This window comes from Chitinophaga filiformis, assembly GCF_021646545.1.
GTDB lineage: Bacteria > Bacteroidota > Bacteroidia > Chitinophagales > Chitinophagaceae > Chitinophaga > Chitinophaga filiformis_A.
This window is the reverse complement of record NZ_JAKIRP010000006.1, coordinates 57,672-173,014: the sequence shown is the minus strand read 5'-3', so window position 1 is coordinate 173,014 and position 115,343 is coordinate 57,672. Positions and strand designations below refer to the sequence as shown.

The window sequence follows — 115,343 nt, the reverse complement described above, 5'->3', positions numbered from 1 at the left end:
AATTGTATGCAGGGCTTCGACATGCCCTTGAAAATCTTATTCGAGAATCGTATACCGATGTTAATTACTCCAACTACTGAATGGCAGCGAATACCTCTTCTGGAAAGGGATATCCGGAGTTTGTCCGCGGATAAAAACTACTGTGTCAGGGTTAAACAGTTATAGGAAGTCCAAAATAGTTGCCATAAACGGGTCTTGTAGCACCAGTACTAGCTTGTGTAGGCTCAGTAATGCCCGTTAACCATTGTCACAGGTGCCAGCCAGGGTATACATTAATTAAATTATACTTTCGATAAAGATCCTATCTAAATTAAAACTGACATGTTACCATATTTGGATATCTGCAACTGTATATATATGTTAAATAATATCAGGTACTCCAGACTAAGGCCCGCACCCCTGTGGGGAGCATGCGTTCTAATATCGGCGTGCCCCCTCAAACCGATCAGAAATGTCAAAAAACCTATTTATTGGCAATGAAACTATGTGGCTCGACCTGGCAGAATCTGCAAATGATTATGCCTTTTTCTTCTTAAAATACTGGATACCGTTCAATGCATGGTATTATAATACTTATAAGTTAGACAATGACCGGTTACATATTGAAGAACTAAAATCCAACACGAATCCGATAAAAGATAAGATCATCGCACTATTGGGTTCATCTACAAGCGAAGGCCTGTATTTTAAAAGCTCCATGGGATTGCTGCACGAAACGTTGGAGAATAACAATATAAAAAGCGCCGGACACCGCATTTGTTTTTCAGACCTATACTTCAGAAAGAACACTGCTTATATAAAAAACAGTCCATACAAAGGAGTCAGGTATTTCGTCGAATATACAAGCAGTAGTAAGAGCTATAGAGTTGTCGTTGAAATGATAAAAGGTGGGAAAAAAATGCTCTTTATGAACAATGCCATTAGAGACATGGAGCACCTGAAGTCGGAAATACAACGTTCCACCCTGAGTAAAGACCAGTGGGAGGTGTTGATCATTTATTTCAAGGAAGTATCTCCCGAGAGAAAAGAAAGCCTTATGAGCAATAACCGGCAGCAGGCATTAAAGATCGGTAGCGGCTATTTCATAAAGGATACAGAGTTAATAGCAAGAGCTGTAATAGAAGTGCTCTACAACTTGCGTTGCGTCCTGTTTCATGGCGAAATAGTACCCAATGCGCAAAATCTTTCCGCCTATGAACATGCCTATCATATATTAAGAATGTTAGTTAAAACTTTAAAAAGCAAACCATGAGCTCAATTGCAAACAATATACAGGCCGATAAAAGGAAGCTGACTGAACTACTTCATGGAAAAAAATATACGGTGGACTACTTCCAGCGGGAATATAAGTGGGGGAAAAAGCACATTGAACAGCTTTTGGTGGATCTTGAAGCGGCCTTTATGGCCGACTATACACAAGATGATACCCTCGATAAGGTAGTGCGTTACAATTGCTACTATCTTGGCCCGATCGTGATCTGTGAGACAGGCAAGGCGCGATCCATTGTTGACGGGCAGCAACGGCTTACGTCCATAATGCTGCTGTTAATATATCTCAATAACCGGCAGGTTAATTTTGCCGAAAAGGAGGATATCGAACCACTTATCTTTTCCAGAAAGGGAGGAAGAAGCAGTTATAATATCGACGTTCCCAGTAGAAACTCAATATTAGATGCGCTATTTAAGAATCAGGAATTCGACATAGAAACGAGCACAGATTTTTCTGTAAGAAATATGTACGACAGATATCTTGACATAGCCACTCTGTTTCCTCCGAGCCTCACGGAGTCTAACTTGCCGTTATTTATCGAATGGTTAAAAGAAAATGTAGTATTTGTGGAAATTCTTGCCTATTCGAGTGAGAACGCCTATACTATATTTGAGACAATGAACGATCGTGGTCTGAACCTGACGCCCACCGAAATGTTGAAAGGATACCTGTTAAGTAATGTGAACGACGCTGATAGGATCGAAGAGATCAATGAGCTCTGGAAAGACAAAATCTCTATCTTTCATAGCTATTCCCCCCAGGAAGATCAGGAATTTATAAAAGCCTGGCTACGCAGTCATTTTGCAGAGACCATTCGATCATCGGCAAAAAGTGCAACAAATGAAGACTTCGAGAAGATAGGCACCCGGTTTCACACCTGGGTTAAAGATAATCCCAGGAAAATCGGCTTGTCCGACCCGGATTCATTTTTTTACTTTATTAAAGGTGGCTTTGATTTTTACTCAACACTTTATATGAGGATCCTTGATGCGACAGATAACTTAACAACTGGCCTGGAAACCCTTTTTATAGCTTCTTATTGGACAATCGCCGATTCGCTTACATTCCCTTTATTGCTAGCGTCCATCAACAAGCTGGATGATGAAGAAACCATTGTAACAAAGCTTAACAACACATACAAATTCATAGATACTTATACCATAATAAGGACATTAAACAATAAAAGCATCACACAAACATCGGTACGCTATATCATCTATTCTTTGGCCAAAGAAATCAGAAACAAAAGTCTGGATACTTTAATGGCTATATTAAGTGGCAAACTAACTTCGTTAAGCGAAAGCCTCATTGCGATATTCGACTTCTCGTCAAGCCATGATAATAAGAAATTCGTTCATTATTTTCTTGCAAGAATAACCTATTATGTTGAGCAAAAATACAGCGATAATACGCTAAGATTTGAAGACCTGGTATCCAGCAGAAAGAAAAATCGCTTTGTATTATGTCCAATACTCAACGAACATCATTACGACCGATACAGGAAGGATTTTCCCAATGAAAACATTTTTCGTGCAACCTGCCGGAGCCTGGGGAATTTCTTGTTGCTGCCAAACAATTGTGCCATGGAGTTCAATGCTCAAACTAATTACGAGAAACTCCAATTATTAGAAGGCGAGAACCTTTACGCATTATCATGTTTAAAGGGAGCCATGCTGGAGGAAAACCTGATATTGAAGCCAATCAGGGCTTTGAATGCCGAAGCCATTCTAAAACGGACCGAGAGTTTATACGCTCTTGCAAGAAAAATATGGAATAACGAACTCGTGTAAGCTTCGATGGGCGCTAGGGTTAGCTAACACTGAAAGTCGCGCCATAACAATGTAAGTTGACTGTCAACAATCAAACATCGTATAGAGCTATAGAAAAGACCTTGTACATACACGACCAGGGTAGGTAAGAGGCGGCAGGTGGACTACTGGCTGAAAGTGGTTGGCTCCTGTTAAAAAGCTGCCGGGACTAAACGACCTGGCAGCTTTATTTTTACCTGATAAACAAAATATAGGTATTACCACTCAGGAATGATGTCAGTTTCTACGGGATCTACTCCCTCGTCAGGGTCAGAAGGAATGGCCCTGTCGGCAATGATTCCATCTTCAAAATGAATAACACCGTCAGATTGTATCATCGGTATTTTTACGATAGCTTTCCCTTTGGCATCAATACCGGCGTAAACCAGGGTCTTTTTGCCATTTTCATTTAAAGCAGGATAAACGACAACTCCTTCACAACCGGGTTGTGCCAGGATCTTGTCCATAATATCTCTACCAATAACATGTCCATAGGCCTGTTCGGGATAAACATCAAAATAATCTTTTACTAATTTGGTACCTAGTTCGATACCTACGTGCTCGCCTATTTGAGCAATGGGGCGTTGATGGGTTTGGGTTTGCATCTTTCAAAGGTTTTGTCTAATATAAAATAAAAGAATCGTATTTTTTACGACAATATTAAAATTGCGTAACATGCTCCCTATCACCAAAAGAAAATTGGCAGATGAATATGGTATTGACTATGACATTGCCACATTCTTTGCAGACCGGACCCCTCCCAATAACAATCATTTCTGGAAAGGAAAATATGTTTATTTGTCCAATTCATTAGGCTACACTATTATTCCCTTCCTTTTTGACGCACAATATAAACTTGGAGTGGAAAAGTCCATCCTGCTGGATGAAAAGCATATCCGGCTAATGGAAGATGCATTTGATCTGATGGCAAAGTATGAGGCAAAGCAGATCGGCTACGAAGATTTTATTGGTGCCTGTAAGATACTATACACTCCAACTGTTGTGAACAGCATTTTTTTCAGTGACCTGCTCCTGCATTTGAACAACGGGAAGCCTTTGCAATATGCACTGGGATCGTCTGTAAAGGCGCTAAACCGGGCGGATGCCTTTTTCTTTACTTTATGCGACATCCCGGTTGAAGAACAGTTGCTACAGCGTATTATAAAAGCATGGTCGTATGTAAAGGTCAACGCCCTGATATTGGATGATATCAGCGACCTGGAATCGGACAAAATAGATGGGGAAGAGAATTCAATTATTGAATTGGGCGGTAATGAGGCTGCCATGGAGAAGATTCAGTCTATCTTTAAAGAGAATGTAAGATCCCTGGCATGTATCAACAACAAACTGGCCCATTATTTTGAGACCGGTATGGCTCACCTGCAGAAACGCCTAACCTTCAACTCCTAGCCAACCATTGGCCACTGATCCTTCGCTTGGGGCGTAAAATAGTATTAACGATTTTATTAACGTTTTTCGGGAGAGCACAAGAATTAGAGGAGCAAAAAAAAGAAAGCCCTACTCAGTAAGGCTTTCTTTCGTGAACCGGATTGGTTCAGTATAAATTAATGCAAGTATTTGGCATTTAAGTGTTTGCGGTTGTCGTGCATTATCTTTGCCATCCGTTTGGCATCGCGATCAAATAGTGTGCCTTGTAATGATTAAGGAGCTACTACGAATGTATTAGGCAATCTTGTCTTTCGAGTGTTTGTTAAAAAATTCATTGTATAACCCGGCGTACTAAAGCAGGGAGACTTTATCCATAAAAATGCCCCTAAAAGTGTCTAACTTTTTAGAGCCACTTCACATTTTCCCGGCCTTTTATATTACTTCTCAGCTTTTCTAAGTTCATGAACAGGCGTTAATATTTCCTGCTCAATGTATTTTGACAACGCCGCAATAGTATCTTGCTCACAGTTGTGACCTGCAACCTGTTTGTCCCCGTATTCAAGGTAGTAATGGGTTCCATCAAAACACCTGTTGCTTTTGTCAGTACTGGAAGATGATCGGCTCAGAATATTCTCCACCTTCTCTACCAATGCATTCCATCGATTTAGGTCAATGGTAAAACTATAGCCTTCGAAGGGCAATACCTTTTGCACTTTAGAATTAAACCCGGCAATACTTCCCCGGTCTTCGGGGCTCACCTCATATGCGACTCCCTGTACTTCGGTTCCGGTATTATAAAGATTTACCACAAAAGCGGTTCCGAAAGAAGGCTCCCAACCAAAAGATAATGAAAGCTTGTCTTGCATTTTTCTATTGAAAGGAACAGAGAAAAACTGCATGTCTCCACTATTCGAATAGGCCGCAGTGCTATCGTTTTGAGCAATTGGTTGACTGCCACTATCAGACTCCTTTTGCTGACACGACATTAGAACTAAAACAAGGACTAAAAAGCCAGTGGATTTTATCATTGCCAATAATTAGTATAATGAGTAATAAATCGCCAAATATATTACAATTTAGTTTTTTCCGAGTGTGTACGGCTGATGAAACATGCTAGCACAATAACTTCTGTGGATATTTAATTTTCATTAACAATGTCATCAGTTGCACGTGCTTTTAAAATTTTATTGACAATTGAAACAGTTGTTACATTCAGTCGGAATGTCGCGTCGTAAGAATATAAGTTGACTGTCAAGAATCAAACATCGTATAGAACTATAGAAAAGACCTTGTACATACACGGCCAGGGCAGGTAAGAAGGAGATAGGTCGGCTATTGGTTGGAAGAGGTTAGCTCCTTGTCAAAAAGCTGCCAGGTCTTTTAGTCCTGGCAGCTTTATTTTTATCTGATAAAACAAAATATGGGTATTACCACTCAGGAATGATCTCAGTATCGGTGGTATCTACTCCCTCGTCAGGGTTAGAAGGAATGGACCTGTCGGCAATGATTCCATCTTCAAAATGAATAGCGCCGTCCGATTGTATCATTGGTATTTTTACGATAGCTTTCCCTTTGGCATCAATACCGGCATAAACCAGGGTCTTTTTGCCATTTTCATTTAAAGCAGGATAAACAACAACTCCTTCACAACCGGGTTGTGCCAGGATCTTGTCCAAAATATCTCTGCCAATAACATGTCCATAGGCCTGTTCGGGATAAGCATCAAAATAATCTTTTACTAATTTGGTACCTAGTTCGATACCTACGTGCTCGCCTATTTGAGCAATGGGGCGTTGATGGGTTTGGGTTTGCATCTTTCAAAGGTTTTGTCTAATATAAAATAAAAGAATCGTATTTTTTACGGCAATATTATGTTTGCGTAACATACTCCCTATCACCAAAAGAAGACTGGCGATGAATAGGGTATTGACTGGCTAATGGAAGATGGATTTGACCTGATGGCAAAGTATGAGGCAAAGCAGATCGGCTACGAAGATTTTATTGATGCCTGTAAGACATTATACACGCCAACTGTGGCAAACAGCATTTTTTTCAGCGATCTGCTCCTGCATTTGAACAACGGGAAGCCTTTGCAATATGCACTGGGATCGTCTGTAAAGGCGCTAAACCGGGCGGATGCCTTTTTCTTTACTTTATGCGACATCCGGTACATTGGCATCAGTTGAATTTAAGGCGCTTGCCGCTTCATACTCTTCCTGATTATTTCCCTGTGCTGCTTACCCCACAGACCCAACTCGCGCAATACATTTTTCAGGGTCAGGCTATGAGGAGTCGCCTCATAAACGATGATTGCAGGCGTGCCGGCATATACTTTACGTATGATAAATTCATTTAGCTCCAGGTCTTTTAATTCTTTTGCCAGGATCTTCGGGGAGATGCCGCTCAACTCATGCTGAATTTCATTGAACCTTTTAGGAGATTGTACAAGGCTTAATATCAGCGGTAATTTCCACTTGCCGCCAAGTACATATAGCGCATCCACCACATAGTTAAGCCAACTGTCACATTCCTGCTTGGTCGGAATTGTCTCTATTTCATGAACCATTATTTCCATACTCAAAGTTACACACTTTCCTGAAAGTGAGCGCTTTCCTACGGGTAAGTACGATGGTTTCGGCAGCCGGTGCCTGTACCTTTGTCACCGATAGTAGCAGCAGCGGGCAAAGCCGGCGCCAGCACTCTGCTATATCTAATACTAATAAATATTAATCAAGGTTTTATGAAACGTATCCTTCATCTGATTTCGAGCATTCAGGGAAATGAATCTTATAGCTATAAACTCAGCAATGCGATTGTTAATAAAGTGATTGAAAAGTACCCGGGCAGTACTGTTGAAGAAGTGAACCTGAACGATCAGCAGATTCCGCATCTAAACCCAGTGATCCTACAGTCCATGTTTACGCCCGGTGACCAGTTAACCGACGAAGGGAGGGAGTCTATACGCTATTCCAACGAAGCAGTGAAGCAATTATTGGCATCCGATATTATTGTCATCGGAGCTCCGCTTTACAATCTGACAATTCCCACCACCTTAAGAGCCTGGGGCGACCATATCACAAGGGCTGGTGTTACCTTCGGCTATAGTGAGAATGGTCCGGTTGGAATGGTCACTGGTAAGAAAGTATATATTGCCATGTCTTCTGGTGGTATCTATTCCGAAGGCCCTTTAAAAGGGAACGATTTTGTAGCGCCATATCTGAAAGCCTTCCTGGGGCTGTTAGGTATGACCGACGTAACCGTTTTCCGTGCAGAGGGTGTTAAGCTTCCCGGTGTGAAGGAGCATGCCCTGGAAAAAGGAATTGCGAGCATATATATCGATTAATACCTTACCTCTGTCTTCGATAAAAGGAGTAACAAGACAAATACCTTCAGGCGTACTACCCGGACGTATTTGTTTTATGCTGAATGTTAGTACCCTATTTTCACAACGCTGCCAGGACTAAAAGACCTGGCAGCTTCATTTTTTTACTTGACAAAACAAAACATGGGTGTTACCACTCAGGAACAATGTCAGTATCGGTGGTATCAACTCCCTCGTCATCGCCAGAAGGAACTGCCCTGTCGGCAATGATTCCATCTTCAAAATGAATAACACCGTCAGATTGTATCATCGGTATTTTTACGATAGCTTTCCCTTTGGCATCAATACCGGCATATACCAGGGTCTTTTTGCCATTTTCATTTAAAGCAGGATAAACAACAACTCCTTCACAACCGGGTTGTGCCAGGATCTTGTCCATAATAGCTCTACCAATAACATGTCCATAGGCCTGTTCAGGATAAGCATCAAAATAATCTTTTACTAATTTGGTACCTAGTTCGATACCTACGTGCTCGCCTATTTGAGCAATGGGGCGTTGATGGGTTTGGGTTTGCATCTTTCAAAGGTTTTGTCTAATATAAAATAAAAGAATCGTATTTTTTACGGCAATATTAAATTTGCGTAACATGCGCCCTATCACCAAGAGAAGATTGGCAGATGAATATGGTATTGACTATGAGATTGCTACATTCTTTGCAGACCGGACCCCTCCTGATAACTGCTACAGCGTATCATAAAAGCATGGTCGTATATAAAGGTTAACTCCCTGATATTGGATGATATCAGCGATCTGGAACCGGACAAAACAAATGGGGAAGAAAATTCAATTATTGAATTGGGTGGTAATCAGGCTGCCATGGAAGAGATATAGTCCATGTTTAAAGAGAATGTAAGATCCCTGGCAGGCATCAACAACAGACTGGCTCAATATTTTGAGCCCAGCATGGCGCTCTTGCAGAAGCGCCTGGCCTTCAACCTGTAGCCAACCATTGGCCACTGATCGGATCAAGTCAAATTTTTAGGGAATCTGATCCTCGCTTGGAGTGTAAAACATTGTAAAAAAGAAAGACCCGCTCTAAGTGGCGGGTCTTTATCTCTTTCGTGAACCGGATTGGTTTAGCAAATATTCCAAGAACGGAGACTATTTGTACAAATGTTCATTTTGATTTTTTCATAACAATACCAGTTGTTGAACTAAATTGTGTAAGTCCTCTAACCGCTATCTATTTATGAGACTTATTATTGGGATCTTATTTTTTTGTGCGATTGGTGCCAGTGCCCAGCGACGGTTAACTGCTGAAAACAGAAAACAACTTGGTGCCCTTCCCGCGTTTTACCGAGTCAACATAGACAGGCTGAATAAACTTTTTGATGCTGGAAAGATTAAAGAGATGGAGCAAATGTTTGAGTCGTCAACCGATTCACTGAAAGCTGAAATTGCCAGGAATATCAGCCGCTATTATAATGACGGGAGATTTGAGCCAAAGAACTTTCAAAAAGCCAGGGACTATGCATTGGCTTCTCTTGATATCAGTGTTGACATGAACGACCGTGAGCGCCAGATTAATGCGAATAATCAACTCGCATTTGTTTACCTGATGGAAGATAAAATAGATGAATCGGAAAGGCATTTTCTCCAGGTGATCAATTTAGGCAAACAGCTTAGATCAGAAAATGTGGGCTTTGCCTATTATAATATGATGAGGTTAACCACGCAAAAAGGATATTATAACAGAGCCATACAGTATGGACTGGATGCACTCCGTTACCTTGAACGCCCAGGCTATGATCCATATTCTATGGATATTTATATTGCACTTGGCAATTTGTATTCTGTGCTTGGAGAATACGATAAAAGCCTGGAACTTATAGATCTCGCCCTGAAAGAAGCTGAACAAAAATCCGATTTTGATTACTATTGGTATTTTCTTAATTACAGGACGAATACGATGCTGAATATGGATAGGGCAAAGGATGCTTTACCTATAATACAGGAAGCATTGTTTCGTCACCCGCCGGAATCTGCGTATTCGCGGGCTTGGGCTGCATTAATACAAGGTAAGATATATGTTAGTCTCAAAGAATATGGCCCTGCAAAAATAAGCTTGTTACAAGCCCTTGAACTAAGCAGGGATAGCACCATCTCGAACGCCCGACAAAAAGTTTTCAGGAACGGCAGCTATAAAAGCATGGCTGACACATATTTTGCAGTCGGAGACTGGAAAACTGCCGGTGAATATATAGATAAGTTGTTACAGCCATCTGCATTTTCAACAGCAGGAGGCATTGCAGATGTTCATTTGCTGGCGTTTAAAATTGATTCAGCCCGGGGCGATTTTCAATCGGCCATGCTGCATTTACAAAAAAATAAATCGATAACTGACTCACTAAATGCGCTGTCAAGATTCAGACAGATAGAAGAACTGCAACTGCAATATAAAACAGAGAAAATTATGCAGGACGTTAAATTAAAGCAGCAAACCATATTGTTGCTGGAGAATAGACAGGCACTGCAGTTCAAGGAATATGAAGAAAGCCGTTTAAAATTCCTGATAGAAAGCAAGGACAAGGAAAATAGCCTGTTGACATTAAGTGCCGAAGCTGCTGAGAAAGATAAAAATATTTTACTCAGTAAACAAAGTATTATGCAATTACAGGCAGACAATGCCAGCAGGAAAGCCCGGCTGGAGAGTGCTAACTTTACCAGGAATATTACGTTTGGCTTTGTGTTCTTACTGGCTTTGATTGTAGTGCTCCTTTACAGGCAGTTCAGATCAAAACAGGCGGCAACCAAAATCATAGGTAAAAAGAATGAAGTACTGCAGCACCTGGTGCAGGAAAAAGAAGGTTTACTCGAGGAAAAGGACTGGTTATTGAAGGAAGTACATCACCGGGTTAAGAACAATTTGCAGACAGTGGTAAGCTTGCTGGAGTCACAATCTGTTTACCTCGACAACAAAGCACTACAGGCTAATCAGGATAGCCGTAACCGGGTATATGCTATGTCGCTAGTACACCAAAAGCTTTACCAGTCTGAAAATATTGCTTCTATCCAGATAGATACTTACCTGAAAGAATTAGTAGAACATCTCCGGGAGGGTATCGGTAATGAGAATATCTATTTCAAGCTTCAATTGAGCCCAGTTAAACTGGATGTATCCCAGGCTATTCCACTTGGCCTGATACTAAATGAGGCTATTACCAATGCTATCAAACATGCATTCCCAGATTCAGCAACTGATCGCATCATCAGCGTTAATTTGCAAATGGATGAAGCGGGCCGGCTTTGTTTGACAATACAGGATAATGGTATTGGCTTCCCCGAAAATATTGCTAACGGAAATCCGTTCAGTCTCGGTTTGAAATTAATGAAAGGGCTTACAGGTGATATCATGGGTGATTTTGCCATTAGATCAGAAAATGGTACGATGATCACCATCAATTTTCTGCCTGTAGAGACATTGCACATGGCTAATAAAATGATCCGTTAATTGATGTTTACTGGTTGTAAATGATGCAAACGGGAATAACGATATTTCGCCAAATTATTAAATATGCAAAAACAGATCGTTTTAGAAATACTAAAATACATTGATATTCAAGTTGATAAGCTTAGGCATGCAAATTGAAATCCTGCAGGTTGAAGAATATTATTCAACCAAAACTTTTCACCCATGCAAAAAGATGTATTAGTAACAAGTAACCCGCCTTTATCCATCAAAGATCATATAGAGATATCAACACTGCAGGTAATAAAAGAGCAGGGCCTTTTATCACAGGTTGCCGGTTCTGCAAAACATTATGAAATTATCTACCTGCAACAGGGATCGGGTAATTTAACTGTCAACCGCAACAGGAATGATCTCGATATAGCGCATGTATATATGATAAGCCCGGGACAGGTAAGGATGATAGAACTGGATGAAAAGGCAACGGGCTTTTATTTGTCTGTATCCCAGGATCTGTTTGGAGCGTCTGATAGCCAGTTGACGTTCGTAAACATGCTGCAGCAATGTAAGGTTTTCGGTAACCCTATGATCATGCAGATCGATCTTTCCGGCTGCTGTGAGATAGAAGAGATATTTCAGAAAATGGTGCGTGAAATGAATACAGAACATTATTTGCAATTGGAAATGTTACAGGTTTTTTTCAGAACATTTCTACTATATTTATCAAAAGTGAATGTTATCGCGCGGGAGATCAACGTCAGGTCGCATGAAGTACAGATCGTGAAAACCTTTATGCAGTTGGTAAATATTCATTACATTAAAAAGAAAATGGTAACAGAGTACGCCGACGAACTATGTGTTACCCGCAGTTATCTTAATAAAGTAGTAAAAAAGGTTTCAGGGTTTACGGCCAGCCAGATTATTCAGCAATGTATCATCCAGGAAGCTAAAAAGCAGGCGATAACATCCGGTGTAAGTATGAAACAAATTGCTTATAGCCTGGGATTTGACGATAGTGCACATTTCAGTAAATTCTTTAAATCCAATAGCGGAATGAATTTTACAAACTTTAAAAAAGAACTTGATGCCTTCCAACTGGTGAATTGACCTATTTGCTACCAAGATTAAGGTAAGGTCATATGTTACCGGCCATGAATATTTTTCTGAAAGCGAATAAGCAATGAATAAAACCAAATTATTAATAGTAGAAGACCAGTTCATAGAAGCCAACAACCTGCAAATGATACTTGAGCGTGCAGGTTACACGGTGTGTGGGATTGCCAGGTCTGTGCCGGCAGCGCTGGCAATATTGGACAACGAGGCACCGGACCTGGTATTACTGGATATTTTTTTGACTGGTCCCCAGACGGGCATCGATCTGGCCAAAATACTAAGAGCAAAAAAAATTGCTTTTGTTTATTTATCTGCCAACTCCAATAAAGAAACTTTAGAAGCGGCCAAAGCAACGCATCCCTACGGGTTCCTGGTTAAGCCATTTCGGGAAAAAGATGTATTGGTGATGCTGGAGATTGCCCAGTACCTGCATGATAATAACCCAGAATCGATGATCCGGAAGAATTCCGGCCATGATAAAAAAAAGAATGGATCAAAAAGCCAGGTGTTTACAGGTATACTTGGTTCAAGCCCAAAACTGTTAAATGTGTTGGCCGACCTGTGTATAGTTGCACCGGTAGATACATCAGTGCTTATTTTAGGCGAAAGCGGAACAGGTAAAGAAAGAATAGCAGAATGTATCCATGAACTATCAGCAAGAAGATCACACCCGCTTATTAAAGTAAATTGTGCCGCATTACCGTCATCGCTTATTGAATCAATTTTATTTGGCCACGAAAAGGGATCTTTCACCGGTGCAATAGAAAAAAGGATCGGTAAATTTGAACAGGCTGCAGGGGGAACATTGTTCCTTGATGAGATTGGAGAACTGCCCGTCGACCTGCAATCAAAAATTCTCCGGGCATTGCAGGAAAAAGAAATAGAAAGAATAGGCGGAAGCAGGGCTATGCCAGTTGATATACGCATTATTGCTGCTACCAATAAGAACCTGTTAAAGGAAGTATCAGAAGGAAGATTCCGCATGGACCTGTATTACCGGCTGAATGTATTCCCATTAACGCTTCCCCCGCTCAGGGAACGGAAAGAAGATATTCCTGTATTGGTGCACAATTTTGCTATACTGTATGCTGCTAAAGCGGGTAAAGCTGTTCCGAAAATTTCCGACCAGGTGTTGGAAGCTTTGATGGCCCATGACTGGCCGGGAAACATTCGTGAACTTGAACATACTATTGAGCGTTCCGTTTTGTTAGCCAAGGAGAACACCATTAAAGAAGTTTACCTCTTACAGCATACACCGCCGGGAAGCTCACACGAGCACAAAATTAAGACGATGGAAGAGAATGAACGTGACCATATCGTGGATGTATTAAAAAAGTGTAATGGAAAAATATTTGGTAAGGGCGGCGCTGCCGAGCTGTTAGGAATGAACGCTTCTACCTTAAATTCGAGGATCAAAAAACTTAGGATTGGAAAAATCTGGGATATATCCTAACCGGCAGAATCAATATCAGGCTTAGCACTTCATTTATTTTCTGAACATAGGAAGTGGGTTCAGTGGGTGCACAAAAAGATTCCTCAATAATTTCTTCAGCAGGAAAAAATGGAAACCAAGATTGGGTAGCCGTTTCCTGTTCATACGTATCTGATCTCTTTCAACCCCAAAGGCCAGTATGCCGAGTGAAACATCTATCCAGTCTGCCTTGCGGAAAACCTCAACTATCTCTTCACTGCTGCCACGGTATCTGGAGGTCTTGTGGTGCCAGTAGATCATCAGCGTGATATCGGTTATACAATCTTTTTTCCCGTTACTAGCGAGGTATTCACAGGCCACCGCTATAGAAGGTTGCAGGTAATCGATGGTATGGTTGGTCCAGATACCGATATCATGAAATACAACAGCATAAGCATATTTCTCCTGATTTTCCGGGCTGCTATCCAATAGCGAGCAATTCAAAAATACCCGGTATACGTGGTTTCTATATCGGTAAAAGTCTTTTCCAATGATGGATTTATACCTGTCAAGCAAATCGTCGATAATGGTATTGTTATAGATGGTCATTTTTTATCTCATCTCTGGTGAATGTATTACTTACGCTGCTGTCTGATAAATGCATGTATAAGCTCAAAAGAAAGAAAGGGATATTGATCCTGCGGTGCATGACCGGCTGATGGATATACGTTGATAAAAAGATTCGCCATTTTGCCGGAGAGGTTATACCAGTTTTCAACCGGAAAAGAAATATCGTGATCCCCGCAAAGCGCCAGCACAGGTATACCCAGATTACTTAGTTTTTCCCTTGTATTATTGGCGTCTGTCCGGTAATCAGCAGCGCCGTAGGAATAGCGGGACCATACTGCAGGAGGAACGGGAATATCCAGGTCTTTCTTACGCAACGCGATCCTGTCAAAACTTTCTTTGGCTTTTTGCCTGCTGAATGCAGATGCCGGTTCAAAGAAAAGTATTTCAAAATCCTTCAGGTCGTTGACGACATGCGAAGCGGTTTCAAGGAACAAGGGGCTCAACTGATGATCGTTTGCCCCGGCAGGTCCTGTCCCGATCAGGATAAGAAGCGATACCATGTCGGGGTGATTAACCGCAAAGGTTTGCGCAACAGCGCCACCATATGACCAGCCACCGAGTATAAAATGAGAAAGTTTTAAGTAGGCAGCGAGGTCCTTTACATCTTCTGCTACCGTCGCAATTTTTAATGGTAGTACGCCGGTGGATAAGCCCACTCCCGAATAGTCAAATAATATCACCTGGTATTGCCCAGACAGTTTATCAATAAATGCGGGGTCCCAGGAATCTAAAATGCCGCGGAAGCGGTTGCAAAGAATTAAAGGCGCACCTTTGCCAATAACACGGTAAGCCAGTTTCCTGCCTGATAATTCGGCATATTTTGTTCTGGCTGAAAGCGTAGGCGACATTTGATCTTCCTTCATGATCGCCTTTTTTTGTGCTGTTGATCGCCCGTGCTGAAATAATAAAATAATTACAAATATTTTCAGCACACGCGGAAGCAATTTGCCCCTTTTCATATAAAAATGTTTGAGTGATAAAATGTAAAGCTACTCGCTGTACTGCGGGGAGTCAATGATAAAACGAGTGTTTTTGATGTACAAATAAGTAAAGGATTCGGGCAGTTATGCCCGTCATATTTTTTGTCCCCTTATATACAGCGTTTGCTTTCCTTTATCTATTGTTCCTGACTGGCTTGCAAGATAGTTTTGTGCTGCTGCTGAAGATGCAGAAGGCTATAAAATTTAAAATAATCATCATGCCGAAAATTAATTCCAAAACAATTGTTTTTATTTCAGGAGCTTATGTAAGTCATCATTGCTGGGATGCCTGGAAAACATTTTTTGATTCGCGGGGCTTTGATTGTACAGCCCCTCCCTGGCCCGGTAAAGATGCGCAGGCCGTGGCTTTAAGAGCGAGACATCCCGATCCGGTTCTTGCAGCAGTTACCTTAAAACAGTTGATCGATCACTATGTCGACCTGGTGAAAGCACTTCCAGAAAAACCGATCGTCATCGGGCATTCATTCGGGGGAATGATAGCACAGGTATTACTAAACCGTGACCTGGTGGAAGCCTGCGTAGCGATACATGCTGTTCCTCCTGCTAATGTGATGCCCTATGAATGGAATTTTCTAAAGTCTAATGTTAGGACCCTCGGATTTTTCACTTCTGCTGATAAGTCCTATATGATGTCTTTTGAAAAATGGCAATTCGCTTTTACCAACGGGATGGCTTATGCTGATCAGAAGGCAGCCTATGATGCTATCGCTATTCCAGAATCTAAACGTGTTGCCAGGGGCGGTTTAACTAATGTTTCTAAAATTGATATGCGAAAAGAACATGCACCTTTACTGCTGCTGGCGGGCAGCGAAGATCAATGTATTCCCGAACACCTTTGCCGAAGAAATTTTAAAGCTTACCGGACTACAAACAGCGTTACTGATTTTATTGTAAAACCACGCAATCACTATGTATTAGGCTTACCTACCTGGGAACAGGACGCAGTGTTTATTCATAACTGGATAGAGAAACAAATGGAATCTACATCAGTACACATGAAATAAATTTCACATTGAGCAGGTAACGTTACTCAATGACCTGCTCAATGGATTACACGGCTAATAACTTGAGATTCGATGATATTAAATAAAAAGCGGCGGGAAGCAAAAAAGCTCGCAGATATAGTATCTATGGGATTTCGCGGCATATTTGATAACAAAGCGTTACAAAACATTGTTGCCTTTAAGTCGGGGCGGCTGGACAAATGTCTAACCAGTTTATTAACAGTTTGATTGGTATACTGCTAATTAAACATATCGTAAAAGATCAATGATCTTCCATGGGGCTGACCAAAAAGTAAAATGAAGGCTTCTTGTATTGCTTAAATGATAAGAAGTCTCCATCCGGTACCCGAATAAAACAGGGCTGACCATTACTTTTTGGTCAGCTCCTTGCCAACCCTTATACCAGACCTGAAAGATACGGCCAATTTAGTATCAAGATGGCATTTGCCTCTCTGGTAACGGCGTCCAGTCTTTTTTTAATACCATTCCGTCGATCTTCAAGAATGATCTTTTTCTCTGATGAAGGCACCGCATCAAATTCATACGCCTTCTTCTCAAACTCGCAATATTTAATGTAATCGCATATCAGCGCATCCGGTCGTTCACTAAAAGCCAGATTGGCAATTTTCTGTTGCTGTTGATCTTTACCATTAATAGGGGAGCGGTAGGACTCCAATACCAATTTCGGGGTTGCCAGGCCATGCAACGCCTGTACGAGGTAAAAATGCCGTTCGAGATTGGCCTTCATTAATTCTAGGGCCTTATTATACTTTTTGAACTGAGTTTCTCCTGCTTTGACTTGTTTCCGGGAGTTATCTCAATGTTCGGGTCGGATCTTTATCCCGCAGGACATTTCCTCCTTAAATCCGTCGATACTAACTCTAATATAAAGGGAGAGGCTGTCAGTGACGCCTGTCCTTTTCCGGCCATAGACCAGAATTGACAATTTCTGCTTTACATTCATTTTTCTTCACATTTAAGCGGTTATTAAATCGCTCTTCAAACCACACTGCAAGCATATTATTTGACGAGTGAGCACCAAAGATAGCACACCTATTTGCTCACTAAACGCTCACTAAATAACTTGATTTTATTTAAGCTACTTTAGTATCCCGAATCCTCCGAAATTCTTACCCATGGCACTTTCTCGCACAAAAAAAGCGCGACTTACATCGCGCTTTCGTGAACCGGATTGGATTCGAACCAATGACCTGCTGCTTAGAAGGCAGCTGCTCTATCCAGCTGAGCTACCGGTCCGGTTTCCCAAATTTCCCCTATATTTAACGTTTAATTTGGGAGTGCAAATCTATGGAAAATTCCCTTAATAATTCAAAATAAATAAAAAAAATAGACGCTATGGAGGTTAAAATCGAGCCTAGCTGGAAAGAAGTCTTAAAAGATGAGTTTCATAAAGCCTATTTCGAACAGGTTGTCATGGCCCTCAAACATGAAAAAGCTGTCGGAAATACCATCTATCCTCCCGGAAACCTGATCTTTAACGCCTTTGATAGGACCCCGTTCAACAAAGTCAAGGTCGTACTACTGGGTCAGGACCCTTACCATGGCCCCGGACAGGCCCATGGATTGTGTTTTTCCGTACAGGACGGCGTAAAACCTCCGCCCTCCCTGGTCAATATCTATAAAGAAATGAAGGAAGATCTGGGACTACCCATCCCTCAGGGAGGCAACCTGACAAAATGGGCCGATCATGGGGTATTATTACTCAACGCCATGCTGACGGTAAGGGCGAATGAGCCAGCCTCCCATAGCAAAATAGGGTGGGAGAACTTCACCGATGCCGTGATCAGGAGGGTATCCGAACTGAAAAGGGACGTGGTGTTTATATTATGGGGCCGTTTTGCCCAGGACAAACAAATCCTGATCGACGCTACCAAACATCATATACTGAAAGCCGCCCACCCGTCTCCGTTTAGCGCAGACAAGGGCTTCTTCGGCTGTAAACATTTCTCAAAAACCAATGAGTTATTGGCCAAAGCCGGTATAGAACCGGTGGACTGGCGACTGCAATAAGACATTTATAGCAAAAGGCCCCCGTAAAAGGGGCCTTTGCGTCTGTTTACGATCTGGTATAGTTAGGCTACTCTTCTTCAGCGCTATTTTTCATCTTCATCAACAGCGCATAAGCATTTTTTGTCACCAGTTTAGTACTCGTATCTACCCCGGGAGCCGAAAACTGCTCCTGCCCGTTATTCACATTCCCCGGAGTCACCCGCACCATGCGAAAACTATTTCCCCCCTTATCAGCAAACACATAAAAATTATTCTGCCAGCGAACGATCGCCGCCTCATTAACAGTTAAAGCCGTCGCATTGTTGACCGCCACTTCCGCATTCATAAACATCCCCGGCAGGAGGGACGCGTCAAACTGGTGGAAATGACAATGCACAGTCGCCATCCGGTCTTCATTCAGGTTCTTGCTGATCAGCAGGATCTCGGCATTATATTTCTTCTCCGGATGCTCGTTAGTGTAGGCCACCACCTTTTGTCCGACAGACAGCTGATTCACGTCTTTCTCAAATACACTCAATGCCAGATGAATGTCACTGGGATTCACCAGCTCGAACAGCACATCAGTAGGAGAGGTGTACTTGCCGATGTTCACATTCACTTTAGACACAAATCCACTGATAGGCGAGAGGATATTGACACTTTTGGAAATATTCCCCGCATTGAGGCGCTCCGGATTGATCCCGATCAGCTCTAACTTTCGTGCCAGGGCCTGCATGGTAATATGCTGACTCTCCATCTCCGCCTTACTCTGCTGCAGGACTTTATCGCTACTGGCCTTACTGGCGTTCAACTCCTGTTGGCGCTTATACTCCGTATCCGCAAAGGCGAATTTCTCTTTTGCCAGCAGGTAGTCCTGTTGCAGCTGGACGAACTGCATGTCTTCCAGTACCCCCAGCACCTGACCTTTACTGACATGAGCACCCGGCAAAAGGTCGGTTCTTTTTAAATAACCGCCCAGCGGAAAACTCACACTTACCGTGCTCTGTGGCGGAACGTCAATGGCGCCCTGCAAACGCAGCGCCCCACTGATAGCCATACTAGCCGGGTATCCGGTTTCGATACCAGCATTTTTGATCTGATCGGCAGTAAGTGTCACCATGCTGCTATCTGCAGATGGTTCCGCAGCCGGCTCCTGCGCAGGCGTATGGTTCTTACAGGCAACGAACAGAAGATATAAGAAAAGATATTGTCGCATGAGTGAATTGAATTAAAGGTTTTGCAATTTCAGTACCTGGATGGCCGCCTGATTGTAATTGTTCAGCATATCAAGATATTCGTTCCTGATGCCTATCGCCTGATCAACAAGGATGACCCATTGCAGGTAGTCGATCTCCCCGCCAACAAACTGTTTGTCGGCGGTAAAAATGATCGCCGCCGCATTTTCCAATCCCTTGCCCTGGTAATATTGCAGGCTGGCAGCATACTTCTGCACTTGCGTCAATGCGTTCTGCCATTCAGTTCGCGTCTGCAGCAATGCATAATCCGCCCGCTGCTGCGACAGCTGCCAGTCTAACTGTGCAGCCGAAGCCCTGGAACGCTGGGCACCGAAAAACAGCGGAATACTGATGCCCGCATTCACATAGCTGAACCGTTTACTGTTATTAAAATAAGTCTCCTGCCCACTCACATTCTGCCACCCTGAAATACTCTGGTTATTGTATCCGATGAAGAAGTCAGGCAATAACTTTGATTTCTCCGTACGCCAGCGCCAGTGCGCAGCGGCCGATTCATGCTGTAGCGAACGTATCTGGGGCAGTTGTCCCAGCGCGGTATCCGGCGTGGAATAAGCAATACGGATGCTATCCGTCTGCGGCTGATAGAACACGCTATCCCCCAGCAAAACATTGAACTGCTTTAGCGTGATCAGCATGTCTGCAGAAAGCATTTCCAGCTGATTAGTGATCTGCTGCCGGTGCGATTCTGCCGTGGTCTTCTCCAGTATATTGGTTTCCCCGGTCTTGAAACGGAGATTCGTTTTCTCTTCGAATAAACGATAGATGCTGTCAGCATACTGCAACAGCCGCTGCTTCTCGTGCAGCCATACCCAGTCATAGAACAGGCGCCGTACGTTCGTCCGGATATCCTGCTCCATCATTTGCGTTTTGGCCTGGGCCGCCAGGTAATTCTCGTGCAGTGCCTTTTTCTGATGACTATACACCGTCGGGAAACTCAATGACTGCGTAACGCCGAACCGGTTGTCTTTCTGGATACTGTTCATCTGGCCATAGTCAGCGCTGAACTGCGTTTTCGGGATATCAACCCCTGTTTGCTGCCGTAGGTTTTCCGCCCGTTCATTCAGCCGGGCGCTGGTTGCCTGCAGGTTGTGACTCAACGCAATATTGATAGCCTGATTGAGGTTTACAGGGCTGTTCTGGGCCTTGACCGAAGGAATGGAGATGAGCACCAGACCTGCTATCATTACCGCTTTATTCAGCCTTATTTTGGCCTTTCCGTCGAATAAAAGATAAAGCGCCGGCAACACAAATAAGGTCAGCAGTGTCGCAGTCAGTAATCCTCCAATTACAACGGTCGCCAGCGGGCGTTGTACTTCCGCGCCAGCGCCGTTGCTTAGGGCCATAGGTAGGAATCCCAGTGATGCCACCGCAGCTGTCATCAATACCGGCCGCAGACGGTTACGCGTACCCATCATCACCAGTTGCAGCGCATCAGTTATTTTTCCTTCTTGTTTGATTCGATTGAATTCAGAAATAAGCACAATACCATTCAATACCGCCACACCAAACAAGGCAATAAACCCTACACCGGCAGATATACTGAAAGGCATGCCACGCAGCGCCAGTGCAAAGACGCCGCCGATGGCAGATAGAGGGATCGCGGTATAGATCAGCGCCCCCTCTTTCACAGATGAAAAGGCAAAATACAACATGACAAATATGAGCAGCAAAGCCACAGGCACCGCAATGCTCAACCGCTTCTTTGCCTGTTGCAGGTTCTCGAATGTACCGCCATACGTAATGGTATAACCCGGTTCGAGTTTTATTTTCCGGTGGATCTTTTGCTGCAGTTCTTCAACGATCGACTGCACATCACGCCCTCTCACATTGAAGCCGACAGTGATCCTGCGTCTGGCGTTTTCACGTTGTATCTGGTTGGGACCTTCTATCTCATCAATAGTGGCCACCTGGTACAGCGGGATCTGGCTACCGGTGGAAGTCGCGATCATCAGATTACGCACATCTTCAATATTCCTCCTGCCTTCATTACCCACTCTCACCACCAGGTCAAAACGTTTCTCTCCCTCATATACCTTTCCGGCAGCAGCGCCGGCAAATGCTGCATTCACCGTACGATTGATCTCATCGATATTCAACCCGTATTTCGCTATTTCATTCCTGTTATAACGGATCACCACCTGCGGCATCCCAGTCATCTTCTCCACATACCAGTCAGCCGTACCAGACACCGTTCTGCTGATAGCGCCGATCTGCTCTGCATACTTCGCCAGCAGGTCCAGGTCTTCACCAAATATCTTACATACCACATCCTGTTTCGCGCCCGTCATCAGTTCATTGAAACGCATCTGCACGGGGAATTGAAAACTCAGTGTTACACCCGGTATCGCCTGTTGCACTACATCCGACATCTTTGTGGCCAGGTCCTCAAAACTCTCTGCACTCGTCCAGTCAGATTTATCTCTTAATACAATGATCATATCACCTCCTTCAATCGGCATCGGGTCCGTCGGGATCTCTGCACTACCAATACGCGATACGATCCGCTCCACCTCTGGAAACTTATCTTTCAGAATACCCGAGATCTGCTGGAAAGTAGCAATCGTTGTACTCAGATTTGTACCCACCAGCAATCGTGTCTCTACTGCAAAATCGCCTTCCTCCAGCTGTGGAATAAACTCTCCGCCCATCCGGCTGAAAGTGAACACTGCCAGGGCAAACAAGCCGAAGGCAATGGCCACTACGCTTTTGCGGATGCGCAATGCACGTCCCAGCGCCCGCTGATAGACATGTTCGATCTTGTCCATCACGCGATCAGAAATATTGGGTTGATGTGAGATCTTTTTACTGATGAACAAAGAACTCACCATCGGCACATAAGTAAGTGAAAGAATAAAAGCGCCCATAATTGCGAAGGCCACCGTTTGCGCCATCGGCTTGAACATCTTACCCTCTATGCCTTCCAGCGAAAGAATAGGCAGGTAAACAATCAGAATAATGATCTGCCCAAACACAGCCGCATTCATCATCCGCGAAGAAGAACCAGCTACTTCCGCGTTCATGTCTTCCTGCGAAAGCCGGTCAGTATGCTGATACTTTTTAGAGAAATGCAAATGATGCAGGATCGCCTCCACAATAATCACCGCGCCATCTACGATCAGTCCGAAGTCAAGCGCACCAAGGCTCATCAGGTTGCCGCTCACACCGAAAGTATTCATCATAATAACGGCGAAAAGCATGGACAGGGGAATCACAGATGCCACGATCAGTCCCGCACGCAGATTCCCCAGGAAGATCACCAGGACAAACACGACTATCAGCGCACCTTCGAGCAGATTATGCTCCACAGTACCAATCGCGTTGTTCACCATCTTCGTGCGATCAAGGAAAGGCTCTATCAGCAATCCTTCCGGTAATGTTTTCTGAATCTCCGCAATGCGTTCTTTTATATTCTTGATGACTTCAGAAGAATTTTCTCCCTTCAGCATTAATACAATAGCCCCCGCCACTTCGCCGGTATTGTTGTAGTTCAAGGCGCCATACCGCGTAGCGGCGCCCATCCTCACATTGGCAACATGCCTGATCAATACGGGAACACCTGTTGCCGTGTTTTTTACCACAATATTTTCTATATCCGCAATGCTACCCGCCAGGCCCTCACTGCGGATATACATAACGGTCGGGCCTTTTTCAATGTAAGCCCCGCCGGTATTCTGGTTGTTATTATGTAAGGCAGTGAAAACGTCACTGATGGTGAGTCCCAATGACTTCAGCTGGTACGGATTAATAGCCACCTCATATTGCTTCAGCTCTCCACCGAAAGTAGATACTTCCGCTACTCCCCTGGTGCCTAGCAATTGCCGCCGTACAATCCAGTCCTGTATGGTACGCAAGTCCGCCAGACTATACTTTCCCTCATATCCCTTTACCGGTCTGAGTACGTACTGGTATACCTCCCCCAGACCAGTGGAAACGGCGGCCAGCTCTGGTTTACTGGCGTTTTCATTGATCTCCACCTGTTGCAGCCGCTCGCTTACCTGCTGACGCGCCCAATAAACATCGGCATCGTCCTCAAACACAACAGTGATGATGGACAATCCGAAACGTGACATACTGCGGCTCTCCTTCAGATGCGGAACATTACTGAGGGCCTGTTCAATAGGAAAAGTGATCAGCCGCTCTACATCCTGCGCTCCTAATGCCGGTGCTGTCGTAATAATTTGTACCTGGTTGTTAGTGATGTCGGGCACTGCGTCAATAGGCAGACGGGTTACTTCGAAGATGCCGTAAATAACCCATAGCAGCATGAAGAGGCCAATCACCAGTTTATTCCTGACTGAGAATTGAATGATCTTATCGAGCATGATTTGCTGTTGAATGAATTGCAGGATAGACCTATGAAATGACGTACGCGCAACGGAATACCATTGCAGTGTCAGCACAGATCAATAAATAACAAGTTGCAATTCACGCACAGGGAGGCCTGAAAGGGCAGGTAAGATTAGGGTCAGGATGATATTGATCCTTATAAATGGTAAAAGTCTGTAATACAGTCTGTTCAGTAGTAATGATACGGGGCGCCTGGTTAAATCGGGCAAAAAGTATGTGGTGAGTACTGATATTCACTTTCTTAAAAGGAAGCTGCATATCCCGGTCATTATCAGTGTCGTCCATATCCTGCCCCCAGTAGTGCATGGATATGAATTCCAGTAAGTCCACATCCTTGTTCTTGAGCTGGTGTTCTTTGAAATGTTCAAATAACACAGGCAGCTTCAGCCACTGATCGAATGAGGTACTCTCGGCCCAGATAAAAATAACCAGTATGTAAAGGCATACTTTTCTCACGGCTGCAAAAATAAGCCATAAGCTGGTTTAAGCAAGCCACTGTCAAAAAAAATATAGCCTATAGATGTGTGTCGTGTCTACATTTATTATGACTGATATCCTGTGTAGTAAAGAAAATAGTTTTAAATATCAGGATACATTTATTAGTTTACCAGCACCTGGCGTCAAAAGCGAACCCGGATGATGAAACGAATTCCACTGGATGTCTTACCTCGATACAAATAGCTGTAGCTCAGTCTACTGAAATCAGTTACCTCTCAGGCACCGGTAGCGATCACACTCTGCATATCATACTTTATTTCGATTTTCAGGGAAGTAGACAGCATAGGATGACCAACCTGTGATTTTGTACTAGATTCCCATTCGTTTAATGCCATGTTATGAAAAGTACGACCCGATTCCTCGTTCCCTTATTGGGGTGCCTGCTATTATTGCCTACCCGTGGGCTGTATGCACAGCAAACATCTGACAGCGCATATAGAAGACCGCTGAAAACCGTGTTGGAAGATGTGGAAAAGCGGTATAACATCCGCATAAAATATACCGACAAACAGGTAGCCGGAAAATATGTGGCCTATGCAGACTGGCGTTACAGACCAACCCTGGAAGCTACACTGGATAACATCCTGTCTCCCCTTGATCTGAAAATAAAAAAGGATAAAGACGTTTATAAACTGGGTGAATATGAATACTATCGCTGGCAGGTAGCAGATGGTTGGGCTGAACTGGACCGTATTGCCGCGCAGTATAACAATCTGCAGGAATGGGAACAACGGAAGGCCCAACTGAAGCCTTGTTTGCTGGAAGCCCTGCAACTGGATCATCTGCCTGCTGCTCCGGCATCCAGGCCGGTCATCACAGAAGAAAGAAAGTTTGATGGTTATACCGTCCGCAACATCGCTATTGAAATACTCCCCGGACTATACATCAACGGCTCATTATACAAGCCTGCAGAATACAAAGGTAAGATACCTGTCATCCTCAATCCGGACGGGCACTGGCAGCTGCAGCGTTACAGACCCGATTGTCAATACCGCTGTGCTACACTGGCCCGTATGGGCGCTATGGCTTTCAGTTATGATCTCTTTGCCTGGGGTGAATCGCTGTTACAATTTGAAGAAGCAGATCACCGCAGAAGTCTCGCTATGACCATACAGGCCCTGGGGGCAATCCGCATCCTCGACTACCTCTTGTCGCTCGAAGACGCAGATACCGTGAGAGTAGGTATCACCGGTGGTTCCGGAGGCGGTAGTCATACAGTGTTAATGGCGGCAATAGATGATCGTATTAAAGTCAGCGCTCCTGTAGTGGCCATCAGCTCCTATTTCTATGGCGGTTGCCCCTGCGAAAGTGGCATGCCTATTCATACCTGCGGTAACCGGACCGACAACGTAGAAATAGCCGCCCTGACCGCTCCCCATCCACAATTGCTGGTCAGTGATGGCGGCGACTGGACAGATAAGACGCCCGAACACGATCTTCCGTATCTGCAGAAAGTATACGCATACTACAACCAGAAAGATCATGTCAGCAACGTGCATCTCCCGGCAGAAGGTCATGATTTCGGCATCAATAAGCGGAATGCTATCTATGCATTCATGGCAAAGTACCTTCATCTGAATAGCAACGCTGCTGATGAAACAAAGGTCACCATTGAAAAAGCACCTGCGCTGTATGTATTTGGTGAAAAGGGAGAACAGCTGCCCGCACATGCTATTCATGGCTTCACGCAACTGGAACAGGTTTGGAAAACTGCCATAAAGCATGCTGAATGAGGAAAGTGTTATGGATGACCGGATACATCTGTCAATGCCTGCAGTATGCGTATGCCGGAGATATTTATGTGGCCCCTTCGGGGAATGATCTCGATGCCGGTACCCCTGCTCAGCCGAAAGCCACAATGGCCGCTGCACTGAGACAGGCGAGAGAATGGGGAAGATTACAGGATCCTGCTGTCAAAGGTGGCATCGTTAGAGCTTCGCTACAACTTCGTTAGAATTTCGGTACAACTTCGCTTCTCCTATGGCCAACTTACGTTCATCTTACGTTCAGGAACGTAGGATGAACGTAAGTTGGCCATAGGAGAACCATTATTTAAACCCGTTTCAAACGAACCTAAAACGAGCTTGAAACGAATATCAAACAAAATACTCAGCGGAGATCCCTCCCGAATGCCGGCAAATGACGTTTTAAGGTCCATATACGCCCTTACGTTGCCAGGTAGGTAAAATACTCCAATGAACCGTTTAAGCCTGAAAATGCCCTCTTAAATCATTTAAAAGGGCTCTCTGATTCCAGTATCTCCATCTCATCCTGACAAGCAGTCCCCAATTTACTACAGAGGGAGGGCGAAAGTAGCACCGGTTTCAGATGGGAATGTCGGGCCTTCGGCTCTCCGGTGACACGACCGGTGTGGTCAAATCCATATTCCAACTTCCATTCGCTTGATAATGCCCAATTGTCATCCAGAGAGGCGCCGACCGACATCCCATACTGAAACCGAAGCTACTTAGCGTGAATAACTAACAACATCCCATACTGAAACCGAAGCTACTCTCTCGTGAAAAGTAAAAACAGTACCCCGGAAGTATTCATTCGCTCAGGATAGCCTCAAGTTCCGGTGAAGGCTTTAGCTTACAGGCTCTCTACTATAGCATTACAGCCACTATGCTATAGCCAGGGCTATAGAACAGCAGGCCTAACGCAGGCCTATAGCGCCTCCAGATAAGGAACCTGAGCGAATCATTACCGAATCTCCACTATACCTTAATACAAGCTATTTCATTCCCTCCCCAATCCCCGCCGTTTACACTTTAAATTTACTTACATATGTTACTTTTAAACCCCCTCAATTGAAATTTTTGCAGCATATCCCCGGGAAATACGCAAAATTTTGAGTATATTGTATGGTGTTGTTGGGGATGATATGAACGCTTTTTACATTCAGAGATTGTAGCAATTACTTACCCAATTTATACCAAGATGCATCAACCAAATCTAACTAAGCTTTTAGGAAGCTTATTCATTGCCTGTTTTCTGCTCATTAATGCCCAAGCCCAGGTGACAACCGCAACATTGAGTGGTATCGTCAGAAGTCAGGCGGGACAGCCGCTGCCCGGCGCCACCGTCAGGGTAGCCTTTGCCGATGCCGGTATCAATAAAGGATTGGTCACCAAATCGGATGGTAGCTTCGTTGTGCCTAACCTCCGTGTAGGCGGCCCTTATACCGTGACCGTCTCCTTTACCGGTTATGCTACAGAGACGGCCACCGGCATTTACCTCACGCTGGGGCAAAACACGGCCCTCGACCTCCGGCTGCTCGAAGAAGCCGGAAAACTCAATGAAGTGGTGATCAGCGGACGCTCCACCATCTTCAACGACCAGCGTACCGGGGCCTCTACCAACATCAGTTCCCAGCAGATCCGGCAACTGCCCACTATCTCCCGCTCTGCGGATGATTACCTGCGTATTACCCCTTCGGCATCGCCTACCTATAATGGTATCTCCTTTGCCGGAAGGAATGGACAGTATAACAACTTCTCGCTGGACGGCGCTGTGTTTAATAATCCCTTTGGGCTGGATGCACCGGCTCCCGGCGGACAAACAAACGCACAGCCGATATCACTGGATGCTATAGACCAGATCCAGATCAATATCGCCCCGTACGACGTTACACAGTCAGGATTTACCGGCGCCGGTGTGAATACCGTTACTAAAAGCGGTAGCAATAAATTCGGTGGTACGGTATATGCCTTTTACCGTAACGATGCCATCTCCGGCGATAAGATAGACGGACAGAAACTGAAAGTGCCGACACTGGATCACTTCCAGGGTGGTTTCTCTCTCGGTGGAGCTGTCAAAAAGAATAAACTGTTCTATTTCGTCAACTTTGAAACAGAACAACGTACAGACGGCGCCAGCGCTTATGTAGCCAGGAACACCAGTAATGCAGGAGATGTAACCACCTCCCGCGTACTGGAATCAGACCTGAATGCTGTCAGTGCCGCATTAAACCAGCGCTATGGTTATGTAACCGGCCCTTATCAGGATTTTGACCTGGAACGTAAGAACTATAAATGGCTGGCTAAAATAGACTGGGTGATCAACAGCAAACATAACCTGTCCTTCACGTACAACGGACTGGATGCTTCGCAGGAAAAAACTGCACACCCGAATGCCATTAACCGCCGCGGACCAGACGCTATCACCATGCAATTCCGGAACTCGGGGTATAAGATGATCAACAAACTGCACTCCTTCGGACTGGAGCTGAAGTCTAACTTCAACGATACTTACTCCAACAAGTTCCGTGCAGTGTTCACCAGTTTCAGGGACAAGCGTGATCCTTTCTCTTCGCCTTTCCCTGTGCTGAACATCACAAAATACAATGTGCCTTACATAGTAGCAGGATACGAGCCTTTCTCCATTAATAACCGCCTCAATCAGGATGCCTTGCAGTTGACTGACAACTTCAATATCATCCTCCCCAAACACACCCTTACCATCGGAGCATCCTATGAACAATTCAAATTCGGTAACTCCTTTAACCTGACAGGTTTTGGCTTTACCGTGTTCTCAGGTGTGGATATCAGTACTTTCCTGACCAACGTGGCTGCAGGAACTTACGACGCCAATGTAACGTATGCGAAGAACCGCGTAGCGGCCGACCAATGGACATGGTACTACCTGACTGTAGGACAGCTTTCTGCTTATCTGCAGGACGAGTTCAGTGTAACCGACCGTTTCAAGGTGACCTATGGCGTACGTTTCGACAAGGCCTTGTATTTTACAGACAAGGCCAGTTACAACAGTCCTAATGTCAACCAGGATGGTACCTTCGCCGGTACTTTCATAACCGGTTCACCTACTGTTCCGAATACGGATGATCTCAGGCTGTTCAATGAAAATGGCAATCCGGTGAAGAATGGCCCTGGCCAGGAAATAGACAATACCCGTATGCCAAGCGGTAAAGTGCTGGTATCACCCCGTTTAGGGTTTAACTGGGATATCAGAGGTGATAAGACCTTACAGCTGCGTGGTGGTACAGGCCTGTTCACCGGTCGCTTTCCCTTTGTATGGCTGGGTAACGCCATCGGCAATCCGTTCACGGGTTATTACAACGTAACAGCCCGTAACTTCAAATGGCCGCAGATCTGGCGTTCCAACATCGGCCTGGATTATAAACTGCCTATAGGTACTGTCCTGAGTGGAGATATCGCTTATTCAAAAGATATCAACGCTATGATGGTGCGCGACTATGGTCTGGGTACACCTACAGGTGTACTGAATTCCGGTACCGGCGATAACCGTGCAATATACCAGGCAGCCGATAAAGGAAATACCGCCACCTACGTATTCACCAACGTAAAAGTAGGGTACTCTTTCAACGGTACTTTCCAGGCACAGCAAACTTTCGGTAAAGGATATTTCCTGATGCTGGGATATAACTACCTGGTGGCAAAAGACGCGAGCTCCATATCCGCAGAGATCTCGGGTGATGCTTTTGACCGTAACCCCGTGCTTGGCAACGCCAACAGGGCAGTGAATTCTCACTCGCTATATGGCAACACCCACCGTATCACATTTGCAGGTATCAAGAAGTTTGAATACTGTAAAGGCAAGTATGCAACAACTGTTTCATTCTTCAGTAACTGGACGAGTGGTAACCGCTTCTCTTATGTATACGGAGGTGATCTGAATAATGATGGCTCTTTTGCCAATGACCTGATGTACGTGCCTACCGCAGCAGAGATCAGAAACATGAACTTTGCTCCGCTGCTGGACGCAGAAGGCAATACACAGAACGCAGCCGCACAGGGCGCCGCATTGGAAGCCTTTATCAGTCAGGATGAATACCTGAGCAAACGCCGTGGTCAGTATACAGAGAAATACGGCGGCACTACACCATGGTTTAGCCAGATAGATATGCGCGTACTGCAGGATTTTAATTTCCGTGGTAAAGAAAAGACCAGCACTATACAGCTAAGCCTTGACGTAGTTAACCTGGGTAACCTTATTAGTAGCAAATGGGGACTGCGTAAATATGCAAGTACCACCGGTTATTATCAACCCCTTGGTTTTGCAGGCAGAGACAATACCGGTAAAGCGATCTATCAGTTTGATCCATCACAGAAACAAACTTTCATTACCAGCCCTGACCTGATTTCCAGATGGCAGTTACAGGTAGGAGCAAGATATATTTTCTGATGATCTGTTAATGATTTGTAAAGCGTTTGCATCAAAATGAAACGCCCCGTAAAGTCAGACTTTTCGGGGCGTTTCATTTTGATGCAAACGCTCTTTTGTTCGGGGACCTGATGAGGCAATTTTTATACGCATCTAAGAACGTTCGTTTATCTTTGTTACATCCTCTTTCTCATGTGTTACAAAACAACAGGAACTCAACTGTTGATTTAAGACAGTATAGTTGTCTTTCCTGCATCTCTGAAACCCTTTACTGACGGCCACAAGCATAGAATTTTTTTTTATTATAGGCAACCATTTCATCTTCATTGACGTATTATTATACGTGATGCCATATCTTTTTCTTTGCCAACCATACTTAACGCATGAGCACGAACTAAAACTGTACTGTCGGTGAAGAAAACCAACATAGCATTCCTTCTACTTATTATGATCTTAATCAATTGATGATTTATTTATAATCTAAAATCGATCATTTATGAAGATCAATTCCACCAGAGCCAACTTTACGCTCCTGCGCCGTCTCGCCGGCCCTTTAACTGTAGCACTGCTAACTGTGATGTGTATTTCCACGGGATGTAAAAAAGATGATCACCCACCATCCAAAGTGGTGGATGCGAAACTCATTGCCGATAATCTCGTCTCCCCGCTGGGGGTAGTAACAGCGCCGGACGACAGTAAACGGCTGTTTATTATTGACCAGATTGGAAAGGTCTGGATTGTTGATGCCAGCGGAAATAAATTACCTGTGCCTTTTCTCGATGTAACCCCTAAAATGGTACCCTTAGACCCCGGTTACGATGAACGAGGATTGTTAGGACTGGCTTTCCACCCCGATTACAAGAACAACGGTAAGTTCTACGTTTACTACACATTGCCTCCGCGTGCTGGCGGTCCGGTGGGTGGCGGTGCATGGAACAATCTCAGTCGTATTGCAGAATTTACAGTAAGCGCCGGTAATCCTAACTGGGCTGATATCGGCACCGAAAGGGTAATACTGGACCTGGACGATCCGCAGATGAACCATAATGGCGGAACTATTGCGTTTGGCTGGGATGGTTATCTCTACATTGCTATTGGTGATGGCGGTGGCGCTGATGACGTAGGACCAGGCCATGTGGAAGACTGGTATCCGGTAAATGCCGGTGGTAACGGACAGGATATTGAAGCCAATCTGTTTGGTAACATCCTGCGTATTGACGTAAATGGAGGAAGTCCTTATGCCATCCCTGCCGATAACCCGTTTGTAGGCAAACCTGGCATGGATGAAATATGGGCCTATGGCTTCCGTAACCCTTACCGTTTCTCTTTTGATATGGGCGGCGCACACTGGTTATACGCAGGTGATGCCGGCCAGGTATTGTATGAAGAGATCGATGTTGTAACAAAAGGTGGCAACTATGGATGGAATGTAAAGGAAGGCACACACTGTTTTAATGCTGCAGATAATGACACAGAATTACCCGCATGCCCTGTGCAGGATAATTTCGGTAATAAACTCCTTGATCCCGTTATTGAATTGAATAACGCTAAAAATCCAAAAGGAGGCATTGCAGTTACTGTCATAGGCGGTAACGTATACCGTGGTCATGATTTGCCCTGGCTTACCGGTAAATATATCTTTGGTTCCCTGTCCAAATCTCAGATGGTGCCTTCCGGCGAATTGTTTATGTCCACACCCGGTGGCCTCGGTGGCGGTTTATGGAGTTTTGAAGAACTCACTCTCAAAAATCATCCCGATAACCTGAATTATTATCTGAAAGGTTTTGGACAGGATTGGAGTGGTGAAATGTATCTGGCAGTTTCCAGCATTTTAGGTCCTGCCGGTAACACCGGTCAGATCTGGAAACTGGTGCCAGAAAAGAAGACTGGTAGTGCTGGTCATGGCGCGAAGTAAAACAGTGATGACAACAATGGCGACTATTAAGAACACAAATTTTCCCATAGTTTGAGTCAATAAAAGAGGGGGCTCTGTATTCCGGAGTCCCTTCCCTCGCTTATATTATCCTGCCTGGGATAAGCATTTTGGACTTATTGAAAACGGACACTCCGTGTATCAAAAGCGGACAATATCACTACGCCGGATCATCTGAAACTGGTTGATAATCATCGGTAAATGAAACTGTCATTATTTTTGTAAACAGTTTGCTCAGTAAGTTCACCAGTTATGATCAAAAACTACTTCAAGACCGCTATCAGAAACCTCTTGCGTAATAAGATCTATTCCGTTATCAACATTCTTGGCTTAAGTATCGGACTGGCCTGCGGAATGCTGATTATCTTATATGTGAAAGATGAGGTCAGTTATGACCGGTTTCACGAGCAACTGAACAGCGTTTACCGTGTTGCTATAAAGACCTATGATAAAGATGGAAAGATGGACGGTAAGGGCGGATACACTGGTTATCTGCAGGGGCCACGCTTCGCGGCGAACATCCCTGAGGTCAAAGCGTTTGTACGTGTACAGAGCGATATGCAGGACATGAAAACGGCTACGGATATTAAGTCGGAACAAGTACATCGTGTAGACTCCGGTTTCTTTTCCCTTTTTTCATTTCCCCTGTTAAGTGGTAACCCGCGAACAGCGTTGGTGTCTCCCAATGGGATCGTGATCAGTGAAGATATAGCGAAGAAGCAATTCGGCACTACTGATGCGCTGGGTAAGACTATCATGATGAAAAGCGGAGAGGAGGAATTCAAGCCATATACCGTAACAGGTGTTGCGAAAAGATGTCCGCAGAATTCTTCTCTGAAGTTCAATATTTTAATGCCGATAAGACCATCTGTAGCGGAAGAAGCAAATGACGACAACTGGTTTAACTTCTTTCTGAACACTTTCGTCTTATTGCAGCCCGGTGCAGATGCTGCACAAGTGGAGGCAAAGATCAGACAGTTCTATACAAGAGATGCCGCTGAAGCCCTGAAAAGACAGGTGGAAAAATTTGGTCCTGCTGGTACTGTCGAATATCACCTGCAGTCCCTGCCTGACCTGCATCTTAGCCAGGACTACCGGGCTGATAACGGACTGACAAATGCCAGTAGTCCTGTTTATTCCTACATTCTTTCCGGCATCGCATTGTTTGTGCTGTTGATAGCCTGCATCAATTTCGTGAACCTGACTATAGCACGTTCCCTGAAACGTGCAAAGGAAATAGGTATCCGCAAAGTGGTGGGTGGCGACAGAAGACAACTGATGATGCAGTTTATGGGTGAATCATTCATCCTCAGTTTTGCATCCTTCCTGCTGGCGCTTGTGATGGTACAGCTTTCATTGCCTGTTTTCAATGAAATGGCCAATAAAGCACTGGCATTGAAATATCTGTTCGACTTGAGACTGGTAACGGGATATATCCTCCTGTTCCTGATCACCAGCCTGCTGGCCGGTTTTTATCCCTCTCTGATATTATCAGGTTTTAATCCGGTGAAGGTGTTGTATAATCGCTTTACTTTATCCGGCAAAAACTATCTGCAGAAGGGATTAGTTGTTTTGCAGTTCACACTGGCCTCCTTTCTGATCATTGGTACGATCACGATCTACAGTCAGTTCAGTTATCTGACAAATGAAAAGCTGGGATATGATGACACACATCTTGTAAAGGTCCGCCATGGCAGGATTCCCTTTCAGCAAACAGCACATATCCGGGCGGAATTGATGAAAAGTCCGGCTGTAGCGGATGTGACGTTTAGAAATGGCGGCGACTGGACCACATCTGCAAAGGTGAACGGGGAAACCACTATGAACTTTGTGTATGAAACGATAGATGAGCATTATTTGCCGCTGTTGAAAGTACCGGTGGTCAACGGCCGTAATTTCTCAACAGCATTTCCATCCGATTCAACTCATGCTGTGATGGTGAATGAGGCCTTTGTAAAGGAAGCAGGGTGGAAGAATCCGATAGGTCAGGATGTCAATTTCTGGTACAACCAGGAGAAATATACCATCATAGGTGTGGTAAAAGATTATCATTACGCAGGGATGACCCAAAATATAAACCCGCAACTATTCACGATGAAAGCGGCCAACCAGTACGGCAACACCATCATTAAATTACATCCAGATAGTGAGACTGCTGCACTGGCGCACATAGAAAAAACATTTAAACAGATCTTTCCGCTTAGCCCCTATGAATATGTATTTAAAGATGTTGAGAACCGGCAGCGGTATGATGCAGAAGCCAGGTGGAAACAGATCATCCTGCTCAGCGCTATACTCACCATCTTCGTTTCCTGTATCGGCCTGTTTGGACTGTCAGTACTATCTGCAGAGAGAAGAACAAAAGAGATCGGCATCCGTAAAGTGCTTGGTGCTTCTGTATCATCAGTGGTAACGATCCTCTCAACAGACTTCCTGAAGCTGGTCATTATCTCGCTGGTACTGGCGATGCCGGTAGCATGGTATGCCGGTAACAGGTGGCTGGAAAACTATCCATACCGTATTACACTCAGCTGGTGGATGTTTGCTACAGCCGCTTTACTGGTAGCCTTTATTGCGCTGGCAACAGTGAGTTTCCACGCAGTAAAAGCAGCTGTAGCTAATCCGGTAAAAAGCCTGAGAAGAGAGTAGGGCAGGGTCACTGCTTACTCAATGGGTCGGCCTCCCGGAAACATGTTTGTATCTGACTGGCGGAAAGGAGATGCAGTTGTTTGATAGCAGGAAGGGTTGTGTCATATCCGCTGATTTCGCTTTGATGTGTTCCCATCCAGGCCAGGGCATCTTCCAGGATCCTCCTGTTGGCCATACCATGACCTGAAGTGCCAATGGTGGCCACCAGCTTACCGAATATGAACAGCGGGAAGTCGGCACAGGCTATCTCAGAGAGCTTGGCACGGTATTCCCGTTCACTGTTGGGGGCTTTTTCAAAGTCTTTAGCAAAATAGAGCTGGTCAATACTATGTCTGCCCTCATGTGCAAAAATGGAAGCTTCTTCCTCCTTTTTTTCGAGTGTATTCATGAATTGCAATTGCAGGTCGCTGCCACGTAAGCCCCGTTTGTACAATGTGCTATACAGGCTGTCCATGGCATTTATCCGCAGGCGTGCCCTGATACCGTTCAGCAGGGTAGGGGTGTCGGAAGAGGTACTGGCAATCGCTTTTTCAAAGATGGATAAGTGTTCCCTGCGTAAGGTGCTATCGGTGATCAGGCTCCAGGCTTCCACGGGTTCTCTCATATACGATTCCCTTACCCTGTAGATGGTATCATTCACAGACCAGCCGCCATTCCCGGATCTTTTGTTGGAAAACCAGCTGATGAACCCATTGGAAGTCATCAGGTCTATCTCAATGAATGTAAGCGATGCTTTATACCCGTATTGCAATACATCTTTCCTGGTGACATTAACGATCTGTCCCAGACATATTTCCTTTGCATTAAAACTGGATGTAACACCGAGGAAACCCATAGTTCCGAATCGTGGCTGCATCAGCTCCAGGAATTTTTCATAGGTGAGGGAATCTTTCCCTGCGGATAAATGCAGGTCTTTCAGTACATCCCCGCACAGCTTCATTACCTGCCGTTCAAAGAGGCTGTCGTTGGAGGTATGAGCTGCTATCTGGCGGTAATAGTTATCTGTTAATTTGCCTATTTCCTGCAGATATCTGGCATAGATGATAATGTCCTTCTGTCCGGGTCCTGCCAGCATTGCTGCCTGCTCGTAGAAGCCGGATTTAGCCAGCGCCAGGGCTACCTGCTCTCTTTCTGCTATAGGAAGCGTATTGCCTTTCCAGTGTGGCAATACTGTGGACAATACGCCGGCAGGTGCTTTCAGGTAAGGATAAGCACTATCAGCCGTTGCAAAATGAAAATAGGCGTTCCAACCGGCGAGTACTAAACGACCGTCTTTTTTAAGGATGCCTGTACCCACCAGCAGTTTTGCTGCCTGCGGATGTCCCGGCGTTTGTTCCAGCACTTCCATGAGTAGCTGCCCTGCTTTGTTTAATAGCAGTGTATCAGGACGCTTGTTATTTTTTGAAGAAAGGTAAACAGTGTTGGCATAGGCTATGGCCGCGTCTCTCTGTTCAACCGGCGTAGCGGCAAGTCCCAGCGCTTTATCTGCAGCCTCCAGCGAAACTGTATAGCGTTGTGCTTCTGCGGTGATGTTACTACGTGCTACAAGGGACGCATTGCCGGTTGCAGCAATAGCCTGCGCGCTGTCAAGACGTCTTATAGCAAGGTCATAGTCGCGTTGGAATTGCCAGTCCCGCAGTGCCAGTGTGCGGTATACTTTGGCGCTGTCATTGGCGTTGGTCTGTGGGTCGCGTAGCATATCCCGGAGTATAGCCGCTGAACCGTTCAGGTCAAAGGTGAAGAAAGCCCGGGCTGCCTTCTCCCACAACATATTGGTTTGCTGTGCCGGAGAAGGGGAGGGTATCAGATAGAGGACTAAAAATAATGTGATAATGCGTTTCATGTTTTACGGGATCTTACTTATTGGCAAAGTAAGCACTCCCGTAAGGGACAAACTTGTACAGAACTAACCTTTTATGGTTTTGCTGAAATCGCGTGGAGAGACACCGAAGTAATTCCTGAAGCTGCGGCTGAAATGGCTTTGATCATAAAATCCGCTGCTGTAGCCGATACCGGTCAGATTCTCCTGGCCGGCTACGATGCTGTTGGCTGCCTTTTCCAGTCGTACCCTTGTAATGTATTCCGATAGGCGCAGGCCTGTTTTTTCCTTGAATTTCCGCAGCAGATAGACCGGGTGAATATTCACTTCTGCCGCAAGCACATCTACCAGGTGTTGATCATCGGGCATATCATTGATGCGGTCTGTAATGGTTTTGATCCAGGCTGCCTGTCCATATCTGGAAAGCTGGTCCTGGGTAAACAGGCTGGTGACGATCTCTAAAGACAACATATCCAGCGTATCGGCCGCATGTCCTTTGAGGAAGCGGTAATGCAGCAGGAAGAGGTCGAGGAGGGATTGTTTGAAGATCATTGTACGCTGCGTCTTCATTTCCCGGTCGAACATATCGCTAAGGTTATTTTTCAGCTCAAGGTTGAAACATTTTCCCGGCTGATCGTCAAATATATTGGCATGTTCGTGATCTTCCGGCCTGAAGATGGAATGACCGCCGGCAATAATGGTATCTCCTTTACTGCCTTTTTCGATATAGTTACCCTCCAGCAGCAGGCTGAGATAGGGATTTTCATGATGATGTTTCGGCAGTGTAGCATCTGAGGCATACACGGTCAGTGTCAGATTGAAATGTTCCAGTTCAATCCGCTGAACGGTATTACCATAAAATTTTCCGTCGGTTAACAACATGACGATAGTGTGGTGTTTAAGATGTTGCCTGTGTGGCTTCTTTCATCCGGGTTTTGATATTGGCCCTGTGCATGGTACCCCATGCGCGCAGTGCGTTCAGTACATCTGCCAGGGTATCACTATAGTCTGTCAGTTTGTATTCCACTACGACTGGAGATCCCGCCTGCACCGTACGGACAAGAAAACCGTTCAGTTCGAGATCTTTCAGTTCGTTGGACAATACCCTGGCGGAAATACCTTCCACCCGGCGCTGCAGTTCATTGAACCTGGTAAACCCTTCAGACAGGGCAATGATGATCCGCAGTTTCCATTTCCCGCCTATCACATACAGGGCGTCGCCTACAGCAGTTAAGGCGGCGGAGCATTCCTTTGAGCCCAGCTTAACTTTAGAACCTGATTGATCCATTGTACACATTTAAGTCTGCCAAAGGTACTAACTTTTTATTAGTGGCTAACATTTTATATCATATAGCATCCTGCCGGGGCGTCCGTTGCGTTTGCGGATAAAATGTAATTCCACCTCATTGCCGGCCTGGACTTTGGTTCCCAGGTTTTCCATGGGGCGGATCAGGTATAACCTGTCGCCCACCCTGTAGTAGACATCGCCGGTACCCCGGTTCGGCCGCATGGTAGAAATGATCTCGGTTACCTTGCCCCTGATGACGATCTTACTCTCTGCCTGAGTGTAACTGCTATAGACAAAATAGGCGGGAGTAGCCAGTAAAAAGAAGATGATATATATAACGGCAATGACAACGTACAGGTTAGAGTAATATCCTTTGGCAATGCCTCCCAGGAGCAATATCAGGGCAAGGCCCGTGCAACCGGTAAGGAAGAGTTTCACCAGCGTGGATTGTTTCTCTTTCATCAGCTGAAGGTCATCGTCGGAGATCCGGGCGGTAGTTTCCCTGAAGACACTGTGCGGGTATTCTGCTTTCAGCAGGATATTGCCAGCGGTGCTGATGTGCAGCACAACTTCCAGACCGGCCAGGCAGCTGATGTTCCTGACAATCGCGGGATGGTAACTGGTCCTTTGCTCATAAAAGAAGGTCTTGTCCGGCAGGGTGGCCTTTACATCAACGATATCATTGGTAGCACTAATGTACTGGAGATCTCCTTTGGGAGTGGCGTGGACGAGTTTTATCCGCATGCGGAGCAGGCGTTTTTTGCCGGTATGCAGGCCGGCCCTGATCATGCTTCGCTGTTTCAGTGCGCTCCGCCACATAAATAAGCAGATAGCCAGGAATATGCCCCAGGCAGCAGAAACGGGGATATAAAGCGTAGCATGCCTTCCGCAGGCTGCCATGAGCAACAGGGAGGCCAGGACCAGTGTAATAGCGGTGAACAATATCAGCAGTAACCACCGTATTCCTGTAATCCTTCCTGCAGTTTTGAGGAGCCGGATGTCTTCATTGGTAAGAGGGGTTTCTTCCTGTATCATGTATCTAAGGTAGAGAAAAACGCTATTCCGCCCGCAAACTGTCTACAGGATTGGTCAACGCCGCTTTTATACCCTGGTAGCTGACGGTAAAAAGCGCCACCAGTAAGGCCATCACGCCTGCCAGTGCAAAGATCCACCAGGAAAGGTTGATGTGATAATCGAAGGAATGAAGCAGTAAGTGCATAGCCCAGCCTGCCAGCGGGGCTGCTATGAGGAATGCGATCAGAACAGGTTTCAGAAAATCCTGCGACAGCATCAGCCAGATCTTTGTAACGTTGGCGCCAAATACCTTGCGGATGCCTATCTCTTTATTACGCCGTTCTGCCAGGAATGCAGAAAGTCCAAACAGTCCCATACAGGAGATGAAGATGGCCAGGATACCTGTTAGGGTTACCATCTGGCCGGTAGAGCGGATGCCCTTAAATTTCTGCTGGTAAAGATCTTTGGTAAAATGAAACTCAAAGGGATAGTCAGGGTTATGCTTTTTGACAACCTGTTCTATCTGCGCGAGTCTTTTCTGCCAGTCAGCATCATTCGACAGGCGCACAAAGAAGTAGTTCATAGCCCCCGGCTGCAGGAAGACGATCAATGGTTCAGGTACATCAAAGGCATCATTAAAGGAAAAATCAGCCACTACTCCCACAACGGTCTTATCGCCCAGCTTAGTGCCCACAACGGGCGCTTTAAGGCCCATTTTCCGTACGGCGGCCTGGTTGAGTATACATCCGGTGGAATCGGTGCCAAAAGAGGCCTCAAAATCCCTTCCTTCAATCAGCTTTAAGCCTGCTGTTTTCACCCAGTCATATTCCACATTGGAAACAAAAAAGTTATAGTGCTGATCAGCCGTTTTACCGGGCCAGTTGATGCCATCCGTAGAACCGCCGTAGCGTACCAGGTCGTCAGTACCAGCAGATACCGCTACAATGCCCGGCACCTGTACAAGGTCATTTTTCAGGACCCGGAACTTGGTACCCATCTCACCTCTGGCCGGGATCTCTATGAGATTGGTCTGCTCATATCCAATAGGGCGCTGCTCGATGTATATCTGTTGGCGGTACACAACGATCGTAGTAATGATCAGGAAAATGGAAATAATGAACTGGAACGTCACCAGTCCTTTACGCAATAAGCTGCTGCTCTTTTTGTTCATGATCACGCCCTTCAATACACGTACCGGTTGGAAGGCGCTCATGAAGAAAGCAGGGTAGCTGCCCGCGATCAATCCGGTGATAAGGGTCATGCCAGTCACGGCGAGCCATAGCTGCCAGTCGGACAGGCTGGCTGTAATGTTCTTTTCTGTGAAATAGCTGACAGATGGTAATAACAGTATTGTCAGTATAACAGCAATAATCAGTGCCATGACGCTCATTGTCAGCGCTTCTCCCAGGAACTGGACAATGACCTGCTTTTTTGTGGCGCCCAGCGTCTTTCTTACACCTACTTCACGGGAACGGGTAGCAGAACGGGCGGTGGACAGGTTCATAAAGTTGATACAGGCGATCAGCAAAACAGCTATGCCGATGATCGTGAGTAACAATATGACTTCTATCCTGCCGCCGTTTGGCTTGCCATTTTTAAAACTACTATACAGGTGCATGTCTTTGAAAGGATGGACAAATACACCGGTAAGAACGTCTTTCGGAGGTTCGGGGAATAAGGCGTTTATTTTCTTATTGACAGCAGTAAGGTCGGCGCCAGGCTTCAGTTCAACGAAGGTGCCAAGCACATAGTTGTCCCATTTGCTGAGCATCTCTTTATTTTCCTGTTCCATGATACGGAAGGGCAGGGCTACTCCAAATTTCAACGTACTGTTCTCCGGTACATCCTGTATCACCGCGCTTACTTTCAGGTCGTGCTGGTTATTATGCCGGATGATCTTTCCGATAGGGTCTTCGTCTCCAAACAATTTCCTGGCAGTAGCAGCGCTGAGCACAATGGAACTCACATCTCCCAAAGCGGCAACCGGATTGCCCTGTACAGCAGGGAAACTCATGATGTTCAGCATATCAGGGTCCATGTAGATGCCATGCTCATAGATACCTTTGTTGCCGTAAGTAAGCAGTTGTTGTGAAGTACCGCTGTAACGGGCCACGTATTTTACTTCTGGCACACTGTTACGTATAGCCGTTGTCAGTGGTGAAGGTGTGGAACCACCTGTAGTGATGCGGCCTTCCTGTCGCCCGTTCACCATCAGCGCATAGATATTGTCAAGATGCTTATGAAACCGGTCATATTTCAGTTCATCCCTGATGAGCAGAATGATTATAATACCTGCAGTCAAGCCTATAGCCAGTCCGCAGATGTTGATCAATGCGGCGAGTTTGTTTTTTACAAAACTTCTGGAAGTGATCTTTAAGTAATGCTGAAGCATGAACGCGATTTTGCAGGGTTAAGATACCAAGGTAATGCCAGTATTGTATTGCAGTGATGGGTTATGGTTTATAATTGATGATAATTAATAAAGTGTTCGTTTTTGGAACAGGGATGTTCAATTGTGGGCGGGCGGGATTCGTTTTAATAAACTTCCGTTATTACCCCATGCACTTCTCCGCACAACACGCAATACAAACCTGCACCTTTAACGGTTACTTCTTCAATCACCTCATCACGCCCATTATTCCGCTTCCGGGAAATTGAATGTATAACACTCACTCGCACGTACGCGCCGTAAAGACACCTTACATATCGTCACTGTTACTGGTAATTTTGCTGATCTCAAGCCCGGTGGGCATTCTGTCGGTTATATCCGAGCTGGCACAGTCATTTTTCGGCTATAAATACGTGATAAAACCACGCTAAAAGTATATCTAAAAAATAAGCCGCCCTATAAAGAGCAGCTGTCTGATATCCCTATACCTATGAAATATATAGTCTAAGTTATAAAAGAGGATGATTGTTCTCGTTAATGAGATGTTAACAGAAGTAAAATAGTTCCACACCGGTCGGAGAAAATAGAAATCCTATTAATTTTGTAGGGTAATGCGAAGAGACTTACCTTTGCAGCCAAACCAACTTTACCTGTGTTAAAAAAATCAATTGAAAGTCTTCAGCAGGAGGCTGCTCAGAGTGGGGCCAACACATTAAGACGTAATCTCGGGGGTATCAATCTTATTGCTATAGGCATCGGCGTGATCATAGGCGCCGGTCTTTTCTCCCTGACAGGCATTGCCGCCGCCAATAATACCGGCCCTGCCGTTATACTGTCATTCATTCTTGCAGCCGTTGGTTGTGCCTTCAGTGCACTCTGTTATGCAGAAATGGCCTCTATGGTGCCCGTTGCCGGTAGTGCTTATACGTACGCTTATGCTACGCTGGGTGAATTCTTTGCCTGGATCATCGGCTGGGACCTGGTGCTGGAATACTCCGTAGGTGCTGCTACCGTGGGTATCAGCTGGTCTAAGTACCTCGTTACCTTCCTCGATAAGTTCAATATTCACCTGCCTGCGCAACTGGTTGCCTCTCCATTTGAGCTGATCAAACTGGCAGATGGTTCACAGATACATGGTTATATTAACCTGCCTGCAGTGTTGATCATTGTCTTTATAACTTCGATTATCATCTTCGGTACAAAAGGTTCCGCATTGTTCAATGCCATCGTAGTAGCGTTGAAGATCAGCGTAGTATTGATCTTTATTGCCCTCGGCTGGCATTATATCAACCCGGAGAACTATAAGCCCTTTATTCCGGAGAATACAGGCGAATTCGGGCATTTTGGCGTAAGCGGTATCCTGCGGGGTGCCGGGGTGGTATTTTTCGTGTTCATTGGCTTTGATATCGTTGCTACTATGGCACAGGAAACAAAGAATCCTAAAAAGAATATGCCCGTGGGCATCCTGGGTTCCCTGATCGTATGTACTATTCTTTTCGTGTTGTTTGGTTATGTCATGACAGGCCTGGCGCATTATACCGAGTTCAAAGACAATGCGGCGCCTGTGGCAGTAGCCATCGCACATACGCCATATGAGTGGTTGTTCCTGGCCGTGATTGCAGCTATTCTGATAGGGTATACCTCTGTGATACTGGTGGACCTGCTGGGGCAGTCAAGGGTGTTCTATTCCATGAGTAAAGATGGTTTGCTGCCATCCGTATTCTCTGTCTTACATCCGCGCTTTGCCACTCCTTATAAGTCAAATATCGTTCTCTGTATCTTCATCAGCCTTTTCGCCGGACTGGTACCTATTCATGTAGTGGGAGAGATGACCAGCATTGGTACCCTGCTGGCCTTTGTAATGGTCTGTCTGGGTGTCATCATCCTGCGTGTGAAACAACCGGATATCCCAAGGGCATTTAAGACACCGTTTGTGCCGGTGGTACCTATACTCGGCATCCTGACCTGCCTGCTGATGATGTTCTCCTTACCGCTCGACACTTGGATAAGGCTCATTGTCTGGCTGCTCATTGGTTTTGCTATCTACTTCGGATATGGCCGCAAGCATAGTAAACTGCGGAATAGCTGATAGCAGGGAAGCGCCATCAGCAAAGAACGCCACTTATCATTTCAGAAATAAAGACGTTATTGCATTTACTATCTTGGATAGTGAATTTAACAGCCGCCTTTATTTATGAGAAAACTACTACTCGTTCTTACGATGTGCTATGCTGCTACAACAGGCTATGCACAGGAAAATGCCTTATGGCTGCGATACCCCGCAATTTCCCCCGATGGAAAGACCATCGCTTTCGGTTACAAAGGAGACATCTACAGGGTGGATGTCAACGGTGGTGTGGCCGTTCCGATCACCATTCATGAGGCACAGGACATGATGCCGGTATGGAGCCACGACGGTAAATCCATTGCCTTTGCCAGTGACCGCTACGGTAACTTCGACGTGTTTGTAATGCCGGCAACAGGTGGTACGCCTGCGCGCCTGACCTACAACAGTGCTGCCGATATTCCGTACGACTTTACGCCCGACAATAAACAGGTGCTTTTTGGCAGCGCCCGCAATGCGCCTGCCAGCAGCGTACGTTTCAGCTCGGGTCTGTTCGACAACCTCTATAATGTGCCTGTTACCGGTGGCCGCTCCATGCTGGTCAGCGCAGCCGGGGCCGAGTCTGCCCATTATAACGGGAAAGGTACACAGATCGTTTTCCAGGACGTAAAAGGATATGAAGATCCCTGGCGTAAACATCATGTGTCGGCCGTCACCCGCGATATATGGGTATACGACCTGCCATCCAAAACCTACAAACAGGTGTCTGGTTATGAAGGAGAAGATAGAGAGCCCATATTTGCAGATAATGACGAGGTGTTTTACCTCAGTGAGAAAGGTGGTATCTCCCAGAACCTTTTTAAAGGCTCCCTGACTGATAAGAATAAATTACAACAGCTTACCCGCTTCGAAAAACATCCTGTACGTCATCTGTCTAAATCAGATGAGAACCTGCTATGTTTTACCTGGAACGGGGAGATCTATACCCTGAAAGAAGGTCAGCAGCCAAAGAAAGTGCCTGTTCAGATCTTTAACGACGGCCGTTCTTCAGTGGCCAAACCATTGCCAATAAGCGGTAATGTGACAGAGTTTGTCATGAGCCCCAACGGGAAAGAAATGGCCTTCGTTGCCCGTGGTGAGATCTTTGTTACCAGTGTGGAGGGCAACATGACCAAACGTATCACCAACACGCCCCAGCAGGAAAGGTCCGTATCCTGGGCGCCCGACGGGAAGCATCTCGTTTACGCAGCTGAACGCAATGGCAACTGGGATATTTACCAGGCTTCTATCACCCGTTCGGAAGAGCCTTATTTCTTCGCATCTACTATCCTGAAGGAAGAAGCACTACTTGCTACCGGAGCTGAGGAGTTCCAGCCCCTGTTCTCTCCCGATGGAAAAGAAATAGCCTACATGGAAGACCGCAATGTATTGCGTGTGTACAATATCGCTTCTAAAAAGAGCCGCACGCTGCTGCCTGCAGGTCGTAACTTCTCCTACTCCGACGGCGACTGGCAGTTTGCCTGGAGCCCCGATGGGAAGTGGATCGTGACCGACGACCATCAGGGTTATTTCAACGTGAGCAATGCTGCTATCATCGCTGCTGATGGTAAAGGAAAGACGATCTATCCTGTGCTGAGTGGCTTTGGAGAAAATAGCAACAAATGGGCGGCAGACGGTAAGGTAATGACCTGGCTGAGTGACCGCAATGGTCGCCGCGGACTGGCCAGACAGGGCGCCACTGAAGTTGATATCTTTGGTGTATTCTTCGACCAGGAAGCATATGACCGATATAAACTATCAAAGGATGAGTTCAACCTCCTGAAAGAAAAAGAAGACAACGCAAAGAAAGCCGGCAAAGATTCCGCTGCTGCAAAGAAAGATACCGCTGCTACTTCTAAGAAGCCCTTTAATCCGGACTTCGACAACCTGGACAGCAGGATCATCCGCATGACCATCAACAGTGCCTCAATCAGCGATTATGTGCTGAACAATGATGCCAGCAAGGTATACTATATGGCCGCTTTTGAAAAAGGGTATGATCTGTGGCTGACAGAACCGAGAACAGGAGAGACGAAGATACTGGCCAAATTAGGTGGTAGTCCCGGTAGCATTGAGCTGAGCAAAGATGGCAATACCATCTTCGTCAGCAACCGTGGTAGTGTGGTGAAAGTAGATGCTGCCTCCGGTAAGATCACACCGGTGACCATCAGCACAGAGTTCCTGCTGGACCAGGAAGCAGAGCGCCGCTATATTTATGAACATGCCTGGAAACAGGTGGAAGACAAGTTCTATGATCCGGCTACGCTGAAAAAGATAGACTGGGAAGCATATGCGAAGAACTATGCACGTTTCCTGCCGCATATCAGTAACAACTACGACTTCCAGGAGCTGCTCAGCGAAGTGCTGGGAGAGCTGAACGCATCCCATACTGGTGGCCGCTTCAACGCGAGTCGCGCTGAGGGTGATAACACCGCGGCATTAGGCTTACTCTATGATGAAACATACACCGGTAATGGTCTGAAAGTGGACGAAGTCATAGCAGGCGGTCCTTTTGATAAAGCTTTCAGCAAACTGAAAAAAGGTAATATCATCGAACGTATAGACGGACAGGAGATCACCGCACAACAGGATTGGGCAACACTGCTGAACCGTAAAACAGGCAACAATATCCTGGTAAGCATCTATGATCCGGCTACGCAGAAACGCTGGGATGAATCTGTAAAACCGATCTCCGGTAATGATGAAGGTAGCCTGATGTACAAACGCTGGGTTACCAACATGCGCAACATGGTGGACAAACTGAGTGGTGGCAAAGTTGGATATGTGCATGTACAAGGCATGAACGACGCCAGCTTCCGCTCCGTGTATGATGATGTCATGGGTAAGAACAGAGAGAAACAGGCGCTGATCGTAGACACCCGTTTCAATGGTGGTGGATGGTTGCACGATGACCTGTATAATTTCCTGGGAGGAAAAGCATATATGAACTTCGCTCCGCAGGGGCACAGAACAAAAGCATGGGAACCACAGACCCGCTGGACAAGGCCCAGCTGTGTACTGATGGGAGAGGGCAATTACAGCGATGCCCATATCTTCCCATTCATCTACAAACAGGATAACCTCGGCAAACTGATAGGGATGCCGGTACCGGGAACTGGTACTGCGGTTTGGTGGGAACGCCAGATAGATCCTACGCTTGTTTTTGGTATTCCGATGGTAGCGACGTTTGGCAGAACAGCTGATCGTCCGTTGGAGAATACGCAGCTCGAGCCGGACATCCGTGTACCACTGCGCTATGAAAGTGCTTTAACCGGTAAGGATGACCAGCTGGAAGCTGCGGTGACAGAGATGTTGAAGGAGATTAAGTAAATCAGGAATGACTATATGAAAAAAAATAGCCTGTATCAGACCTTTGATACAGGCTATTTTCATTCATTGCCTGATGAAGGCTTTAGAAGATTCACGATAAAAGAAGGCCATTTCAAAACTGAGACGGCTTTTCTCATAGTGGAAAGTAACTAACTAATAAGCAGGTCCTACTAGTTATCTCTGCGTATCTGAACACGTTTGCCTGAGCTATCAGACATGTATGAAAAATGACTTTTGGCAAAGCGGCTGTATTTACCCTGGTACTTTTTGTGAACAGCATCAGATTGTTTAACGCCATTCACGGTCATTTCGGTGGGAGAGAGGGTCAGCATACGCAGGTCGTCTTCATCATTTATCAGTTTATCGCCTACAAGATCGGCGGTCAGGTCGGCCAGCATCTTTCTGTCAGCAGCTGCTTGTGCGCGGTCCTTTTCAGCCTGTACGCGATCTTTCGCAGCCTGTTCTCTGTCTTTGTCTGCCTGTGCGCGATCTTTGATAGCCTGCTGCCTGTCTTTCTCTGCTTCTATCCGGTCACGGTCAGCCTGCTGCCTGTCCTTCTCTGCCTGCATACGGTCGCGGTCAGCCTGTGCACGGTCCTTCTGCGCCTGCAGGCGGTCTCTGTTACCCTGCTCTCTGTCTTTATCTGCCTGTATGCGATCCAGTTTGGCCTGTTCTCTGTCTTTTTCGGCTTGTATGCGGTCCAGTCTTGCCTGTTCCTTATCCTTCTTCATCTGCTCCTGGATTTCGGTGATCATGGTCTTATAATCGCCCCATTTTTCTTCTGGCACACTCACGCCATTTACAGAAAGAAAGGTCATTTTACCGTCAGTAAATTCCAGCTGGTAGGTCTTATCGCCCCGGTCTGTGACGATGCGTTCCTTGCCGGTTCTTTCATCTCTCGTACTATAGCGGGTGTCAGATGAAGCGGTAGTCTGCTGTGCTTTTGTAGAAACGGTCAGTACAAGGAATAACGCAAGCAGTATGTTGCTTTTGAAATAATGTGTTCTCATTTTCTGATGATTTTTAAGTTTGTAAATAACGCCTGGCGGGTGCAGGCAATAGACATCCAGTTACAGCCGTAGCTGTAAAAAGATGATGTATGTTTGTGGATGAAAGCCCGGAATGAACGGGGAAATAAAGGTCCTGTCGCAGCAGGACTGCGAAAATTTTTACGTCATATTGCTGTTTTTAGAATGGTAGTGGCAATACAATGCCATCCGTGTTGTTACACGGCTTTTGAAATGTGTGAATTGTTATAATTGGATTATTGTATCCGCCGTCTTTTTTCCGCCTCTGTTCTTGCCCGGTCTTTATCAGCCTGTATGCGATCAAGGTTTGCCTGCATTCTGTCTTTTTCCGCCTGTATACGGTCCAGTCTCGCCTGCTCCCTGTCCCTGTCTGCCTGGATACGATCTTTGATAGCCTGTTGCCTGTCCCTTTCTGCCCGATGCCGGTCTTCCTCTGCCTGTGCGCGGTCGCGGCCAGCCTGTATTCTATCCTTATCGGCCTGTATGCGGGCTTGTTTTGCTTCTTCGATCTGACGTTCCTGCAGGGTGACCTCATTCGCTGTCACCCTGACCTCTCTGTCGTTTGCGATAAGACGGAGTTCAGACGATCTGTTCGGCTGGTAGCGGCTCCCTGGAACATATTTTCCCCGGTAACCAGACCAGTTTTCCCTTTGTGCATTTCTGGCAGTATACTGTGGTCTGCCGGGTCTCATCTCATCCTGCTGCCTGTCTTCTGCCGGCTGTTCCAACTGTAAATCATCTGCCAGTAACTTTTCGTTGTAATGCTCGTCTTCAGGATACCTGGTGATGGTTACATCGCGTGTAATGACTGGTGGATCGAGCTTTACATTGTTTATACGGTCATCTTCCTGTTGTACATCGGGATGAACTGGTTTTGCAGGCACAACACTGTCCTTCTGCACAACAGGCGATAACTGTGGTTGCCCGCGTGGAATATAATTTCTTGCTGTTTCAGGCTTCCGGCTGATAGAGTCCTGCTGCATACTACGCAGTTGGGTAATAGCAGCTGTGGATAAAATAGCTGTCAGCAACAGAATGCCTGCCATGAAGAACACTTTTTCACCTGTTCCCAGTGGTTGATATTTGTTATTGATAATACGGCTGACCCTTTGTAACAACTGGTTCTTCTTACCAGGAAATGCTACGGCAGATGAATGACTGTACAGTGCATGTTCCTTGAAACTGATCAGCGCCTGTATAAACTCTCTCTTGTTACCGGTTTGTCCAAGGGCAATGTCATCGCAACAATGTTCCCGTTCATCGCGCAGTAATCCGGAGATCCATAAGAGACCGGGATTAAAGAAGTAAACGGTTTCACAAATGGTTTGCAGGAGGTTCACGATATAATCGTGCCGGCGTATATGCGCCAGTTCGTGGAGTAACACGGCCTCTACCTGTTCAACCGGCAGACCGGTTAATAAACCTGCAGGCATCAGTATCACGGGTTTCAGATGTCCCATTACCATGGGCACTTTCACACGAGCCGACTCCAGCAGCCGGATGCTATTATTGATACGCAGTTTTCTGCCAAGCAGCACAAGCCGTTCCTGCCAGTCGGCCGTCGCATCAGTATATTGGTGCCGTGCCCTTTGCAGGTAAATCAGTCCCTGCACCATCCTGAAAGAACGGAAAGTGAAAAAGATCGCCCATACAAGTACCAGCAATGATGCATGGCTGGAAATATAAACGGCGCAGGCATCGGCAAACTGCTGTATGTTAATGACATGGATATGCAGGAGTTGGGAGGCATTCTGACTGAAGGCACCAGCCAGTGGTACCATGGTTGCCGAAGGGCCGCTCATACCACGGAAGAAGGTCCATATGCAGGCCAGTATAAACAAAACAAACTGGATGAATATGATATTATACCTCAATTGCGCAGCCGCTCTTTTGGTGAATTGCAGTAATATGGCCGTTATAACGGCCAGCAGCAATCCCTGCCAGAGGGAATGGACCAGCATCCAGCTGAAAGCCTGGAGAAATTGTTCGCCACCTGGTTGTAAGTTGAGGTAGGAGTGCATGGGTTAGGATTTTGGTTACTTATCCATATCTTTTAATAACGCCTTGATCTTCTTTAACTCTTCCGCCGAGGTTTTGTCGTTGCCCAGCAAAGCCACCATCAGATCACTCGGCGAGCCATTGTACATAGAGTCCATGAAACGGCTCAGCAGGGTGCCCTTCACCTTTTTCTCTTCTACAGCAGCGCTGTAAACGTGCTTCATACTGCTTTCATCACGGTCCAGCATCCCTTTTTCTTTCATTACCTGCATCAGCTTCAGGGTACTGGTATAGATCACCGCCTCCTTCTGCTCGTTCAGTTTATCGTGTACAAAACGCACTGTAGAGGGGCCATACTGCCAGAGTATCTGCAGCACGTCCATTTCAGTTTTCGTTGGCACCATCTCAGGGGATGAATCTTTCTTAAATAAACTCATGACCCAAAGGTATGTATTAAAAACGTACGTTGCAATAACTAAGGGTGAATTTTTTTAAAAAAGACCGTCCTATCTACACCTGTTCCCACAACATCAGGTAAGCCCCTGCCGGGTCCTGAATCAGGCAATACCAACCATGTTCTTCCATCTTGCGTTTATCGCCCATCACTTTTCCGCCCAACGCCTGCGTACGCTCCAGGCTTTGATCCAGGTTGTCTACAGCTACATGTGCCAGCCAGTGGGGAGGAATATGGGCATTCGGGCCTTTCGCATGGCAGATACCCACGGTAGTGGCGTCAGGATCTTCTTTGGTTTGCATAATATAATCCGAATAATCCCCCAGGCTGAGTTCTGTTTTTTCCCATCCTATTACCTGCTGATAAAAATCGCTTACGGCGGTTGCATTGGGAACGGTGAGATCATGCCAGAGAATGGTACCTGCTTTCTTTTTTTCCATAAATGTGGTTTGATTGTGATTGGCCCGAAGATACACAGTTGTAATCTTTTCTTGAATAACCAAAAAAAGAACGTGACAGGGGGTATTTGCGCCAAATGTCGTAACTTGACCGGTACTTGTTTAAAACCTGAAACCATGATGAATTTGGCACTGTTGCTCACCTACAACCACCGGCTCATAAGCACTGCCGCCATTTTGGATGTATTCGAATCGGTGAACAATATGTACACGACCAACCAGCAGGCCCCGATCTTCAATATACAGCTGGTGCTGCCCGATCAGAAGGAAGTGAACATGTTTCCTCATTACGGCCGTTATACCACGGTAACACTGAAGGAGGTTGCGAAACCGGACTTAGTATTGATCCCTGCTTTTATTGCAGGGGATGTGGAGGGCGCTATTGCCGCCAACAGCAGCTTTATTCCCTGGCTACGGCAACTACATCATGCAGGAGCAGAAATAGCCAGTTTCTGCACCGGCGCTTTCCTGCTGGCAGCTACAGGGCTGCTGGATGGTAAGCCTGCAACCACGCATATGAATGCCTGCCATGCATTTGCAGGTCACTTCCCGGATGTATTATTGCAACCCGATAAAGTGCTGACAGCTGCATCTGGCATCTATACCAGCGGAGGCGCTACCAGCACCTTCCATCTGCTGCTGTACCTGGTAGAAAAGTATTGCGGACAAGAGATGTCCGTAAGAGCTGCGAAACTATTTGCTATCGATATGGACCGTGAAACACAATCCTACTTCGGTATGTTCCTGCCGGAAAAGAAACATGCAGACCCGCTGATCTCGGAAGTACAGCAACGCATGGAATCCTCCTTCCAGGAAGCGCGCAACGTGGAATCGTTCATGGAGAACATTCCCGCCAGCCGCCGCAACTTCGTACGCCGTTTTAAACAGGCCACAGGTATCACCCCCATAGAATACCTGCAGAAGACCCGCATTGAGGCCGCCAAAAAGATGCTGGAACGGACCAGTAACAGCATCCTTACGGTAATGCTTGATTGTGGTTACAACGACATCAAAGCCTTCCGCAAAGTATTCAGAAAAGAGGTAGGGCTGACTCCTACAGAGTACAGGCTGAAATTTGCCGGCAGCCGTAATGCGAATACCTCGCTGGCGCTTGAGATGTGATCTTTTTGTGTATCTTGACAATATTTCGCGGAGGGAAACGGGAATATACTTTATCAACCAATGGTAATGATTCAGGCATTACCAGCAATCCCGTGTATATATATGTCTGCTCAGGAAACAGTTTTAAAGAAAGTGATCAGGCCCATACATCTTTGGGCCATCGGCGTCGGATTAGTCATCTCCGGTGAATATTTCGGATGGAATTACGGCTGGGGTGTAGCTGGTACCATGGGCTTTCTCCTGGCCACGCTCGTCATTACCCTGTTGTACATCACCTTCATTTTTAGCTTTACAGAACTGACCACCTCCATTCCGCAGGCAGGTGGTCCCTTTACTTATACGCACCGGGCAATGGGGCCTATCGGCGGACTGATAGCAGGGTATGCCACAGCAGTGGAATTCCTGTTGGCTACACCGGCCATTGCTTTCGCCCTGGGCAACTACCTGCATTTTCTGCATCCCTCGCTCCCGGTACTGGGAAGCGGTATTGTTTTTTATGTGTTGCTCACTGGCATCAATCTGCTGGGGATTAAAGAGTCAGCCCTTTTCTCACTTATTATTACCTTACTCGCAGTAGTTGAGCTGTTGATATACATGGGTATCGTAGGCCCTTCATTCAAAGCGTCCAATTTCATGCACAACGCGATGCCCGCCGGTTGGCTCGGCGTATTTGCAGCCCTGCCTTTTGCTATCTGGCTGTATGTATGTATTGAGGGCATTGCCATGGTGGCGGAAGAAGTGAAAGATCCCTCCCGCAATATTCCTAAAGGATATATTTCTGCCATGCTCACGCTGGCATTGCTCGCAGTAGGCGTGATGGTGCTGACAGGAGGTATTACCGACTGGAAAGCATTATCGGACATTGACTATCCTTTGCCGGAAGCAATCGGTGTGGTATTGGGTAAGCAGAGCGGCATCACAAAGATCTTTGCGGGAATCGGTCTCTTCGGATTGATCGCTTCCTTCAATGGTATCATTATCAGCTATTCCCGCCAGCTCTTTGCACTGGCCCGCAGCGGTTATCTGCCTGGCGTACTGGCAGCGCTCAGTCCCAAAAGACAAGTACCTTATGTTGCCCTGATAGCCGGTGGATTGCTGGGAGTGCTTGCCCTGTACCTGGGTAAGACAGATCAACTGGTGATCTTATCTGTAATGGGAGCTGTGGTGATGTACATTTTCAGCATGATCAGTCTGTTCATACTGAGAAGAAAAGAACCTGGATTAGAGCGTCCTTTTAAAGCGCCGTTCTATCCCTGGTTCCCCGGTATTGCATTGGTACTATCAATCGTATCATTGATAGCCATCGTCTACTACAATCAGCTACTGGCGCTCTTGTTCTTCTCAGGACTGCTCATTGCACTGGTTGTTTTCATAGCGATGGGTAAACACCGGGAACCTGCGCCTGTCGCACAACAAAAAATGGTTCTATAACAAAACACAATAGGACTCCGTTGGGAGTCCAGTGTTTGTAGCGCGGGGTTTCAACCCCGGGTTGGGTGCAATCCCGGGTTGAAACCCCGGCGGGTTGGGTGCAATCCCGCGTTAGGTGTAACCCCGGACAGGACGATAACCCGGACGGGACGACAACCCCGGGAACGTTAATGGCCCGCGGATCACGGGCAAAACCCGCGAACGTGTTTGTATCCGGTGGAATATCCACGGAAGATGTTTAATCAATTATCACAACATTCATGTCATATCAGCACACCATACAACATAAAACATACACCTTCGGTGACCTCCGCACTTTACTCGCGAAGGCTACGCCCTTCCGCTCAGGCGACGCCCTGGCCGGACTGGCGGCCGACAGTTATGAAGAACGTGTTGCCGCGCAAATGACCCTCGCAGATGTGCCTTTAAAAACATTCCTGCAGGAAGCTATTATTCCTTACGAAAAAGATGAGATCACCCGCCTGATCATAGATACGCATGATCAAACGGCTTTCGCTCCTGTGAGTCATTTTACGGTAGGAGAGTTGCGCGACTGGCTGTTAAGTGATGATGCAGATACACAAACATTGCAACGCTTATCGCCGGGCCTTACACCCGAGATGGTAGCAGCGGTCTCAAAGCTGATGCGCAACCAGGACCTCATCAGTGTGGCGCAAAAGTGTGAAGTAGTTACCCGCTTTCGCAATACCATAGGACTGAAAGGGCATTTATCCGTACGACTGCAACCCAATCATAACACCGATGATCCTAAAGGTATTGCTGCCAGTATCATAGATGGTTTGTTGTATGGCAGCGGAGATGCCGTGATCGGTATCAATCCGGCTACGGATAGTCCCCAGGCAGTTGTGCAATTATTGCACATGTTGGACCAGCTACGTACACAGTTTGATATTCCTACGCAGTCCTGCATTTTATGTCATGTCACTACTGCAATGGAGATCATTCACCGGGCACCTGTCGATCTGGTCTTCCAGTCCATCGGTGGTACGGAGAAGACGAACAGTAGTTTCGGTATTCACCTGGGCTTACTCGAGGAGGCATATGAAGCAGCGCTGTCATTAAAGAGAGGTACTATTGGCAACAATGTGATGTATTTTGAAACAGGGCAGGGAAGTGCTTTATCCGCCAACGCACATGAAGGTGTAGATCAGCAGACCTGCGAGGTGCGGTCTTATGCGGTGGCCCGTAAGTTCTCTCCTTTACTGGTAAATACCGTCGTTGGGTTTATCGGTCCTGAATACCTCTTTGATGGTAAACAGATCATCCGTGCAGCGCTGGAAGATCATTGCTGTGGTAAGCTGCTGGGATTACCCATGGGCGTGGATATCTGCTATACGAATCATGCAGAAGCCGATCAGGATGATATGGACAACCTGCTCACGCTGCTAGGCGTTGCCGGTTGTAATTTCATTATGGGCGTACCGGGAGCAGACGATATCATGCTGAATTATCAGTCCACTTCCTTTCATGATGCGCTTTATGCGCGTAAGGTTTTAGGGTTGAAGGCAGCGCCAGAATTTGAAGCCTGGCTGCAACGGCAGGGTATCATGGACAACAAAGGCCAGTTGCAGCAGGTAGGAAAGATGCATCAGTTGTTAGGTTACAGTGCAGGATGAAATGCATTTATTAAGTCTGGATACTGACATGTTATTACTTTGCCAAACAAGGCTGAATGCACCATACCAGAGAACAGCATAACAGATTGAATTTATTACACAGGATGAATAAGGAATTACAGCACCAGCATCTGATACAGGAAGATCCCTGGTCTTCGTTAAAGGCTTTTACCGCAGCGCGTATTGCATTAGGACGAACAGGCACTGCCATCCCTTTAAGGGAAGTATTGTCTTTTAAGCTGGCGCATGCACATGCGCGGGATGCTGTTTATTCAAGGCTGGACATTACACTGTTAATGGAGCAGCTGCAGCCTTTTCATACCGGTACATTGTTGCTGCACAGCAGTGCGGCCGACAGGCAGGAATACCTGCAACGGCCTGATAAAGGCAGGAGGCTGGATGCAGAGAGTATCAAAACCCTGCGCACATTACCGGTTGCATTATTGCAGAAAGATGTAGCAATTATTATCGCCGATGGCCTCTCCGCGACGGCCATGAATATACATACTTTACCGTTATTAACGCAGTTATTGCCCATGCTGAAAGCGGCAGGTATATCAACAGGTCCCATTTGTTTGGCAGAGCAGGGGAGGGTTGCTATAGGCGATGAGATAGGTGAGCTGTTAAAGGCGAAAATGACCCTGGTGTTGATAGGCGAACGTCCAGGACTGAGTGCGGCAGACAGTATGGGGGCTTATCTCACATTCAATCCGCGGGTAGGAAACACAGATGAATCACGAAATTGTATTTCCAATATCCGACAGGAGGGACTACAATATGCAGTTGCTGCCGGCAAGATCTGTTATTTGCTGCAGGAGGCCATGAGGCTGCAGTTATCCGGCGTAGGATTGAAAGACAATTATGAAGAAACAGGCCGCCTGAATAGTTAGCAGCACTTATCACCCTGTCATTTCAGCGTTGCACCATCTTTTTTTGCGATGATGTATTTTTAACAGTTAACCCCGAAATTTCTCTTCGATATTTAAAAAAAATAATACTTTGTGCGGCATTCAAATTGATGATGACGCAAGACGGATACCATATCTCTGCTGAAGAAGCTACTGAGGCCCTCCGTAGCCGTAATGCCGGTGTCTTCCAGAAAATTTACATAGCATACAGTGAGGAATTGTTCCTGTTAGCTTATCGCTGGGTGGCGGATAATGACCTGGCTAAAGAGGTTGTGCAAAGTCTGTTCGCACACTTATGGGAAAAGGGACAACAGATTGAGATCACCGGGAATGTGCGCCACTACCTGTATCGTTCCGTAACAAACAGAAGTATCAATGAGTTAAAACGGCGTTCGAGAAATGTAAGCGAAGAGGTGCTGCAATGGCAGGCCGACGATGCATCATTGCATGATATCACAGACCATTTACTGTTACAGAAGGAAATCGTGCGCCTGGCACAGGGGCTGGCCCCACGCTGCCGGGAGATTTTTCTGCTCAGCCGCTTTGAGGGACTGGAACCGGCTGAGATAGCAGAACGGCTGGGTATTACTGTCAACACAGTGTATTTTCAGCTGGCGGTAGCCCTGAAATATCTGCGCACTCACTTATTGGACGGAAAAAAATTGCAGTAGCATCAAAGTATCGGGGTGCTGAATTGTCGTAATACTATAAAGAAATGAACAACAACGACATAACCGGGTTCATCATAGATTGTCTGACGGACCCCGGTAACAGGGACAAACAGGCTGCATTGAACAAATGGCTGCAGGACTCGGAAGAGAACCGCCAGTTATATGCAGAACTGAAGCAGCTTTGGGAAGCTGCCGCAGATGTTCCTCCTATGCCCTTTAATGTACAGGAAGGGTGGCGGGAATTGTCGCAGCAGATGGCACCAGCCGCCAGAGTGAAACGTATGTTCCCCTGGAGGATCGTTGCCGCAGCTGTGATCCTGCTGTTGTTGGCTGCCGGCGGCTGGTGGTGGCAAAGCTCCCGTAATGCCTGGATCACTTATGCTACGCCGACTTCCGGTATAGATAGTCTTACCCTCCCTGATGGCTCCACGATACGTATGAAAGCAGGTACTTCACTGGCTTACAGGAAGTTGTTCAAAGAGCGTGAAGTAAAATTACTGCAGGGAGAAGCCTACTTTGATGTGGTGAAAGATCCGCAACGGCAGTTCCTTGTTGTAGCAGACAGATCTACCGTAAAAGTACTCGGAACAGCGTTCGATATACGTATAGACAGCACTTCTACAGAGGTCATTGTTTTTGAAGGCAGCATCAGCCTGCACAGCGGCGGAAAGAAGCTGGTACTGCGCAGTGGCAGCGGCAACCTGGCAACTGTCAGCCGGAATGATGATGAGATAAGACATCCCATGGGTAACTATAGTAATCAGTGTGCCTGGGCCACAAACGAACTGGTGTTCGAGAATGAAGAAGCAGAAAATGTAGCAAGGGTATTAGCTGCCCACTATCATATATCAGAAATAAAAGTTATTGAAAATTTGCGGCATAAACGAATTACCTTACGCCTGCATAATACACCTCAGGACGAAGCCCTGGCAATATTTGCCGCTGTCCTGGATCAATAACTGAGCTCCATTACCCTTATGAAGGTCCTGGCCACTTTAGGTATTTTAACCCTCTTATTGTGTGCAGTCCTGACCGGTACGGCACAAGAGTCTCCACTACTGCAGCAGCATCTGAATATCCGGGTGAAGAAGATGCCTGTTTCCGCTTTCCTGAAATGGATAGGCGAACAGACCGGCGTGTCCTTTGCTTATCCCAATGAGATTATCAATGGCCATGCACCCGTTACGATGCATGAAACACAGATCTCTATACAGGCTGCACTTGAATTCGTTTTTCCCTCCGCTCAATATGAGATCCGGACCATCGGCCATCAGATCATTATCCGGTTTAAGAAAGTAACTGCTCCGGCACTGGATACACTGTCTGCTACCCGTATCATGCAGATGAACACCGTCGTGGTGACTGCCCTCGGTATCAACAGGGAACAATACTCACTGGGGTATGCGCATGCAGAAATTAAAGGAAAGGAACTGACCAGTGTAAGAGATGTTCATCCTATGAGTACACTCAGCGGCAAGATCGCCGGACTGGATGTCAGTCCGGTGAACAGCGGAGCGGCAGGATCTACCAAACTGACCCTGCGGGGCATGCGCCTGCTGGGAGGAAATAATCAGCCACTGCTTGTCATAGACGGTATCCCCGTGAACAATACCTCCCCCGGTCAGGCGGAAAAGTATGGCGGGTATGATCTGGGAGATGGTACGGTGATCATTAATCCGGATGATGTGGAGACGCTTTCCGTGCTCAAGGGAGGTGCTTCCGCGGCCTTATACGGCAGCCGGGCTACAAATGGGGTCATATTGATCACAACGAAGAAAGGTGTCCGTAAAGGGCTGGAAATGGAGTTTATGTCGAATGCGGTATTGGAAAGGTTCAACAGTCAGTATGATTTTCAGGATACCTATGGTAGCGGCCGTGAAGGCCTGCTGCCGGGAAGTGCAGCTGCAGCCCGCTGGGATGCGCAATACAGCTGGGGACCTAAAATGAATGCGGACAGTATGGTATGGCTCTGGAATGGTATGAAAGTGCCCTATGTGAAAGCCCGGAATCCTGTTACAAAGTTCTTCCGGCAGGGATTCACCCTTATCAATACACTGGCCGTATCTACCGGGAATGAAAGAACACAGCTGCGGGCATCTTATACCAATACGCGCAACAACGATATAATGCCCACCAGCAGGCTACAGCGACATCACTTCTCTGCCAGGGTTACTACCCGGCTTACAAAGCGGCTGGAGCTGGATACCCGTTTGGCCTGGCTGGATGAAGAGGTGCTGAACCGGCCGGCATTGTCTGACAATCCTAATAATGTCGGTTATGTGCTGAGCGGCATCGCGCCCAATATTGACCTCAACTGGCTGAAGGATTACAAAGACCCGGTAACAGGCAATTACATCAACTGGAACAATAACACCTACCAGGTCAATCCTTATTGGGCCATCTATGAGCAACCTAACAATAGTGACCAGGATCGTTTCAATGGTTTTATCCGCCTGAGATACAAACTATGCCCGGGCTTCTCGGTGCACATACGTTCCGGCGCAGACTACTCCGCGTTTTTCTTTAGTGAGCTGATGAACTATTCCACGCCGGTAAATCCGCTGGGAGCCATGTTCCTTAAAGACAGAAGATTTTGGGAAATAAACAGCGATCTGCTGCTCACTTATACCCGCCGGTTCAATAAGTTCCGGTTCACATTGAATGTGGGGACTACCCGTATGGACTACAAGGAAACGATCCGCAATACTACCGGCAGGGAAATGAATATCCGCGGTGAAAGGGCTATTGATAATTTTGCAACCCGTATGCGTCACGAAATGATCCTCCGGAAAAGGATCAACGCGGTATATGGCTCACTGGATATTGACTATAGGCGGCTCCTGTTCCTTTCCCTGACGGGGCGTAAAGACTGGTCTTCAACTTTACCGCGCAACCATAACGCTTATTTCTATCCTTCGGCATCAGCGGCATTCCAGTTCACAGAGCTGATGAGGAACAGGAAGGTGCTGTCTGCCGGGAAATTGCGTTTATCCATCGCGCAAACAGGTACTGATGCTGTACAACCTTATCAGCTACGGCTTACCTACGGCTATAATCCTGATATTCCTGTTGTAAAAGGATATGCTATTGGTGGTGTGGCCGTGGATAATGTACCCTTCGCTGATCTGCGGCCGGGCGCTAACTACGCTTATGAAGCGGGTGCGGACCTGGCATTCTTCGATAACCGTTTACACCTGGATGTTACCTGGTATCATTCCAGGACGAAAGACCAGGTGCTGAATGCACCCGTATCTACGACCAGCGGTTATACCAGTGCTGTGATCAATTCCGGCAATATCCGTAATGAAGGCGTTGAAATAGCATTGGGAGGAATGCCGGTGGTACATAAAAATTTCAGCTGGGATGCCGGTTTGATCTTCTCACGCAACATGAACAGGATACAGTCGCTCAACTCGCTGGTGTCGCCTTATTACCCGGTAGCAGTGGCGCGTTGGGGAAGTGTTTCTGTTGTGGCGAAGAAGGATGCCGAGTATGGTATGCTGACCGGCAGGCATTTCCTTCGTGATTTCAAAGGCCGCCTGGTACTGGATGGAAATAATCTGCCGAAACATACAAGTACCGATAGCCGCCTGGGAAGTAATCAATATGCATGGACAGGTAGTGTTACCAACCGTTTCTCTTATAAGCGCCTGACTTTGACAGTGCTCGTGGACATAAAATACGGCGGCAATATCTTCTCTATGACCAACCTGCTGGCCTATTCAAACGGGAACCAGAAAGGTACGCTGGCAGGAAGGGAAGGATGGGCGCGGTCTGAACAGGAAAGGATCAGCGCGGGCAAGACGCCGGAGGAATGGACACCTACAGACGGATTACTCATCAAAGGGGTACAGGCAGCCACCGGCAATGAAGTGACGGCCTATGTGAATCCGCAGGCCTACTGGAAAAGGGTGGGAGAGAGCATTCCTGAGGCATTTGTATACGATGCAACTTTTGTAAAGCTCAGGGAACTGCATCTTGATTATGATCTGCCTTTATTTAACAAGGTGATCCGCGAAGCCACCATTTCGCTGGTCTCGCGTAATCCTTTCACTCTTTACAAAGCTGTACCTAATATAGATCCTGAATCAAGTTACAACAACACGACTGCGCAGGGGTTGGAATACGGCTCCCTGCCAACGCGAAAGTCGTATGGAGTTAAACTCTTCGTCAAGTTTTAAGTGATGCCAATGAAAAGACATAGATGGAACCTGCTGTTGATCTTATTACTGTCTTCCTGTACTGCCGGGTTTGATGAGATCAATACAGACCCTAAGACGAAAGACAGCATTCCTCCCGGAGAACAGCTCACTGCTGCTGCTTATTTTATGGATGGAGGCCGTGAAATGGGCTATCCTAATCTGTATATTTTTCAGCCCATGGTGCAATACCTTACGGGCGCAGAAGATATGAGCAGGGGAGGGAAGTATATCCGTGATGAATTTTATAACAACTGCATGTGGGAAAACCTGTATGGTAAGAGCTTAAAGCAACTGGTTGACCTGTTGGAAAATCATAAGAACGATACCGCCCTTGCCAACTACCTGGCGGCTGCCCGTATATTGCGGGTGTATGTGTTTTCCCTGCTGACAGATACTTATGGCGACATTCCTTACTCGCAGGCAGGACTGGCTTATTACAACAAGATCTACACACCTCAGTACGATAAACAATCTGATATCTACGCCGACTTTTTCAAAGAACTGGCAGCCGCCACGGCGCAGTTCGATCCCACGAAAGAGGGTATTTCAAACGACATCGTTTATAACGGTGATCTGGACAAATGGAAACGGCTGGCAGGTTCTCTGAGACTACGGCTGGCTATGCGGCTGACAAAAGTGAATGCCGTAACGGCAAGGCAGCAGGTGGCAGCCGCATTGGCTGCGGGTGTGATGCAAAGCGCGGAAGATAATTTCCGGATGCTGCATGACAACTACGCTTATCCCGACCTGCGGGGTAACGGTTATGCACAGGCGTTGCTGGAAGACAATGTACGTCAGTGGGTGAAGGGATGCAGCACATTTGTGGAGTACCTGAAGGCTGAGAGGGATCCCCGTTTGCCTACTTTTTTCGCCAATAGGGACGCTAAGGGGAAAGATATTACAATTATTACCAAATACCTGTCTATGGCGCCAGGATTGTACTATTGGGATGATGTGGAAGATTACGTTGGCCCGGGAGGCGTGGTAGTACCTGCTGCGGATAAGTACTGCGTGCTGAACCAACCCTTTTATCAGCTGCAGGCCCCCTTCCTGCACATGGGATATGCCGAAGTAGCATTTCTGCAGGCAGAGGCGGCCGCCAGGGGCTGGATTCCTGACGATGCTAATACCTGGTATCAGACAGGGATCGGCGCTGCCATAGAACAGCTGAAGTTATATCCAGAAATAAGCTATATCCCTGACGACACAGCTGCCGCATTTGTGCGAGCGCACAGGCTGACGCCGGGGAAGGAGATTGAACAGATCAATATGCAGAAATGGGTGGCGCTCTTTCCCAATGGGTTTGAAGCATATGCGAACCAGCGCCGCAGTGGCTTCCCGGTACTGAAACCGATTACAGATCTGGGCAATGAATCTCAGACAGACGGTATTCCTCCCAGGCGCTTATTCTATCCTGCCACGGAAGCATTCAGCAATACGGTCCATTACCAGCAGGCGCTGGACAGAATGGGAGGAACAGACGATTGGTTACAGCACGTATGGTGGGACTATTGATGCCCATTACATCGTCTCCTGTTCTTCCGGATGTCTTGGTTTGTACCAGGCGTAATAATATCCCAGTATCAACACACCCGTTAAGAATGGTATCAGTGCCAGATGTTTGTAGGTGATCGAACCGGTAATGATCTCCGCATCAAAATGCAGGAATTCACTGACCATCCAGTAAGAGTTGGCGGTGATCCACACGGCAATAGCCAGGTTGTGGCATAACTCCGACATAAATTGTCGTGTGCGGTAAGCTATCACAATAGCAATTATCAGCGTCGGGAAGATCATTGCAATGCCCAGTGGCTTCCAGATGAGGCACCAGCCTATGTCTTTCAGCAGCCAGAAAACGATATGCAGATTTTCCATTTTCCGGTATTTCAACGGGATACTGTAAACAGGTGTGGTTTCGGGCATGTTTGGTCTTAATTGTGCCGGCAAAAATATAAAATCTGGCATCAATTGGTATAACTCTTGTATTAAGCTATACATACCAAAATGAACGAGTTATGAAAAAAGCAATGATAGCCGCTTCTATTGTCGGCGCAGCAGCAGCTGGAGTGATCGTGTATCTGACCCGGAAAAATGGAGGTGTGAAAGGTCTCCTGAATAAGGCAGAATCCGCAGCAGATAGCGCCCGCCAAATGGCGAACCGCCACCTGCGCAAATCACAGGAAAGAGTTAATACCATGGTCAATGATTCCATGGCTTAATGATTGCAGGCATTTTACCGGGGTGGCAAGCATTGTTCCCATAAATACTCCGGTAGGATGTCTGCTTATAAGTTCAACTTAAGTCCAACCCAAAGGCATGTATAAGGCATGTATGAAGCATGTATAAAGCGTACTCACGTAACCCACCTCAGGTCGTGACAAAACTATATTAGCAATATATTACCTCATAATGGAATCATTTGCTGCAATCAGCCCGCCATTGGCGGGCTGCGTTGTTCTTTCGACAGGACATCCCGTAAAGACATATTCCACCGATTGGCCCCCTCCGAAAGATATGAGCACACGGCAGGCTGTTGTACCCTGGGTGCGAGACGGTTCAATTATGAAGGAATTTGGGAGTTTTTATTCTCTGTGTATTTGAAAATCAGCCTCTTAAAGAATAACCATATTAAATTAAGTTAACATTGAACAAAAAATTTTAATATGGGCGATAAATAGTTACATTTGTTTTATTGTTAATATTAAGGGACACCCACCCGTTGACCGATGAAGCACCACCCTGTACCTGTCCTACGACTGACAGTATTTTCACTGTTACTGCTCTTATTGTGGCCTGTTTACGTTAACGCCGCACATTCCACAGCCGCTCTTCCACAAGACACGGCCAAAGAAAGCCTTGCAGATCATGCTGTTAGCGTGTTCAATAAGATCAAGGAAAAGAACAAGTTTATCAATTTCCTGACCGACGAATCACTGGGCACATTGCCTGTGGGGCTTGTCCGTGAAATAAACGGCAAGGTCTACGTCATTGCCATTGACAGTATTCGCATGACGCCTCAGGGAGCCTACCTGAGCGCTTATTTCCGCTTTACTTTCCCCGGTACTACCCGGGAGCTGATATTCGGGGGAAAAGATATAGCCTTTACGCCGGGAGGAGTAGGTGTAGGGAATTCCACCAAATTGATGCTGCTCAACGACCAGGAAGTGAACATCAACGAGCATGTTGAACTCACCTTCCCCGGAGACGGCACCAACTTCGTGGAATGGGACTGTAACGGCTTCAAATCGGTCAGCCTGAAAGGGATGTTCGAATTTGATAAGGGATGGCTTGAGCCCGATGATCCTTCACAGACTGCCGTACGCGCAGACCTCACTATCAATGCTGCCAAAGATATCAGCAATATCATGGCCGATATCAATATTCCCGCTTTCCGTATCAAGGGCCTGAAAGACTTCAACTTTAAAGTGAAGCATGCCGTGGTGGATATGAGTGACCTCGCCAACCCTTCAGGATTGAATGTAACTGCGGATATGCTGGACGATCCTTCCAGCCCTGACCTGTGGAGAGGATTCTACCTGCAGGAGCTGGAAGTGGGATTACCGCAACAAGTAGCGGCGAAAAGTGGACGACCTAAGGTAACGGTCTCCAACTTCATCATAGACGATCAGGGAGTAAGTGGTAACATCGCAGCCGAGAACATCGTTAAGCTGGGAGATGCCAGCGCAGGCGGCTGGCCAATGTCTATCGAGAAAGTAGGATTGAGCTTCAGTAAGAACAAACTGAACGGCGGTTCACTGGGTGGACAACTGAAAATAGGCTTCCTCGGCGACGACCCGTTGAATTATGATGCAGCTGTCAGCATGCGCGGCAGTGATACCTATTACTCTTTCGCTTTAGCAACTACTGTAGATAAAACATATGCCTTCTTTGCCGGTAACATCACCCTGAACAAGGACTGCCGCATCGAAGTGACCAAAACAGATAAAGACTTCATTCCGAAAGCAACCCTCACAGGTAAAGTAGAACTTAACAAGAGTGTCCTGAACGTAAAAGGCGTTGCCTTCGAAGACCTCACTCTTTCCACACAGAAGCCCTATGTACATAGTGGCACGTTCTCGTTCGAATCAGCCGGAGATGGCGGCTCAAAGATGAGCGGCTTCCCGATCAGCTTTGATGACCTTAGCCTAGGTATTTCTGAAGGAAAGGTAGCCGTAGGTGCTACGGTGAAGCTGAACTTTATGAACTCCGGTGATAAAGGCTTCAGTGGAAGCGCCGGATTTACCGTTACAGCTGCCCAGGAAGAGATCAGGGAAAAAGTGATGGTGAATGGAGCAGCTGTTGAAAAGACAGATACAAAATGGAAGCTGGACAAAGTAACGGTTAGTGATATCGACCTGACAGTAAAAGTCATGGCCTTCCAGATGCATGGTATCATCACACTCTTTGATGATCATCCTGTATATGGTAACGGCTTCAGAGGTACACTCGACTTCGCCCTGCCCGGACCGATCCCGAAAGCAAAAGCTACGGCCTATTTCGGCTCCAAGGACGATTACCGCTACTGGCACGTGGATGCCTATATCGGTGTCAGGATCCCGCTGCCGCCAATGTTACAGATCACCGGTCTGATGGGAGGTATGTCATACCACATGGAACGTCCGGCCAACTTTGACCCTTACGACTCCAGGAACGCCATAGATAAGAAAGGAGGCCTGAAGGATGTCAACGAGATCTTCCAGTATGTACCCTCCAAAGATGCAGGCCTCGGTTTCATGGGAGGTGTCTCTCTGGCACTCACTACAGAGGTGGTCGTAAATGCCAATCTCGCGCTGGAAGTTCAGTTTGGAACGAATGGAGGTTTCCGTTACGCACAGTTTGATGGAGCTGGTTACCTGATGCATGAAGCCCTCAAGGCCAAGAGCAAGAACGAAGCGAAAGAAGATGAAGCTGCACCGGTATGGGTACAGTTCAAGATGCGCTTTGACAACGTCAACAGCACCTTCGATGCAAGCCTGAAAACCTATATCAACATCCTCGGTGTAATAAAAGGAGTGAACGAACGGGGACTGGTAGGAGAGTCTGTCATACATATTGGACCAGACGACTGGTACTTATACGTGGGCCGTCCTTCACAGATGAATGGTCTCTCCGTCGCTGGTGTAGCAGAAGTAAGAAGCTACTTCATGATGGGATCGAAAGTGGAAGATATGCCGCAGGTACCTGTAGAAGTAAGCGAAGTGTTTGATGATGTGAATACCGACTTCATGGCCATGGAAAACACCATGAGCACCGGTAAAGGGTTCGGCTTCGGCGCACATTTCAAAACAGGATTCTCATTTGATTATGGTGTCTATGGTGAGTTTGCCATAGGTGCTGGCGCCGATATCCTCCTGCGTAACTACGGAGAAGCCAGGTGTAAAGGCAGCAACAGCCCGCTCGGTTTCAACGGATGGTATGCTTCCGGACAAGCGTATGCCTACCTGAAGGGCGACGTAGGGATCCGTGTGAAGGTCTTCGGGAAGAAAAGAGGATTCTCTATCGCTAAATTATCTGCAGCCGTATTGTTACAGGCTAAACTGCCAAATCCTTCCTGGTTCAGAGGGATGGTGGGCGTAAAATATTCTGTGCTGGGTGGTATCGTGAAAGGTACTGCCAACATCAAAGTAGAACTGGGGTCTCAATGTGAGATCGTAGGTGGGAAGGAGATCAACATAGAAGTGATCAGTGATATCAAGCCGGACGATCAGGGTACTGATGTCAGCGTGTTCTCATCACCACAGGTGGCCTTCAACCTCGCGATAGAGAAACCATTCTCTATGATGAATGAATACGACGAAGTAGCAACCTACCGTGTAAGATTGGATGAAGTGAAATTGATGAATGGTAGCGCACAGATTGCCGGCAACGTCGTGGTAAATCCTGATGGTATGTCTGCATCGCTCAACCAGCGCGATATCCTGCCGGGAGAAAGCACGCTGACCGCATCTGCAAAAATCCACTTCGAAAAACAGAACGGCGCTGCCTGGGATGCATTGAAGAGCGATGGCCGCAATATTGATTATGAAGTGAAATCCAGCACCTTCACTACAGGTGAAGAACCTAAGACCATCAGCTGGGAGAACGTTGCCTATGCTTACCCTGTCAGAGCTCAGTACAACTTCCTGCCGGGAGAATACAAAAAAGGATACATCAAACTGAAATATGGTCAGCCTAAACTGTTCAGAAAAACAGATGATGAAGGAAAAAGCTACAGTGTGACCGCAGCTTTCACATCTGCGCAGAAACAGGTGTCCGCAAGCACTGTCTCTTATGATGAAGCAGCTGTACAGGTCAACTTTGATATCCCTGCAGATCTGTCGAAGGAAATGATCTATACCTATAACATCATCCGTGCATCACTGGATGGAGAAAAGGCTGCCAACAACGTAACCAGGATAGAAAAGACAGATGTGGGTGATCAGGGCGACAGCACCACCATCACACAAACTGCCCTGAAAGGTACCGCTAACTCTGACGCAGATAAAGAACTGATCGCATACAACTTCCGCACCAGCAAGTACAGCACCTTCGCAGAAAAGATGAACGCAGTGACGGGCGCACAAGACCTCTGGGATGTTGCAACCGGTTATGTGACGGTGATCGGTACGCGCTTTACTACAGCAGAAACCTTCGATAGGTTTGATATCAGCGGAGATGCTACCTGGTCAACCAAACCGCTCATCCTGCTGAAAGCAGGCACCAACAATGAATGGTTACAGAACAAGATCCTGCCATTACTGTATAACGGTTATCCATTCGAATCATCAATGACCCTGGCCCGTGATCCGGCTACTACCGGAGGTATACCGCCATTGGAATCGGTGCGTTTATACAACAACGATAACAACTATTACCAGCTGGAAAGCAATCATGTGAGCGATGGGGTAGCACCTGTAAAACCCGGTTCATGCCGGTTCATGTACTATGTGCCTTTCACCGCACATGAAGATTACATGGAACTGATCACGAAAGCAGGCAGATTGTACGTGAACGGATACGCAGGTACACGGGCCAGCAGCCTGTTACGGTATACATTCCCCGACCTGCAGGGTAATATTAATTATCCTGTGGAACTGCAATACCGCTTACCAGGTACAAACCAGATCACATCAACAGTAACAAAGAATATCTACTATAAATTATAACTGACATGCGTCGTATCCTAGTACCCCTTTTGACGTCCGTGATGATGTTGTTTTGCAGCACAGGTATTTCCTATGCACAGGATAATGAACATAAGATAGTGGGAATAGCCGATCCCAAAGACGGGAAGATCCGCTTACGCTGGTCGCCCGCCAGCTATATAGCCTGGGAGATCGGAAATAAATATGGTTACACCGTTGAGCGATTCACTATCTCTTCCAACGGAGCGCTGGTCAGTCAGCCGAAAGCTGTCATGCTGACCCCGCAGCCATTAAAGCCATATACCTTACAACGCATGGAAGCGCTGGCAGAGAAGGATGATCGTATCGCCATTGTTGCGGAGCTGATCTATGGAGAAGATGGTAAAAAGGTCACGCCTGAAAAAGGCTTTGGCGCCTATCTGGAAAGTAAGAATACGAACGACTGGCGTATGGCGATGGCCCTGCTGTCGTGCGACCTTTCCATCAATGCAGCGCAGAGCGCAGGTCTCTACTTTGAAGATGCCGGTGTAAAGAAAGGAGAGCGGTATGCTTACCGTATCGCACCGGCTCAGCAGCCAAAGAACCTCGTTATCGATACTGCATTTATAATAGCATCGCTGGATGAACCGGTGGTCCTTTCAAAACCGCTCGAACTGGCTATCGTTTGTGGCGACAGTACTGCTACATTAGGCTGGCTCACCAAATTCAGCCGGGGCATGTACAGCGCTTATAATGTAGAACGTGCGGTGGATGGAAAGAACTTCAAACCGGTGTCTGACCTGCCGATACTGCCCACTTCAGCGGATAAGAACGGCTTCTCCTATTATCAGGATTCCCTGCCGGATAATGACAACAGATATACGTACCGGGTACGTGGTATTACGCCTTTCGGTGAATACGGGCCCTGGTCACATACAGTAGAAGGCATAGGGGTGCCGGCAGTTGCTGACGTGCCCGTGATGGATACCATCATTGTAGTAGACAACAAAAAGATCTCCCTGCAATGGTCATTACCGGGTAAGTTATCCCGTCAGCTGGACAAAGTGATCATCTCCCGTTCAGATAAAGGTACCGGGCCTTTCAGCCCTTTGGCAACCCTGAAGGGAACCGCAACTACCTATACCGACAATCAACCATTGGTGTCAAACTACTATCGCATCAAAGGGATCACGAAGAGTGGTAAAGCCATTTATTCATTCCCCTACTTCGCACAGCTGATAGATAGCACGCCGCCTGCGGTGCCCGCAGGGCTGGCAGGTAAGATCGACTCAGTGGGTATTGTCACTTTACAGTGGGCAAAAAATACTGAGCAGGATCTCCGTGGTTACAGGGTCTTCAGGGCTAACAGCACCAGGGAAGAGTTTGTGGAAGTGACCCGTGAAATACTGGAAACACCCGGCTTCACAGATACAGTTACACTGCATACACTTACGCACCATGTGTTTTACAAAGTGATCGCAGTAGATAAGAACTACAACCCTTCAGAATACTCACCATATGTAATGCTGAAAAGACCTGATACGATAGCACCTTCACGGCCGGTGATCACAAAGGCTTACAGGTCAGACAGCCTGCACGCTATCGTCCTGCAATGGATCAACAGCTCCAGTGCCGACGTAGTAAAATATGGTCTCTACAGTGTCAATGTAAAAGACAGCAGCCGCAGGCAGGTAGCGGTATGGGATACCGCTACCAGGCGTGAAAGTTATATCGATACGGTATTGGTAATGGGTAACACTTATTACTATGAACTGGAAGTGTACGACGATGCCGGCAATTGTGCAAAAGAACTAAGTGGCGATATCTGGTTTGAATCAGGTAAACGTGTGGCCATCAAGGGCTTGAAAGGGGTAGTTAATAAAGAAAAGAAACAGGTGGAACTCAGCTGGCAGTACAATCAGCCTGACGTGAAACAATTCCGGATCTACCGCGCCAAGAATGATAATCCTTTTATTCTGTACACTACCGCAGAAGGTGATAAACAACAATGGACAGACAACGAGGTATTCCTTGGTAACATCTATAAATATAAGATCACCGCTGTGATGAAAGGGGATGTCAAAGCAGAAATGAGCAAGGTGGTAGAGGTTAAATTTTAAATCAGTAGCAGATGAAGATCAGCAACATAATAAGGTGGCTGATAGCAATAGTTATCATTTTAGCGGGTAATAAGGTAGGCGCACAAGGCTTGTCTACCACCACATCGCTATATGGACAGATAGACCCCAGCTATAGCTTTGATAGTTACATTTTTATTGGGAACATAGGCTTTGGTCAGGATTATCGCTTCTTTCCCGGAGCGCCTTTAACAGTAGCGTCTTCCCCTGCCTTCACATTGCTCAGAAAAGACGGTGTGACGACTCCATCTGCTTTTGGCCAGATCTATCCGAATGCAGTGTATCCATATGATAAAAATGCGGTATCAAGTGTCCCTTATGTAGGACCGTACATCAATTACAACAATATATTGCGTGCCCGCTGGGCATATGCAATGGTTGCGCCTAACACGATCAGTGGTTCAACGGGGCCCGTTTGTGGCAATTCAACCATGTATCTGATGAGTGTTGAAAACTGGGCCCTGTTCTCCGATGTCTTTGTACAATCTTATGTTGTATGGGAATATCAGATCAATGGAAGTACACAATGGCAGCTACTCAGTGAGGTAGAGACCAGCGGCAGTGACTATGAGGTCTTCTTTAAACCAACAGAAAAGATCCCTGAAGTTCTGGGTGGTACAAAATCCGTCCGCTTCCGTTGCCGTGTGAAAGCAAAGTATAGCAACGTAACCTATTATTCCCCATATAGTGCGGTTACCAGCCCCATAGAAATACTGGCGCCAGCTCCTGTGCTGAACAGGACCCTGGTACAGACAACGAACACCTGTAAGGGAGAATCCATGGGATCTATCAGGGTACCTTCAGGCGCTGTAACCAGTGCCTATCCGAATATGCGCTGGATCTTAAGGCCTGGCGCGGCAGTGGAACCCTGTTTCCCGGGAGGGGCAAATACCACCTGTGGCAATGGTATTGCCCAGAGTGCGGGGAATGTACCAGTATCCGATGAGATATCGATCAATAACCTTCCGGAAGATACATACTCATTGTGGTTCGTCAATCCCGGAGAAGAAACAGGGAATTGTTTCGCCAGTTATGTCTTCACTGTCTCTTCATTTCCAGCCATCACAGTAACAGAGAACGCTGCACAACGGAAACATATCAGCTGTTATAATGCAAACGATGGAACAATAGGTATTACTGCCACGGGAGGAGATCCGACCGGCCAATACCTGTTCACGCTTTTGCATGACGATAATACCGTCTACAGATCAGAACAGGCGGGTACGGGTGCTGCGATGTTGTGGCAGAATCTGCCCGCAGGAAAGTATAAAGTCAGTGTAAGGAACAGCAAATGTCCGAACGTTGTAGTAGGCAATTTCGTTGTTGAGCTGACACAACCCGTGCAGATGACCGGCCAGATCAGCACTCTACAGCCAACGTGTAATACACCGGGGAATGGATCGATCACCATAACAGCCAATACAACTGTTGCGAAATACAGATATGAGCTTTATAAGAGCGGCACACTGGTACAACAATCAGGCTCCGTAACGGTGGGTACCTATACCTTTAACGGACTGGCTGGAGGTACTTATTCCGTTACGCTGTATAATGATGAAGTAGCAGGCTGTCCCGGTTGGTCAGCTCCTGCCACACTGAATGTACCAACGCCATTATCACTGCAGTTGCTGTCGCGCGACTCTGTAAGTTGTAACGGTGGTGCTGACGGCCGTCTTGAATTCAAAGGAGCCGGTGGCAGTAATGCATTTACATACACACTGTCGGGAGGAGCCATGGCGCCGGTAACAAATACGACCGGTGTTTTCGGCGGACTAAAAGCAGGTACTTATAATATTCAGCTGACAAATCAGGCAGCCGGTTGTAACGACCAGATCACACAGGCTGTATCCGTGTTTCAGCGCACACCGCTAAATGTACAGCTACAGGCAACAGGCATCAGTTGTTACGGAGCAGATGATGCATCGCTGCATGCAACCGTTAGTGGTGGCTCCGGTAACTACCGCTATACATGGCAGGAGTTGAAGAATGGTGTATGGACCGGCAATGGCTTCTGGTTTGATACCGATACAAAGATCGAAGCACTGAGTGCCGGAACTTACAGGGTGATCATCACAGATGCCAGTGCAACAGCTTGTACCGTGACATCTGCAGACGCTGTAATAGCGCCTGCGACTGAACTGAAGATCACCGGTGTAACAATAACAGACGCCGTATGTCTGGCAGACGGAGCACGTATCGCGATGACAGGCACAGGAGGTACCGGCGTTTATACCTATTCATGGTCATTGGACGGAGGCGGTTCGTATCAGCCTTTTACCGCCACTACACCGATCACCACTTCAGGCACTTATCAGCTGCGGTTATCTGACGCACGCGGTTGCAGAACAGATGCGGCGGCAACCTACAATATCGTATTGCCACCGGCAGCGCTGGATGCAACGATCGCAGTCTCTAATTATAACGGCTTCAACATCTCGTGTAAAGATGCCGGCGACGGCAAAATAACGGTGACTGCAACCGGCGGAAACGGTGGTGCTTATGCCGGGTATCAGTATAGCCTCAATAATGGCGCTTACCAATCTTCGGCGGTATTCGACCACCTGGCTGCAGGAGTGTATGCTGTTAAAGTAAAAGATGGCAGAGGATGTGTGGTGACGAAGAATATTACCCTCATGCAACCCGCTCTCAATATCAGTGTCACAAAGAATGATATTACATGTTATGGTGCATCTACCGGTAGTATCACCACAAACATCTCCGGGGGAGCAGCACCATATGTATTACGTGTCAATGGCGCAACGGCAACAGCAGGTGTGGCTGTACAACAATTACCGCAGGGGACTTATGTAATAAATGTAACTGATGCCAACGGATGTACAAAGGACACCACTATTGATATCAGTTATAAATACCCGGCCTTGACCATCCATGATGCAGTGGTAAGCGATATCGTTTGTTACGGATCAGCGGGTCATATCAATATCAATGCAGCAGGTGGCGACGGCGTACATACATTCAGCATCAGTAATGATAACTGGGCTACATCAGATAATTATGTAAATGGAGCAAACCTGCAGGCCGGTAACTATAAATTACGCCTGACAGACGGACAGGGGTGTACTACCAACTATCCGGATGATCTGTTGATCACCGCTCCGGCAGCACCGCTTAGCTTTACGGCCACATTGTCTGACTATAACGGGTTCAATATCTCCTGTGCAGGAGGGAGCAACGGATATGCCAACATCAGTGCCAGTGGTGGAAATGGCGCAGCGTATTCTGGATATACCTATGCACTGGATAATAACCCTTATACAAACGCATCACTGGTAGAGCAGATCAATGCAGGCACGCATGTGTTGCGTGTAAAAGATGGCAGGGGTTGTGTGGTCTCCAATACCTTCAACTTTACCCAATCTGCCGCCGCCATCAGCCTGGCGCTGGTAAGCAAGCAGGACGTGACCTGCGCTTATGTACCTGCCGGTAGCTTTACAGTAGCAGGAAGCGGAGGAGTAGGCGCGCTACAATACAGTATAGACAACAGGAACTGGCAGTCAGGCGCTACCTTCTCAGGGCTCGCAGCCGGAACCTATACCGTAATGGTGAAAGATCTGAACAGCTGTGGCACATCACTGACAGTACAGGTAGGCACTACCAATCCTGCAATTGTCATAGACAACATTACTGCCAGAGACATTATATGTTATGGTCAGAAGGGTAGTATCCAGATCACGGCCCATGGCGGTACCGGTGCATTAACGAATGAATATGCCTGGAACGGTGGTAACTACGATCATACCTTCAATAACAACACGACCCTGGAAGAAGGAACGTATACTATAAGAGTGAAAGATGCAGCAGGCTGTTATTCCCGCGTATCCAACCCTATAAAGATTACGGCTCCGGCAACAGCGCTTAACGCCACGATCACAACATCCGATTACCACGGCGTAGCCATTTCCTGTTACGGACTGGCGGATGGCCGTATCAATATCAACGCTGCCGGCGGTAATGGCGCAAATTACGCAGGATACAGGTACAGCATCAATAATAGCGCTTTCAGTAATAACAACAGTTACGCTAACCTTGCAGCAGGCAATTATACTGTGAAAGTGATAGATGGCCGTGGTTGTGAACTCAGCCGTCAGTTGGGATTAAGTCAACCGGCAGCAGCACTCTCTTTGGCAGTCAGCAGCAAGGAAGATCTGCCATGTGGCGCCAATCCTACGGGTAAGATCACGTTGAATGCTACAGGAGGAACAGGTCCATATACATATACATCAGGCAACAATAACTGGCAGAATGCCCCTGTATTTACAAATCTGCCTGCGGCAGATTATGCACTACAGGTAAAGGATATTAACGGATGTACCGCCACAACTAACACAAGCATTAAGGCCATGTACCCGGCGATCAATAGTGCAAGTGTGGTCACTCCGGTAAGCTGTAACGGCCTGTCAGATGGCGCATTGACCATCAATGTAACAGGGGGTGACGGTCGCTATACGTACGAGTGGAACGTAACAGGCGTATCAGGTAATAAGTTGCAGCAACTCTCCGCAGGAACTTACACAGTGAAAGTAACCGATGGAGCTGGATGCTTCCGCTCATTTACGAACACTGTCCCACAACCGGTGGCACTGTCTATGGAAGTGAGTGCTCCTGCTATCTGTGATGGCGTCAACAACGGCACGATCGACGCTACTGTAAACGGAGGTACGCGGCCATATAAATATGCCCTCAACAACAGCAGCTGGTTAACATCAGGTTCATTCACACAAATAGAAGCCGGCAGGTATAACATTAAAGTACAGGATGCACATGGTTGCGAAGTTGCAAAGGATTTTGAAATAACAAAGCTGAATACAAAGCCCTACGTCAATTTCCTGGTAGCATCCCGTAGAAACGCTTTTGACACCCTGATCATCAAAGATATCAGCCTGCCTGCGCCGGAGAGTATTACCTGGTCTTATTCTCCTGAAGCAACCCTGCTGGGTTATGATAACGGTATACCACTGATTAAGTTCGCATCTCCGGGCAACTACTGGGTAGCGATGACGGCGACTTTTGGTACCTGTACCTATTCCGAGCGGAAAGATCTGCAGATCAGTCCTTATGATCCGTTGGCAGGGCCCGTGTACACTCAGCCCGTAGGTGTGATCGACACCGTCTATATGTCACCCAATCCTAATAACGGCAACTTCAGCTTTACGGTAAAACTCAACCGTAAACAGCGGATAGTGGCTTATGTATACGATCTGAATGGAATAGTGGCTGATAAACGCCAGTACGCGCCAACCTTACAGGTGGACGATAAGTTCTCCATAGGCAGCGGAGCTACAGGCATTTTCATCCTAAGAATAATAACAGAAAGTGAAAGCAAGGACATCCGGTTTATTATCTCCCGATAAAAGAATTACGTTATGAAGCACCGCTACATATATCTAGTGATAACTATCAGCCTGTTGCTGATCGGTACCCACGCTGCCAGCGCTCAGGCACTCGACCAGCTGGGAGTAAAAAAAGGAGTGACCATGAACGGGTCCATCAATGCAAGTACCACTGCCTATACAGCCAGTGGTATTGAAAGCAGGAGAGACCCCTTTGCCTGGTACCTCAATGGTAATATCAACATCAACCTGTTCGGATATGATATGCCGTTCTCTTTCAGCTACAGCAATCAGGGCAGGAATTATTCGCAGCCCTTTAACCAGTTCCGCTTTGCGCCGAGCTATAAATGGGCACGCCTGTATGTGGGTACCACCAGTATGAACTTCAGTAACTATACACTGGCAGGGCATATGTTCAACGGAGTGGGAGTAGAGCTTACTCCCCAGAAATGGCGGATCTCTGCCATGTACGGTACACTCCTGAAGGCAGTACCTTTTGATGTATTGGTGCCGGAAAGTTATAGCAGGGCCTCCTTTGAGCGTAAAGGTGCAGGTTTGAAAGTGGCCTATGAAAATGCAGGGAACAGCTACGGCGTATCGCTGTTCCGCGCCAAAGACGATGCCGCTTCATTGCCCTTCATACCGGATGACGCCACCATCACACCAAGAGAGAACGTAGCGGTCGCCTTCAACGTAAAACAAAATATCATCCAGCACATCTTTGTAGATGTAGAATATTCAGTCTCTGCTATCAACCGTGATGTACGTGGGGAGAAGAACGCATTTGACAGCAGCAGGGGCACCTCCAACCTGTTAAAACATTTCCTCTCGCCCACCAACAATACCCGCTACTTTGACGCGATCCAGGCAGGACTCGGATACAATGGTTCCTTTTATACCGTGCAGTTACGCTATGAAAGGGTTGCCCCTGATTATGTAACGCTGGGCGCCTACAACGTAGTGAACGACATGCGCAACATCACCGTGGCGCCATCATTCAAACTGTTCAACGGCAGGGTGAACCTCTCTGCCAATGCAGGTATGCAGGTCAATAATCTGGACAACAGCAAGAGCAGTGATGCCAGACGGTGGGTAGTGAACGGAAATGCCAGCGTCACTGCAGGCCAACACTGGGTACTGAATGGTGGATACTCCAACTTCAGTAACTATACCCGGGTAAAACCACAGTTCGATCCTTATTTCAACAATCCGATGGATACCCTGGACTTCTACCAGGTGAATAATACCTACAATGGCATGGTAATGTATCATACCGGTGACAAGGACAGACAGCAGGCCATTACGTTGAACTCTTCCTATCAGTATGCCAGCGACAGGAGCAGCAGCGACACGACTGATCCTATCCTGACCAAATTCTTTACTTCGAATCTCAGTTATTCCTATAGTCTGCCTCCGAAAGACCTGACCATGAGCGCTACCGTGAACTATTATAAGAATAGTGCTGCCGGTTTAAGTACGACATTTATGGGACCGGGCGTGAACGTGAACAAGCAATTCCTTGAAAAGACACTGCGTACAGGCCTATCAGCCGTATACAACATGACTTCGGCGAAGAGTACAACAGGAGAGGGCGCGACCACTACTACCAATAGTACCCTCTTCAACACAGGACTCAATATTAATTACAGTCCGAAGGGTAAAGTAACCGAAGCCCCCGCAGAAGGGGAAGGTAAGAAAAAGTTCTTCAGCAAACAGACGCATTCCATAGGTGCTACTGTTTCCTGGGTGCTGCGCGGCGCTAGTGCTAACCAACCTGGCTACAACGAACTGACAAGTACGATCAACTATACCTATTCATTTTGACAATGACGCTTAATCATATCCATAGGATGTCCCACATATACCGCTACGTACTGTGCCTGCTGCTGATGATAGCAGGGCTAACAAACGTAAAAGCCCAGCAATATCCTGTTACTGCCAGCACGCAGATCATACCTCCCTACAGCGTTTATCTGCCCGACTACGCAGTACCGGGAAGTGATAAACTGCGGGTGATACTGGTGCAGAACGATCTGACACTGCCCAGCTATAATATCAGGTTGCGCATGACAGTAGAACAGAATGGTACCGTTATTATGCGGACAGCCGCTACGTTCAACCCTAAACCGCTTTCCCTGAGTCCGGGAATTCCTACTATCATAGGAGGAATAGACCTGACAGATTATCTTAACCCTGCCAATCTTGAATACAGCGGAGGCTTCAGCAGAACGGAATACGAAAAGACCCGTTCCCTGCCTGAAGGTGCATATCGTATCTCCTTTACGGCATACGACTACGCCCGTCCGCAGGTACAGGTAAGTAATATGGGCTCCAACGTCTTCTTCTTCCGTAAGAGCGATCCGCCACTGTTAAACCTGCCGATCTGTAACAGCCGTGTGGAGAAACTCGATCCGCAGTTCCTCACATTCAACTGGAGCAGCCGTAACTCCCCTAATCCAATCCCCGGAAGCGGAACAGAATATGTGTTCTCACTCTATGAAATAAGACCTGCCGGCAGCAATCCTGATTATATTGTACGTAGTGCCAAGCCTATCTATACACTGGTGACTGAGACCAACACTATTGTATATGGCCCCGGAGAACCGGCATTGAGAGACAGCATGCAGTATGTGTGGGTGGTACAGGCGCGTGATAAGAGCGGCAGGGATATGTTCAGTAACCAGGGTTTAAGCCAGAGCTGCACGTTCACCTATCTGGGTAATAATCCATTTACACAGCGGAATATACCGAAGCCTGTACTGAAAGGCCGTAGCACGGGCGAACGCAGTGTGCGTTTCGGCTGGCCGCTGGCAGATGCTGCGTATCAGGTGGAAGCTTACCGTTTGCAATACCGTGCTGCCAAAGCAGGTGATACAGAGTTTGACTGGCAGACAGAAGAAAGACAACGTGATACTGCCTTTACTGTCAACAGCCTCGAGCCCAACCGCGTGTATGAAGGAAGGCTGCAATGGAAGATTGCAGGGGTATATGGACCTTATAGCGATGTAGTAACTATAAAGACAGACTCAGCGAAAACATTCGTGTGCGGAGACGCCGGGTTGCTGGCTGGTCCGGATAATAAAGAGCCTATCGCTTCATTGAGTGCAGGCAAGATCATCCGTGTAGGCAATTTTGATATCATCCTGACAGAAGTAAGTGGCGGTAATGGCAAGTTCACAGGTAAAGGCCGCGTGATCACACTGGGCTTCGGCATTGGCCTGCAGATGGAGTTCAAGGATATTGCTGTCAACACAGATCTGAGAGTGACAAGCGGTGTGGTAAATGCGGTGACAGAAGGTATCGATAAATACGTCAGCGACAAACTCGATGAACAACATGGAGGTAACGACGTAGGTGGTGTGAAGACCGGAGATATCGTTCCCGACATCGTCACCAAACTGAAGATCTTTACACCTGCCAATATCAAGGTAAATACCGATGACGGTACCATTACGCTCAAAGACAGTGAGACAGGTAAAGAAGAAGTGATCAACTATAAAGACAAGGGTAAAACCTTGCCGCTGGTGCTGGAAGATGCAGGTGGTAACCTGTACAACATAGACAAGGGAGGAAAAGTGACCGCTATCGGTAAACGTGATAACTCCTTTACACCGCAGGTGCTTGAATCACTGAAGAATGTACAGGTAGATAAAGGAGCCGTAAACTTCACGCCGGGTGCAGGCAACGTGTATGGATTCGACACATGGCAGCCTGCCTATGCCGGTAAAACACAGGTAGAGCGTGAGTATGAGTCGCTGGCGAATGGTAAATACCATGTAAGTGCAAAAGTTATCGTACCCGGGGAACAGGAAGAAGTGATCGCCACATTAACGAATGCCGCCAGTGGCATCGCGGCTTCCAAACTGAAGTTTGTGACCGGAAAGGGCATCGTACTCGAAGCGAAAGATAATGGTAATAACACCTTCTCTATTAAGCTGACAGGTGGTCCTGGAGGTGATGCGCAGGAGATCTATGCTACACATCCGGATGGTAGCGGAGCTTACATCAGCATGGGTAAACTGCTGGTGGTAAGTTACAAGGCATTACAAAAGAAACTGGTGCTGGTGCCTGTAGGAGCAGGTACAGCCGCGCCTGTAGAGAAGATCAGAACGGCATTGCAGCAAACCTATGGTAAGGTAGGTATCACCTATACGGTGGAGGTAGATGAAAGCTTCCGCGACAACAAGGCATGGGATAGCAATGGCGACAGCGTGCTGCAGGATAAGAAAAGTGCTTTCCTGAGCAATGATTTTACCGGTGAGGAGAAAGCACTGAAGAAGGCTTATAAGAAATCCATCAAGGTAGATGACAATACGGTGTACCTGTTCGTGGTGAATGAAGCCGCATTGGCTGACGGAGATATGGCAGGTAAAATGCCTCGTGCAAGCCAGTTTGGATTTGTATTCACTAAGGGCGCTACTGAAGCAACCATTGTTCGCACGGTAGTGCATGAAATAGGTCACGGAGACTATACGCTGGAACATACGTTTGCTCCCGCCATCGGACTGGATAAAGGATCTTCTGACAATCTGATGGATTATGGTAGTGGGTATGGGTTGCTGAAATTCCAGTGGGACATCCTGCATGATCCGGGAAGCGTATGGGGCGTGTTTGATGATGATGCGGCGAGCCAGAACTATATCGGTCAGAATATCATCAGGGATTTCATTAACAAGGATAATAAGACAGTGTCCTTCCTGACAATGTCTGGTACGGCAGTGTCAGTACCATTCGACAGCCTGGGTAAGGTAGAGTTCCAATATGGTGCTGTCAAGGTCGTAGGAAAAGCAGATCAATTTGACCCTGAGATCACTGTTGGTGCCGTAAGGTCCTTTGAAAAGAAGAACAGTGCCGGTGCGATGGAGAAATATCGTTACTCCGATATAGAAGGCGTCTTCAGGAATGAGAAAGGAGAACTGTTCATACAGATAGTCGACACACCAATGGTGGACGGTTTTATCTACCCGATCCAATGTGCAGAGGAATACAAACTGATGAAATTCAGAAGACTTACAATCCCGGCTTATAAGGGAGGTGAGCAGAAACTGAAGTTCAGTGAGCTGGCAGAGCGCTTCAATCCGTTCAAGGATGGGCAGATAGCGATGCTCAACAGTAAAAATGAGACTATCAAACAGAACGTCCCGATCAATGTAGACGGGTCCTGTCTGTACTGCGTTTCACCGTTCACAGTGGCGATGACAGAAAAACACTGTTATGCAGAAGAATACCTGTGGGTAGACAAGATCGCCCAGATGAGAAATGTTTACCCTGATTATTTTGCACAGTTCACGCAGCCAGAGGTAATAGTGGCATATGGATTCTTCGGCTCAGGCGAAGCGAATGGTGGAAATTGGGAAGTTCCAAAGAATATAGATGTTCCACTGCAGGCAGGAGATGGAACAACGTACCCGGCTACAAAGCATGATTATGATTATGTATGGGGTAAATATCTGATAGCCCATCCTAATATTAAGACTGCTTATGAGAAGGATAAGGTCTTATTCTTTAAGACCTTCTACACTGAATTTGTCAAGTACATAGATACGATTGTTGTAAAAGACGATAAATTCTGGGAGAACTTAAATGAGCAGACACCTGTTGCAGACATATTTGATCACCTGAAAGATGATCCGGCCTTCCATATACAATCAGTGCCTATTGAAAAAAGAGAATTGGCGTTAAAACTGTTAACCAATGGATATAACAACACCGGTATTTACCTGGGACCGAAAGGGTTGGCGTACCTGCGTTTGCTGGCTAGCTGCAAAGACGAAGAGAAGGTAGCATGGTTGAAGTTTATTGAGAAGGACATTACTATCAAGAAAATATATGGACTGTTTGGCGTATGGGATAAGGAGGATAAGGTTCATATAGGGGTAATGATGGCCTTGAGTAACATGATCACCTCTTCAGGATATTTCACCTGTGATGAGGACGAAATAGGAGATAAGCTGAACGCACCCGAAACAGTAGCGCAGGTGGAAGCAGATATGTTGCAGTTCAAAAATGCAAATGTTGAATTTACTTCCGGTAACAAACTAAAAATAAATGGTAAAGAGTACGACTTTAATCATATCATAGCAGTAGAGGTAGCAGGAAGCTTTGAAATGGCAGGTAAGACATATGCTAAAGGGAAGGTCCTGACTATGCCGGCTATGCAGATGGCATTGATGTCGTCCATTACCAATGCCCAGGTAACGGAGAAGGTGGCCTGGCTGGCGGTAGATCTGGGGCTGATGGCGATTGGTATAGGTGAGGTTAGGGTGCTCTTTAAGGCTGGTATGTATATCAGAAAGGCCATTGTTGCTGCTGATATAGTAGGTTCTGCCGGAGGTATAGCGCTACAGGCGATAAACACTGACGCTATCGGTCCTAAATGGAGAACCTCGCTGCAAATAGCCTGTTTTGCGTTATCTGTTCCTACCATGGTAAAGGCAGCGCCGAAGGTTGAAAGATATCTCGATGACCTGGACAAAACGCTGGATGCCAGAAGGGCCAAAGCAGGTGCAGGGGAAATCGCAGAATGGGAAAAAATTGGATCTGCTCTGGCTAAAAAGGCCGACGTGCTCGATGTGATAGAAGATGGTAAAGAGATTGGCGTGAGGGCAGTATCGTTTGATAAGGTAGGAGACGTTCCGAAGGTAAAAGCCTGGTTAAAGCAAATGCCTGCCTCAGATAAGAACATCTATCTGGTAGTGCATGCAGATAATAGTGTCTTTACTGTGATACATAACGGAGAGCCCCTGGTGATGGAGGGCAGATCCCTGGCGAGATGGATCAAGAAACAAGGATTTGCTGCCGACAGACAACTGGTGTTACTTTCATGTGCTAATATAGAAACAGCGCAGAACGTGGCACGTAAAGCGAAACGTTCGATTGTTGCGAATGATGGAGTGGTGAGGGTGTATGAGAATGGAGTGATAGAGGCAGAAAACGGATTCAGACATATAGATGCGAATGGTAATATTGATAATAGTAAGTCGCTCGTAATAGGAAAACAGGAAGCGCCAGGTACGGAAGTGGTCCAGCTGGGAAAAGCAGCAGCCAGGACAGGGTCAGTGGAGGAGATTGCCAAAGAATTTAATGTGGCGACTGATATTGCAGAGAAGTTGGCCGCGAATAGTGAATTTGTAAAGGCATATAAAGCTGTAGTTGCGGGAGTTAAGAGGCAAAAGGCAGGCGGGAATTTTATGCTTGCGTTAGAGAGTACTGCACAAGATGCGGCAAACTTGGCAACGTCTAAAAAGAAGCTGTTGGCAGTATTCGCAAACAATCCTGAAGCTTTCAATAAAGTTTACCAAAACATGGTAAGAGCCGAAGAACTTGCCGAATCAGCAGGAAGAGCTATGGCATCAGGGCAGTCTGCAGTTAGTGAAGCTAAGGGTATGGCTGCAATAAGGACAGAGATAACCGATATGTTCAAAGACCTGAACATTGATATTGAAGAATCTTTCTTCCTGAATGGAATCTTTAATGGCGGCGTAACTGGCCATATTCCTTTACGCGATGCCCAATGGGCGATAATAGATGCGGCGCGCGACATCTCAAAAATTGCAGGTAATAGAAATATTCTGGTTGTGCATATCTACGTAAAAGGCGAGATGGTCCCTATAGCACTAATTGCAGGTAGTGGAAATAGTGCAGTACAAATCAAAAAAGGACTAAAGATTGAAGAAGTAATTGAAGATGTGCCGGATGGAGTTCGTAATTTTGAGCAATTTGTTATAAACAACGACCGCATTCAGGATTCTGAATCTAAGTTCGTCGAATGGTTTAGGAAGCAGACAAGTATAGATGTGAATAAAATAGAAAGGATAGAGTTTTTCAGCGAAAGGCCAGTTTGTCCATCGTGTACAAATGTACTTGGCATTTTTGCGCGCGACAGTAAGATTCCGGAGATAAAAATTTACGAAGGAAGATATAGGAGAAAATAATGGCAGCAGAATACTTATATATGGATTTTCTACGTGGTTACAGAGAGTACTTTGGAGTAACGAGTGCATGCACAGAAGAGGAAGTAACCGGGATAGAGGAAAAATTGGGAGTTAAGTTCCCTCGTAGCTATCGTGAGGTATATCTTATTCTCGGTAAGCATCGTGGATTCAGGTTTATTGATGACAATAGCTATAATTTTCCGCAGTATGAAGAAATGAGGGAGGGCGCAGAAGAGATCATCTCAGCATGCGAAACTGATTTTGTTCTGGATAAGAACATGTTTATTGTTGGTTGTTTTATAGAGAATGGGATTTTCTACTTTATTAAACTTGATGAAGGAGATGATCCCCCCGTATATCGATACGAAGAAGGCGACAAGGAATATAAACTGACTGCAGAGAGTTGTTCTTTGTTTATTCAACAGCGAACCTGGTACAGTGGTTATCTTTATTTAAAAGAAAGAGAAGATAAGAAATCAGGAAATATACAGGGCTAATGGTCTCCTGTAAATGTAAAAAAAGCTGACTGAAACCAATGGATACACTCCATTCACTTCAGTCAGCTTTTGTTTTTCCCCGCGGGGAAATATCAACGTAAAACAGCCATACCAATCAAAATAAATGGCCATGGACGCCTCCCGAGGCGGGAAATAAAGTCATAGAGTTCCTCCCGGTCACGTTCCATCCCCTTTTGCTCTCTATCTGCATCGTGAATCAGCGTACACAGCGCATGAACATCCTGTAAAGTCGGCATGTCAACTGTCAGTTCACAAAGGTTGCAGACCATCGTCAATGATGTCTGTAGGTCGCGGTTGACCAGTGCCTTGATGGTTTTCACCACCAATGCCGCGTAGCTGGAGCGAAATTCCAGGAATTCAACCGGCAGATAGTTCATGTTACCGATGATCGCTACATCCGTATATTCTAACAGGTCGGTAAATTCGAAGGGTTCATACATCACCAGTTTATGGTGCATAGCAGCCAGCTTCGTCTTCCTTTCTTCCAGGTCGGCGAGTAGCTCGTCAAAGGCCTGTAATCTATGTTCGCCATTCAGCAGGAGCGGATTTGCAGTCACATCGCTCATGAGGTTCATATCTTTCAGCGCAAACGCACGGCGTACGGCTTCGACATATACTTCTTTGAAATAGGGAGAAATAAATGCCAGAAATGCAGGGTCCCTATAGATCTCTTCTTTTACAAATCTTGCGTTTGGTTGCAGGTCGCCCGTTCCGAGAAAGTGACTCAGCGCCGGATCGGCGCTGATATAGGTGCGGAAGGCCTTCTCCTGCTCAGAAATATTCGTTGTCGCGGATTGTTCGTATTTCATGTGTATTGGATGTATATGTTTATATCTTTCACCGTATACCTTCCATCAGCGATTACGACGATAAGAAGGATGATAGGAAGGAGGATGATAAGAGGGACGATATGAACGATGATAACGATAAGAACCGTTGCTGCGGTACCCTCTGCTATCCCCAAAGAGCATCATTTTAAGGATGATAATGACGAAGATGACAAAACCCACTACGAGAGCACGAATGCTTCCGCTGAAACCGCCGGAATCACGGGAATCATCGACATCGCTGGAATAACCGGAATTGTCGGAATTACCCGAATCGTTGGAATAACCCGAATAACCTGCTCCACTTTCAGCAGCGCTTGTTTGCCGATTTGCATTGATTAGCTTATACAGCGCATCCACATCATTGGCCGTTTGCATATCAACGGTGAGTTGGCACAGATGGCTGATCATGGTTAATGCTGTCCGCTGGTCCCGGTTAACCAGTGAGTTGACTACCTTCATGATCACCCGTGCATAGGTGGAGCGGAATTCCTGGAATTCAGCCGGCAGGTAGTTGAGATTGGAGATAGTTGCCATGCTGCTATGTTCTGTCAGACTAAGGATGTCAATGGGCTCCTGCATCTGCAATTTAGCGTGAAACGATAACAAAGCCGCTTTCCTTTGTTCCAGGTAGGCAAGGATATCATCAAAAGCCTGTTTCCTGTAAGCATCGTCCAGCAGAATGGTATTTATTGCTATATCGCTCATCAGGCTTGTATCTTTCTGATCAAACGCGCTGGTAATAGCATTTACATAAACTTCATGGAAGTAAGGGGAAATAAATGCCAGGAATGCGGGATCCCTGTAGGTCTGTTCCTTTGCAAATTTTTCGTTCGGGCGTATGGAACCTGTTTCGAGAAAATAGCTCAGCGCAGGGTCATTGCTGATCAGGGTGCGGAATGCCTTGTCCTGTTCAGAGATATTCGGTGACGCAGATTGTTCGTATTTCATGGTATTGGATGTATAGAGCTATAGCCTTTTTCTTCTGCAAACTAATGATGACTATGAGAAGATGAACGGGATGAACGGTGATAATGATAGCCTCCGCCATGGGACCCTTTGTAATCCGGAGATGACATCTCAATAATCGTGAAAATGATGACGAGGATCATAAGGACTACAAACGTTAGAATCTCACGAGTGTTTTTGCCGGGATCGCCGGAATAGCCGGAATTACCGTAACCGCTTTCAATGGCGTCCGGCCGCCTGTTCCCATTAAGCAGCGTATAGAGCGCCTCCACGTCATTTGCAGTTTGCATGTCAACGGAGAGTTCACGCAGATCGGTGATCATGGTCATTGCTGCCGACTGGTACCAGTTAGCCAATGAGTTGATCACCTTCATAATCACCTGCGCATAGTCCGAACGGAATTCCTGGAACTCAGCCGGCAGGTAGTTGAGATTATAGATAGTATCTATGCTGGTATGTTCGGCCAGGATAAAGATGTTAATAGGCCCCTGCATGTGCAATGTAGCGTGAAACAATTCCAGTGCCGCTTTCCTTTGTTCCAGGTAAATCAGGATATCATCAAGCGCTTGTTTCCTATGAGCATCGTCCAGCAGAATAGCATTCATGTTTATATCACCCATCAGGTTTGTATCTTCCAGATCAAACGCGCTGGTAATGGCATTTACGTACACTTCGTGAAAATAAGGGGAGATAAATGCCAGGAATGCAGGATCACTATAGATCACTTCCTCTGCAAATTTTGCGTTTGGCTGCATGGTGCCGGTTTCGAGAAAATAGCTCAGCGCAGGGTCATTGCTGATAAGCGCACGGAATGTCTTCTCCTGTTCGGAGATGTTTACTGACGCGGATCGTTCGTATTGCATGGGTATTGGGTTATATGGAGCTTAAGCGTTTGCCGGACAAGCGTACTCCTTATCCGGCAAACTGTATATCAATCTGCAAAGAGCAGTATCAGCTTAATGATAATAATAATGAAACCAATGATCCCCCATATGATCTTACCAGTACTCTGCTCGCCGCCACCGGAAAGACCTTCAACAGCGCTTGCCTTCTGGCTTGCATTTTCCAGTTGCTGGTACAGTGTATCAGCATCGTAAGTTGTCTGGGCATCACATTTCAGCTGACGAAGGTCAGTTGCGATGTTCAATGCGGCCTGGAAATCGCGGCTTACCAGCGAACGCACCACTTTAAGTATTTCCCTGGCATATACAGAACGGAATTCCTGGAACTCATCCGGCAGGTAGTTCAGATTGGCAATGGTCATAATACCTGCATAGTCTGACAGATCGAGCATCATAATACTTTCTCCCAGTTGTAATTTATTGCTCAGCGACACCAGTTTGGCCTTCTTTTCTTCCAGGTAAACGAAGATCTGATCAAACGCCTGTTTCTTATGCGTATCGTCCAGCAGGATAGGGTTCACTGCCACATCACTCATCAGGTTTGTATCTTTCAGATCAAACGCTCTGAGTATTGCCTTTACATAGACATCCTGAAAATAGGGAGAAATAAATGCCAGGAATGCGGGATCCTTGTAGATCTCTTCCTTTGAAAATCTTGCATTTTTACGTGTGCTGCCCGTTTCGAGGAAATAACTCAGCGCAGGGTCGTTGCTGATAAAGGAGCGAAATGCCTTCTCCTGCTCGGAGATATTCGCATCCACAGATGATTCATATTTCATGGGTATCTGGTATATAGAGCTTAACAGTTTGCAGGGATAATGTCTTGTCCTGCTGCAATATACCTTTATTTATACATATGTAAAAGTCTCAGATAAGGAGTAAAACACAAAGCGAATGACCGGGAAGGCCATTCGCTTTGGAAAAATGTTGTATTACAATAAGTTAGTTCTTCTTTAGCTTATCCTTAAACACCTTTTTGAATTTCTCCAGTTTTGGCTGGATCACAAAGTGGCAATAAGGCTGCGAGCCATTCTCATTGTAGTAGTTCTGATGATAGTCTTCGGCCTTGTAGAAGGCGGTCATTGGCGCTATTTCCGTTACTACCGGTTTATCATAGGCGCCCGACTGCTGCAGCTTCTCCTTATACAGTTGCGCCAGTTTGTGCTGATCCTCATTGTGATAGAAGATAACAGACCGGTATTGGGTGCCCACATCATTGCCCTGCCTGTTTAACTGGGTAGGGTCATGGCTCTGCCAGAATGCCTGCAACAGCTCTTCATAGCTGATCTTTGAAGGATCGTAGGTTACCTGTATCACTTCTGCGTGACCGGTAGTACCGGTGCTTACTTCTTCATAGGTCGGATTTGGAACGGTGCCCCCGGCATAACCGGATTCTACTTTTGTTACACCATCCAGGTACTGGAACTGTGCCTCAGTACACCAGAAACAACCGCCTCCGAATGTGGCTTTTTCAGTTTTAACATTGTTGCTGACTTCCATATCTCCTGGTACTTTGTCTTTTGATTTTCCGCCCTGTGCACAGGCACTGATTGTTAGTGCCAGTAAACAGCTTAATAATGAGTATCTTCGCATGATTTAAATTGTTGATGGTGACATTTGAAGTCAAGGGCTCAAAGACCCTCAACAAGTTAAATTACGACAAGAATAACGGATTAGATCACCAAGTTAAGTAACTTTAACATTCCTTTTGCCGGACCGTAAAAGGTACGGAACGGCAAAAGCCAATTTTAACCGTCTGTAAACAAAGGGTTTACAGGCTTTGTATGGATAAGTAAGATGAAATATTTTCCCGATTCAGCACTGGTACAGCTGGAATTTGACAAGGTACAGGCTTTGTTAAAGGAGCATTGTAAAACGGAGTTGGGTAAACAGATGGCAGAAGATCTGCGTTTGCACACCCACATTGATTATGTCAGAACGGCCCTTCAACAGGCCCATGAATACAAGCAGCTTACTTTGCTGCAGGAGCACTTCCCGAACGATTATGTACTGAACCTGAAAAATGAGCTCCGCATGCTGGGCATTCAGGGGGCAGTACTCAGTGGTGAACAGATCATGCTCCTGCGCAAGCTGGCAGAAAGCATGCACAGTATTGTACGTTTCTTTGATCACGACAGGCGGGTGCAGTATGCCGGTTTGTTCAGCGTGATCACGCACACCCACTATGAAAAGAAGATCACGGCGCTGATAGACGAAGTGCTCGATGAGAACGGAGAGGTACGCGACAATGCCACCCCGGAACTGGCAAAGATCCGTATGAGCCTTTTCCGTAAAAGGAACGAACTGCGTCGCGCATTCGACCGTGTTCTCAGTAAACTCAGCAAACTGGGTTACCTGGCAGATACTGAGGAGGCATTCCTCAACGGCAGAAGGGTAGTGGCCGTCTATGCAGAGAATAAGCGTATGGTGAAAGGTATCCAGCACGGAGAGTCTGATACCCGCCGTACTACCTTCATAGAGCCGGAAGAAACGATTGAGCTGAACAACGACGTAATGTCCCTCGAAAGAGAAGAGAACAAAGAGGTTTACAAGATCCTGCGTACACTGACTGCGGCACTCAGCCAGCATGCACAGCTGCTCAACAATTATCACGAAATCCTGGGACTGTACGACTTTATCAGGGCAAAAGCGAAACTGGCACTGGACATGGACGGTAATTACCCCATGCTCTCGCCACATGCACAGCTGCACCTGGTAGATGCGTATCACCCCCTGTTGTTGTTATACAACCGCCGTAACCAGAAACCGACCATCCCGGTGAACCTGACCCTGGATAAAGACAATCATATCCTGGTGATCAGTGGTCCTAACGCCGGCGGTAAAACGGTTACCATGAAAACAGTGGGTCTGATCCAGCTCATGTTACAGGCGGGCCTGCTGGTACCGGTACACCCCAGCTCTCAATTGGGCATCTTCCGCCAGCTGATGATCCACATCGGAGACACACAATCGCTGGAGTTTGAATTGAGTACCTACAGTTCTCATCTCAAGAACATGAAGTACTTCATGGAAGAAGCCAATGGTAAAACATTGTTCTTTATAGATGAATTGGGAAGTGGTTCCGATCCCAATCTCGGAGGCGCCTTCGCAGAAGTGATCATGGAGGAAATGGCCAAAAAGCACGCTTTTGGTATTGTAACCACCCACTACCTGAACCTGAAGATTATGGCCAATAAGGTAAGAGGTATCATCAACGGCGCGATGGGCTTCGACGAAGAGAACCTGCTGCCAATGTATAAACTGATCGTAGGTAAACCCGGTAGCTCCTATACATTCTCTATCGCACAGCGCATCGGCTTACATCCTTCATTGATATCCCGCGCCAAGAACCTGGTGGATGAAGGGCATTTCCAGCTCGATAAGCTGTTGAATAAAGCCGAACAGGACCTCCAGAAGATCGAGGCCAAGGAAAAGGAACTGCAGAAGCTCCTGAAAGAAAATGAAAAGCTGAAGAGAGAATACGAGATCCTCTCCGACAAGGAAAGGAAAACACAGCAATTCACTACCCTCAAGCTGCAGAATAAGATCAAGGAAGAAGAACTGCAATACCTGAAGGATATGGAGCGAAAGATGAAGCAGATCGTGATAGAGTGGAAGCGCACCGACGACAAACAAAAAGTACTCAAGCAGGCAGAGGCACTGCTGTTCCGTAAAAAGGAAAAGCAGATCAATGAGCGTTTCGAAAAGAAAGTGCAGGAGAAATTCCTTGAAGTAGTAGGAGGGGACCTCAAGCTGGGTGACCAGGTAAAAATAAAGAGTAACGGTCAGGTAGGAAAGCTAATGGAGATCCGCGACAAACGCGGTATTGTGAAGCTTGGAAACATTCCGATGAACGTCGCCATGGCCGACCTGGTACTCGTGAAAGAGCGGCCTAAGGAAGCAAAAGAAGCAAAAGAAGCAGCAAAGTAATTGAACAGGCTGCAGTATCACAAATAATCGAAGGCTGGAAAGTAGTATCAAACACTAATAAAACTTCTAACCGGCATCCAAAAGAAAGAGGGCGTATCAGACTTTGATACGCCCTCTTTGCTTATAATCTATAATATCGCCATTGTTATGTCTTGCAGGCCTGAATATCACGTGTCTGACCCTTGTGATTGCGTGTAAGAGGACACTGAACTGTACTTGCCATCAGGGCCACGAATGATGTGAGGTCGTAATCAATAATAGGGAGAGCGTAAGTAGCACGCGGTTTCAGATGGGAATGGCGGGCCTTCGGCTCTCCGGCGACACGACGGATGCTGTCAAATCCATATCCCAACTCCCATTCGCTTGACAACACCCAATAGCCATCCTGAGAGGCGCCGACCGCCATCCCATACTGAAACCGGAGCTACTTAGCGTGAATCAGACAGAAAGCAGGCGCATTAAAAGCCTTTTATTGCACCCGTTATTAAATAAAAAAGCATAACAGATGACAATAAAAAGACATACAAAACCATAATTTAATTTTATTTAGCCGGCTAATTATTATATTTGTCTCATGAACAGACCGATGATGTGCAGTACCATCAGCCACCTGCTCGTGCAGATCTGTAAGGTACACAGGAACAAAGGCAACCAGATGCTGGCTGCCTATAACCTCCATGCCGGTCAGGAGCACTTCCTGGCACAGGTATTATGTGGAGGCACGATGACAATGAACGAACTCACGGAAAATCTGGACGTTACACCGGCAACAGTGACGAGAATGGCCGAAAGGCTGGAAAAGAACGGCTTCCTGACAAGGGAAAAATGCTGTGCTGATCAGCGCGTGGTGCGGGTGAAACTGACGGAAAAAGGAACAGAAGCTGCAACTGAGATTATAGATACTACCTGGAATAAACTGGAACAACAGATCGTAAAGAACATGAGCACGGAAGAAAAGATATTGCTCAGGCGACTACTAATGCAGGTGTTAGAGAACATCGAAGAGGAAGAATAGGGTCATTTTTCCTTTTTTTTACCATAATTATTTAGCCGGCTAATTAAATATGGTATTGAAATGTAGCACGAATCGTATAGAATTAAATTATCAAGCTCTAAATTAAAATTCAACTGATTGCTAGAAAATGTGGGTGGAATTTATACTTTTGTACCACCATATTGTACACTATACGTTAATACTACTTGTTACCACCTGCTTCTGTCCAATTAGTCTATCAGTCTGCCTGATCATTTTATTTACTGTAGTGAACCATTATTAATAACAAATCGCCAAGTGTTATGAGGAATAATGTATTGATACCCATTTACAACTATGCCGACGTTAACAGGCCTGAGAACCCTGTGAAGGGATTTCATATAGACCGTACTACTTATCTGGTACAGCCTGGAGATATGACGGAGCCGCACAGACGCTCTAACTATAGCCTTACCCTGCTGTTGTCAGGTGAAAGCGTACAATATATTGACTTCGAAAAATATACTGTGAAAGCACCGGCGCTGATCTTACTAGCACCTGATCAGATACATCAGCATAGTGGAGATAGCTTGTCAGAAATTGTGAACATCTCTTTTTCGCAGGAGTTCCTGATACCGGAGACAGCCGCCAGTGGTATGATATGCTGGGGTTGTCTGTTTGAAAAAGCAGTTATTGAACTGACGGATGGTCAGTTAAAAGAGTTAATGAGCTTTGCCCGTTTAATGCTCAGAGAAATAGAAAATCCGCAGCCGCTCAGTGAACTGATCATCCGTAGCCAGTTGAAATCTTTGATGGCCGCAACCGCAAGACTGCCACAGCTGGATATCGCATCTATTCAGTCAGACACGCTGCCTAACCGCATCGTACGACAGTTCAATGAACTGTCAGACCTGCATTATAAAGATAAAACACAGGTAGCCCATTACGCAGATATGATGTTCGTAACACCAGGACACCTGAATGATACTATCAAATCAGCAATGGGAAAAACCGCAAAACAGATCATCGATGAAAAACGTATAACGGAAGCAAAACGGTTATTGTACTGGGGTGAGCATAGCATCAAGGAAATAGCAGGGCAATTGAATTTTGAAGATGATGGATATTTCAACCGCTTCTTTAAAAAACACACAGGCGCAACACCAGCCTCTTTTCAGAGAAGCATCCGGGAAAAGTACAATTAATACCGTAATTTGTTAAACGATTTTCAAACCCATACGTTCTATTTTTGTTATTGATTGGAATAAACTGTTTTAGCAACCGTCAAACTAAAACCGCAAGCTCATGAAGTTCAAATTCTCTTTCTGCTAATCGCCGGAAACTAATTTTCTCTTAGCAGTTTTTATAAGTCTTTAAGCGTAAATCTACCCCGTAGTGCAAACTACGCGACAACTACTGTTTCCTTTCCCTCCACCTCGGAAAGGGCTAGGCAGGATTTGCCCATAGCTCCACAATGTATCTGAAATCGCCAATAAGGATTACAGCATGGAATGCTATTGTCAACTATCAAGAAAAACAAACCGTATGAACCACTTATTTCAGCTCATTTACAAACAAAAGCCCGCGGGCTTTCTCTATAGCTTAATTGTTATGGCAGTATTATCAGGTTGCACCTCTTCTTCCGCCAGATCAGATGGAGCTCCTCCACCCACTGCATTGCCTGTCTTTAAGGCTGCAGCCGTGCCTGCTACTACCTACCGCGAATACAACGCCGCACTTGAAGGTAAGGTGAACGTCGAGATCCGCGCACAGGTAGATGGCTATCTCGATAAGATCTTTGTGGATGAAGGCGCTTATGTGAAAGCAGGACAGCCGCTCTTCCGCATCAACGATCGTCCTTACCGTGAGCAGCTAAGTAATGCTTCTGCCAGCCTCGAAGCCGCAAAAGCTAACGAGGAAAAAGCGGCGCTGGAAGTATCCAGGCTCACACCGCTGGTAGACAATAACGTTGTTTCTGATGTGCAGCTCAAAACTGCTACTGCTGCGCTGCAAGCTGCTAAAGCTAATGTTGCACAGGCACAGGCCATGGCAGGCAACGCACGCATCAACCTCGGGTTTACCGTGATCACTGCACCAGTAAGCGGATACATTGGCCGTATCCCTTATAAGATAGGTAGTCTCGTAGGGCGCAGCGAGACGCAACCGCTCACATTACTTTCTGATGTGAATGAAGTGTACGCTTATTTCTCTATGAGTGAGGTCGACTTCCTGCAATTTAAAGACAAAGTGAAAGGCAATACCATCGCAGAAAAGGTAAAACAGTTACCTCCTGTAGAACTGGTAATGCCCGACAATACTATCTATCCTGAGAAGGGCCGTATCGAAACCATGGAAGGTCAGTTCGACAAAACAATGGGTGCTGTCAGCTTCCGTGCTGTGTTTCCTAATCCTAACGGACTGCTGCGTTCCGGTAATACCGGCAAAGTGAAGATCTCCGAATCGTTTCCTGCTGCATTGGTGGTGCCACAGGAAGCTACATTCGAGTTGCAGGATAAGATATTCATCTTTACTGTTGGCGACAGTAATAAGGTAGTCAGCAAACCTATCAAAGTATCAGGTAAGAGTAACGCTTATTACTTCGTGGAAAAAGGTGTTGCGGCCGGCGAATCTGTTGTATACACAGGTTTAGACCGTCTCCGCGATGGCGTTGTCATACAGCCACAACCAATATCACTGGATAGTCTGCTGAAGGCAAGACCGCTTTAAGCTATTGCAGACAGCAACGTACCCCTCTATGCGGCGCACCGAAGGCCGTACAGGACGGTTACGCTTCAGACATCCGGATAAACAACTAATGCAACAAGATTATGTTAAGAAAATTCATAGAAAGGCCCGTACTGGCAACGGTGGTTTCCATCATCCTGGTGTTATTGGGATTATTATCCCTGGCCACCCTGCCTGTTACACAATTCCCCGATATCGCGCCGCCCAGCGTGGCTGTTACAGCCTCTTACCCTGGAGCCAACGCAGAAGTCGTAGCCCGTTCTGTAGCCACCCCGATTGAAGAAGCCGTGAATGGTGTGGAAAACATGACATACATGACTTCCACTTCCAACAACGACGGCTCCATGACGTTGACCGTATACTTCAAGTTGGGCACAGATCCCGATCTGGCTGCCGTAAACGTGCAGAACCGCGTTTCGAAGGCTACCAGCCTGCTTCCCGTGGAAGTAGTGAATGCGGGTATCACCACGCAGAAACAACAGAACAGTATGATCATGGTGGTGAACCTGATCAGCGACCAGGAAGAGTATGATGAGAAATTCCTGCAGAACTATGCGAAGATCAACATCATTCCCGAAATACAGCGTGTAACAGGGGTAGGACAGGCAATGGTGTTTGGTGCGAAAGACTATTCCATGCGTATATGGTTACGTCCCGACCGCCTCGCTGCCAACAATCTTTCCCCTCAGGATGTTCTCGCCGCTATCAGGGAACAGAACCTGGAAGCCGCTCCCGGCCGCTTTGGCGAAAGCAGCAAGGAGGCATTCGAATATGTGATAAAATATAAAGGTAAACGTAACCAGAATGCCCAGTACGAAGACATCGTACTGAAGGCAAATGCTGACGGTTCTCTTCTCAGACTGAAAGATGTGGCCCGTGTTGAATTTGGTTCCTTTACCTACAGTAGTGATACACACGTGAACGGTAAATATGGTATCGGTATCGCGATCTATCAGACCGCCGGTTCAAATGCCAATGAGATCCAGACACAGGTGAATGACCTGATGAAAAAGGCATCAGGTCTCTTCCCGCAGGGTGTTGACTACTTCAATATCTACAGCACGAAAGAGTACCTGGATGAATCTATCGACCAGGTGAAACACACACTCATAGAAGCCTTTATTCTGGTATTTATTGTGGTGTTCATCTTCCTGCAGGACTTCCGCTCTACGCTGATCCCTGCTATTGCAGTACCCGTAGCTATTATCGGTACCTTCTTCTTCATGCAGCTGTTCGGCTTTACGATCAACCTGCTGACACTGTTTGCGCTTGTACTGGCCATTGGTATCGTGGTGGATGATGCCATTGTGGTCGTAGAAGCAGTACACACGAAGATGGAGCACATTAATATGACACCACGTGCAGCAACGATCACCAGTATGCAGGAGATCTCCGGTGCGATCATCTCCATCACGCTGGTAATGGCGGCCGTGTTCATCCCGGTTGGTTTCATGCAGGGCCCTGCAGGGGTATTCTACCGGCAGTTCGCGTTTACATTGGCTATCGCGATCCTGATCTCGGCATTGAACGCCCTGACTTTGAGTCCGGCATTGTGTGCCCTGCTGCTGAAGAACAATCACAGCAAAGATGTACATGGTGCAGCTTATACCAAAGGATTCGGCAGCCGCTTCTTCAAGGCTTTCAACACAGGTTTTGAAGCAGTGACCAACAAATATATCAACAGCGTACGTTTCCTGGTAAAACGTAAATGGATACCTATCGGCGCGCTCTTACTGGTATTGGGTGTAACTGTATGGTTAGTGAAGAGAACACCTACCGGTTTCATTCCAACAGAAGATAACGGCTTCGTAGTATACTCTGTGACCATGCCTCCCGGTACTTCCCTGCAACGTACACAGGAAGTAGTTAATAAGGTAGAGAAGGAAATGAAAGCAATGGAAGCGGTGAATACTTATCTGAGTGTTTCGGGGTTCAACCTGCTCACCAACTCCAACAGTTCTGCCTATGCGATTGGTTTCGTGAAGTTGAAAAAGCATGAGGACCGCGGACAGGCGAAAGACCTGAAAGATGTAATGGGCATGATGCAGGCAAGGCTTGCCAATATCAAGGAAGCTAACATCTTTATGTTCAATATGCCAACGGTACCCGGTTTCAGTAACGTGGATGGTTTTGAGGTGATCCTCCAGGACCGTACGGGTGGTCCGCTCGATAAACTGGCTAATACGGCGTATGGCTTTATCGGAGAGCTGATGAAACGGAAGGAGATCGCTTTCGCATTCACCACTTTCAATGCTGGCAACCCGCAATACAATCTCGAGATAGATGAAACAAAGGCAAAGCAATTAGGTGTTTCGGTATCGGATGTGCTGCAGACTATGCAGGTATATTACGGTAGCACCTTTGCGTCTGACTTCAACCGTTTCGGAAAATACTACCGTGTGATCGTGCAGGCGGAAGCGCCTTCCCGCGCACAACCGGAGTCGCTGAATGAGATCTATGTGAAGAATAATACCGGTGAGATGGTACCACTGAATGCCGTGGTAAAGCTGGAAAGAGTGTACGGTCCTGAGACAGTGACCCGCAATAACCTCTTTAACGCTGTAACCATCAACGGACAGCCTAAACCAGGTTACAGCTCTGGTGATGCCATCAAGGCAGTGGAGGAAGTAGCGCAGCAATATCTGCCAAGAGGATATTCCTACGAGTGGGTAGGTATGACTAAAGAAGAGATCGCGGCAGGCGGACAGGCAGGTATCATCTTCCTGCTGTGTCTTGTGTTCGTATACTTCCTGCTGTCAGCACAGTATGAAAGTTATATCCTGCCATTCTCTGTCATACTGTCTATACCACTGGGTATTTTCGGTGTGTTCCTGTTCATTAATATGTTCGGTATCGACAACAACATATATGTGCAGGTCGGATTGATCATGCTCATAGGTTTGCTGGCAAAGAACGCGATCCTGATCGTAGAATATGCCGTTCAGCGGCGTCGCAATGGTATGGGACTGCTGGCAGCAGCGCTGGAGGCTTCTCGCCTGCGTTTACGTCCTATCCTGATGACATCCTTTGCCTTTGTGGCGGGTCTGACGCCATTGATGCGTGCAACGGGATCTTCGGCGCTGGGTAACCGTTCTATCAGTACCGGTGCTGCCGGAGGTATGCTGACAGGCGTGATACTGGGTGTGTTTGCCATCCCGGTGTTGTTCATCGTTTTCCAGTATTTACAGGAAAAGATCAGCGGCAAACCGCTGAAAGGTGCCTCACCCGAACTGGCAGCAGATGCGACGGTATAAGCGCACTTAATATTAAAGCATAAAGAAAAACAGGATGACACTAAAATATATCAGGATATCAATCGTCTCTTTCTTTATAGTTGCAGGATTTGCAGCGTGCCGGGTGGGCCGTAATTATGAGCGGCCCGCTGTGACGCTGCCGGCTAAGTACAGCGACACTGCCGTTGCTGCTAATACAACGGCCGACAGCAGTATTGCAACAATAGAATGGAAACAATTTTTTACAGATACCACTCTTCAGGGATTAATAGGAAGGGCGCTGAGCGGGAACTATGATCTGCAGCTGGCATTGAAACGGATAGAAACGGCACAGGCATACTTAAAACAGGCGAAATTAGGCTGGCTGCCTGCTGTGAATCTCCAGGCGGCAGCGTCTACTTCCATCCCTTCAAAGAACAGTTTAAATGGTACCAGTCTGAATACTTTCCTGGGCACGGATCATATAGAAGACTATAGCCTCAGCGGAGGCCTGTCATGGGAGATAGATGTATGGGGAAAGATCAGACGCCGTAAGGAAGCCGCACTGGCCACCTACCTGCAAACATATGAAGGTATGCATGCCGTGCAGACAGGGCTGGTGGCCGATATCGCCAACAGTTATTATAATCTGCTGATGCTGGACGCACAGCTGGACATTGCCCGTAGCAATGTTTCCCTGAGCGATACCATCGTACAAATGATACGCCTGCAGAAAACAGCCGGTGAAGCGACCGAACTGGCAGTACAACAGGCAGTGGCGCAACGGCAGACAGCCGCTCTGCTGATACCTCAGCTGGAGCAGGCGAAAGCGATCGAGCAGAATACGCTGCGCATACTGGCGGGCGAGCTACCTGGTACAATAGTATACAGCAGTACCCTGACAGGTACACCACTGCGTGACCTGCTGCCTACAGGCGTACCGGCTGCGCTGCTCAGTAACCGTCCGGATGTAAGAGCACAGGAAATGGCATTGAAAGCCGCTAATGCAGAAGTAGGCGTTGCCCAGGCCAGCATGTACCCCTCGCTGAATATTACCGCAAGCGGAGGCGTAAATGCTTTCAAAGCCAGCCAGTGGTTTACATTACCAGCGTCTCTGTTTGGTACCGCAGCTGCTGGTATTACACAGCCGGTATTTCAACGGGGACAGTTAAAAGCTAACCTGGAAGTAGCAAAAGTACAACGTGAAGAGGCTGTAATCCGATTCCGCCAGATAACCCTGGATGCGATAGGAGAGGTGTCCAATTCTCTCGTAAAGCTGGATAAACTGAAGGCCCAGCAACAAATAGCGACAGACCAGGTGAATACAACGCAGCTCGCCGTAGTACAGGCAAGAATGCTGTTCCGCAGTGGAATGGCCAATTACCTGGAAGTAGTTACTGCACAGGGCAGGTCCCTGGAAGCATCACTGACACAGGCTGATATTATCCGTCAGCAGCTGAGCGCTTCTGTTGAACTATACAGAAGCCTGGGAGGTGGATGGAAATAGCTAATTAATCAGAACAGTTGTAATAGGTAGATATAATGTTTGTAACCCAATAGCGCCACAGCCCTGTGGCGCTATTTATTTTTTATTGTCAATATAAAAAAAGCTGTTTCTGGATAGAAACAGCCGTTTGGTAACCAATGCCAACTTGATAAAAATATCAGGTTTAAATTTTTCGCTGATGATCCGATATCTTATTGATAACACTGCAAAGATGAAAAAACATCTGTTCTGCAACAATGCAGGAATCGAGGTTTAACTTGTATTAATTATGGTCGTTTTTATCTTTACGATCTATAACCGAATGAATGATGGTTGCCCGGAAATGCCACCTATTACTGCACTCAGCCCGTTGTGAGAACAAGGCATTCTTTCCTGAACTCAGTAAAAGTAGTGCCGGTCGCATTCTTAAAGAACTTGCTGAAATGTGCGATATCTGAGAAGCCCAGGTGCCAGGCCACCTCTTTCATACACTCGTCAGAGTAAGCTACCCTTCTCTTTGCTTCCAGTATAATACGCTGCCGTATATGATGGCTCGCCGGATAAGCGGTGGTCTTCTTAATGATCTCATTCAGATAATTAGGTGTTACCGCCAGCAGTTTCGCATAATCGGCTACCTTCCGGTGTGTTTTAAAATGCTGTTCAACGAGCGACTTGAATTTTTCCGTCAGCTCAAGGTTCCTTGTCTGCATGAGCGTCTGCAAGGGACCCTGAAACTGTCTTGCCACATATATCAGGAATATTTTCAGGTAGCGCCGCAGCATTTCGGTTTTGAACAGGTACGCGTTATTGCTTTCCTTCAGCATCTTGAGCGCTATCTCCTGCATCTCACCGGCAATATCAATATCCAGCCTGATCCCGGCCGACCTGGAAAATGACTGGAATAGTCCCGAATTGTACATCAGGTCAAATTCCTGTTCCCCCATGTGCAGGAAGGCTTCTGTAAAAGATATCACATAACCCTCGATTTGCTCATCCGTCAGTTGAAGCTGATGCAACTGCCCCGGCGTAATGCAAAAAATACTGTTATCCTGTAAGGTGTACTTCTCCAGGTCCATGACAAGGGTACCACTCCCCTTAATGATCCAGATGATCTCAACATAGTGTTGCTTATGCGCAATCATGTTGTGAGCGGTTATGTCGGCCCGCGTGCTACGGATTGAATGGATCCTGAAAGGCAGGGCAGTATCTGCACATTCATTCTTCAGCAAAGGGCTATATTCCGGAAACTTCATAAAACAGTGGGTTTATGACCAGGGTGTTTCCAATTATGTGCCTGACTTGCTTTTGTTGATAATCAATGTTTTATTGTATTTTAAGGAAAGGAGAAAACACGATATTTCGCTATATCACCATTTTAGCGGCGAAATGTCGTATTGGCGGGCAGGGTATGCTGCCGGCTCAAGTTCGTGTGTACGGATAGCTGGCGGGGAGAGACCTGCGCATGTTTCGCCAAATAAAGCGAATAAAAACAGTGAAATCGCTAAATATAGTTAATTGTTAGTTGATGAAAAAATATCAATTAACTGTATATCATATGATTAAGCGAGTGGTATATGATTTGTTTTTCCATAGGCATGATCACATTGTCATTATTCGGAACCATTAACCACACATTATGGCAAAAACTATTCACTACTGTAATACGCAAACGGCGCTGAATCGTCACTCAGAACAATCTCCTTTGCAGGTGGAGAAAACCCATTTACCATTTAAGATCTGTAAACTGGACGATGGTACAGCCAACAGTCATCTTATGAATAATGTACCCCATCAGCACACCAGCTTTGAGCTGATATGGGTATTGGAAGGAAATGGTCATTATTGGGTAGATGATGAACAGCATGAAGTAGGACCTAACCAGATATATTGCCTCACTCCCGGACAGGTCCATCAGTTTCTGCTGAACAGGAACATAAAAGGTTATGTCATCACCTTCAGCCAGGAATTCCTGCTTATGCCAAAAGATAATGCAGCCCTTATTTTTCATCCCAACTCCTTTCACCAGCTGGCCGGTACGACAGTGATCCACCTGAATGGAGATATGCGGACAGAAATGGAAGACCTGGTGGTAAAAATGCTGAAGGAGTTTGATAACTTTTTCCTGCTGCGTGCTGAAATACTGAGAGGCTTACTGAATATTTTCATGATCTATCTTACCCGTCAGTACAGGCCCGTTGCCGCACCCCCGTCTAAACAGGGAAACCGGGCTCTCGTCAGCAGGTTCTTTTCCATTGTTGAAAAGAAATATATGACCTTTAAATTAGTGGCCGATTACGCCGATGAACTGGCGGTGACGCCTAATCACCTGAATGAAATGGTGAAAAAGGTATCCGGTTTTCCTGCCAGTCATCATATCCGGCAGCGTGTCGTGCTGGAGGCTAAAAGACAGGCTACCTATTCCGGTTCAAGTATGAAAGAGATCGCATACAGCCTTGGCTTCGACGATATTGCACACTTTAGTAAATTCTTTAAGAATTTTTCCGGTAGAAGTTTTACTGATTATAAGAAAGAGGCCATGCAACAGTACCTGAGCATATAACGATGTAAAGAAGCATTATGAAAGTATAGTACTACCTACTTATGGAAGGGGCTGTATCATTAATGGCGATACAGCCTCTTTATATTTAGATACCTGGCGGAATCGGATAGGGATACAACTGTTACGGGCTTTTAAGCAATTCCGGCAGGCGTTTTATTTTTGATATATCTTTTATATTCAGTGCGGCAGCATTTCATGTCTTCATAGTTATTATTGTAGAAAGGACACACCAACCCATATATCACGGCAGATAAGACACCCGGAAATTCCTAACCAAAATACATAAACATGAAATCCCTTTCAGTCAAAGCACTCGCTTTGCTAATAACCACCGCTGCTGTTTTTACCGCCTGTAAAAAACAATCTGCAGAAGAAAAGCTGAAATTAAACGGGAACACTGCTGTAGCACTTGCCCCCAGTAAGGATGCCCAGTTGCTGGCCGATCTCTTTAAGAAAGAGGCCCCTAAAACACAGTTTTTCACTATTCAGTCCCGTGAAAACAGTACTATTAAGACCCAACATGGCAACACTTACATCATTCCTGCAGGGGCCTTCCGCAGAAAGGATGGCTCAGTTCCCACAGGCCTGGTAACTGTTGCTATCAGAGAAGTACTAACTCCAAAAGATTTTGTACTGGCTGACAAACCTACCGCCAACGATGGCGACTACCTCGTTTCTTATGGTGAATACTTTGTGCGCGCCACGGAAGCAGGCGCCGATCTTACACTGGCGACGCCCATTACTGTACGGGTCGTACCTCCGGGGGAATATCGTCCACAGGGAGGTGTGCCTATGTGGGATGGAGATACCTCTGTGCTGGTGACTTTCGATGGCTATGATTATCGGAATCAGCCCATCAGGGTAGCACAGGCTGTTTCAGAAAATCCAGGAGTGAACTGGTCCCAAACGCCCGATTATGCACTGTTCAATTCATCAACAGGCACACTCGATTTCCAGCTGACTGACCTGCTTACCTGGAGTAACTGTGATGCCTTCAACACGGTCACCGGACCAAGAACAACCGTGCTGGGGTATTTCAATGTATTTAATGATGACACCCCAGGCTCTTCTCCTGAGCAGCCAAGCATGCTGTTCTTCAAACCCAGGAACATCAATTCCGTTATCAAATTCTCCAACCTGATCCTTGATGCTCCTGACGGGTTCAAAGGCTTCCTGAGCTATCAGAATGTTGTTCCCGTAGGACAGGAAGGTACATTCCTCGCCATTACAGCACTCAACGGCCAGTTCTATGCCGAACTGAAAGACGTAGTAATTGACGCTCCGGCTGCGGGTACAAACTACTCGCCTGTAACATTTGATCTGCAGCCTGTATCAGGTAGCGATCTCCTGGCATTGATAGCAGAACTGAATAACAGATAATTTACATCACTTACCTGACGCCATCAGGTACCGAACAAAAAAGAGGCTGCCTTTGACGACAGCCTCTTTTACATAACAGGACGGATAAGCCGCTACAGCTGGCTGAGTAACTGTTTCAACGCTTTTATGCCGCCCTGGTTGTCCGGGTTTAACGCAATGGACTTCTGATACATAAGGATGGCTTCCTGTTTTTTGCCTGCCTGTGCCAGTGCTTCCGCATAACTATCGTAAGTGTTGTAACTTTCAGGGAAAAGCAACATATTCATCTTAAACGTTTCTATGGCAAATTGCAGATGATCGGGGAATGAGGAGAAATACAGTAATTCATAGCCCAGTTGGTTCATCTCCTGCTCGCTGAGATAGTATTTACTGGTATCGCTTTTAAATGCGGTAAGACAACTAACAGCATTATCCACGCCGTATTGTACCATCGTAGTGGCAAACAGCCTGACAAGAGACGTCTTTATCTTCAGCGGCATGGGAGGCTGATCATTCATGATGTAAAAGGCCGATGTAACAATTTTTCCGAAAGCTGGTCCTGCAACGTTGTCAAACGCAATGATGGTTTGTTTTCTGTCAATGTTCCTGAAATAGAAAGTGGCCAGGCCAAATATAAATCCCCCATGTCCCACTGATCTCCCGAATCCGGGTTGTTCAAAGATCTCCCAACCCAGCCCATAGCTGCCTTTACCTTCTCCCAGCATAGTATCCATATGCTCCCAATAAACTTCACCGTTATTTAGCCGTACAGGAGTCAGCGCTTCTTCTATCGAGGCCTGACCTAGTAGTTTGCCATCGAAGAAAGCACGGTCAAACCGCTGCAGATCACTGGTGCTGGTGATGATATTGGATGCACCTGTTGCAGCACTGTTATTGTAGCTGGTGTAACGGTATCGTTTCACCAGGAAAACAGGGGAATACGCAGTATCGTAATATGCTGCTTTTACATGTGGTGTGGCTATTTTCCGGTGTGATTGCTGATAGGAAGTCTTTACACAATACGTCAGCAACATCCTTGCCGGCTGAAAAATGTACTGCTGAAGATAATCGCTGAATGCAAGACCGCTGACCTTTTCTACCAGCATTGCCAGCAGGCAATAGTTCAAATTGCAGTAGCTGTACTTATCTCCGGGATGAAAATGCAGCGGTTTGTTTTCATTTATTAATGTGGGAATGATGATATCATTTGTAATAATCGTATCCGGAAACTGTTTTACAAGCGGCTCATACAATTCCAGATCAGGCAGACCGGAAGTATGCGTCAACAGATGTCTGATCGTAATGCCCGGGTAAGGGAATTGAGGGAAGTAGTGCTGAAAGGTATCGTCCAGATAGAGCTTCCCCTTTTCCTTTAACTGCAGGATGGCTGTTGAGGTAAAAATCTTAGATATAGAAGCCAGGTTATAACGTACGTCTATGTCATTTTCACTGGCAGACGGAAAGTCAGAACAGCCGAAAGATCTTAAATAAACAGGCCGTCCATTCTCAGCCAGGAGTATATTCCCGTTCATATTCTCTTCCCGCGAAATGTTGTTAAAATAGATGTTTAATTTCCCCAGCCTGGTCTGCGCGTTGGAAAACATCCCGCTCAGAATGAGGACTGAGAGGAAAAATATGCGTCTCATAGTGGTCGATGATTTGACAGCAATACTAAGGAACAACAGCATGCAGATGGGAACAATGTGACGAAACGTATGGGATAAGTGATAAAGCAAAAGAAGGAGTGCAGGATATTGGAAAAGGTCCCGGAGAATAACTGAAACGACCAGCTGTATACATCAGGTTTCCAAATGAAAAGAGGCCGTCGTGGTTGTAACAGCCTCTTTTCATTAGCTCTTAATGAGGAACACTGTCTCTGCGCCAGGTACTGTCTGTTTTCATTTTATGTTTCTTCATCTTATGTTTGGAGGTATCAGAACGAGGTATGGTGTCCTGTCTGAAATAATCATTATAAGTAGTGTATGCTTTATCCGCACCAGCCGTTGCAGCAAAAGATGGGGCAGGCAGACTTTGGAAGTAGACAAACGCACCGGAAACGATTAGTAAACCGAGTGTTACAAGATGCTTTTTCATGACTGAGAATTTTAAAAGAGGAATTAATAATACCCCTATCACTAAAATCCTGCTTATTTTTAACCGTTCCCCTATGATTATTATATACCAAATTGTTATATCTCGATATTAATTAGTTATTGAAATGAAATAGTATGTTACTGTAGACTTATAGATAAAAAGGGGGTAAATATATATACAGGCGCAGCTATAACATCAATCAGATAGAAAAAGGAGATAAATGGCTGATTATGAACTTAAATTCATATATTTGGAACGGACAACGCACTTTGCTGCTAATTGAAAAATCGTTTACTTTGAACATCACACGTCATGCAGTGCACAATAGCCTGAGATAAGTACCAGCAACTGAATCTATAATACCCCAATATTTAAATTTAAACTCTACATGAGATACGATTCTTTACCCCAGATCGAAGCTCGTTTCAAGAGTGAAGCAGCTCCATTCCTAACGCCTTTTTCCCTGCAGGTTCCTAATGAACAACTGATCCTTAAGGGACAATTGTACAAACCCGACCGTAGTAATTATTTCTATCCCGACACTCATACGAAGGAACGGATAGTGCTTCATTTTACGGCCGGCAATCTCAGGTCCGATATGCTAAGCCTGACTACCCAGGGACGACACGTTTCTGTACCTTTTGTAATTGCCAGGGATGGTACTATCTACCAGTTATTCCCCTCAGGAAACTGGTCCGGTCATCTGGGCGCCGGTGTGGGAAATCAGGGTACAAACAACGCGCAGGATAAGGTGACCATTGGTATCGAGCTCTCGAATTATGCGTATCTCATTCCCCGTGACGGCAACCTGGAAACCATTTATTCACGTGCTCCGCACGATGGTAAACCCGGCGCCGTTGATGAGTATTGCTCATTGAGTAACACTGCTGCCTACCAAAAGATCGACAAGCCTTTCCGGGAACAATCTTATTATGCTTCGTACACACCGGAACAGATCGAAAGCACGATCATTCTGCTTCGCTATCTGACTGCTAAATACAATATCCCCCGCCAGTTCCTGCCGGAAGATAAAAGATACATCACTACCGATGATGTGTTGAGCTTTAAAGGCATAGTATCCCATATCAACTACCGTTCTTCGGGTAAATGGGATATCGGGCCTGCCTTTGACTGGAATGCCCTGATCAGTGGTGTTACAGCGGAAGAGTTTTCACCTGTGGCTACTGCCCGTTCACTGAATTTTGCGACCAGGGAGTTATCTATCGGATTGACGACAGAAGCCGGCATCGCTGCACAGTTTGTTGATGAAAACAGTAGTGAGGAAGGCGCTCCTGAAGCAACTGACAATGAGGGGTATAATCCCAACGACTATGAAGAAAGCAGCACCAAAGAAGTAATGCCTTCCAGCGGAAAAGTATATGCGCTGCTGGCCGGTATCAATGAATATGACCAGGTGCGTAAACTAAGCGGCTGCCTCCACGACCTGCAACAGGTGGAAGACTATCTGATGAACCGCACGGTGTTTGACTGTAACATCAAAAAGATAACAGATGCTCAGGTGACAAGGGAGAATGTAGTAAAAGCATTTGAAGAACACCTTGGGCAGGCAACGAAAGAAGATACCGTCCTGTTCTATTTTTCTGGTCATGGTACACAGGAAGATGCCGCACCTATGTGGGATGAAACTGACGGCAAACTGGAATGCATCGTGTGTTATGACGGTGGTACCAGCAAGGCGGCTGAGTTCCTGCTGACAGACAAGGAGCTGCGTTACATGATCGCTAAGCTGTACAAAAGGACGGAGGCGCATATAGTTGTGATCTTTGACTGTTGCCACTCCGGCGATAATACCCGCGGTCAGCTGATCAATGCAGCCTTCAGTAAAGACAAAGTGATCAAACGTATGATCTATGACAATACACGTTACTCCGGCGCTTTTCCGCAGCGTGAATGGGGTGAGTTCGTGTTCAGCAATGAGATCAGAGAGGAAGACATAAAAGATAAAAAGAAAGACGAATTCCTGCCGGAGGGTATCCATATACAAATGGCTGCCTGTGAAAGTAACCAGTCTGCCGTTGAGGTCAATGGAGAAGGAGTATTCACCAAAAAATTGCTGGGTGCTCTTGATGCCTGCACCGGCAATGTTTCCTATAATGACCTGAGCAGCAGGATCAGGCAGTACCTGCGTTTCAGTTTCGAACAGACGCCGCGCATCTATGTATCGGGCGATACGGACAGGCTGCTGTACACTGGTTTCCTCAACCGTAGCCTTACAGACAATATCACTATTGCTGAAGCTACTTATGGTAAAAAAGGTTGGCAGCTGAACATTGGCGCCATCCACGGTGTGGATAAAAATACGAAGCTGACCATTCTAAATGCTGCCGATGCAAACCAGAAGTGGAATGCCAGGATAGATAATGTATTCATTGACTACAGTAGCATCACCATTGATGGTACGCCCGATGAGGGGAAAGCTCATAAAACATTTGCTGAGGGTCTGTTGAGTGGCAAAATATTGCTGGAGCTGAATAACAGCAATGGCAACCCTGCTGAAATGGCCCAGTTGCTGGAGGATATTGAAAATAAGGCAGGAGGTCATTTTGAATTCCAGTCAGGCGTTGCAGAGAATGGCCACAGCGCAGACTATACACTGCATGTCAGGGCAGGCGAGGCGGTTATTACCCGCGCTAACGATCCTTACCGGCCGGTGGTGCGCCCACTGGATCTGACCAAAGAGAAAGGGGATGTTGAACTGGTAGAAACGCTGAAACATATCTCCCAATGGCACTTTATCAGGCAGCTGCAGAACAGCGCTATCCCGGAAGGCTTTCCTGAAAAGCCCCTGCAGATTGATGTAGCCAGCATCTATCCGGATGGCAGCAGGAAAAAGATCAGCACCGATAGCGGTACCGCCACCTTTGACTTTGAGGCCGGTCAGGGATTATGGGAAGGTGCTATGGAAATAAAGCTCACCAATACTACCCATCAATCAATCTATGTTGCTGCCTTGTACCTGGGTATCCAGTTCAGCAGTTACCTGGATTACCTGCCGCAGTCTCCCTGGCTGCTGGAACCGGGCAAAGCGCTCATTCTGGCCAGAAAGGGCAAAGACAGGATCATCATCCGTCAGGACGATTTTGTAAGAGAATATAACTGGCCATTAAGCATGGAAACGCTGAAGCTGATCGTCAGCACGGACGAGTTCAATGTGAAGGCGCTTTCCCTTGGCAACCTGCCGGCTCCTTATGTACTGGCAGACCGGGAGAAAGGTCTGGTAAGAGGTAAGACGGCTGTATCTAAAGGTGCTGTAATGGAAGACGATGTTCCGGCAGAATTTAAAGGCTGGATTACCCAGACCTTATATCTCGTCTTCAACAATCCTGACTTTAACAATATAGGCCGTAAAACGCTGCAGGACCTGATGGAGTACGACGAGACAGCTTATTATGCCGCCGGCCTGTATTATGACCTGGTTACAGATGAAAACGGACAACCTACCCGCCTGAAGCTGAAACCGGAAATCAAGGTCCCGGAAGGCGAAAAAGGCTTATGGGGCGACGTTGTATTGTGGGCTGCCAATGCTATTGAGAGTCGCCAGCGCAGGAGACTGTACAGGCGCTTAAGGGAAACAAACAGGTTAAGGATCGTAGCAGAAGGCGATTCCTGGTTCCAGTACCCTATCCGTGTGCTCGATACAATAGACCATCTGTATAAGCTCTATGCGATCCGCAGCTTTGCCGAAGCCGGAGATACCCTGGAGAATTATATGAAGGCAAGAGAGTATCTGAAAGGGATCAAAGAGGAGGAGGCACAGATATTCCTGGTGAGCGGTGGTGGTAATGACATACTGGGAGAGCAGTTCCAGTACTCTTTACGCGATACCCCGGCAGAAGACGATATGACACCGGCGCGCTACCTGAACAAGACCTTCTTCGATAAGCTGGACCGCCTGGAGTCATGGTATACTGATATGTTCACCGAGCTGCACAACAGGTATCCGAACCTGCGGATGTTGGTACACAGTTATGATTATATCATACCGGTCGATACAGATATGTATCCCCGCAGAACCAGCTGGCTGGGTAAATACATGATACGGAAGAATATTCATCAGCAGGCGGTGAGAGAATCCCTGATCCGCTTTATGGTAGATGAATTTAACAAGCGCCTGGAAAAAGTGGCCGCTGCATTCCCCGGAGTAGTTTACTACATCAATGTCAGGGAGATTGTAGAGCGTGGAAGCTGGTACGATGAGATACATCCAACCAATGCAGGGTTCAAGCTGGTGGCCGACAAATTTGTTGACATCATTGAGGGGCTGAAAGCTGATCTTAAACCATTTGCCGAAGCGCCGGCAATGTCGGCACGTTCCTGATTGTAACTATCCATTCACATAAAAGAAAGGCTGTCCGCCGTTGTTGGTGGACAGCCTTCATTTTTTGTAAACAGTATCTTACCTGTTAGAGATCATCAATTTGAATACCTGGTTATTGAACTTAACAAAGTAAACACCATCAGGTATGCCACTGATATTAACAGCATTGGCGCCTGCTTCCAGTTTACCGTTCTTTATTATCCTTCCCTGCAGATCGGTAATGGAGAACAAGCCGCTGCCTTTAGACTGTATCCTGAACCAGTCTTTGGCAGGGTTCGGATAAAGGAATGGCTGCTGAGCGGTGGTAGAAGTTTTGGCAGCCAGTGTCGCTGCCGATGCGGGAAGAGTGGCTGCACCGGTGGAAGCGATGCCACATACCTCAAATTCATAGATAGAATAGCCCCACTGTGTACTTCTGGCCGTACCATTCATCCGTATATAGCGGTAATTGGCGTTCAGGTTATCTATAACATCCGTTCTGTTGCCGGAGGGCATGTTCGTCCTGGTGGCGATAGGCAGCCATGTATTGCCATCCACAGAGCCTGTAAGGGTATAGTCCTTTGCATTGGCCACTTCCCATGAAATAGTGATCTTATTCACAGTAGAAACCACACCCAGATCAACCGTCAACTGCTGAGGATCACTGAAAGCACTTTCCCAGCGGGAACCCATGCTACCGTCAATAGCTGCTGCCGCATTGCCGCTGGAGGCCGTGGCAGTGGCCGGCAATAATCCATAACAACCTGTTGGCTGCTGACCGCTGGTGGGCAATGTCGGATAGGTGACCAATGTTCTTGCCGGTACGCTGAAGGACGCTACTACGGCACCTGCGTTGCTGTATACATTACATGTTTTAGCGCTGGCAGTGGGGTTGTAAGCTACCGCATAACTAAATGCCCCGTTCTTTTCAAACACACTGCTGGACGGGAAGTTGGTCCGGAAATTAAACGAGAAATTGCCCAGGTTCTGGTTGGCATGTGTATAGAAATAAGTCATACCGGCTACTTCATAATCCATGATATACCGGCTGTCTGTAACAGGCAGTAACAGGTTATTGGCCATAAAGGCACTTGCGTACTTAGGGTCGGACAGATATTTAAAACCCAGTGCTACATGTGCCCAATCATCACCAAACTGCGTCTCACTGGTATGTCCGTCTATTGCTGCAGATTCTGTTAGCATATCATTGTACTCCCGCTTTGCCCAGGCAGTATCTCTTGCCAGGTATTTGAAGCCGGGATTTACGGGTAGATACTGTATACCGTGTATGTGTACCGGACTGGCGCTGAAATAAGTACCATACGCAAAGCCCTGGTTGGAGAGGATGCCTACCACATTATGCGGATAGGCAGGTGGCAGGTTCCTGTTCTTCCAGTCAAACCAGTACTCCAGTGTGGCATAAGATTCACTGATATAGCCGAATGCACCCGCATCGCGGATGGCTTCGTCATTCAGCATATCTCCCACCAGGAATAAACCTATCCACGATTGCATGGCCTCGGACGTAGACTCCTGGTTATTGCCGGTAGAAGAACTGGTACCGCCGGCATAGCTATGCCCTATCCAGGGATCGAAGGTCCTGAAGGAAGGCAGGAAATTATCCGTCTTATCCCAGTTCGCATATTGTTTCGCCACCAGTTTGATCATAGGCCCATATTGTGTCAAGAAGTCCGGATCGGTCATGCCGTAAAGTGCGCAGGCATAGATCAGGTAACCATAGTGGAAATGGTTGTCGGTAAACTCTGAAGATCCGTAGGATTCATTAAAGCCCACTATCGCGCCCCAGCGGTCATAACGGGCAAAGAACTTCTCCTGTTCACCGGGAGTGTAGGTAAGCCAGTTCACCAGTGCTTCTCTTGTTTTCGTTTTCAGCGCCTGGTATGCCTGGTGATTCAGTTCTTTGGCCATCAGGGTATACTTGGCGTAGTTCACCAGGTCTTTACCACCCCAGTAGGTATCTCCGCCATATCCCTGTTTCTTGGAAAATTTAGTGAGCAGGTCAAACATCACGTTGGCATCATACGGACTGGCATCTGCTGCATTCCGGTAAGGGGCATTATATGTAGGCAGAATACCGTTAAAGTCGTAGGTAAAGGAGAAGGACTTCCCAACGGCTGTTTTCATAGATCCTCTTGGCGTCACATAGTTAACCGCCGTGAAGGCAATATTATTCGCTGCATTCTGATACAGGTGAGGCAGGAAGCCCTGTATTGTATTGCCTGCCGCCTGTCCTTTCAGGTTGACGGTAGTGATGTTCCAGTTCACATACACTTTGCCTGCAGCGGCATCATAATCGTATGTTACCGCAGTATTTACCGGCTTGTTAAAAGCATAGCTTTCATAGGTGCCGAGATCGGCCGGTGAGGGCAATGCGGAAATAACGAAATAGGAGTTACCGCTATTAGTGTTTAATACGAGTCTTTCTGCCTGGCTACCATCAGATGCCCAGCGGGTGCCGGTATTGCCATCATTGACATTAGTGCCGGCAAATGGCGCCTGCACGGAAGATACTTCCACCGGCTTGTTCCTCGAAAGCAGTGTATTGCCATTATACACCTCCATTTCCCACAGTGAATACGCATAAATGGTACCTTTTTCTGCAAGGGCTATTTTTACATACCTGGCAGCCGTATTGAAGCTCAGACTGTCTAATCCGCCATTGCCATTTACTTCGGAAGCAACGGTGCTCCACGTACTGCCATTGCTGGAGACCTGTATGGAATATCCTTTGGCAAAGGCAGTTTCCCAGTTCAGTTTTACTTTGGAGATGTTCTGTACAGTGCCAAGGTCAATGCTTACATACTGTTGTCCCTGCAGTTCCGCGGTATTCGTACCGTTAAGATGCACGCCAAAATAGCGGCCATCAGTCTGAATTACGAAAGAACTGGTGGTGGGAAACTGTACGGCTGCACCACTTTGGCTGATGTAGGAAGCGCCTTTCTCAAACGAGAACTCAGGATTAATACCCTGTGTTTCCAGCCACATAAAAGGGATACCATGCGCCATTGTTACATCCATATGCTTGTTATGAATGCTGTCTGGCAGCGACATCACCACAGCCCAGTCAGACCAGTCCTTTGCGATGGCTTTGGAAGGAGTGTAGCCTGCTGCCTTGATCATCATACTACCGCCGTAAGCAATGTTGGAACCATCGGCCACAAAGCTGTTCGGGTAATACATCTTAACGCCGTAATCCTCCGGATCGGCTGCCAGGGGATAGGCCCACATTATGCCGCCGTATTGCGACACCACGAGGTCTGTCCACCAGTCGTTGGTGGGAATAGGCTTGCCGATCTTGTCGGCTGCGACATAGATAGGCCGGTCATATACAAACTGATACAGATCTCCAAGACCGTCCTTATTATTATCGACGGTGTTTTCAGTAGCCGGCGGAAAAGAGGCATAGCTTCCGGCGCCAACGGGAACGGGAGTTTGTGCATGCAGTTGTAATGCACTTGCAGCCAGCATAAACGCTGACAGGTAAAGGTTTTTCATCGTTAAACAGGTTATTTTGAGTTTACATAAAAAATGACATTGAAATTCGTTGACACTTTAACGTGGAATGTCCAGGCATAAGGGCTTGACCCTTTCAAATATACTAAATTGACCGAAGGGAAAAGGTTAAATAATTCGAATATACCGTTATACTTGCAGTAGAATTATTGCATCATGATTGAAGCAAACGATGTGCGTCCAGGCAACCTGGTATGGTATTATGATCTGTATATGAATGAAACAGTGTTTGAAGTGGAGGGTATTTTAGATGGCTTCATCTACAATTCAACACTGCCGAAAAGCAAATTGCCGCTGGCAAATGTCCATCCCGTGTCATTGGATACCGACTATCTGCAAAGCCTCGGATTTGTCAGAGGCGACAAAGCACACGGAGAAGATGAAAATGTTTACTCGTATAAGTATAATCGTAATGACAGTGTGTATGTAAGGGATGAGGGGTATTCCTTTCAATTCCTGGCGGCCGCACCGGGGCAGCTGATACCCTATGGACAAGCAGTGGTGCATGTACACCAGTTACAGAACCTGTTTTATTGTCTGACAGGGCAGGAGTTATAAAGAAAGGGAATGCCTCAAAAATAAAGGAGCTTCTTAAAGATTGCTTAAAGCCTGCCCGATTTATCAGGATAAAAGAAAGACCCTGTATCGCGTTTGACACAGGGTCTTTCTTTATAAATTCCTGTTTTAATGACTTATGGATGAGGGCCCATACAAACGATCTGTACACCGTTGAAAGTACCTTTCAGGGAGACGGTTTTTTCAACACCGGATTCAATATCATTTTTACCGGTGAACTCGAAATGGCCGGAGATATAGGCTTTCACATCATCAAATCTGATCTCTGTCAATGTGAAACTGCCTTTTTCAGAATTGGAAGAGACATCCTTTCCGGAAGCATCATCTGCAGTTTCTGCAGATTCATCTTTCGGATAGTTCAGGTACTGTGCAAAGTTGGCAGATTCTTCACTGCCTGCCGATTGGTCCAGTGAAACAGTAACTGGCTTGAATTCACCAATCTTCTTCAGATCAAATTTGATGGCCAGTACCCTGTTCCCCTCACGAAGGGTGCATTCCAGGTTCATAATGGCCATTTTACTGGAACCGATGGTAGCATTACCTCTGATATCATGCGAGGAAATAACGGCGCCATTCTTCTCAATATTAAATGTACCCGGATTGAGTCCTTTCTTTTGTGCCAGTACGGTCGTGGAGCCCATACAGAAAAAGGTGATAACAGCACTTGTTATCAGTGTTAGCATTTTAGTTTTCATGTAGGTTCAGTTAGGGATAGCTGATTAAGTATAACGTCGAAAGATACAAAAAATATTTTCAAACCGCTATCTTCTCATGTTGTCAGTCCGCTATTTTATAACAGCGGTCTTACTGTAGCTTGAGCGGTATGGTCAGCCGGTGACCAACTGCCCTCTTTTATCCGGAAGTACTGGTACTGAGTGATTTAAGTACCTGCATGGCCCTTGTCCGCAGCTAACACATATGTTATATTGCAAATTTAGATAATGGATTCTATCTTGCCTTTTTAATAGCAACATGACCAGGTACTGGACAAACTACGACAATAAAGGGGACAAGCTGATAGCTTTCGGAAATGGAACACTGTACAAAGCAAACCCCCGACCGGATGAAATAGAAGACATCGTCAGGGACATGCAGATGAATAACTTTACGGCGCCGGGCCTCTTTGGTATTCCTGTGGACTACATCAAAGATATCCGGTTACAGGAGGGAAATGACTATATCCAGGTTTTTTTCGGTAAGGATTCAGAAGAGCATCTGCAAATTAAGGACGACGCTACAAGGCAGGAAATATTCGACTTTCTGAAAGATCACCTTCCAGGTGCTTCGTATGCAGTTGACACATACACCAGGTTCAGAGCTGCTAAAAAGCCTTTGATCGGGTAGGCGGTTGTGGCAGTATTGTTCCTTTACACCCTGGACGTTGCCGTAAGCCTTGATGCTGGCGAAGAAGTGATAGTCGGTGGACGTATCGGTGGATTACTGGTAGGAATAGCCGGGCTGGGCATGCCAACGGTGTTATTGATCTATGGTGCACTGATAGCCATTGTCGTTACAAGAATAACACGTAAGATGATGAATCCCCCGGTTGTTCATCTCATACGCATAGTTCGTTAGAAAAATATACGGGGGCTGTTCACCATTCAGTAACAGCCCCCAAAATATCAACGGATAAAGGAAACCTTCACGATCTTACCGTTTTCTATTGTATAAACAGCAATAGCCTCCATAGGCTTTTCCCCCACACC

78 protein-coding genes and 1 tRNA gene (2 of these 79 cut by a window edge) are annotated in these 115,343 nt (G+C 46.5%); 46 read left to right on the top strand and 33 right to left on the bottom strand.

All coding sequences use genetic code 11. The features are described from left to right. The 3 genes from L3C95_RS17025 to L3C95_RS17015 form a co-directional block, all read left to right on the top strand. Nucleotides 1-165, top strand: the 3' portion of a protein-coding gene (locus L3C95_RS17025; protein WP_236389305.1) for a M1 family metallopeptidase. The gene continues 1,461 nt to the left of window position 1, outside the view; only the last 165 of its 1,626 coding nucleotides appear in the window; its start codon lies beyond the left edge, outside the window; it ends in the stop codon at nt 163-165. A gap of 286 nt (nt 166-451) precedes the next feature. Further along, complete coding sequence (locus L3C95_RS17020; RefSeq protein WP_236389302.1) at nt 452-1,252, top strand: hypothetical protein; 801 nt, start codon at nt 452-454, stop codon at nt 1,250-1,252. Beyond that, nucleotides 1,249-3,060: a DUF262 domain-containing protein gene (locus L3C95_RS17015; protein ID WP_236389300.1), complete on the top strand. Its 1,812-nt coding sequence runs from the start codon at nt 1,249-1,251 to the stop codon at nt 3,058-3,060. The genes L3C95_RS17020 and L3C95_RS17015 overlap by 4 nt, the downstream gene beginning before the upstream one ends. A 236-nt stretch (nt 3,061-3,296) precedes the next feature. On the opposite strand, the gene L3C95_RS17010 is transcribed toward L3C95_RS17015, so the two are convergent. Beyond that, entirely contained in the window at nt 3,297-3,683 is a 387-nt protein-coding gene (locus L3C95_RS17010; protein ID WP_236389298.1) for a hypothetical protein, read from the bottom strand. 70 nt (nt 3,684-3,753) lie between these two features. Between L3C95_RS17010 and L3C95_RS17005 the strand changes: the two genes are divergently transcribed. Next, on the top strand, nt 3,754-4,488 hold the full coding sequence (locus L3C95_RS17005) for a hypothetical protein (protein WP_236389296.1): 735 nt from the start codon (nt 3,754-3,756) through the stop codon (nt 4,486-4,488). A gap of 416 nt (nt 4,489-4,904) precedes the next feature. Here the strand turns inward: L3C95_RS17005 and L3C95_RS17000 are convergent, their stop codons facing one another. Further along, a complete protein-coding gene (locus L3C95_RS17000) occupies nt 4,905-5,495 on the bottom strand; it encodes a hypothetical protein (protein ID WP_236389295.1) in 591 nt (196 codons plus the stop codon). Between the two features lie 399 nt (nt 5,496-5,894). Then, on the bottom strand, nt 5,895-6,281 hold the full coding sequence (locus tag L3C95_RS16995) for a hypothetical protein (RefSeq protein ID WP_236389294.1): 387 nt from the start codon (nt 6,279-6,281) through the stop codon (nt 5,895-5,897). 123 nt (nt 6,282-6,404) lie between these two features. Between L3C95_RS16995 and L3C95_RS16990 the strand changes: the two genes are divergently transcribed. After that, entirely contained in the window at nt 6,405-6,653 is a 249-nt protein-coding gene (locus L3C95_RS16990; RefSeq protein ID WP_236389293.1) for a hypothetical protein, read from the top strand. Nucleotides 6,654-6,655: 2 nt separating this feature from the next. On the opposite strand, the gene L3C95_RS16985 is transcribed toward L3C95_RS16990, so the two are convergent. Continuing rightward, nucleotides 6,656-7,042 (bottom strand): winged helix-turn-helix transcriptional regulator, encoded by a 387-nt coding sequence (locus L3C95_RS16985; RefSeq protein ID WP_236389292.1) that lies wholly within the window; start codon nt 7,040-7,042, stop codon nt 6,656-6,658. A gap of 165 nt (nt 7,043-7,207) precedes the next feature. On the opposite strand from L3C95_RS16985, the gene L3C95_RS16980 reads away from it, so the two are divergent. Beyond that, on the top strand, nt 7,208-7,810 hold the full coding sequence (locus L3C95_RS16980) for an FMN-dependent NADH-azoreductase (RefSeq protein WP_236389291.1): 603 nt from the start codon (nt 7,208-7,210) through the stop codon (nt 7,808-7,810). Between the two features lie 169 nt (nt 7,811-7,979). On the opposite strand, the gene L3C95_RS16975 is transcribed toward L3C95_RS16980, so the two are convergent. After that, complete coding sequence (locus tag L3C95_RS16975; protein WP_236389290.1) at nt 7,980-8,366, bottom strand: hypothetical protein; 387 nt, start codon at nt 8,364-8,366, stop codon at nt 7,980-7,982. A gap of 835 nt (nt 8,367-9,201) precedes the next feature. Here L3C95_RS16975 and L3C95_RS16970 point away from each other — a divergent pair. From L3C95_RS16970 to L3C95_RS16960, 3 genes are all read left to right on the top strand, one after another. Beyond that, entirely contained in the window at nt 9,202-11,301 is a 2,100-nt protein-coding gene (locus L3C95_RS16970; protein ID WP_236389289.1) for a histidine kinase dimerization/phosphoacceptor domain -containing protein, read from the top strand. A 183-nt stretch (nt 11,302-11,484) separates the two neighbouring features. After that, nucleotides 11,485-12,366 (top strand): helix-turn-helix domain-containing protein, encoded by an 882-nt coding sequence (locus L3C95_RS16965; protein WP_236389287.1) that lies wholly within the window; start codon nt 11,485-11,487, stop codon nt 12,364-12,366. A 73-nt stretch (nt 12,367-12,439) separates the two neighbouring features. Continuing rightward, nucleotides 12,440-13,825 (top strand): sigma-54-dependent transcriptional regulator, encoded by a 1,386-nt coding sequence (locus L3C95_RS16960; protein ID WP_236389286.1) that lies wholly within the window; start codon nt 12,440-12,442, stop codon nt 13,823-13,825. A 33-nt stretch (nt 13,826-13,858) separates the two neighbouring features. Here L3C95_RS16960 and L3C95_RS16955 read toward each other — a convergent pair whose 3' ends face one another. Together L3C95_RS16955 and L3C95_RS16950 are read right to left on the bottom strand one after the other, a co-directional pair. After that, on the bottom strand, nt 13,859-14,392 hold the full coding sequence (locus L3C95_RS16955) for a hypothetical protein (protein ID WP_236389285.1): 534 nt from the start codon (nt 14,390-14,392) through the stop codon (nt 13,859-13,861). A gap of 26 nt (nt 14,393-14,418) precedes the next feature. After that, nucleotides 14,419-15,276 carry an alpha/beta fold hydrolase gene (locus L3C95_RS16950; protein ID WP_236389284.1) on the bottom strand — a complete coding sequence of 286 codons (858 nt, stop codon included), beginning with the start codon at nt 15,274-15,276 and terminating at the stop codon, nt 14,419-14,421. 203 nt (nt 15,277-15,479) lie between these two features. On the opposite strand from L3C95_RS16950, the gene L3C95_RS16945 reads away from it, so the two are divergent. Further along, nucleotides 15,480-16,418 carry an alpha/beta hydrolase gene (locus L3C95_RS16945; protein WP_236389283.1) on the top strand — a complete coding sequence of 313 codons (939 nt, stop codon included), beginning with the start codon at nt 15,480-15,482 and terminating at the stop codon, nt 16,416-16,418. Nucleotides 16,419-16,815: 397 nt separating this feature from the next. Here the strand turns inward: L3C95_RS16945 and L3C95_RS16940 are convergent, their stop codons facing one another. Continuing rightward, nucleotides 16,816-17,166 carry a hypothetical protein gene (locus L3C95_RS16940; protein WP_236389282.1) on the bottom strand — a complete coding sequence of 117 codons (351 nt, stop codon included), beginning with the start codon at nt 17,164-17,166 and terminating at the stop codon, nt 16,816-16,818. 435 nt (nt 17,167-17,601) lie between these two features. Next, a tRNA-Arg gene (locus L3C95_RS16935) sits at nt 17,602-17,675 on the bottom strand. Nucleotides 17,676-17,774: 99 nt separating this feature from the next. Here L3C95_RS16935 and ung point away from each other — a divergent pair. Then, nucleotides 17,775-18,449 carry a uracil-DNA glycosylase gene (gene ung, locus L3C95_RS16930; RefSeq protein WP_236389280.1) on the top strand — a complete coding sequence of 225 codons (675 nt, stop codon included), beginning with the start codon at nt 17,775-17,777 and terminating at the stop codon, nt 18,447-18,449. A gap of 67 nt (nt 18,450-18,516) precedes the next feature. On the opposite strand, the gene L3C95_RS16925 is transcribed toward ung, so the two are convergent. The 3 genes from L3C95_RS16925 to L3C95_RS16915 all read right to left on the bottom strand — a co-directional run bounded on the left by L3C95_RS16925 (nt 18,517) and on the right by L3C95_RS16915 (nt 24,487). After that, the gene (locus tag L3C95_RS16925; protein ID WP_236389279.1) at nt 18,517-19,644 is read right to left on the bottom strand and encodes an efflux RND transporter periplasmic adaptor subunit; all 1,128 of its coding nucleotides are present in this window, start codon (nt 19,642-19,644) and stop codon (nt 18,517-18,519) included. A gap of 12 nt (nt 19,645-19,656) precedes the next feature. Then, nucleotides 19,657-24,006 (bottom strand): CusA/CzcA family heavy metal efflux RND transporter, encoded by a 4,350-nt coding sequence (locus tag L3C95_RS16920; protein ID WP_236389278.1) that lies wholly within the window; start codon nt 24,004-24,006, stop codon nt 19,657-19,659. Between the two features lie 103 nt (nt 24,007-24,109). Beyond that, a complete protein-coding gene (locus L3C95_RS16915) occupies nt 24,110-24,487 on the bottom strand; it encodes a hypothetical protein (protein ID WP_236389277.1) in 378 nt (125 codons plus the stop codon). A gap of 380 nt (nt 24,488-24,867) precedes the next feature. Between L3C95_RS16915 and L3C95_RS16910 the strand changes: the two genes are divergently transcribed. The 5 genes from L3C95_RS16910 to L3C95_RS16890 all read left to right on the top strand — a co-directional run bounded on the left by L3C95_RS16910 (nt 24,868) and on the right by L3C95_RS16890 (nt 35,255). Beyond that, nucleotides 24,868-26,262 carry a DUF4974 domain-containing protein gene (locus L3C95_RS16910; protein WP_236389276.1) on the top strand — a complete coding sequence of 465 codons (1,395 nt, stop codon included), beginning with the start codon at nt 24,868-24,870 and terminating at the stop codon, nt 26,260-26,262. Beyond that, nucleotides 26,259-26,483: a hypothetical protein gene (locus L3C95_RS16905; RefSeq protein WP_236389275.1), complete on the top strand. Its 225-nt coding sequence runs from the start codon at nt 26,259-26,261 to the stop codon at nt 26,481-26,483. Before L3C95_RS16910 ends, L3C95_RS16905 begins: the two co-directional genes overlap by 4 nt. A gap of 1,064 nt (nt 26,484-27,547) precedes the next feature. Continuing rightward, the gene (locus L3C95_RS16900; RefSeq protein WP_236389274.1) at nt 27,548-30,694 is read left to right on the top strand and encodes a TonB-dependent receptor domain-containing protein; all 3,147 of its coding nucleotides are present in this window, start codon (nt 27,548-27,550) and stop codon (nt 30,692-30,694) included. Nucleotides 30,695-31,169: 475 nt separating this feature from the next. Next, entirely contained in the window at nt 31,170-32,588 is a 1,419-nt protein-coding gene (locus L3C95_RS16895; RefSeq protein WP_236389272.1) for a PQQ-dependent sugar dehydrogenase, read from the top strand. 270 nt (nt 32,589-32,858) lie between these two features. Next, complete coding sequence (locus tag L3C95_RS16890) at nt 32,859-35,255, top strand: ABC transporter permease (protein WP_236389269.1); 2,397 nt, start codon at nt 32,859-32,861, stop codon at nt 35,253-35,255. A 7-nt stretch (nt 35,256-35,262) separates the two neighbouring features. Here the strand turns inward: L3C95_RS16890 and L3C95_RS16885 are convergent, their stop codons facing one another. The 5 genes from L3C95_RS16885 to L3C95_RS16865 all read right to left on the bottom strand — a co-directional run bounded on the left by L3C95_RS16885 (nt 35,263) and on the right by L3C95_RS16865 (nt 41,768). After that, entirely contained in the window at nt 35,263-37,098 is a 1,836-nt protein-coding gene (locus tag L3C95_RS16885) for a hypothetical protein (protein ID WP_236389267.1), read from the bottom strand. Between the two features lie 63 nt (nt 37,099-37,161). Then, a complete protein-coding gene (locus L3C95_RS16880) occupies nt 37,162-37,956 on the bottom strand; it encodes a helix-turn-helix transcriptional regulator (RefSeq protein WP_236389266.1) in 795 nt (264 codons plus the stop codon). A 16-nt stretch (nt 37,957-37,972) separates the two neighbouring features. Continuing rightward, nucleotides 37,973-38,362 carry a winged helix-turn-helix transcriptional regulator gene (locus tag L3C95_RS16875; protein ID WP_236389265.1) on the bottom strand — a complete coding sequence of 130 codons (390 nt, stop codon included), beginning with the start codon at nt 38,360-38,362 and terminating at the stop codon, nt 37,973-37,975. A 45-nt stretch (nt 38,363-38,407) separates the two neighbouring features. Next, entirely contained in the window at nt 38,408-39,397 is a 990-nt protein-coding gene (locus L3C95_RS16870; protein ID WP_236389264.1) for a hypothetical protein, read from the bottom strand. Nucleotides 39,398-39,419: 22 nt separating this feature from the next. After that, nucleotides 39,420-41,768, bottom strand: a complete 2,349-nt coding sequence (locus tag L3C95_RS16865; RefSeq protein ID WP_236389263.1) for an ABC transporter permease — start codon at nt 41,766-41,768, stop codon at nt 39,420-39,422. A 649-nt stretch (nt 41,769-42,417) separates the two neighbouring features. Here L3C95_RS16865 and L3C95_RS16860 point away from each other — a divergent pair. The 3 genes from L3C95_RS16860 (at nt 42,418) to L3C95_RS16850 (ending at nt 47,352) form a co-directional block, all read left to right on the top strand. After that, entirely contained in the window at nt 42,418-43,854 is a 1,437-nt protein-coding gene (locus L3C95_RS16860; protein ID WP_236389262.1) for an amino acid permease, read from the top strand. A 105-nt stretch (nt 43,855-43,959) separates the two neighbouring features. Further along, entirely contained in the window at nt 43,960-47,199 is a 3,240-nt protein-coding gene (locus tag L3C95_RS16855; protein WP_236389261.1) for a S41 family peptidase, read from the top strand. Nucleotides 47,200-47,214: 15 nt separating this feature from the next. Further along, a complete protein-coding gene (locus L3C95_RS16850; protein ID WP_236389259.1) occupies nt 47,215-47,352 on the top strand; it encodes a hypothetical protein in 138 nt (45 codons plus the stop codon). 17 nt (nt 47,353-47,369) lie between these two features. Here the strand turns inward: L3C95_RS16850 and L3C95_RS16845 are convergent, their stop codons facing one another. The 4 genes from L3C95_RS16845 to L3C95_RS16830 form a co-directional block, all read right to left on the bottom strand. Continuing rightward, nucleotides 47,370-48,209: a cell envelope integrity protein TolA gene (locus L3C95_RS16845; protein ID WP_236389257.1), complete on the bottom strand. Its 840-nt coding sequence runs from the start codon at nt 48,207-48,209 to the stop codon at nt 47,370-47,372. Nucleotides 48,210-48,463: 254 nt separating this feature from the next. Beyond that, nucleotides 48,464-50,248, bottom strand: coding sequence for a M56 family metallopeptidase (locus L3C95_RS16840; protein WP_236389256.1), 1,785 nt, complete (start codon nt 50,246-50,248; stop codon nt 48,464-48,466). Between the two features lie 15 nt (nt 50,249-50,263). Next, nucleotides 50,264-50,662, bottom strand: coding sequence for a BlaI/MecI/CopY family transcriptional regulator (locus tag L3C95_RS16835; protein WP_236389255.1), 399 nt, complete (start codon nt 50,660-50,662; stop codon nt 50,264-50,266). 73 nt (nt 50,663-50,735) lie between these two features. Further along, nucleotides 50,736-51,119 (bottom strand): VOC family protein, encoded by a 384-nt coding sequence (locus L3C95_RS16830; protein ID WP_236389254.1) that lies wholly within the window; start codon nt 51,117-51,119, stop codon nt 50,736-50,738. 135 nt (nt 51,120-51,254) lie between these two features. On the opposite strand from L3C95_RS16830, the gene L3C95_RS16825 reads away from it, so the two are divergent. From L3C95_RS16825 to L3C95_RS16790, 8 genes are all read left to right on the top strand, one after another. After that, entirely contained in the window at nt 51,255-52,259 is a 1,005-nt protein-coding gene (locus L3C95_RS16825; RefSeq protein ID WP_236389253.1) for a GlxA family transcriptional regulator, read from the top strand. 102 nt (nt 52,260-52,361) lie between these two features. Beyond that, on the top strand, nt 52,362-53,690 hold the full coding sequence (eat, locus tag L3C95_RS16820) for an ethanolamine permease (RefSeq protein WP_236389252.1): 1,329 nt from the start codon (nt 52,362-52,364) through the stop codon (nt 53,688-53,690). 260 nt (nt 53,691-53,950) lie between these two features. Next, nucleotides 53,951-55,327 (top strand): ethanolamine ammonia-lyase subunit EutB, encoded by a 1,377-nt coding sequence (locus L3C95_RS16815; RefSeq protein ID WP_236389250.1) that lies wholly within the window; start codon nt 53,951-53,953, stop codon nt 55,325-55,327. A gap of 104 nt (nt 55,328-55,431) precedes the next feature. Next, nucleotides 55,432-56,217: an ethanolamine ammonia-lyase subunit EutC gene (gene eutC, locus L3C95_RS16810; protein ID WP_236389248.1), complete on the top strand. Its 786-nt coding sequence runs from the start codon at nt 55,432-55,434 to the stop codon at nt 56,215-56,217. 128 nt (nt 56,218-56,345) lie between these two features. Then, the gene (locus L3C95_RS16805; protein WP_236389246.1) at nt 56,346-56,906 is read left to right on the top strand and encodes an RNA polymerase sigma-70 factor; all 561 of its coding nucleotides are present in this window, start codon (nt 56,346-56,348) and stop codon (nt 56,904-56,906) included. Between the two features lie 44 nt (nt 56,907-56,950). Continuing rightward, nucleotides 56,951-57,865, top strand: coding sequence for a FecR family protein (locus L3C95_RS16800; RefSeq protein WP_236389245.1), 915 nt, complete (start codon nt 56,951-56,953; stop codon nt 57,863-57,865). An 18-nt stretch (nt 57,866-57,883) separates the two neighbouring features. Beyond that, nucleotides 57,884-61,087, top strand: coding sequence for a SusC/RagA family TonB-linked outer membrane protein (locus tag L3C95_RS16795; protein WP_236389243.1), 3,204 nt, complete (start codon nt 57,884-57,886; stop codon nt 61,085-61,087). Between the two features lie 9 nt (nt 61,088-61,096). Next, complete coding sequence (locus L3C95_RS16790; RefSeq protein WP_236389242.1) at nt 61,097-62,623, top strand: SusD/RagB family nutrient-binding outer membrane lipoprotein; 1,527 nt, start codon at nt 61,097-61,099, stop codon at nt 62,621-62,623. Between the two features lie 6 nt (nt 62,624-62,629). Here L3C95_RS16790 and L3C95_RS16785 read toward each other — a convergent pair whose 3' ends face one another. Beyond that, entirely contained in the window at nt 62,630-62,983 is a 354-nt protein-coding gene (locus tag L3C95_RS16785; protein ID WP_236389240.1) for a hypothetical protein, read from the bottom strand. A gap of 140 nt (nt 62,984-63,123) precedes the next feature. Between L3C95_RS16785 and L3C95_RS16780 the strand changes: the two genes are divergently transcribed. The 7 genes from L3C95_RS16780 (at nt 63,124) to L3C95_RS16750 (ending at nt 84,131) form a co-directional block, all read left to right on the top strand. Further along, nucleotides 63,124-63,327: a hypothetical protein gene (locus L3C95_RS16780; protein ID WP_236389238.1), complete on the top strand. Its 204-nt coding sequence runs from the start codon at nt 63,124-63,126 to the stop codon at nt 63,325-63,327. A 507-nt stretch (nt 63,328-63,834) separates the two neighbouring features. Further along, the gene (locus L3C95_RS16775; RefSeq protein ID WP_236389236.1) at nt 63,835-68,253 is read left to right on the top strand and encodes a hypothetical protein; all 4,419 of its coding nucleotides are present in this window, start codon (nt 63,835-63,837) and stop codon (nt 68,251-68,253) included. A 5-nt stretch (nt 68,254-68,258) separates the two neighbouring features. Further along, nucleotides 68,259-70,331, top strand: a complete 2,073-nt coding sequence (locus L3C95_RS16770) for a hypothetical protein (protein ID WP_236389235.1) — start codon at nt 68,259-68,261, stop codon at nt 70,329-70,331. An 11-nt stretch (nt 70,332-70,342) separates the two neighbouring features. Next, on the top strand, nt 70,343-75,721 hold the full coding sequence (locus L3C95_RS16765; protein ID WP_236389234.1) for a T9SS type A sorting domain-containing protein: 5,379 nt from the start codon (nt 70,343-70,345) through the stop codon (nt 75,719-75,721). A 12-nt stretch (nt 75,722-75,733) separates the two neighbouring features. Next, nucleotides 75,734-77,524, top strand: coding sequence for a hypothetical protein (locus tag L3C95_RS16760; protein ID WP_236389233.1), 1,791 nt, complete (start codon nt 75,734-75,736; stop codon nt 77,522-77,524). A 26-nt stretch (nt 77,525-77,550) separates the two neighbouring features. After that, a complete protein-coding gene (locus L3C95_RS16755) occupies nt 77,551-83,634 on the top strand; it encodes a hypothetical protein (RefSeq protein ID WP_236389232.1) in 6,084 nt (2,027 codons plus the stop codon). Then, entirely contained in the window at nt 83,634-84,131 is a 498-nt protein-coding gene (locus tag L3C95_RS16750) for an SMI1/KNR4 family protein (protein ID WP_236389231.1), read from the top strand. The genes L3C95_RS16755 and L3C95_RS16750 overlap by 1 nt, the downstream gene beginning before the upstream one ends. A 92-nt stretch (nt 84,132-84,223) precedes the next feature. Here L3C95_RS16750 and L3C95_RS16745 read toward each other — a convergent pair whose 3' ends face one another. From L3C95_RS16745 to msrA, 5 genes are all read right to left on the bottom strand, one after another. After that, complete coding sequence (locus L3C95_RS16745; RefSeq protein ID WP_236389230.1) at nt 84,224-84,961, bottom strand: hypothetical protein; 738 nt, start codon at nt 84,959-84,961, stop codon at nt 84,224-84,226. Nucleotides 84,962-85,006: 45 nt separating this feature from the next. Beyond that, nucleotides 85,007-85,930, bottom strand: a complete 924-nt coding sequence (locus tag L3C95_RS16740) for a hypothetical protein (RefSeq protein ID WP_236389228.1) — start codon at nt 85,928-85,930, stop codon at nt 85,007-85,009. A gap of 41 nt (nt 85,931-85,971) precedes the next feature. Beyond that, entirely contained in the window at nt 85,972-86,811 is an 840-nt protein-coding gene (locus tag L3C95_RS16735) for a hypothetical protein (protein WP_236389227.1), read from the bottom strand. Between the two features lie 68 nt (nt 86,812-86,879). Beyond that, nucleotides 86,880-87,629, bottom strand: a complete 750-nt coding sequence (locus L3C95_RS16730; protein WP_236389226.1) for a hypothetical protein — start codon at nt 87,627-87,629, stop codon at nt 86,880-86,882. Between the two features lie 163 nt (nt 87,630-87,792). Further along, nucleotides 87,793-88,443, bottom strand: coding sequence for a peptide-methionine (S)-S-oxide reductase MsrA (gene msrA, locus L3C95_RS16725; RefSeq protein ID WP_317207691.1), 651 nt, complete (start codon nt 88,441-88,443; stop codon nt 87,793-87,795). A 204-nt stretch (nt 88,444-88,647) separates the two neighbouring features. Here msrA and L3C95_RS16720 point away from each other — a divergent pair, with 204 nt between their 5' ends. From L3C95_RS16720 to L3C95_RS16695, 6 genes are all read left to right on the top strand, one after another. After that, nucleotides 88,648-90,780, top strand: coding sequence for an endonuclease MutS2 (locus L3C95_RS16720; protein ID WP_236389225.1), 2,133 nt, complete (start codon nt 88,648-88,650; stop codon nt 90,778-90,780). 574 nt (nt 90,781-91,354) lie between these two features. Continuing rightward, nucleotides 91,355-91,795: a MarR family winged helix-turn-helix transcriptional regulator gene (locus L3C95_RS16715; RefSeq protein WP_236389224.1), complete on the top strand. Its 441-nt coding sequence runs from the start codon at nt 91,355-91,357 to the stop codon at nt 91,793-91,795. A gap of 281 nt (nt 91,796-92,076) precedes the next feature. Further along, nucleotides 92,077-92,958 (top strand): AraC family transcriptional regulator, encoded by an 882-nt coding sequence (locus L3C95_RS16710; RefSeq protein WP_236389223.1) that lies wholly within the window; start codon nt 92,077-92,079, stop codon nt 92,956-92,958. A gap of 406 nt (nt 92,959-93,364) precedes the next feature. Further along, nucleotides 93,365-94,480 carry an efflux RND transporter periplasmic adaptor subunit gene (locus L3C95_RS16705; protein ID WP_236389222.1) on the top strand — a complete coding sequence of 372 codons (1,116 nt, stop codon included), beginning with the start codon at nt 93,365-93,367 and terminating at the stop codon, nt 94,478-94,480. Nucleotides 94,481-94,581: 101 nt separating this feature from the next. Further along, nucleotides 94,582-97,752: an efflux RND transporter permease subunit gene (locus L3C95_RS16700; protein ID WP_236389221.1), complete on the top strand. Its 3,171-nt coding sequence runs from the start codon at nt 94,582-94,584 to the stop codon at nt 97,750-97,752. Nucleotides 97,753-97,786: 34 nt separating this feature from the next. Further along, complete coding sequence (locus tag L3C95_RS16695; RefSeq protein WP_236389220.1) at nt 97,787-99,217, top strand: efflux transporter outer membrane subunit; 1,431 nt, start codon at nt 97,787-97,789, stop codon at nt 99,215-99,217. Between the two features lie 341 nt (nt 99,218-99,558). Here the strand turns inward: L3C95_RS16695 and L3C95_RS16690 are convergent, their stop codons facing one another. Continuing rightward, entirely contained in the window at nt 99,559-100,449 is an 891-nt protein-coding gene (locus tag L3C95_RS16690) for an AraC family transcriptional regulator (protein WP_236389219.1), read from the bottom strand. A 383-nt stretch (nt 100,450-100,832) separates the two neighbouring features. Here L3C95_RS16690 and L3C95_RS16685 point away from each other — a divergent pair, with 383 nt between their 5' ends. Further along, a complete protein-coding gene (locus L3C95_RS16685) occupies nt 100,833-101,756 on the top strand; it encodes an AraC family transcriptional regulator (RefSeq protein WP_236389218.1) in 924 nt (307 codons plus the stop codon). Nucleotides 101,757-102,044: 288 nt separating this feature from the next. After that, nucleotides 102,045-103,136, top strand: a complete 1,092-nt coding sequence (locus L3C95_RS16680) for a hypothetical protein (RefSeq protein WP_236389217.1) — start codon at nt 102,045-102,047, stop codon at nt 103,134-103,136. Between the two features lie 92 nt (nt 103,137-103,228). Here L3C95_RS16680 and L3C95_RS16675 read toward each other — a convergent pair whose 3' ends face one another. After that, nucleotides 103,229-104,761 (bottom strand): serine hydrolase domain-containing protein, encoded by a 1,533-nt coding sequence (locus L3C95_RS16675; protein WP_236389216.1) that lies wholly within the window; start codon nt 104,759-104,761, stop codon nt 103,229-103,231. 211 nt (nt 104,762-104,972) lie between these two features. Then, nucleotides 104,973-105,209, bottom strand: coding sequence for a hypothetical protein (locus L3C95_RS16670; RefSeq protein WP_236389215.1), 237 nt, complete (start codon nt 105,207-105,209; stop codon nt 104,973-104,975). Nucleotides 105,210-105,597: 388 nt separating this feature from the next. On the opposite strand from L3C95_RS16670, the gene L3C95_RS16665 reads away from it, so the two are divergent. Further along, the gene (locus tag L3C95_RS16665; protein ID WP_236389214.1) at nt 105,598-109,548 is read left to right on the top strand and encodes a caspase family protein; all 3,951 of its coding nucleotides are present in this window, start codon (nt 105,598-105,600) and stop codon (nt 109,546-109,548) included. Nucleotides 109,549-109,626: 78 nt separating this feature from the next. Here the strand turns inward: L3C95_RS16665 and L3C95_RS16660 are convergent, their stop codons facing one another. Continuing rightward, nucleotides 109,627-113,043, bottom strand: coding sequence for a glycosyl hydrolase (locus L3C95_RS16660; protein WP_236389213.1), 3,417 nt, complete (start codon nt 113,041-113,043; stop codon nt 109,627-109,629). 174 nt (nt 113,044-113,217) lie between these two features. On the opposite strand from L3C95_RS16660, the gene L3C95_RS16655 reads away from it, so the two are divergent. Beyond that, entirely contained in the window at nt 113,218-113,619 is a 402-nt protein-coding gene (locus L3C95_RS16655) for a hypothetical protein (RefSeq protein WP_236389212.1), read from the top strand. A 134-nt stretch (nt 113,620-113,753) separates the two neighbouring features. Here L3C95_RS16655 and L3C95_RS16650 read toward each other — a convergent pair whose 3' ends face one another. Continuing rightward, nucleotides 113,754-114,332: a hypothetical protein gene (locus L3C95_RS16650; RefSeq protein WP_236389210.1), complete on the bottom strand. Its 579-nt coding sequence runs from the start codon at nt 114,330-114,332 to the stop codon at nt 113,754-113,756. A 277-nt stretch (nt 114,333-114,609) separates the two neighbouring features. Here L3C95_RS16650 and L3C95_RS16645 point away from each other — a divergent pair, with 277 nt between their 5' ends. Continuing rightward, nucleotides 114,610-114,981: a hypothetical protein gene (locus L3C95_RS16645; RefSeq protein ID WP_236389208.1), complete on the top strand. Its 372-nt coding sequence runs from the start codon at nt 114,610-114,612 to the stop codon at nt 114,979-114,981. Nucleotides 114,982-114,987: 6 nt separating this feature from the next. Further along, nucleotides 114,988-115,212, top strand: coding sequence for a hypothetical protein (locus L3C95_RS16640; RefSeq protein ID WP_236389207.1), 225 nt, complete (start codon nt 114,988-114,990; stop codon nt 115,210-115,212). 47 nt (nt 115,213-115,259) lie between these two features. Here L3C95_RS16640 and L3C95_RS16635 read toward each other — a convergent pair whose 3' ends face one another. Beyond that, on the bottom strand, nt 115,260-115,343 hold the 3' end of the coding sequence (locus L3C95_RS16635) for an amidohydrolase family protein (RefSeq protein WP_236389206.1). Its footprint extends 1,674 nt past the window's final position; only the last 84 of its 1,758 coding nucleotides appear in the window; its start codon lies off the right edge, out of view; the stop codon is at nt 115,260-115,262.

What these genes read in the sequence shown, in the direction of transcription:
- L3C95_RS17010 (WP_236389298.1), bottom strand. Translation starts at nt 3,683, where the DNA reads ATGCAAACCCAAACCCATCAACGCCCCATTGCTCAAATAGGCGAGCAC.
- L3C95_RS16965 (WP_236389287.1), top strand. Translation starts at nt 11,485, where the DNA reads ATGCAAAAAGATGTATTAGTAACAAGTAACCCGCCTTTATCCATCAAA.
- L3C95_RS16970 (WP_236389289.1), top strand. Translation starts at nt 9,202, where the DNA reads ATGGAGCAAATGTTTGAGTCGTCAACCGATTCACTGAAAGCTGAAATT.
- L3C95_RS16695 (WP_236389220.1), top strand. Translation starts at nt 97,787, where the DNA reads ATGACACTAAAATATATCAGGATATCAATCGTCTCTTTCTTTATAGTT.
- L3C95_RS16755 (WP_236389232.1), top strand. Translation starts at nt 77,551, where the DNA reads ATGTCCCACATATACCGCTACGTACTGTGCCTGCTGCTGATGATAGCA.
- L3C95_RS16735 (WP_236389227.1), bottom strand. Translation starts at nt 86,811, where the DNA reads ATGCAATACGAACGATCCGCGTCAGTAAACATCTCCGAACAGGAGAAG.
- L3C95_RS16670 (WP_236389215.1), bottom strand. Translation starts at nt 105,209, where the DNA reads ATGAAAAAGCATCTTGTAACACTCGGTTTACTAATCGTTTCCGGTGCG.
- L3C95_RS16920 (WP_236389278.1), bottom strand. Translation starts at nt 24,006, where the DNA reads ATGCTCGATAAGATCATTCAATTCTCAGTCAGGAATAAACTGGTGATT.
- L3C95_RS16855 (WP_236389261.1), top strand. Translation starts at nt 43,960, where the DNA reads ATGAGAAAACTACTACTCGTTCTTACGATGTGCTATGCTGCTACAACA.
- L3C95_RS16850 (WP_236389259.1), top strand. Translation starts at nt 47,215, where the DNA reads ATGAAAAAAAATAGCCTGTATCAGACCTTTGATACAGGCTATTTTCAT.
- L3C95_RS16775 (WP_236389236.1), top strand. Translation starts at nt 63,835, where the DNA reads ATGAAGCACCACCCTGTACCTGTCCTACGACTGACAGTATTTTCACTG.
- L3C95_RS16765 (WP_236389234.1), top strand. Translation starts at nt 70,343, where the DNA reads ATGAAGATCAGCAACATAATAAGGTGGCTGATAGCAATAGTTATCATT.
- L3C95_RS16995 (WP_236389294.1), bottom strand. Translation starts at nt 6,281, where the DNA reads ATGCAAACCCAAACCCATCAACGCCCCATTGCTCAAATAGGCGAGCAC.
- L3C95_RS16940 (WP_236389282.1), bottom strand. Translation starts at nt 17,166, where the DNA reads ATGAAGGCCAATCTCGAACGGCATTTTTACCTCGTACAGGCGTTGCAT.
- L3C95_RS16770 (WP_236389235.1), top strand. Translation starts at nt 68,259, where the DNA reads ATGCGTCGTATCCTAGTACCCCTTTTGACGTCCGTGATGATGTTGTTT.
- L3C95_RS16700 (WP_236389221.1), top strand. Translation starts at nt 94,582, where the DNA reads ATGTTAAGAAAATTCATAGAAAGGCCCGTACTGGCAACGGTGGTTTCC.
- L3C95_RS16875 (WP_236389265.1), bottom strand. Translation starts at nt 38,362, where the DNA reads ATGGATCAATCAGGTTCTAAAGTTAAGCTGGGCTCAAAGGAATGCTCC.
- L3C95_RS16745 (WP_236389230.1), bottom strand. Translation starts at nt 84,961, where the DNA reads ATGAAATACGAACAATCCGCGACAACGAATATTTCTGAGCAGGAGAAG.
- L3C95_RS16690 (WP_236389219.1), bottom strand. Translation starts at nt 100,449, where the DNA reads ATGAAGTTTCCGGAATATAGCCCTTTGCTGAAGAATGAATGTGCAGAT.
- L3C95_RS16800 (WP_236389245.1), top strand. Translation starts at nt 56,951, where the DNA reads ATGAACAACAACGACATAACCGGGTTCATCATAGATTGTCTGACGGAC.
- L3C95_RS16680 (WP_236389217.1), top strand. Translation starts at nt 102,045, where the DNA reads ATGAAATCCCTTTCAGTCAAAGCACTCGCTTTGCTAATAACCACCGCT.
- L3C95_RS16910 (WP_236389276.1), top strand. Translation starts at nt 24,868, where the DNA reads ATGAAAAGTACGACCCGATTCCTCGTTCCCTTATTGGGGTGCCTGCTA.
- L3C95_RS16790 (WP_236389242.1), top strand. Translation starts at nt 61,097, where the DNA reads ATGAAAAGACATAGATGGAACCTGCTGTTGATCTTATTACTGTCTTCC.
- L3C95_RS16805 (WP_236389246.1), top strand. Translation starts at nt 56,346, where the DNA reads ATGATGACGCAAGACGGATACCATATCTCTGCTGAAGAAGCTACTGAG.
- L3C95_RS16685 (WP_236389218.1), top strand. Translation starts at nt 100,833, where the DNA reads ATGGCAAAAACTATTCACTACTGTAATACGCAAACGGCGCTGAATCGT.
- L3C95_RS16665 (WP_236389214.1), top strand. Translation starts at nt 105,598, where the DNA reads ATGAGATACGATTCTTTACCCCAGATCGAAGCTCGTTTCAAGAGTGAA.
- L3C95_RS16895 (WP_236389272.1), top strand. Translation starts at nt 31,170, where the DNA reads ATGAAGATCAATTCCACCAGAGCCAACTTTACGCTCCTGCGCCGTCTC.
- L3C95_RS16865 (WP_236389263.1), bottom strand. Translation starts at nt 41,768, where the DNA reads ATGCTTCAGCATTACTTAAAGATCACTTCCAGAAGTTTTGTAAAAAAC.
- L3C95_RS16950 (WP_236389284.1), bottom strand. Translation starts at nt 15,276, where the DNA reads ATGAAGGAAGATCAAATGTCGCCTACGCTTTCAGCCAGAACAAAATAT.
- L3C95_RS16835 (WP_236389255.1), bottom strand. Translation starts at nt 50,662, where the DNA reads ATGAGTTTATTTAAGAAAGATTCATCCCCTGAGATGGTGCCAACGAAA.
- L3C95_RS17020 (WP_236389302.1), top strand. Translation starts at nt 452, where the DNA reads ATGTCAAAAAACCTATTTATTGGCAATGAAACTATGTGGCTCGACCTG.
- L3C95_RS16990 (WP_236389293.1), top strand. Translation starts at nt 6,405, where the DNA reads ATGGAAGATGGATTTGACCTGATGGCAAAGTATGAGGCAAAGCAGATC.
- L3C95_RS17005 (WP_236389296.1), top strand. Translation starts at nt 3,754, where the DNA reads ATGCTCCCTATCACCAAAAGAAAATTGGCAGATGAATATGGTATTGAC.
- L3C95_RS16720 (WP_236389225.1), top strand. Translation starts at nt 88,648, where the DNA reads ATGAAATATTTTCCCGATTCAGCACTGGTACAGCTGGAATTTGACAAG.
- L3C95_RS16975 (WP_236389290.1), bottom strand. Translation starts at nt 8,366, where the DNA reads ATGCAAACCCAAACCCATCAACGCCCCATTGCTCAAATAGGCGAGCAC.
- L3C95_RS16830 (WP_236389254.1), bottom strand. Translation starts at nt 51,119, where the DNA reads ATGGAAAAAAAGAAAGCAGGTACCATTCTCTGGCATGATCTCACCGTT.
- L3C95_RS16870 (WP_236389264.1), bottom strand. Translation starts at nt 39,397, where the DNA reads ATGATACAGGAAGAAACCCCTCTTACCAATGAAGACATCCGGCTCCTC.
- L3C95_RS16945 (WP_236389283.1), top strand. Translation starts at nt 15,480, where the DNA reads ATGCCCGTCATATTTTTTGTCCCCTTATATACAGCGTTTGCTTTCCTT.
- L3C95_RS16650 (WP_236389210.1), bottom strand. Translation starts at nt 114,332, where the DNA reads ATGAAAACTAAAATGCTAACACTGATAACAAGTGCTGTTATCACCTTT.
- L3C95_RS16710 (WP_236389223.1), top strand. Translation starts at nt 92,077, where the DNA reads ATGAGGAATAATGTATTGATACCCATTTACAACTATGCCGACGTTAAC.
- eat (WP_236389252.1), top strand. Translation starts at nt 52,362, where the DNA reads ATGTCTGCTCAGGAAACAGTTTTAAAGAAAGTGATCAGGCCCATACAT.
- L3C95_RS16845 (WP_236389257.1), bottom strand. Translation starts at nt 48,209, where the DNA reads ATGAGAACACATTATTTCAAAAGCAACATACTGCTTGCGTTATTCCTT.
- L3C95_RS17000 (WP_236389295.1), bottom strand. Translation starts at nt 5,495, where the DNA reads ATGATAAAATCCACTGGCTTTTTAGTCCTTGTTTTAGTTCTAATGTCG.
- L3C95_RS16760 (WP_236389233.1), top strand. Translation starts at nt 75,734, where the DNA reads ATGAAGCACCGCTACATATATCTAGTGATAACTATCAGCCTGTTGCTG.
- L3C95_RS16985 (WP_236389292.1), bottom strand. Translation starts at nt 7,042, where the DNA reads ATGGAAATAATGGTTCATGAAATAGAGACAATTCCGACCAAGCAGGAA.
- L3C95_RS16750 (WP_236389231.1), top strand. Translation starts at nt 83,634, where the DNA reads ATGGCAGCAGAATACTTATATATGGATTTTCTACGTGGTTACAGAGAG.
- ung (WP_236389280.1), top strand. Translation starts at nt 17,775, where the DNA reads ATGGAGGTTAAAATCGAGCCTAGCTGGAAAGAAGTCTTAAAAGATGAG.
- L3C95_RS16925 (WP_236389279.1), bottom strand. Translation starts at nt 19,644, where the DNA reads ATGCGACAATATCTTTTCTTATATCTTCTGTTCGTTGCCTGTAAGAAC.
- L3C95_RS16815 (WP_236389250.1), top strand. Translation starts at nt 53,951, where the DNA reads ATGTCATATCAGCACACCATACAACATAAAACATACACCTTCGGTGAC.
- L3C95_RS16675 (WP_236389216.1), bottom strand. Translation starts at nt 104,761, where the DNA reads ATGAGACGCATATTTTTCCTCTCAGTCCTCATTCTGAGCGGGATGTTT.
- L3C95_RS16960 (WP_236389286.1), top strand. Translation starts at nt 12,440, where the DNA reads ATGAATAAAACCAAATTATTAATAGTAGAAGACCAGTTCATAGAAGCC.
- L3C95_RS16825 (WP_236389253.1), top strand. Translation starts at nt 51,255, where the DNA reads ATGATGAATTTGGCACTGTTGCTCACCTACAACCACCGGCTCATAAGC.
- L3C95_RS16655 (WP_236389212.1), top strand. Translation starts at nt 113,218, where the DNA reads ATGATTGAAGCAAACGATGTGCGTCCAGGCAACCTGGTATGGTATTAT.
- L3C95_RS16645 (WP_236389208.1), top strand. Translation starts at nt 114,610, where the DNA reads ATGACCAGGTACTGGACAAACTACGACAATAAAGGGGACAAGCTGATA.
- L3C95_RS16715 (WP_236389224.1), top strand. Translation starts at nt 91,355, where the DNA reads ATGAACAGACCGATGATGTGCAGTACCATCAGCCACCTGCTCGTGCAG.
- L3C95_RS16955 (WP_236389285.1), bottom strand. Translation starts at nt 14,392, where the DNA reads ATGACCATCTATAACAATACCATTATCGACGATTTGCTTGACAGGTAT.
- eutC (WP_236389248.1), top strand. Translation starts at nt 55,432, where the DNA reads ATGAATAAGGAATTACAGCACCAGCATCTGATACAGGAAGATCCCTGG.
- L3C95_RS16660 (WP_236389213.1), bottom strand. Translation starts at nt 113,043, where the DNA reads ATGAAAAACCTTTACCTGTCAGCGTTTATGCTGGCTGCAAGTGCATTA.
- L3C95_RS16740 (WP_236389228.1), bottom strand. Translation starts at nt 85,930, where the DNA reads ATGAAATACGAACAATCTGCGTCACCGAATATCTCTGAACAGGACAAG.
- L3C95_RS16880 (WP_236389266.1), bottom strand. Translation starts at nt 37,956, where the DNA reads ATGTTGTTAACCGACGGAAAATTTTATGGTAATACCGTTCAGCGGATT.
- L3C95_RS16905 (WP_236389275.1), top strand. Translation starts at nt 26,259, where the DNA reads ATGAGGAAAGTGTTATGGATGACCGGATACATCTGTCAATGCCTGCAG.
- L3C95_RS16980 (WP_236389291.1), top strand. Translation starts at nt 7,208, where the DNA reads ATGAAACGTATCCTTCATCTGATTTCGAGCATTCAGGGAAATGAATCT.
- L3C95_RS16785 (WP_236389240.1), bottom strand. Translation starts at nt 62,983, where the DNA reads ATGGAAAATCTGCATATCGTTTTCTGGCTGCTGAAAGACATAGGCTGG.
- L3C95_RS17015 (WP_236389300.1), top strand. Translation starts at nt 1,249, where the DNA reads ATGAGCTCAATTGCAAACAATATACAGGCCGATAAAAGGAAGCTGACT.
- L3C95_RS16730 (WP_236389226.1), bottom strand. Translation starts at nt 87,629, where the DNA reads ATGAAATATGAATCATCTGTGGATGCGAATATCTCCGAGCAGGAGAAG.
- L3C95_RS16890 (WP_236389269.1), top strand. Translation starts at nt 32,859, where the DNA reads ATGATCAAAAACTACTTCAAGACCGCTATCAGAAACCTCTTGCGTAAT.
- L3C95_RS16795 (WP_236389243.1), top strand. Translation starts at nt 57,884, where the DNA reads ATGAAGGTCCTGGCCACTTTAGGTATTTTAACCCTCTTATTGTGTGCA.
- L3C95_RS16885 (WP_236389267.1), bottom strand. Translation starts at nt 37,098, where the DNA reads ATGAAACGCATTATCACATTATTTTTAGTCCTCTATCTGATACCCTCC.
- L3C95_RS16705 (WP_236389222.1), top strand. Translation starts at nt 93,365, where the DNA reads ATGGCAGTATTATCAGGTTGCACCTCTTCTTCCGCCAGATCAGATGGA.
- msrA (WP_317207691.1), bottom strand. Translation starts at nt 88,443, where the DNA reads ATGCGAAGATACTCATTATTAAGCTGTTTACTGGCACTAACAATCAGT.
- L3C95_RS16780 (WP_236389238.1), top strand. Translation starts at nt 63,124, where the DNA reads ATGAAAAAAGCAATGATAGCCGCTTCTATTGTCGGCGCAGCAGCAGCT.
- L3C95_RS16840 (WP_236389256.1), bottom strand. Translation starts at nt 50,248, where the DNA reads ATGCACTCCTACCTCAACTTACAACCAGGTGGCGAACAATTTCTCCAG.